Origin of the sequence: Silvimonas amylolytica (genome assembly GCF_014645555.1) — a bacterium.
Classification (GTDB): domain Bacteria; phylum Pseudomonadota; class Gammaproteobacteria; order Burkholderiales; family Chitinibacteraceae; genus Silvimonas; species Silvimonas amylolytica.
In genome coordinates, this window is the sequence record NZ_BMLY01000004.1 from 230,863 (window position 1) to 345,297 (window position 114,435).

General features: G+C 57.6%; 105 protein-coding genes and 1 tRNA gene (2 of these 106 cut by a window edge). 47 read left to right on the plus strand and 59 right to left on the minus strand.

What is annotated here, in order from left to right:
- The 4 genes from IEX44_RS13350 to IEX44_RS13365 all read right to left on the minus strand — a co-directional run.
- A protein-coding gene (locus IEX44_RS13350) for an ATP-binding protein (RefSeq protein WP_229679102.1) crosses the window boundary here: on the minus strand, positions 1-1,130 show its 5' portion. 1,762 nt of this gene lie to the left of the window's left edge; 1,130 of the gene's 2,892 nt are visible here — the first part of the coding sequence; it begins with the start codon at positions 1,128-1,130; its stop codon lies off the left edge, out of view.
- Positions 1,131-1,176: 46 nt separating this feature from the next.
- Positions 1,177-2,400, minus strand: a complete 1,224-nt coding sequence (locus IEX44_RS13355; protein WP_188694609.1) for a Bcr/CflA family efflux MFS transporter — start codon at positions 2,398-2,400, stop codon at positions 1,177-1,179.
- Positions 2,401-2,832 carry a MarR family winged helix-turn-helix transcriptional regulator gene (locus IEX44_RS13360; RefSeq protein ID WP_188694612.1) on the minus strand — a complete coding sequence of 144 codons (432 nt, stop codon included), beginning with the start codon at positions 2,830-2,832 and terminating at the stop codon, positions 2,401-2,403. It abuts the gene before it with no gap.
- 243 nt (positions 2,833-3,075) lie between these two features.
- Positions 3,076-4,242: an acyltransferase family protein gene (locus IEX44_RS13365; RefSeq protein WP_188694615.1), complete on the minus strand. Its 1,167-nt coding sequence runs from the start codon at positions 4,240-4,242 to the stop codon at positions 3,076-3,078.
- Between the two features lie 734 nt (positions 4,243-4,976).
- On the opposite strand from IEX44_RS13365, the gene IEX44_RS13370 reads away from it, so the two are divergent.
- The 3 genes from IEX44_RS13370 (at position 4,977) to IEX44_RS13380 (ending at position 7,670) form a co-directional block, all read left to right on the plus strand.
- Positions 4,977-5,612: a response regulator transcription factor gene (locus IEX44_RS13370; RefSeq protein ID WP_188694618.1), complete on the plus strand. Its 636-nt coding sequence runs from the start codon at positions 4,977-4,979 to the stop codon at positions 5,610-5,612.
- Positions 5,613-5,819: 207 nt separating this feature from the next.
- A complete protein-coding gene (locus IEX44_RS13375; protein ID WP_188694620.1) occupies positions 5,820-6,569 on the plus strand; it encodes an SDR family oxidoreductase in 750 nt (249 codons plus the stop codon).
- A gap of 171 nt (positions 6,570-6,740) precedes the next feature.
- Positions 6,741-7,670: a LysR family transcriptional regulator gene (locus IEX44_RS13380; RefSeq protein WP_188694623.1), complete on the plus strand. Its 930-nt coding sequence runs from the start codon at positions 6,741-6,743 to the stop codon at positions 7,668-7,670.
- 195 nt (positions 7,671-7,865) lie between these two features.
- Here the strand turns inward: IEX44_RS13380 and IEX44_RS13385 are convergent, their stop codons facing one another.
- The 3 genes from IEX44_RS13385 to IEX44_RS13395 all read right to left on the minus strand — a co-directional run bounded on the left by IEX44_RS13385 (position 7,866) and on the right by IEX44_RS13395 (position 12,057).
- A complete protein-coding gene (locus tag IEX44_RS13385) occupies positions 7,866-9,716 on the minus strand; it encodes a hypothetical protein (protein WP_229679104.1) in 1,851 nt (616 codons plus the stop codon).
- A gap of 127 nt (positions 9,717-9,843) precedes the next feature.
- Entirely contained in the window at positions 9,844-11,010 is a 1,167-nt protein-coding gene (locus tag IEX44_RS13390; RefSeq protein ID WP_188694629.1) for a helix-turn-helix transcriptional regulator, read from the minus strand.
- A gap of 345 nt (positions 11,011-11,355) precedes the next feature.
- Entirely contained in the window at positions 11,356-12,057 is a 702-nt protein-coding gene (locus IEX44_RS13395; protein ID WP_188694633.1) for a TetR/AcrR family transcriptional regulator, read from the minus strand.
- 110 nt (positions 12,058-12,167) lie between these two features.
- Here IEX44_RS13395 and IEX44_RS13400 point away from each other — a divergent pair, with 110 nt between their 5' ends.
- Positions 12,168-13,301, plus strand: a complete 1,134-nt coding sequence (locus tag IEX44_RS13400; protein ID WP_188694636.1) for an FAD-dependent oxidoreductase — start codon at positions 12,168-12,170, stop codon at positions 13,299-13,301.
- Positions 13,302-13,313: 12 nt separating this feature from the next.
- Here IEX44_RS13400 and IEX44_RS13405 read toward each other — a convergent pair whose 3' ends face one another.
- Positions 13,314-14,090 carry a hypothetical protein gene (locus IEX44_RS13405; protein ID WP_188694639.1) on the minus strand — a complete coding sequence of 259 codons (777 nt, stop codon included), beginning with the start codon at positions 14,088-14,090 and terminating at the stop codon, positions 13,314-13,316.
- Positions 14,091-14,203: 113 nt separating this feature from the next.
- Positions 14,204-14,842, minus strand: a complete 639-nt coding sequence (locus IEX44_RS13410) for a TetR/AcrR family transcriptional regulator (protein ID WP_188694642.1) — start codon at positions 14,840-14,842, stop codon at positions 14,204-14,206.
- Between the two features lie 64 nt (positions 14,843-14,906).
- Between IEX44_RS13410 and IEX44_RS13415 the strand changes: the two genes are divergently transcribed.
- Both IEX44_RS13415 and IEX44_RS13420 read left to right on the plus strand, forming a co-directional pair.
- The gene (locus IEX44_RS13415; protein ID WP_188694645.1) at positions 14,907-16,109 is read left to right on the plus strand and encodes a TCR/Tet family MFS transporter; all 1,203 of its coding nucleotides are present in this window, start codon (positions 14,907-14,909) and stop codon (positions 16,107-16,109) included.
- Between the two features lie 124 nt (positions 16,110-16,233).
- Entirely contained in the window at positions 16,234-17,643 is a 1,410-nt protein-coding gene (locus IEX44_RS13420) for an MFS transporter (protein WP_229679106.1), read from the plus strand.
- A gap of 75 nt (positions 17,644-17,718) precedes the next feature.
- Here IEX44_RS13420 and IEX44_RS13425 read toward each other — a convergent pair whose 3' ends face one another.
- The 8 genes from IEX44_RS13425 to IEX44_RS13460 all read right to left on the minus strand — a co-directional run bounded on the left by IEX44_RS13425 (position 17,719) and on the right by IEX44_RS13460 (position 25,791).
- Positions 17,719-17,922, minus strand: a complete 204-nt coding sequence (locus IEX44_RS13425) for a hypothetical protein (protein WP_188694652.1) — start codon at positions 17,920-17,922, stop codon at positions 17,719-17,721.
- 157 nt (positions 17,923-18,079) lie between these two features.
- A complete protein-coding gene (locus IEX44_RS13430) occupies positions 18,080-18,805 on the minus strand; it encodes a FadR/GntR family transcriptional regulator (RefSeq protein WP_188694655.1) in 726 nt (241 codons plus the stop codon).
- An 18-nt stretch (positions 18,806-18,823) separates the two neighbouring features.
- On the minus strand, positions 18,824-20,335 hold the full coding sequence (gene arfA / locus IEX44_RS13435; protein WP_188694658.1) for an arabinosylfuranosidase ArfA: 1,512 nt from the start codon (positions 20,333-20,335) through the stop codon (positions 18,824-18,826).
- A 76-nt stretch (positions 20,336-20,411) separates the two neighbouring features.
- Entirely contained in the window at positions 20,412-21,752 is a 1,341-nt protein-coding gene (locus IEX44_RS13440; protein WP_188694661.1) for an extracellular solute-binding protein, read from the minus strand.
- Between the two features lie 37 nt (positions 21,753-21,789).
- Positions 21,790-22,632, minus strand: a complete 843-nt coding sequence (locus IEX44_RS13445; RefSeq protein ID WP_188694664.1) for a carbohydrate ABC transporter permease — start codon at positions 22,630-22,632, stop codon at positions 21,790-21,792.
- Positions 22,633-22,642: 10 nt separating this feature from the next.
- A complete protein-coding gene (locus IEX44_RS13450) occupies positions 22,643-23,578 on the minus strand; it encodes a carbohydrate ABC transporter permease (RefSeq protein ID WP_188694667.1) in 936 nt (311 codons plus the stop codon).
- A 12-nt stretch (positions 23,579-23,590) separates the two neighbouring features.
- On the minus strand, positions 23,591-24,670 hold the full coding sequence (locus IEX44_RS13455) for an ABC transporter ATP-binding protein (protein ID WP_188694670.1): 1,080 nt from the start codon (positions 24,668-24,670) through the stop codon (positions 23,591-23,593).
- A gap of 98 nt (positions 24,671-24,768) precedes the next feature.
- The gene (locus tag IEX44_RS13460) at positions 24,769-25,791 is read right to left on the minus strand and encodes a LacI family DNA-binding transcriptional regulator (protein WP_188694673.1); all 1,023 of its coding nucleotides are present in this window, start codon (positions 25,789-25,791) and stop codon (positions 24,769-24,771) included.
- Positions 25,792-26,091: 300 nt separating this feature from the next.
- On the opposite strand from IEX44_RS13460, the gene IEX44_RS13465 reads away from it, so the two are divergent.
- From IEX44_RS13465 to IEX44_RS13485, 5 genes are all read left to right on the plus strand, one after another.
- Positions 26,092-27,231 (plus strand): ABC transporter ATP-binding protein, encoded by a 1,140-nt coding sequence (locus tag IEX44_RS13465; RefSeq protein WP_188694675.1) that lies wholly within the window; start codon positions 26,092-26,094, stop codon positions 27,229-27,231.
- Positions 27,228-29,225, plus strand: a complete 1,998-nt coding sequence (locus tag IEX44_RS13470) for a beta-galactosidase (RefSeq protein WP_229679107.1) — start codon at positions 27,228-27,230, stop codon at positions 29,223-29,225. The genes IEX44_RS13465 and IEX44_RS13470 overlap by 4 nt, the downstream gene beginning before the upstream one ends.
- 63 nt (positions 29,226-29,288) lie before the next feature.
- Positions 29,289-30,533, plus strand: a complete 1,245-nt coding sequence (locus tag IEX44_RS13475; protein WP_188694678.1) for an ABC transporter substrate-binding protein — start codon at positions 29,289-29,291, stop codon at positions 30,531-30,533.
- Between the two features lie 71 nt (positions 30,534-30,604).
- Positions 30,605-31,534: a carbohydrate ABC transporter permease gene (locus IEX44_RS13480; protein WP_229679109.1), complete on the plus strand. Its 930-nt coding sequence runs from the start codon at positions 30,605-30,607 to the stop codon at positions 31,532-31,534.
- A 20-nt stretch (positions 31,535-31,554) separates the two neighbouring features.
- Positions 31,555-32,406 carry a carbohydrate ABC transporter permease gene (locus IEX44_RS13485; RefSeq protein WP_188694683.1) on the plus strand — a complete coding sequence of 284 codons (852 nt, stop codon included), beginning with the start codon at positions 31,555-31,557 and terminating at the stop codon, positions 32,404-32,406.
- A 76-nt stretch (positions 32,407-32,482) separates the two neighbouring features.
- On the opposite strand, the gene IEX44_RS13490 is transcribed toward IEX44_RS13485, so the two are convergent.
- Entirely contained in the window at positions 32,483-33,568 is a 1,086-nt protein-coding gene (locus IEX44_RS13490; protein ID WP_188694687.1) for an aldo/keto reductase, read from the minus strand.
- 162 nt (positions 33,569-33,730) lie between these two features.
- On the opposite strand from IEX44_RS13490, the gene IEX44_RS13495 reads away from it, so the two are divergent.
- Entirely contained in the window at positions 33,731-34,294 is a 564-nt protein-coding gene (locus IEX44_RS13495; RefSeq protein WP_229679111.1) for a TetR/AcrR family transcriptional regulator, read from the plus strand.
- 83 nt (positions 34,295-34,377) lie between these two features.
- On the opposite strand, the gene IEX44_RS13500 is transcribed toward IEX44_RS13495, so the two are convergent.
- From IEX44_RS13500 to IEX44_RS13515, 4 genes are all read right to left on the minus strand, one after another.
- Positions 34,378-34,764 (minus strand): surface-adhesin E family protein, encoded by a 387-nt coding sequence (locus IEX44_RS13500; protein WP_188694693.1) that lies wholly within the window; start codon positions 34,762-34,764, stop codon positions 34,378-34,380.
- A gap of 163 nt (positions 34,765-34,927) precedes the next feature.
- Entirely contained in the window at positions 34,928-35,749 is an 822-nt protein-coding gene (locus IEX44_RS13505; RefSeq protein ID WP_188694695.1) for a helix-turn-helix transcriptional regulator, read from the minus strand.
- 138 nt (positions 35,750-35,887) lie between these two features.
- Complete coding sequence (locus IEX44_RS13510) at positions 35,888-36,205, minus strand: hypothetical protein (protein ID WP_188694697.1); 318 nt, start codon at positions 36,203-36,205, stop codon at positions 35,888-35,890.
- Positions 36,206-36,238: 33 nt separating this feature from the next.
- Positions 36,239-37,342: an AbrB family transcriptional regulator gene (locus tag IEX44_RS13515; RefSeq protein WP_229679113.1), complete on the minus strand. Its 1,104-nt coding sequence runs from the start codon at positions 37,340-37,342 to the stop codon at positions 36,239-36,241.
- Positions 37,343-37,559: 217 nt separating this feature from the next.
- On the opposite strand from IEX44_RS13515, the gene IEX44_RS13520 reads away from it, so the two are divergent.
- Entirely contained in the window at positions 37,560-38,210 is a 651-nt protein-coding gene (locus tag IEX44_RS13520) for a TetR/AcrR family transcriptional regulator (protein WP_188694700.1), read from the plus strand.
- On the opposite strand, the gene IEX44_RS13525 is transcribed toward IEX44_RS13520, so the two are convergent.
- The 5 genes from IEX44_RS13525 to IEX44_RS13545 form a co-directional block, all read right to left on the minus strand.
- Complete coding sequence (locus tag IEX44_RS13525) at positions 38,197-38,919, minus strand: LytR/AlgR family response regulator transcription factor (protein WP_188694703.1); 723 nt, start codon at positions 38,917-38,919, stop codon at positions 38,197-38,199. The two genes, IEX44_RS13520 and IEX44_RS13525, sit on opposite strands and share 14 nt — an antisense overlap.
- Before the next feature lie 22 nt (positions 38,920-38,941).
- Positions 38,942-40,012 (minus strand): sensor histidine kinase, encoded by a 1,071-nt coding sequence (locus tag IEX44_RS13530; protein WP_229679115.1) that lies wholly within the window; start codon positions 40,010-40,012, stop codon positions 38,942-38,944.
- The gene (locus tag IEX44_RS13535) at positions 40,009-40,524 is read right to left on the minus strand and encodes a hypothetical protein (protein ID WP_229679117.1); all 516 of its coding nucleotides are present in this window, start codon (positions 40,522-40,524) and stop codon (positions 40,009-40,011) included. The genes IEX44_RS13530 and IEX44_RS13535 overlap by 4 nt, the downstream gene beginning before the upstream one ends.
- Positions 40,525-40,673: 149 nt before the next feature.
- Complete coding sequence (locus IEX44_RS13540; protein WP_308423801.1) at positions 40,674-41,927, minus strand: MFS transporter; 1,254 nt, start codon at positions 41,925-41,927, stop codon at positions 40,674-40,676.
- 296 nt (positions 41,928-42,223) lie between these two features.
- Positions 42,224-42,436 carry a DUF1289 domain-containing protein gene (locus tag IEX44_RS13545; protein WP_188694705.1) on the minus strand — a complete coding sequence of 71 codons (213 nt, stop codon included), beginning with the start codon at positions 42,434-42,436 and terminating at the stop codon, positions 42,224-42,226.
- A gap of 48 nt (positions 42,437-42,484) precedes the next feature.
- Here IEX44_RS13545 and IEX44_RS13550 point away from each other — a divergent pair, with 48 nt between their 5' ends.
- The 4 genes from IEX44_RS13550 to IEX44_RS13565 all read left to right on the plus strand — a co-directional run bounded on the left by IEX44_RS13550 (position 42,485) and on the right by IEX44_RS13565 (position 46,160).
- Complete coding sequence (locus tag IEX44_RS13550) at positions 42,485-43,426, plus strand: UDP-2,3-diacylglucosamine diphosphatase (RefSeq protein ID WP_229679121.1); 942 nt, start codon at positions 42,485-42,487, stop codon at positions 43,424-43,426.
- Positions 43,423-44,478, plus strand: a complete 1,056-nt coding sequence (locus IEX44_RS13555) for a glycosyltransferase family 4 protein (RefSeq protein WP_188694708.1) — start codon at positions 43,423-43,425, stop codon at positions 44,476-44,478. The genes IEX44_RS13550 and IEX44_RS13555 overlap by 4 nt, the downstream gene beginning before the upstream one ends.
- A 90-nt stretch (positions 44,479-44,568) precedes the next feature.
- The gene (locus IEX44_RS13560; RefSeq protein WP_188694711.1) at positions 44,569-45,411 is read left to right on the plus strand and encodes a M90 family metallopeptidase; all 843 of its coding nucleotides are present in this window, start codon (positions 44,569-44,571) and stop codon (positions 45,409-45,411) included.
- Positions 45,408-46,160 carry a class I SAM-dependent methyltransferase gene (locus IEX44_RS13565; protein ID WP_229679123.1) on the plus strand — a complete coding sequence of 251 codons (753 nt, stop codon included), beginning with the start codon at positions 45,408-45,410 and terminating at the stop codon, positions 46,158-46,160. The genes IEX44_RS13560 and IEX44_RS13565 overlap by 4 nt, the downstream gene beginning before the upstream one ends.
- Here the strand turns inward: IEX44_RS13565 and IEX44_RS13570 are convergent, their stop codons facing one another.
- Positions 46,161-46,691, minus strand: a complete 531-nt coding sequence (locus tag IEX44_RS13570; protein WP_188694717.1) for a helix-turn-helix domain-containing protein — start codon at positions 46,689-46,691, stop codon at positions 46,161-46,163. It abuts the gene before it with no gap.
- Between the two features lie 266 nt (positions 46,692-46,957).
- Between IEX44_RS13570 and IEX44_RS13575 the strand changes: the two genes are divergently transcribed.
- Entirely contained in the window at positions 46,958-47,782 is an 825-nt protein-coding gene (locus tag IEX44_RS13575; protein WP_188694720.1) for a symmetrical bis(5'-nucleosyl)-tetraphosphatase, read from the plus strand.
- A 95-nt stretch (positions 47,783-47,877) separates the two neighbouring features.
- On the opposite strand, the gene IEX44_RS13580 is transcribed toward IEX44_RS13575, so the two are convergent.
- From IEX44_RS13580 to IEX44_RS13625, 10 genes are all read right to left on the minus strand, one after another.
- Entirely contained in the window at positions 47,878-48,762 is an 885-nt protein-coding gene (locus IEX44_RS13580) for a lysophospholipid acyltransferase family protein (protein ID WP_188694723.1), read from the minus strand.
- 169 nt (positions 48,763-48,931) lie between these two features.
- Positions 48,932-49,681 (minus strand): GNAT family N-acetyltransferase, encoded by a 750-nt coding sequence (locus IEX44_RS13585; protein ID WP_308423802.1) that lies wholly within the window; start codon positions 49,679-49,681, stop codon positions 48,932-48,934.
- 95 nt (positions 49,682-49,776) lie between these two features.
- The gene (locus tag IEX44_RS13590; protein ID WP_188694728.1) at positions 49,777-49,974 is read right to left on the minus strand and encodes a DNA gyrase inhibitor YacG; all 198 of its coding nucleotides are present in this window, start codon (positions 49,972-49,974) and stop codon (positions 49,777-49,779) included.
- A 57-nt stretch (positions 49,975-50,031) separates the two neighbouring features.
- Positions 50,032-50,790 carry a cell division protein ZapD gene (gene zapD / locus IEX44_RS13595; RefSeq protein WP_188694733.1) on the minus strand — a complete coding sequence of 253 codons (759 nt, stop codon included), beginning with the start codon at positions 50,788-50,790 and terminating at the stop codon, positions 50,032-50,034.
- Positions 50,791-50,961: 171 nt separating this feature from the next.
- Entirely contained in the window at positions 50,962-51,555 is a 594-nt protein-coding gene (gene coaE, locus IEX44_RS13600) for a dephospho-CoA kinase (RefSeq protein ID WP_188694735.1), read from the minus strand.
- A gap of 13 nt (positions 51,556-51,568) precedes the next feature.
- Entirely contained in the window at positions 51,569-52,453 is an 885-nt protein-coding gene (locus IEX44_RS13605) for a prepilin peptidase (protein ID WP_188694738.1), read from the minus strand.
- Entirely contained in the window at positions 52,453-53,697 is a 1,245-nt protein-coding gene (locus IEX44_RS13610; RefSeq protein ID WP_188694741.1) for a type II secretion system F family protein, read from the minus strand. The genes IEX44_RS13605 and IEX44_RS13610 overlap by 1 nt, the downstream gene beginning before the upstream one ends.
- Before the next feature lie 53 nt (positions 53,698-53,750).
- Complete coding sequence (gene pilB / locus IEX44_RS13615) at positions 53,751-55,460, minus strand: type IV-A pilus assembly ATPase PilB (RefSeq protein ID WP_308423803.1); 1,710 nt, start codon at positions 55,458-55,460, stop codon at positions 53,751-53,753.
- Between the two features lie 297 nt (positions 55,461-55,757).
- Complete coding sequence (locus IEX44_RS13620) at positions 55,758-57,026, minus strand: HlyC/CorC family transporter (RefSeq protein ID WP_188694744.1); 1,269 nt, start codon at positions 57,024-57,026, stop codon at positions 55,758-55,760.
- Positions 57,027-57,153: 127 nt separating this feature from the next.
- Positions 57,154-57,966 (minus strand): cytochrome C assembly family protein, encoded by an 813-nt coding sequence (locus IEX44_RS13625; RefSeq protein ID WP_188694760.1) that lies wholly within the window; start codon positions 57,964-57,966, stop codon positions 57,154-57,156.
- Between the two features lie 251 nt (positions 57,967-58,217).
- On the opposite strand from IEX44_RS13625, the gene ffh reads away from it, so the two are divergent.
- The 9 genes from ffh (at position 58,218) to IEX44_RS13670 (ending at position 66,087) form a co-directional block, all read left to right on the plus strand.
- Positions 58,218-59,561: a signal recognition particle protein gene (gene ffh, locus IEX44_RS13630; RefSeq protein WP_188694766.1), complete on the plus strand. Its 1,344-nt coding sequence runs from the start codon at positions 58,218-58,220 to the stop codon at positions 59,559-59,561.
- A gap of 173 nt (positions 59,562-59,734) precedes the next feature.
- On the plus strand, positions 59,735-59,986 hold the full coding sequence (rpsP, locus tag IEX44_RS13635; protein WP_184099752.1) for a 30S ribosomal protein S16: 252 nt from the start codon (positions 59,735-59,737) through the stop codon (positions 59,984-59,986).
- 10 nt (positions 59,987-59,996) lie between these two features.
- Positions 59,997-60,545: a ribosome maturation factor RimM gene (rimM, locus tag IEX44_RS13640; RefSeq protein ID WP_308423804.1), complete on the plus strand. Its 549-nt coding sequence runs from the start codon at positions 59,997-59,999 to the stop codon at positions 60,543-60,545.
- A 28-nt stretch (positions 60,546-60,573) separates the two neighbouring features.
- A complete protein-coding gene (gene trmD, locus IEX44_RS13645; RefSeq protein ID WP_188695215.1) occupies positions 60,574-61,374 on the plus strand; it encodes a tRNA (guanosine(37)-N1)-methyltransferase TrmD in 801 nt (266 codons plus the stop codon).
- 4 nt (positions 61,375-61,378) lie between these two features.
- Positions 61,379-61,762 (plus strand): 50S ribosomal protein L19, encoded by a 384-nt coding sequence (gene rplS / locus IEX44_RS13650; RefSeq protein ID WP_188694770.1) that lies wholly within the window; start codon positions 61,379-61,381, stop codon positions 61,760-61,762.
- Positions 61,763-61,867: 105 nt separating this feature from the next.
- The gene (locus tag IEX44_RS13655; protein WP_188694773.1) at positions 61,868-62,398 is read left to right on the plus strand and encodes a methylated-DNA--[protein]-cysteine S-methyltransferase; all 531 of its coding nucleotides are present in this window, start codon (positions 61,868-61,870) and stop codon (positions 62,396-62,398) included.
- Between the two features lie 6 nt (positions 62,399-62,404).
- On the plus strand, positions 62,405-63,316 hold the full coding sequence (gene xerD, locus IEX44_RS13660) for a site-specific tyrosine recombinase XerD (RefSeq protein WP_188694776.1): 912 nt from the start codon (positions 62,405-62,407) through the stop codon (positions 63,314-63,316).
- 77 nt (positions 63,317-63,393) lie between these two features.
- Positions 63,394-64,224, plus strand: coding sequence for a mechanosensitive ion channel family protein (locus tag IEX44_RS13665; RefSeq protein ID WP_188694779.1), 831 nt, complete (start codon positions 63,394-63,396; stop codon positions 64,222-64,224).
- A 252-nt stretch (positions 64,225-64,476) separates the two neighbouring features.
- The gene (locus IEX44_RS13670; protein WP_188694782.1) at positions 64,477-66,087 is read left to right on the plus strand and encodes a response regulator; all 1,611 of its coding nucleotides are present in this window, start codon (positions 64,477-64,479) and stop codon (positions 66,085-66,087) included.
- Between the two features lie 111 nt (positions 66,088-66,198).
- On the opposite strand, the gene clpA is transcribed toward IEX44_RS13670, so the two are convergent.
- Together clpA and clpS are read right to left on the minus strand one after the other, a co-directional pair.
- A complete protein-coding gene (gene clpA / locus IEX44_RS13675; protein WP_188694785.1) occupies positions 66,199-68,469 on the minus strand; it encodes an ATP-dependent Clp protease ATP-binding subunit ClpA in 2,271 nt (756 codons plus the stop codon).
- Complete coding sequence (gene clpS, locus IEX44_RS13680) at positions 68,466-68,777, minus strand: ATP-dependent Clp protease adapter ClpS (protein ID WP_188694788.1); 312 nt, start codon at positions 68,775-68,777, stop codon at positions 68,466-68,468. Before clpS ends, clpA begins: the two co-directional genes overlap by 4 nt.
- A gap of 242 nt (positions 68,778-69,019) precedes the next feature.
- Here clpS and IEX44_RS13685 point away from each other — a divergent pair, with 242 nt between their 5' ends.
- Positions 69,020-69,223 carry a cold-shock protein gene (locus IEX44_RS13685; RefSeq protein ID WP_018748498.1) on the plus strand — a complete coding sequence of 68 codons (204 nt, stop codon included), beginning with the start codon at positions 69,020-69,022 and terminating at the stop codon, positions 69,221-69,223.
- Positions 69,224-69,472: 249 nt separating this feature from the next.
- On the opposite strand, the gene icd is transcribed toward IEX44_RS13685, so the two are convergent.
- Positions 69,473-70,696, minus strand: a complete 1,224-nt coding sequence (icd, locus tag IEX44_RS13690) for an NADP-dependent isocitrate dehydrogenase (RefSeq protein WP_188694791.1) — start codon at positions 70,694-70,696, stop codon at positions 69,473-69,475.
- Positions 70,697-70,915: 219 nt separating this feature from the next.
- On the opposite strand from icd, the gene IEX44_RS13695 reads away from it, so the two are divergent.
- Positions 70,916-71,467, plus strand: a complete 552-nt coding sequence (locus tag IEX44_RS13695) for a pseudouridine synthase (protein ID WP_188694795.1) — start codon at positions 70,916-70,918, stop codon at positions 71,465-71,467.
- 155 nt (positions 71,468-71,622) lie between these two features.
- Here the strand turns inward: IEX44_RS13695 and IEX44_RS21085 are convergent, their stop codons facing one another.
- The gene (locus IEX44_RS21085) at positions 71,623-71,775 is read right to left on the minus strand and encodes a hypothetical protein (protein WP_229679125.1); all 153 of its coding nucleotides are present in this window, start codon (positions 71,773-71,775) and stop codon (positions 71,623-71,625) included.
- Between the two features lies 1 nt (position 71,776).
- Between IEX44_RS21085 and IEX44_RS13700 the strand changes: the two genes are divergently transcribed.
- Entirely contained in the window at positions 71,777-72,229 is a 453-nt protein-coding gene (locus tag IEX44_RS13700) for an NUDIX hydrolase (protein WP_229679127.1), read from the plus strand.
- A gap of 3 nt (positions 72,230-72,232) precedes the next feature.
- Positions 72,233-73,291: a tRNA 2-thiouridine(34) synthase MnmA gene (gene mnmA, locus IEX44_RS13705; protein ID WP_188694801.1), complete on the plus strand. Its 1,059-nt coding sequence runs from the start codon at positions 72,233-72,235 to the stop codon at positions 73,289-73,291.
- A gap of 71 nt (positions 73,292-73,362) precedes the next feature.
- Here mnmA and IEX44_RS13710 read toward each other — a convergent pair whose 3' ends face one another.
- Both IEX44_RS13710 and purB read right to left on the minus strand, forming a co-directional pair.
- A complete protein-coding gene (locus IEX44_RS13710) occupies positions 73,363-74,868 on the minus strand; it encodes a YdgA family protein (protein ID WP_188694806.1) in 1,506 nt (501 codons plus the stop codon).
- A 102-nt stretch (positions 74,869-74,970) separates the two neighbouring features.
- A complete protein-coding gene (gene purB, locus IEX44_RS13715; RefSeq protein WP_188694809.1) occupies positions 74,971-76,341 on the minus strand; it encodes an adenylosuccinate lyase in 1,371 nt (456 codons plus the stop codon).
- Between the two features lie 362 nt (positions 76,342-76,703).
- On the opposite strand from purB, the gene IEX44_RS13720 reads away from it, so the two are divergent.
- Positions 76,704-77,615: a 2OG-Fe(II) oxygenase gene (locus IEX44_RS13720; RefSeq protein ID WP_188695218.1), complete on the plus strand. Its 912-nt coding sequence runs from the start codon at positions 76,704-76,706 to the stop codon at positions 77,613-77,615.
- A gap of 79 nt (positions 77,616-77,694) precedes the next feature.
- Here IEX44_RS13720 and IEX44_RS13725 read toward each other — a convergent pair whose 3' ends face one another.
- Positions 77,695-78,888, minus strand: coding sequence for a pyridoxal phosphate-dependent aminotransferase (locus tag IEX44_RS13725; protein WP_188694812.1), 1,194 nt, complete (start codon positions 78,886-78,888; stop codon positions 77,695-77,697).
- 197 nt (positions 78,889-79,085) lie between these two features.
- Between IEX44_RS13725 and IEX44_RS13730 the strand changes: the two genes are divergently transcribed.
- Positions 79,086-82,013, plus strand: a complete 2,928-nt coding sequence (locus tag IEX44_RS13730; protein WP_188694815.1) for an HD domain-containing phosphohydrolase — start codon at positions 79,086-79,088, stop codon at positions 82,011-82,013.
- Here the strand turns inward: IEX44_RS13730 and IEX44_RS13735 are convergent, their stop codons facing one another.
- Positions 82,014-83,111, minus strand: coding sequence for a PLP-dependent cysteine synthase family protein (locus tag IEX44_RS13735; protein ID WP_188694818.1), 1,098 nt, complete (start codon positions 83,109-83,111; stop codon positions 82,014-82,016).
- A gap of 247 nt (positions 83,112-83,358) precedes the next feature.
- A complete protein-coding gene (gene xseA, locus IEX44_RS13740; protein WP_188694822.1) occupies positions 83,359-84,717 on the minus strand; it encodes an exodeoxyribonuclease VII large subunit in 1,359 nt (452 codons plus the stop codon).
- A 532-nt stretch (positions 84,718-85,249) separates the two neighbouring features.
- Here xseA and IEX44_RS13745 point away from each other — a divergent pair.
- The 6 genes from IEX44_RS13745 (at position 85,250) to adk (ending at position 89,009) form a co-directional block, all read left to right on the plus strand.
- A complete protein-coding gene (locus IEX44_RS13745) occupies positions 85,250-85,873 on the plus strand; it encodes a MotA/TolQ/ExbB proton channel family protein (protein ID WP_188694824.1) in 624 nt (207 codons plus the stop codon).
- Positions 85,874-85,888: 15 nt separating this feature from the next.
- Positions 85,889-86,314, plus strand: coding sequence for an ExbD/TolR family protein (locus IEX44_RS13750; RefSeq protein ID WP_188694827.1), 426 nt, complete (start codon positions 85,889-85,891; stop codon positions 86,312-86,314).
- Positions 86,314-87,360 carry a tetraacyldisaccharide 4'-kinase gene (gene lpxK / locus IEX44_RS13755; RefSeq protein WP_188694830.1) on the plus strand — a complete coding sequence of 349 codons (1,047 nt, stop codon included), beginning with the start codon at positions 86,314-86,316 and terminating at the stop codon, positions 87,358-87,360. Before IEX44_RS13750 ends, lpxK begins: the two co-directional genes overlap by 1 nt.
- Positions 87,341-87,526: a Trm112 family protein gene (locus tag IEX44_RS13760; protein ID WP_184099711.1), complete on the plus strand. Its 186-nt coding sequence runs from the start codon at positions 87,341-87,343 to the stop codon at positions 87,524-87,526. Before lpxK ends, IEX44_RS13760 begins: the two co-directional genes overlap by 20 nt.
- The gene (kdsB, locus tag IEX44_RS13765; protein WP_188694832.1) at positions 87,523-88,287 is read left to right on the plus strand and encodes a 3-deoxy-manno-octulosonate cytidylyltransferase; all 765 of its coding nucleotides are present in this window, start codon (positions 87,523-87,525) and stop codon (positions 88,285-88,287) included. The genes IEX44_RS13760 and kdsB overlap by 4 nt, the downstream gene beginning before the upstream one ends.
- Before the next feature lie 65 nt (positions 88,288-88,352).
- Positions 88,353-89,009 (plus strand): adenylate kinase, encoded by a 657-nt coding sequence (gene adk, locus IEX44_RS13770; RefSeq protein ID WP_188694837.1) that lies wholly within the window; start codon positions 88,353-88,355, stop codon positions 89,007-89,009.
- 76 nt (positions 89,010-89,085) lie between these two features.
- Here adk and IEX44_RS13775 read toward each other — a convergent pair whose 3' ends face one another.
- The 5 genes from IEX44_RS13775 to aceB all read right to left on the minus strand — a co-directional run bounded on the left by IEX44_RS13775 (position 89,086) and on the right by aceB (position 94,415).
- On the minus strand, positions 89,086-89,721 hold the full coding sequence (locus IEX44_RS13775; protein WP_188694841.1) for a histidine phosphatase family protein: 636 nt from the start codon (positions 89,719-89,721) through the stop codon (positions 89,086-89,088).
- Between the two features lie 190 nt (positions 89,722-89,911).
- Positions 89,912-90,409, minus strand: coding sequence for a glycine zipper 2TM domain-containing protein (locus tag IEX44_RS13780; RefSeq protein WP_188694843.1), 498 nt, complete (start codon positions 90,407-90,409; stop codon positions 89,912-89,914).
- Between the two features lie 146 nt (positions 90,410-90,555).
- The gene (locus tag IEX44_RS13785) at positions 90,556-91,173 is read right to left on the minus strand and encodes a glutathione S-transferase N-terminal domain-containing protein (RefSeq protein ID WP_188694846.1); all 618 of its coding nucleotides are present in this window, start codon (positions 91,171-91,173) and stop codon (positions 90,556-90,558) included.
- A gap of 148 nt (positions 91,174-91,321) precedes the next feature.
- Positions 91,322-92,635 carry a DUF3422 family protein gene (locus IEX44_RS13790; protein WP_188694849.1) on the minus strand — a complete coding sequence of 438 codons (1,314 nt, stop codon included), beginning with the start codon at positions 92,633-92,635 and terminating at the stop codon, positions 91,322-91,324.
- Between the two features lie 184 nt (positions 92,636-92,819).
- Positions 92,820-94,415 (minus strand): malate synthase A, encoded by a 1,596-nt coding sequence (gene aceB, locus IEX44_RS13795; protein ID WP_188694852.1) that lies wholly within the window; start codon positions 94,413-94,415, stop codon positions 92,820-92,822.
- A gap of 146 nt (positions 94,416-94,561) precedes the next feature.
- On the opposite strand from aceB, the gene IEX44_RS13800 reads away from it, so the two are divergent.
- Entirely contained in the window at positions 94,562-95,458 is an 897-nt protein-coding gene (locus IEX44_RS13800; RefSeq protein WP_188694855.1) for a LysR family transcriptional regulator, read from the plus strand.
- Positions 95,459-95,568: 110 nt separating this feature from the next.
- On the plus strand, positions 95,569-96,222 hold the full coding sequence (locus IEX44_RS13805) for a glutathione S-transferase family protein (RefSeq protein ID WP_229679131.1): 654 nt from the start codon (positions 95,569-95,571) through the stop codon (positions 96,220-96,222).
- Positions 96,223-97,283: 1,061 nt separating this feature from the next.
- On the opposite strand, the gene aceA is transcribed toward IEX44_RS13805, so the two are convergent.
- Positions 97,284-98,564 (minus strand): isocitrate lyase, encoded by a 1,281-nt coding sequence (aceA, locus tag IEX44_RS13810; RefSeq protein WP_188694858.1) that lies wholly within the window; start codon positions 98,562-98,564, stop codon positions 97,284-97,286.
- A gap of 438 nt (positions 98,565-99,002) precedes the next feature.
- Here aceA and grpE point away from each other — a divergent pair, with 438 nt between their 5' ends.
- The 3 genes from grpE to dnaJ all read left to right on the plus strand — a co-directional run bounded on the left by grpE (position 99,003) and on the right by dnaJ (position 102,849).
- Positions 99,003-99,545 carry a nucleotide exchange factor GrpE gene (gene grpE, locus IEX44_RS13815; protein WP_188694860.1) on the plus strand — a complete coding sequence of 181 codons (543 nt, stop codon included), beginning with the start codon at positions 99,003-99,005 and terminating at the stop codon, positions 99,543-99,545.
- Between the two features lie 155 nt (positions 99,546-99,700).
- Positions 99,701-101,635: a molecular chaperone DnaK gene (dnaK, locus tag IEX44_RS13820; protein ID WP_188694863.1), complete on the plus strand. Its 1,935-nt coding sequence runs from the start codon at positions 99,701-99,703 to the stop codon at positions 101,633-101,635.
- Between the two features lie 83 nt (positions 101,636-101,718).
- Positions 101,719-102,849 carry a molecular chaperone DnaJ gene (gene dnaJ / locus IEX44_RS13825; RefSeq protein WP_188694867.1) on the plus strand — a complete coding sequence of 377 codons (1,131 nt, stop codon included), beginning with the start codon at positions 101,719-101,721 and terminating at the stop codon, positions 102,847-102,849.
- A 107-nt stretch (positions 102,850-102,956) separates the two neighbouring features.
- Here the strand turns inward: dnaJ and IEX44_RS13830 are convergent, their stop codons facing one another.
- The 3 genes from IEX44_RS13830 to IEX44_RS13840 all read right to left on the minus strand — a co-directional run bounded on the left by IEX44_RS13830 (position 102,957) and on the right by IEX44_RS13840 (position 106,742).
- The gene (locus IEX44_RS13830) at positions 102,957-103,316 is read right to left on the minus strand and encodes a 5-carboxymethyl-2-hydroxymuconate Delta-isomerase (protein WP_188694869.1); all 360 of its coding nucleotides are present in this window, start codon (positions 103,314-103,316) and stop codon (positions 102,957-102,959) included.
- Positions 103,317-103,358: 42 nt separating this feature from the next.
- Positions 103,359-103,814 (minus strand): DUF7684 family protein, encoded by a 456-nt coding sequence (locus tag IEX44_RS13835; RefSeq protein ID WP_444544663.1) that lies wholly within the window; start codon positions 103,812-103,814, stop codon positions 103,359-103,361.
- 411 nt (positions 103,815-104,225) lie between these two features.
- Positions 104,226-106,742 (minus strand): beta-N-acetylhexosaminidase, encoded by a 2,517-nt coding sequence (locus tag IEX44_RS13840; protein WP_188694876.1) that lies wholly within the window; start codon positions 106,740-106,742, stop codon positions 104,226-104,228.
- Between the two features lie 407 nt (positions 106,743-107,149).
- Between IEX44_RS13840 and purL the strand changes: the two genes are divergently transcribed.
- Both purL and IEX44_RS13850 read left to right on the plus strand, forming a co-directional pair.
- Complete coding sequence (gene purL / locus IEX44_RS13845; RefSeq protein WP_188694878.1) at positions 107,150-111,100, plus strand: phosphoribosylformylglycinamidine synthase; 3,951 nt, start codon at positions 107,150-107,152, stop codon at positions 111,098-111,100.
- Between the two features lie 541 nt (positions 111,101-111,641).
- Entirely contained in the window at positions 111,642-111,947 is a 306-nt protein-coding gene (locus IEX44_RS13850) for an Mpo1-like protein (RefSeq protein ID WP_188694882.1), read from the plus strand.
- Positions 111,948-111,956: 9 nt separating this feature from the next.
- Here the strand turns inward: IEX44_RS13850 and IEX44_RS13855 are convergent, their stop codons facing one another.
- Positions 111,957-112,892, minus strand: coding sequence for an ankyrin repeat domain-containing protein (locus IEX44_RS13855; RefSeq protein ID WP_188694885.1), 936 nt, complete (start codon positions 112,890-112,892; stop codon positions 111,957-111,959).
- 183 nt (positions 112,893-113,075) lie between these two features.
- Here IEX44_RS13855 and IEX44_RS13860 point away from each other — a divergent pair.
- A tRNA-Leu gene (locus tag IEX44_RS13860) sits at positions 113,076-113,160 on the plus strand.
- A 61-nt stretch (positions 113,161-113,221) separates the two neighbouring features.
- On the opposite strand, the gene IEX44_RS13865 is transcribed toward IEX44_RS13860, so the two are convergent.
- Complete coding sequence (locus IEX44_RS13865; protein ID WP_188694888.1) at positions 113,222-113,935, minus strand: SAM-dependent methyltransferase; 714 nt, start codon at positions 113,933-113,935, stop codon at positions 113,222-113,224.
- On the minus strand, positions 113,932-114,435 hold the 3' portion of the coding sequence (locus IEX44_RS13870) for a Maf family nucleotide pyrophosphatase (RefSeq protein ID WP_188694890.1). 96 nt of this gene lie beyond the right edge of the window; 504 of the gene's 600 nt are visible here — the last part of the coding sequence; its start codon lies beyond the right edge, outside the window — the gene reads right to left on this strand; it ends in the stop codon at positions 113,932-113,934. The genes IEX44_RS13865 and IEX44_RS13870 overlap by 4 nt, the downstream gene beginning before the upstream one ends.

The window sequence follows — 114,435 nt, forward strand, 5'->3', positions numbered from 1 at the left end:
CGCTGACCTCGCCAGGCCAGCATCAAGCGCTCGTTCAGGAGATCGGCAGTCTGCCGTAGTCCATAGCTTGCAACCCGACGCGCGGCCAGCTCAATGGCCAACGCCAAACCATCGAGCTTGCGGCAGATGTCTGCGACAACCGGGGCGTCCGTATCGCTGACATCCAGCGTCGCCCCACTGGCACCGGCCCGTTCCACGAACAGCCGTGTGGCGGGGTAGGACAGAATGGTTTCGGCGGTGAGGTCAGGCGCTTCAGGCGGTGTCGCCAGCGGCTCAAGCCTGAAGATCTGCTCGCCTTGTACATTCAAAGGTTCACGGCTCGTGGCCAGGATTTGCACATCGACCGTGGCCTGCGCGATGCCACTGGCCAGCCCGGCCGCGGCATCGATCACGTGCTCGCAGTTGTCCAGGATGAGTAGCAAGCGCTTGTCCCGCAGCCAGGCCAGCAGGCTGGGCAGCGGGTCGGCAGAACGAACGGAAAGATGCAGCGCTGCGGCGACGGCTGTGGGAACGAGCGCTGGATCGCTCAGTGCGGCGAAATCGACGAAGGCAATCGCGCTTCCCAGACGCGCGCGACTGTCGTGCCCCACTTTGATTGCAACACTGGTCTTGCCGACTCCGCCGGCGCCCACGATGGTGAGAAACCGGCTGGCAGCAAGGCGCTGGGAGATCGCGGCGATGTCCTGGCTTCGTCCGTACAGCGCTGTCATTTGTCCCGGCAAGCTCTCATCCAGCCTGTGTGCCGCAATGCGCTCATCGGGCGCCAACGGGTTGCCCTGCGGCGACAAATCGGCGACGAAGCTATAGCCGCGCCCCATGACGTTAGAGATATACCGGGCACCGTCGACCCCGTCACCCAGCGCTTTACGAAGGAGTGCGATCTGAAACCGCAAGCTCCCTTCGGTCACGACGACGCCGGGCCATGCGGCCGCAATGAGTTCTTCCTTTTCGACCACTGAACCTGCTCTTGCCGAGAGAACCAGCAGCACATCCAGCGCCCGGCCGCCCAATGGCACGGCAGCACCGTCTCGTGTCAGTAGCCGCTCGGCAGGGAACAACTTGAACGGGCCAAAGGAGAGGCACGCAGTTCCGTCATGAGGGGGAATCCAGCGCATGTGCGATCTAGCCATGAAGGTTCAATGAGTTGTCCGGTGAGGTTCTACGTGCGTATGTTTTTCAAGCCGCTTGCTGGATATGAGCGCGTTCAGCTGGCTGGATGAGTAGCCGGTTAGCGAAGAAACAGATCGTTGCCAGAATCAGATAGACCACCAAGAGCGCGGGTGCGCTGTGTACCGACAGCAGGCTCAGCAGGAAAGAGGTGACGCTGGTGATCAGGATATTGATCAGGAACATCAGCGCGGTGGCGGTGCCGGCAATGTGCCGGAACAACGACAAGCCGCGGCCCATCGACATCGGGAACAACATCCCCTGGCCGAAAAACATCAACGCGCTGATACCGCACAACAGCGGCAGGCTTTGTGGCCACAGCAGAGAGAGCCCAAGCCCCACGAGGACAACTGCAAGCAAGAGGCTGGTCATGACTTGCTGTACCCGCGCAACCGCAAAACGCTTGACCATATAGCGGCAAACAAAGGTGGCCAGCATGAACACGCAGCCCAGACCGAAGGCAATGTGCCCAAACATGATCGGGGAGTAGTGCCAGGCGCTCTGGATAATGAACGGACCGACGGTATTGAAGGCGATACTCATCGAATAAATAGCCCCCATCAGCACGACCATCCCCATAAACTGGCGATGGCGGATCACCTCTGCCAGGTTGCGACGGATAGTGGGCAAGGCCAGCGGGTGGCGGCGGAAATGGGTTTCCGGCACCAGAAAGAGCACCAGGAGCCACATCAGCGTCATTGAGACTGCAAAGAATACAAAGCACGCCTGCCAGCCCGCATATACCTGCAGATAACCGCCCAGCACCGGTCCGATAATGGGACCAAGGCCGAACATGCTGCCGGATAACACGCCGATCTTCACCAGTTCATGGGATTCCAGCACATCGGGGAAGATGGAACGCGCCACCACAGAAATAGTGCCCACCATCAGACCCTGAATCAAACGGGTAGCCAGCAACACGGACAGGGAAGGCAGCCACAATGGCAACAGGCTGATCAGTACAAACCCGGCCATGCCGCCCAACAGCAATGCGCGACGGCCCCAGGCATCAGTCAAAAAGCCGGAAAAGAAGTTACCGAAGGCATAACCCAACAAATACAGGCTGATCAGGTTTTTGACGGCGCTGTCTGACTCACCCAGGGCCGTGGCCATGGCGGGTAACGATGGTGCGATCAGGTCTACCGCCATGCCAAACAACGGCATCAGCAACAACAAGACGGCGAGCAAGCGTTTCTGCTGTCCGGGCGCCAGTGAGAGTGGGCTGTGGGTCATTTATTGGTCCTCATCGGGCTGCAGATTGGTTTGCATCTTGTCCAGCATGGTGTGCATCAGCGCGAGTTCGTCGTCGCTGAAGCCGTGAAACAACTGCTGCTCTACGCCATTCATGGCTGCGAGCAAGGCGGGCATGCGTTCGTTACGGCAGCGCTCAGTCATCTCGACGAACATGCAGCGACGATTTTCCTGCCATGGCCGGCGAGTCAGGTAGCCGTCTTTTTCCAGTGCATCCAGCGTCCGGGCCAGTTGTGCCGGGTCCATATCCAGCCGGCCCAACAGGCTTTTCTGCGTGCCGTCGCCGTGTACATGCAGCATCAATAGCACCTGGCACTGCGGGCGCGTGATACCGGCACTTTGCAGGTAACTATCCAGCCGCCGCCGCTTAAGGTTAACGATGTGCGCCAGTTTGTGGCCAAGGTAAGGAAGCATACTGGTCCCTGCGTTGATTTATACAACAATTGTATTTATCAACTCATGACAAAGTCAATTGTCATGTGAGACCCATTTGGTGGCGATTGAAAACCTGATATCAACAAGCCCTGGCGGCTGTCCAGGGGCTTGTGGTGTGCGAACAGGGCGGTGCGCGGACCGTCATGGTTGCTGATGAGCGACGGGATGTTTTCTTTGGGAAGGCTTCCTGCAATCCGCTTGAAGCTGGATCAGCCGGCGCAACTACCTGCTCAGGTATTGCATTCCACACAAGAGCGCCAATGCCCCCAGCAACCACCATGGAGCTGCCTCACGCTGCACCCACTTCCGGCTGCGGGTGCGCCAGGGGGTTTCTACATAGCGATGTAACGCAGCAGCCAGGCTTAGCGTGACGGCCAGGAAGGCGAAGTAAACGACCAAGGCTTCACCCAGAAATAGATGGGGCAAATTGCTGCCATCATCCTGAATCCGTTCCGGCAAACCATAAAACAACCCGATCAGGAACAAATTCAGTACAAAGGCATGCACCATGTAGATGGCATAAGAGTGCTGGCCCAGCCATTGCAGCGCCGGTGCGCGCAACACGCGCTGGAACACCCCGGGCCGGCCGCAGACGATACCCAGAATCAGCAGACCCGCCAGCGGGAAGATCGCCACATCGTTGCGCACGCTGTGGTTAAACTGCAAAAACGCCAGCAAGAGTGCCAGGGCCAGCCAGGGCGTAAAGGCAGGCAGAACCAGTGAGCGTGCCTGCACCAGAGCAGCAATCAGGCAACCGAGGAAAAAACCTGCCACGCACCACACCAGGTTGATGTAGTCCGTGCCCACCTTGGCCCACATCATGTACATCCCGCCCAGTGCCAGTGCTGCGCAGACCCAAAGCTTGACGCGTGGCAACAGACACACCACACCCGCAAACAGCAGGTAGGTATAAAACTCCACGCTGATTGACCACGCCGGGCCGTTAAAGGTGAACCCGGCGTTATGCGGGCCGATGGCCTGGATCAATAACAGTTGCTGAAAGAACGCATGCCAGGTGTTAGAGACAAATGGATCGCCCAGGTAATAGTCCGTCTGTTGCAATGGATATTTGATCAACTCCATCAGCAAAAACGCGGCCAGCGTCAGCAGATGAACCGGATACAAACGCCCCAGCCGCAACAACTGAAAGCGCAGAACGGCGCCCCCGGATTGCAATTTCTGACCATACGCGGTGTAAATCACAAAGCCGGACAAGACAAAAAACAACTGCACCATCAGTGCGCCATTGCGGATGATCGCGACGTCATGCAGCGCACGATTCCAGCCCGGAACATGAAACAGCACCACCAGCAATGCCGCCAGCCCGCGCAGGCTTTCAAGTTCAGCGTAGCGGGGGGCTCCAGCTGGCGCAGAGGGCAAAGAGGACATGACGGTGAGGCTGTATGGGAAAGGGGCCTGGATCGTAACCGATGCCCAACAGGCCGGCAATATGGCGACCAGGTTGATCCGGCGAGGTGTCTGCATTAGCCGACAAGCACATTGCAAAGGCCGTGGCGTGACGCCGGGAATGTCCCCGGGAATACAGAGGAGTTCGGGTCAGTGCTGCCACCGCAGCCTGACAAGCATTGCCATAGTCTTAACGCTGAATTCGCGTCAAAAGTCGCGCAGGATGGTGGATCTTGCTTGTTGCAGGATGAGCACAAAGCCTGCGGCTCAGCGTGTAGAGACCGTTGGGGTTTCTGACGGACGCTTGCGGCGTGTTCATGAATCGCAAGCGCCCGGTAGGCATGGGCGGAGCGGGTTGGCGCGGTGTACGGGTTGTCGCTGGCACTGTATCGGGCCTGCCGATGAGGTTCTTGCACAATGCGGGCGCCAGGCTGAGGGTTGTCGCTCATCGGCAATCAAGGCCCTTATCCCGAAATATTCCATTCGCATAACGCGCTTTTTGTTCAATGAACAGCAATCAGGTTCAAGACCCGGCGTTGATACATTGAAATACTCAATCCCGATTTTGATTGAATGGCGTCTGTCGACGTCATCAAGATCAGTCGGGTTCCGGGCCCATGTCAGTGGCCGCAGGGCCAGGCTCGCAGCCTGAGTAGTGGGCCGCTGTCAATTCACCGGACAGGTGAAGACCAACCTTTGTGAGCGAAGGGATTGCCATGATCGAGACTATGCCATTGCACGTTGCTGTGGTGCACCGCAACCCGCTGGTTGCCTGCGGTATCGAAGGACTTCTCGCTGCCGTAAAAGACATCACCGTGTCGATTCATCAGCCAGACTGGGTCGAGTCACTCCGGTTTACTGGCATTGATGTCCTTGTGGGAGATTACGAAAGCGCTTGCCAGTTCATGCAGCGGTTACGCGGTAATTCTCGCTATCCAGAGAACGCGCCGCGCGTATTGCTGCTTACTGTTCGCGATAGCGAGCGGGAGATGCGCCATGCTTTTGATCTTGGCGTACACGGCTATCTGTTGATCGATTGTGATGCGAGCGCACTGGCAGACTGCATCCACAAACTTGCGGCTGGCCAACGTTATCTCAGTAACACGCTGTCGCAACGGCTGGTCGATTCACTCTCGCGTGAAACGCTGACTGCGCGGGAGCAAGATGTACTGATGCTGCTCGCTAACGGGAATTGCAATCGGGAAATCGCCACGTCGCTGGGTATTTCCGTGGGTACAACCAAAACCCATGTGGCATCCATCCTCGGCAAATTGCAGGCCAGTTCGCGCACGCGCGCTGCAGCGATTGCCCGGGATCGCGGGCTGATTTCCATGCCTCACACCACGTCCTGACCCCTTGACCAGATTCAGCACCAGAACTTGATGACAACCGGCTCTCCATTCATGCCGTCTACATGGCTGTCTGAATGAACCGCATTAACTTGTTCGATTTTTTGGCACGAGTTGGGCAAGTTCCTGGCACGGCAACCATCGGGTCGAGTTGCACAATGGTTTCATGGTCAGGCAAGACCTACCCACTTTCAAATCAGGAGAAACATCATGCAACGTTTCGAAGGCAAAACAGTATTGGTGACTGGCGGCAGCAGCGGTATTGGTCTGGCGACGGCCGTGGCGTATGCCCATGAAGGCGCGCAGGTCATCATCACTGGACGTGATGACGCCACGCTGGCCAATGCAGCAGCGACGATTGGCAACAATGTCGTCACGATCAAGGCAGACTCGCAAAGCCTGGCTGATGCAAAAGCCCTGGCGCAGGCCCTCAGTGCACGGCAACTGCGTCTGGATGCGGTGTTCATTAATGCCGGCATTGCGAAATTTGCCGGGCTGTCTGATGTAACTGAAGACTTTTTTGACTCGACCTTCGGGATCAACGTGAAAGGTCCTTTCTTCCAGATTCAAGCCCTGGCCCCCTTGTTGAATCGTGGCGCATCGATTGTGCTCAATGGTTCGATCAACGCGCGTATCGGCATGCCCAATACGGCGATTTATGCCGCCAGCAAAGCTGCGTTGGTGTCCCTGGCCAAAACATTGAGCGCAGAACTGCTGCCGCAAGGTGTGCGCGTCAACGTGGTCAGCCCCGGCCCGATTGCCACACCGCTATATGGCAAGTTGGGTATCGATGCAGACACCCTCAACACGGTGGCGGAGCAAATTCGCAGCCAGATTCCATTGGGTCGTTTCGGTACATCGGAAGAACTGGCTTCGACAGTACTGCATCTGAGCGCACCCGAATCGGCGTTTATTGTGGGCACTGAAATCATTGTGGATGGCGGTATGAGCCAACTGTAATCAGTGGCCTGGTGCCGATCATGAAAAAGCCGGAACGCCATTGTTCCGGCTTTTTGTTTGCGCTTGCTGATTCACACAAGTCAGTGCCGGCGTGCCGAACCCCATGATCTCGACCAGCGCACGTACGTTACCGTAGTATCAGATGACTGATTTCATGCGGGGCCATCGAACATGTTGCAGGCAGAAGACCTGGCTTTACTCCGGGCGATTAGCGATACAGGCAGCCTGTCGCGGGCTGCGGCGAAGCTGGGAAAAGCCCCCTCGACGGTATCTCACGCGGCACGCCAACTGGAGTCTCGCATTGACGTGCTGCTGTTTGATCGCCGAGCTTACCGATTGCAGCTCACGGCTGCGGGCAAGTTATTGTTGGCGGAGGCTGAACGCTTGCAGCAAGAATCTGCGCGCAGCCTGCAACGGGTGCGGCAGGTGGCCAGTGGCTGGGAAGAACGCCTCTGGATCGTGACTGACGAGCTCCTGGAATTCGAAACCCTGTTGCCGGTGATCAAGGATTTTGATGAGCTGAAGTCAGGTGTTCCCTTGCGCATGACTCACGAAGTACTGAGCGGCACGTGGGAGTCCTTGCGGGAGGGCAGGGCCCATTTGGTGATCGGTGCCACCAACGAGCCACAAAAGATGCCCGGAGTAAGCTGGCGTGAACTGGGGCGGCTCGAGTGGGTATTTGCGGTAGCGCCCCGACACCCGCTCGCGGCCATGCCTGAGCCGCTGGGCCGCGAAACCATTTCTGCGCACCGCGCTGTGGTGGTTGCGGATAGCGCCAGGCAATCAGAGGGGCGGGTGTACGGCGTGCTGGGTGGTCAGCCCGCTCTGGCTGTGCCAGGCATGCGGGCCAAAGTGCTGGCTCAGTGCGAAGCCCTTGGCGTGGGCTGGTTGCCGCGGCATCGGGTCGCGCATTTGTTACAGGAAGGCAAGCTGGTTGAGAAGCGCACGGTCCAGCCCCGTGAACCCAACATTCTGTACATTGCCTGGCGAGAAGAGTTGGCCGGCCGTGCATTGAAATGGTGGCTTGAGAAACTACAGCAACCGCGCCTGGCAAAACGTCTTGTCGATGGATTCGGTCGCGATGGAGGCGCTGGGGTTTAAGGATTGCATCATTGCAGGGCTGCACGTTGCGCAGGCTTGTTACGCTGAGGGACGGTGTTGTGGACTGGCGATAGCAGCCCTGGCATCAGATCCGGACTTTACCGCGCCAGGCTCGATGCCCATGACCCTGATTGTCGAAAATCGCAAGAAAAAGACCCCGCCATGGCGGGGTCTTTTCTTGCCGGTACGTCCTGTTTACTGGAGTGAGGTACTCACGGTATACCCGGTCGACAACACGCGTTGGTAGGCATCAATGGATTCCACCCGCATCGCACGGAAATTGATGTTGCCCGATGAGGCCGGGTCCAGCGCCAGGCTGGTGTTTAGCGTGCCGCTGGCGGTGGGCGCGAAGTCGATCTCGACGGAGCGGAAATCACCCGTGTCCGTGTTTTGCGCCAGATAGGCCCGCCCGTACTGGGTCGGGTTGATATTACTGGCGGCAATGTTGAGCGCGCCGCTGGTGTAGGCGCCAAACGCGCTGGCTGAAACTGGCGCACTGATCACCGGCACGGTGGCGGTGGCCGCTTCGGCCAGTGTCCAGGGGCGATGCGGCACGACAACGTTGTAGCTCCCGTTACCTGTACCCGACGGGAAAGCGATAACACTATTGTCAGCGGCATAGGCGGTAAAGCTATAGCTCGCGCTATCCGGGATGGCGGCGATGGTTGTATCGGTCACCGCTTGTGTGGTCAGGCACGAATTACCCATCACGTAGTACTCGTTGTCCTGTCCGTTGAGCGTCCAGTAATCCCCGGCAGCACCTGGAATGTAACGCAGCCCGCCTTGCGGCAAGCCAGGCCCGGCGACCACGACATAAGCAATCGTGCCGCCGTTGTTGGTCGTGTTGAAGTCCTGGATTTCAATATTCAGCCCGGTCAGCGTGCACTCTGACGAACCACTTTGCCCCTTGACCAATTGCGGGAACACCGACAGGTTCAGCACGCGTTGATCGCCATGCAGGCGCCAGATGCCATCGGTGCCTTTGCGGATCCGCCAGGATTGCGCGTGGTCAATCTCGACGCCGTTCTTGTCGAGGAACGTGAATGAGACTTTCGCGGTGACCTTGGTCAGGTCGCTGTAGTCAATCTGCTGGATCACCAGATGGCTGATGCTGCCACCCACCAGGGCAGCGTTCCCGCTGACGTCGTTGGCAAAGTTGGCACCATTGACATCACCCAGCAAAAAACTGGAAGTGATGAGGGGCGTCAGTGCACTGGCCGCGGGCAGCCCCGTCGCATATTTGCCGCTGAAGTCGGTCAACACCTGGCGCACCGCAGCGGCGTCGGTCGCCGCCGTTGCAGCCGCCGTCGGCGAGACGTTGTCGCTGGACAGGGTCGCCGGGCTGGTTTCCGCCGCTGCGCTGACCGTCAGATCATCGGTAATGGTGGTTGAGTTGAGCAAGGTAGAGATCGTGGCGATATGAGTCGCCGGATCAGTAGAGACCTGAATGACATCAAGCGCGGTATCCAGCGCACTGGCCTTGGGGGTAAACGGCGTACGCAAAAGATCAATAGCGGCATCCACGCCCAAAGCGGTCAGCACGGGCAGCAGTTTTTCCTTGAGCTTGCTGACTTCTGCATCGACCGCCGTTTTGGTGACGGCGCTGGCGTTACCGGTTTGTTCGAATTTGTCGAAATAAGCCTGTGCAATCTGCCCGGCAATATTGGCCACGATCAGATCTGTGAGTTGCGTGATATTGATCTTGTTGTCGTCAGCCGAAGTCGAAATGGAGTGAACCGTATAGATCTGGCCATTGACCGTGCCTTTGGCCTCAAACACATAAGGTGCGGTCATGCCGGTCACATCAACTGAATAGCTGCCGTTGTCGCCAATCGATACGGTTTTGGTTGCACCCAGGGCATCTTTGACCGTCACTACCCCAACCAGCGGCGCGCCGACTGCAGCCACGCCGGACATGGAAACATGTGTGTCGGTGGTGGTGTTATTGGTACTTGCGCTGTCATTGCTGCTGCCCCCGCACCCCCCTAACGCCATCAATGTGCCGCTGACTACTCCCAAACCCAGGAGTTTGATTTTTTTGTGCATCTGCATAGCCCCCAAAAAGCCTGATTTATTAGAAGGCACCCCTACGACCCAAGCGTATTGATGCCTGCCAAAAGCTTAGTGACGGTTTAATGCGCTGAATATCATCCAATCGGGTGATGCAAACTGCTTATTTCAAATTGCTTTCCGATCTGACGAAATAAGCCGGGCTGGCGAGCAGCAATGAAACAAGGTCAGATTGCCGTTTGGTACCGGTTTTAAGGAATATATTTTTGAGCTGGCTTTTAACGGTATTGATGGAGGTGCCGCGCAAGTCTGCGGTCTCCGCCAGCGTGCTGCCGCTACATAGCGCAACCGCCAGTTCAGCTTCGGCCTCGGAAAGCGCAAATAACTGGCCAACCATTTCGACGGCAATGCCGCGATGGGTTTCCGGATCAAACGCAAATAGCAGCGCAGCGCCCTGGGTGGCTTGTACCGTATGCATACGCAAGGGCGACGCCAACAGCATCAAAGGCTGGCGATTGGCACGCGGCAACAAGACCAGCCCATTCAAATCTGCACTGTTCCCTTGACTGGCCCGGACCGCGTTGCTGATGGCCAGATCAAGCTTGTGGGTCAATGGCCGTTGCCGTGCCAGCAATCTTCCGCCATCCAGTCGCAGATCATTTTGATTGGCTAACAACTGCTCGGCGCTGCGATTGTAATAAATGGCCTGCTGGTGCTCGTTGAACAGAAAAGTCGGCATAGCCAGCACGGCCAGCCCGCCAGAGAGCAATTCAACGGCATTTTGCTGTTCACCAAACCGTTGCCGCATCTGGAATGCGCGCTGCAAATGGGGTACCAGACGGTTGGCGCGGATCATTTCTTCCCGGCTGAACGGGGGGTGGTCAGGCCCGCGATGCAAGAACAACATGGTGGTCCACGGTCCTTCTTGCAGCACAACGCCACCCGCAGCGCAGGCCATGCCCTGGGCGGCAACCCATTCCCTGAAAAAGCGTGTTTCCGGCAGGCGTTCCGGGTTGGGTAAATCCAGGTTGCTGGCGTAAAAATGGGCAATCGGTGCGGTCATGATGTGCCGGGCCAGCATATCCTCACCGGCATAATCGACATACCGGCTCATCCATTCTTCAGATAGCTCGCTCAGCCACAGGTTTTTTACGGTGTGACCATCCGCATGACGAATGACAATGCCGGCAGATTTGAGATTGAAAAACGCGCGGAAGGTATCAATGAAGCTCTGGAACCCGTTCGCATCTATCACCGCTTCATACAGGTGGTGGATGAGGCGATCATCATCCAGCGGCACATGGGTGGACAGTGGCTGTACATCATTCATGGGCGTCATGTGTCAAAAGTGGTTGTGCCGGATGATGTTCTTGCATCATTGAATCCGGGCCGGATTTCTAACCCATGCACTTTTAATATTGAATGAATCGGTTGCTGTTTATGGTGTATGCGGTCTTTATGTCAAATTAATACATACATATCGGATTTTGAATACAAAACGAAATTCACGTTGTGGCTTTAGCGCTAAATCCCGCTCAATTAAATTACGTATGTAATTAGATGGCGGGCCATGTGATGCACGCGCGATGCAATAGCCAGGATATCCCGACAATGAGAGCGTGATTGGCAGGCCAGGAAATTGCCGCATGGTCCGGCCGGGGAGATACTGCGTCTATCAAGCCTGGCGCGGCGGGCTTGTTTTTTGCACTACCTCAAGCCCGCTCAGGATCAGATCAATTCCCGCCAGAAAATCTTCACGGTCGTCGTGTTTACACAAATAGCCGGTCATGCTGCGGGTAAAGGCAAATTCATCGGCGTCCAGGGCCGACCAGGCCTCTGACATATCCTCCAGAAAACTATCCCGCTCAATGTCCTGGCTACGGGCATATTGGGCATTGACCGCGTTTTGCCCGCCGACGCCGACGATATAGTTCAGCAGCGTGCATGCCACGACCCATTGCGTATCGTCTGGTACGCCCAGCGCGCGTACTTGCTGGCCGATATGTTCCAGCATCCGCACGCCGGGTAACTGTCCTGGCGCCTGGGTGAGGGCGGAGCCTGTCCACGGGTGTGCATCCATGGTTTCAAACAGGGCCAGCGCTATGGCGCGAATCCGCGTCTGCGGCGTGGTCGCGCTGTGTTCTGCCTCGGCCAGGGTGCGGGCAATGAGGGTGTCGCAAGCCGCAGTGAGCAGATCGCCCTTGTTGGCAACGTGCCAGTAAATAGCGCCTGCGCCGGTTGCCAGCGTTTCTGCCAGAGCGCGAAATGTCAGACCGCTTTCGCCGCTGCGATCGAGCAAGCCAATGGCGGCTTCAATGATCCGTTCCCGAGAGAGTGAGTCTTCCCGTTTTTCTGTGCTTTGCGTTTTCTTGGCCATCGGGGTGTCTTGACATGAATGGAACAATGTTCCAATACTATCATGGAACATCGTTCCATAAATCGTGTTTGCCATGGTTTGCGGGACAACTTAACGATCATGGAACCAGAATGAACACTTCTATTGCAATTATTGGCGCGGGGCTGGGCGGCCTGATGCTGGCGCGGGTACTTCATATTCACGGCATTGCCGCAACTGTTTATGAAGCCGAAGCATCGCCCATGGCGCGCTCGCAGGGTGGCATGCTGGATATTCACGATTTCAACGGCCAGTTGGCGCTCAAAGACGCGGGTTTGTATGACGAGTTTGTGCGGTTGATCCATCCGGGTGGGCAGGCGTGTCGGGTACTGGGTCAGCAAGGCGAAGTGCTGTTTGAAGATGGCGATGATGGCACCGGTGGCCGGCCGGAAGTGCGCCGGGGCGAGTTACGGCAGCTACTGCTTGATTCACTCCCGCCCGATACGGTCCGCTGGGGGCACAAAGTCAGCAGTGTCCATGCGCTGGGCCTGGGCCGGCATAGCGTGAGTTTTGCCAACGGCGAGATCGTGACCACTAACCTGCTGGTGGGCGCGGATGGCGCGTGGTCCAGAGTGCGTTCTTTGCTCTCTGATGCTCAGCCGGTCTACGCCGGGTTATCGTTGATTGAAACCTGGTTGTTTGATTGCGACACCCGTCACCCGGCCACGGCCAGGATGGCGGGTGGCGGTGCGCTTTTCGCCGTAACCCCCGGAAAGGGCCTGCTGACTCACCGCGAGCCTGACGGTGTGTTGCACGCCTATGTGGTGCTGCAAAAGCCGCAAGCGTGGTTCGCGCAAATCAACCAGAACAACCGCCCCGAAGCGTTATCCCACATCGCAGGCGAGTTTGCTGGCTGGCACCCGGCGCTCACCGCTCTGATCACCGCCAGCGATACCGACCCCGTCGTACGGCTGATTCATGAACTGCCAGATGAACACCGTTGGGAACGTGTGCCAGGCGTGACGCTGTTGGGGGACGCAGCTCACTTGATGGCCCCGTCCGGCGAGGGCGCCAACCTTGCCCTGCTGGATGGCGCTGAACTGGGCAAGGCGATTGCTGCACACCCCGGAGATATGGAGAGCGCACTGCTCAGCTATGAGCGCGAACTCTTCACACGCAGTGCAAAGGCCGCGGCTGAAGCGCATGAGTTGCAGCAGATTTGCTATGGCAACAACGCACCACAAAGCCTGGTCGAGATGTTCACCGCACCGCTGCTGGCGGCTTGATGCGCTGGTTTGTCAGGGCGTTTGCGGCGCTCTGGACAGAATCTCCGCGACGATCTGGCGGATGGTTTTGTCCATGGCAGCATTGACCGGATAACGGGCACTGAGCCAGTCCAGTATGTGAATTGCAGCTTGCGGTGTGGCGGTGTAGCCGGGCATGAATGCCACGACCGGCTGATCAGGATAACGGAACTCAAAACGCCGCTCCGGGGCAAAACGGTCGGTCAGCGCTGCGGGCACCCCAGCCAATGCCGTGAGTTCCAGTACGCGATTGACCGCGTCCACCTGAACCAGCCGGAAGCCAGACAAATGCTCGCCGCGTGCATACCGGCCAAGGCCCACATACAAATTGCCCAGAATTTCACCGATCAACCAATCTTCTGGTTTGGTGGCCACTGGCTGGGCAACCGGTTCGCAAATGGTTTCTGGCACACCCGGCGCCGCCCACACCATCTGGCCCGGAGAATAGAAAATGCGTGGGAGTTCATCCAGTTCAAAGACTGCAAACTCACAGAAAATGCCATCGTCGAACATGACTTTGTGGCCATCGATGGTATTGCGGTAGGCAAAGGCCAGTGGCCGGATGCTGGAGAGCCAGTCCAGGCGATCAATCAAACGGGCTTTTTTGCCATTTTTGGCAATGGCGAAGAAATCCAGATCTGACCAGCGATCCATCCGCTCGCGCTCAATGCCGGCAGAGCCAAGACCAAACAGTGCGAGGGCGTCACCACTTTGCTGCAGTGACTGACCAATATCTTGCAGGCGTTGCAGCAGAGCCGAACGGGTATTCACGACCATTCTCCAGAACCGGGAAGAATGAGTCTAACGCGTCACTTACGCATATCAAACCGGTTTGAATGTCAAAAAACCGCGAATGCTTGCATATTTCCGGAGTGGCCGCGACATCAGATGAAGGGGGTGGCCGCCAGCGCCGCTTTGACGCCCAAAGAGCCCTGATCGATCAAGGCCAGGAAGGCCACATTGGCCGCAGCGGTATCGCGTTTTGCCTGGAATACCCGATGCGCGCTCAGAAAAGCGACCGTCCAGGTGGCGACCAGCAAACCCGCAGCCAGTTGCACCTGGCCATCTGCGGGGTCTGTTCCGGCGCTTTGGGCTAACTCTGCGGCAAGGGTTTGCGCCAGTTCATCACGCATGGCGCGCGCCCGGGCTTTCAGGGTTTCGCTGCTTTCTACGGTTTCGATAAAGCCTTTGCTGTCGGCAGAGAAGGTCACAAACGGGCTGCGTTGTGCAATCAGGCGGTGGGCCAGTAGCCGGAGCGTCTCGACTGGCGAAACGCCAGCAGCCGGTTGGCGCAAAGCTTCACGCAGGACGTCGTGCGCTTCTTCGTCGCGGTCAAAGAACATGTCTTCTTTGCGCGGGAAGTAATTGAACACCGTCATGCGCCCGACCTCTGCCGCAGCGGCAATTTCATCCACTGTTACGTTATCAAAGCCGCGCTCCAGAAAAAGGCGAGTGGCGGCCAGAGAGATGCTTTGCCGGGTAGCAAGGCGCTTGCGGGTACGCAAATCAGTTGGCATTGACATGCTGGCGATGATAGCACATGCTATTTTGTACTAAGTACACATTTATATCTGGTCTATCAAATACATGAACAAGTCACTGATTGTGATTTTCACGGCCATTGGTCTTGACGCTGTCGGGATCGGGCTGATTTTTCCCATCCTGCCGCGCCTGCTGGCAGAGGTAACGCATACCGGTAATGTCGCCGCATGGATTGGCATCATGACGGCGCTGTATGCCTTGATGCAGTTCGTCTTCGCACCCGTCCTGGGGGCGTTGAGTGATCGGCTGGGGCGCCGGCCGGTGTTGTTGATTTCGCTCGCTGGGGCGGCCATCAACTACCTGTTGATGGCATTTTCCTCGCAACTGTGGATGCTGTTCCTGGGCCGGGCCATTGCCGGGCTGACCAGCGCCAATATGGCCGTGGCAATGGCCTACCTGACCGACATCACGCCCGAGGATCAGCGCGCACGGCGCTTTGGGCTTTTCAATGCGGTGTTTGGTGCTGGTTTCATTATTGGTCCGGTGCTGGGCGGCGTATTGGGCGATTACAACTTGCGGCTGCCGTTCATTGCGGCAGCGGCGCTTAATGCCGCCAATCTGTTGCTCGCGCTGCTGGTCTTGCCGGAATCGCGCACGCCCAGCCGTGAGCCCATTCATCTGGCTGCACTGAACCCGCTGCGCCCCTTGCGCTGGGCGCTCGCCATGAAACCGTTGCTGCCCGTCATGCTGATCTTTTTCATCTTCAGCGGCACGGGTGAGGTCTACGGCACGTGTTGGGCCTTGTGGGGTAATGATGCGTTCCAGTGGAACGGGTTATGGGTGGGGCTTTCCCTGGGGGCATTTGGTGTGTGCCAGACCCTGGCGCAGGCGTTTTTGCCCGGGCCTGCCGTCAAAGTGTTCGGCGAGCGGGGTGCGGTCCTGGCGGGGATTGCGGGTGTTTGTGTCGCGCTGGTGGTGATGGCGTTGACCCGACAGGGCTGGCTGGTGTTTGCGATCATGCCTGTCTTTGCACTGGGCGGCATTGGCGCGCCCGCGCTGCAAGCCATGGCCACACGCCTGGTGGATGAGGGTCAGCAAGGACAATTCCAGGGCGTGCTGGCGTCCGTAGTGAGCCTGGCATCCATCATTGCGCCGCTGGTGTTTTCCACTCTCTATATGGGTGTGCGCGCCCACTGGCCTGGCGCCATCTGGTTGTTGGTGGTGGGGTTGTATGCGATGGCCGTGCCGCTGGTGCTGGGCCTGCGCTTTAGCCAGGGTGCCCGGCTTGCCACTGAAGGGGCTGCTTAAGAGGGGACGATCGGGTTTGTCTCTCGTTGCAGTTGCCCGGATTGCGGGTTTTCCGGGTACGCTAGCTGCTTTGCTCTGCGCAGACCGGCCAGGACCGGTTTTCAAAATCCAGAAAGAGATAGCGATGGCTTCCCAGTCCGATCACCACGCCCAACTTGATGCAGCCCTGATTTCCGCCCGCCTTGATCGCCTGCCTGCAACGCGCTCGGTCTGGGTTTTGGTCGCACTCTTGAGCCTGGGCTTTTTCTTTGAGCTGTATGACCTCTTGTACACCGGCTATATCGCGCCGGGCCTTGTGAAGGGCGGCATCCTGACCGCGACCACGCAAGGCTTGTTCGGCACCACGGGTGTCGCCAGTTTTATCGCGGCGCTGTTTGCCGGTTTGTTTGTTGGCACCAGCGTGTGCGGTTCTCTGGCTGACCGTTATGGTCGGCGCGCCATTTTTACCTGGTCGCTGCTGTGGTATTCCGTCGCGAATATGGTCATGGCGTTTCAGGACACGGCGCTGGGGCTCAATGTCTGGCGTTTTCTGGCGGGTATTGGTATTGGCGTTGAGATGGTGACCATTGGTGCGTACATCTCTGAACTGGTGCCGCGTGAGATACGCGGCCGTGCTTTTGCCTGTGAACAAGCTGTGGGTTTTATGGCTGTGCCGTTTGCGGCTTTCCTGGCGTATTTGCTGGTACCAAACAAACCGCTGGGGCTGGATGGCTGGCGCTGGGTAGTACTGATTGGTGCGCAGGCAGCGCTTGGCGTGTGGTGGATTCGCCGCGCATTGCCGGAAAGCCCCCGCTGGCTGGCGCGTCAGGGCCGTGTGGTCGAGGCTGACCAGATCGTGAGCGCACTGGAAGCCAAAGTAGCCGCAGAACTAGGCCGCCCGTTGCCTGAGCCCGCAATGCCGGATCTGACCGACAGCAGCGATGCCAAAGGGCGTTTTCGGGACATGTGGGTACCCCCGTACCGCAAGCGCACCATCATGCTGGTGATATTCAATATCTTTCAGACGGTGGGTTTCTTTGGTTTTGCCAACTGGGTGCCGACGCTTTTGATCAAGCAGGGCATCACCATTACCACCAGTTTGATGTATTCCAGCCTCATTGCCATTGCCGCACCCATTGGTCCGCTGATCGGGCTCTACATCGGCGACAAGATTGAGCGCAAGACCGCCATTGTGGTGATGGCCGCGGTCATCATGCTGTGCGGCCTGGGTTTTGCCCAAAGTACAGATGCCATCATGCTGGTCACGCTGGGTATTCTGATCACGCTGGCCAGCAACATCATGTCATACAGCTATCACGCCTATCAGGCGGAATTGTTCCCGACCGCCATCCGCGCCCGCGCCGTGGGTTTTGTGTATTCCTGGAGCCGGTTCTCGGCCATTTTTTCGTCATTCATCATTGCCGCCGTGCTCAAGGGGTTCGGCACGCCGGGCGTGTTTGTATTCATTGCTGCGGCTATGGCGGTGGTCATGCTGGTCATCGGCTTGATGGGGCCGAAGACGAATGGCCTGGCATTAGAGAAAATCTCCCACTGATGGCCTCTTCGCCAGACAACATCAGGGCTGATCTGCACGACCAGCCCTGATGTTGTCTGCAGCCAACCTGCCGCGTTACTTCTGTTCCGGCTTTTTATCCTGGGGTTCCGACGCCGTCATGCTCTTGGTAGCCGGCACGCTAGAGCTATGGTGTTTCTTCGAGTGGTGAGCCGCCTTGGCAGAAGCGCTGGCCGGCTGGGCACCCGATGCGCCTTCAGCAAGGCTTACGCCAGAAAAGCCAAACCCGGCCAGGGCGAGAAGAGCGATAGCAAGTTTCATGATGATTCTCCTGTCAATGATCGCCCGGCTTTTGCCGGACTCAATGTTGTGTATTCACAGGATTCACTTTGCACTGATCGTAAATTCAATCGTATCAGTCACTTGCATGCTTTTGTGTAGGCCATGCTGAAGCGCAGCGACAGCCAAAGACCGGGGCTTAGACTGCATCCCCCGGCGTAGTCAGTGGCAGCAGGCGACGGCGTGATGCTTGCAGCAGGCGGGTCATGGCGGCAGCGGCGTCGTCGGGTTGGCGGGTGGTGATGGCCTGACGCACTGCGTCGTACAACGCCAGGTCTTCGCCAGGGTTGGAAGCATTCCGGTGCAGCATTTCAGACGATACCCGCAGCGCGGCTTTTACCGCGCCGCCAATAGTAATGAAGAGGCCATTGCGCGACGTATTGATGATGCTCAGGTGAAACTCCAGATCAGCCTGCGCCACCAGTCGCACCTCGCCACCGCTGGCTTTGGCCAGTTCGGCATAACGCCGTTCCAGTTGTGCAAAATCCTCCGTCGTACCACGCTGGGCCGCGAGGTAGCTGGCGCGCGGTTCAATGCACAAACGCATCTCGAAGATGTCTTCGACGATCTGCGAATCAAACTGTGCCTGCAACCGCCACGCCAGCACCTCGCGGTCCAGTAGGTTCCACTCGTTGAAGGGCAGCACCCGGGTGCCGATCTTGGGCGAGACCTCGATCAGCCGCTTGCCCGCCAGATGCTTGATGGCCTCGCGCACGGTCGTGCGGCTGACGCCAAAGGCGGCGCACAGTTCGGCCTCAACGGGCAGCGCCTCGCCAGGTTTGAACTCGCCCCCGACGATGCGCGTACCCAGGATGCGTGCCACTTGCGTGCTCATGGTGCCGACGACCGGCTCTCTCTCAAACACCGTGTTTTACTCCGCGCCTTACTGCTGCCCGATGACGATGACGTTCCAGGAACCCGGCTTGAGCGTGGCCAGCACGGTGTCCCCATCCAGGCGCACATGGGTGTTGGCGGCGGGCTTGACGGTGTCCGGTGCCTCGCGCGTATTGGTGGCTTTCATATTGGTGTGATGCAGCTCCAAAGCCTCGACCACCTTGCGGTTACGCCCCAGTCCGCGCAGTTCGGCCTTGAGTTCCATGTCTTCAGACAAATGCCGGTTGAGCGCAAAGATCACGGTCTGGCCGGTGTTTTCGTCATGAACCACGCTGGCGCACAAGTAGGGGATTTCCGGGAAGGTTTTGGCTTCATATCCCGGGGACTCGATCACCGGGCGCAGTACCGTGCCGTGGGCAAAGCGCGATGCCTGGGCAAACGGGTAGAAGATAGTCTGGCGCCAGGCTTCGCCGCCCGGTTCGGTCATGATCGGGCCGATCACATTGACCAGTTGCGCCAGGCACGCGGTTTTCACACGGTCGGAGTTGTTCATCATCACAATCAGCGCGCCGCCGTTCACCAGTGCATCTTCAAAGTTGTAGACCTCTTCAATCAAGCGCGGCGCTTGCGGCCAGCCGGGCTTGCGCAGGTCATCAATGCTGCGCGCCTTGTACCAGACGTTCCATTCATCAAACGACAGCATGATGCGTTTTTTGGACTTCTTGCGCGCGGCCACGCCATCGGCCACGGCGACGATCTCTTTGATGAACTGGTCGGTCTGTTCGATGTTGCCGAAGAACTCTTCAGTGGCGTCGTACTTGTTCTGGAAGTACGTATGCAGCGAGATGAAATCCACCTCGTCAAAACAATGTTCCAGCACCGTGTCTTCCCAGGTGCCATAGGTGGGCATGTCCCACATGGAAGACCCGCACGCCGCCAGCGTGATGGTCGGGTCAACCGAACGCATGACCTTGGCGGTTTCCAGCGCAATGCGGCCGTACTCTTCTGGCGTCTTGCGGCAGATTTGCCACGGGCCATCCATCTCGTTCCCCAGACACCAGAACTTGATGTCGTGCGGTTTTTCTACCCCGTGTTCTTTGCGCAATTCAGACAGCGTGGTGCCGCCCGGGTGATTGCAGTACTCCAGAAAATGCCGCGCCTGATCCGGCCCGCGCGTGCCCAGGTTGACGCCGAACATGGGCTCGACATGAGCCGCTTTGGCCCATTGCATGAATTCATTGGTGCCAAACTGGTTGGTTTCGGTGGAGTACCACGCCAGGTCCAGCCGCGTCGGGCGCTGGTCCTTGGGGCCGACGCCGTCTTCCCAGTTGTAACCCGACATGAAGTTGCCGCCCGGATAGCGCACGATGGTCGGGCCCAGTTCACGCGTCAGTTCCAGCACGTCTTGCCGGAAGCCGTTTTCATCGGCGGTGGGGTGACCAGGCTCATAAATGCCGGTATACACACAGCGGCCCATATGCTCGACAAAGGTGCCGAACATGCGGCGATCCAGCTCAGAGATTGCAAAATCGCGGTCGACGATCAGGCGCGAACTAAACATGGCGATCCATTCCTTGCAGTACGTTGGGGCCCGCGCCAACTTGGGCGCGGGCAGGTTGTGCTTTCTGTGTTGAGGGTTATTTCACGCCAGCCAGCAGCGTATTCACGCGGGTTTCAATGGCGTCTTCTACGGCCGGAATGGCTTTGCCGGACAGCATCATGCTGCTGATTTCTTCACCCACAATCGCCTCAATGGCACGCTGACGCGGTACGTTGGATGGGGTAGAGACGCCATAGCGGGTGATGTCGATGATGTTGTTGCGGAAGGGCATTGCCTTGTATTGCGCGCTTTGCACCACGGTGTTGTTGGCGGGCAGGTGGCCGGTGCGCGACCAGTCAAAGTCGTGATCCCACAAGAATTTCATGAAGGTCAGCGCGGCTTTTTTCTCTTTGTCTGACTTGGCGCCGCCTTTGATCATCACCCAGCTGTGGCCATCGGCGAACACGGCCTGTTTGCTGTAGAGATTGGCAAATGGCACCACGTCATAGCCATCGTGCAGGGCAGAGTCTGGCTTTTGCGCGGCGGTGTAGAAGTCGTCAATGGTCCAGTTGCCGACCACATCCACGGCGACATCTCCGTTCAGGAATGCCTGTTGGGTGGCGCCGTAATCCAGCCCCTTCTTGATATAGCCGCCAGTCCATAGCTTGTTCATCAGGGTCAGCGCATTGGTTGCGGCGGCTGTGTGCACGCTGATCTTGCGGCCATCGGCGCTGAATACCTGAGCGTTTTGCTGATACACCAGGGTGAAGAAGGTCCGCGTTGGTGCAGCGGTTTCGTTGGCGGTGGTCCAGGCAAAGTAGGGTTTGCCGGTGGCTTGTTTTACTTTTTCTGCCTGCGCCAGCAGTTCATCGGGTGACTTGGGCAGGATGGGTGAACCATCGGCATTGGTCAGCCCGGCTTTTTTCAGGATGTTGGTATTGAGGTGCCACAGCCAGGACCAGGTATCAAAGGGCAGAGCATAGGTTTTGCCACCCAGGATAACCCCATGGCGGGCTTGCGGGGTGAAGTCAGCGGTGTTGATGCCAACGCTCTTGAAGCCGTCATCCAGCGGTTCGACCAGCTTGCGGGAGACAAAATCGCCCAGTACCGACTGGTGCATGACGGCAATGGTTGGCACGTTATGCGCGACGATGCGGCTGGTCAGTTGATCGTAATACGGGCCCCATTCGGCGATTTCTGGTTTAACCACAATGCCGTCTTTGTTGGTGGCATTGAACTGGTTCACGAGGGACGTGATGATGCCGCACTCGCCTTTGGCCTTGGTGACGTCATTGACCTTGCCATAGTCGGCTTCACACGCGCCGAAAAAACGGGCCAGTGTAATGGTGGTTTGTTCGGCATGCGCCGGCATGGCAGCTAGGGCGCCAACACCGACTGAACACGCCAGCAGGCTTTTGCAGATGTCGTTCAATTTCATTGTGAAGCTCTCCATCGATCCATTGTTTTGAGGGTTTTTAGCGTACGGTGGTACCGGCTACGGCAGAGACGATGTACTTCTGGAAGAACAGGTAGATCACAAAAATCGGCAGACCTGCGAACACGGCCTGCGCCATCAAAAAACCAATCCCTTCAGACTGGGCGAAATTGCCCTGCGTGGTCGCCAGCCCAAGGGTAAGCGTGTACATCTCTGGTTTGGAGGCCGAAATCAGCGGCCACAAGTAGTCGTTCCAGGCATTCAGAAAGGTGAAGATGCCCAGCGTGGCTTGTGCCGGCACAGACAGCGGCAGCACCACCCGCCAGAAGATTTTCCAGCGTGGTGTGTTATCCATCAGCGCAGCTTCTTCAATGTCTTTGGGCACGGCCTTGAAATACTGCGTCATCAGGAACACGCCAAACGGCGCGGCCAGCCGCGGCAGGATCAGTGCCGAATACGTGTTGTGCAGATCCAGATCAGCAAAAATGTGATGCAACGGGATCACCACCGCTTGCTCGGGTACTGCCAGCCCCGCCAGTACGGCGATGTACAACACCTTCTTGCCGGGGAATTCGGTGCGGGCAAAGCCGTAACCGGCCAGCGAACACAGCACCAGCGTGAGGAAGGTCTGGCCCAGCGAAACAATGGCGCTATTGAGAATCCAGCGGAACACCGATGAATTACCCAGGATGTCGGTGTAGTTCTTTAGCGTGAACGGCGGGCTGAATAGCACATTGGTATGGCGCATCAATTCCGCATTGGGCTTGAAAGACAAGCCAAATACCCATATCAGTGGCGCGACCCAGATCAGTGCCAGGACGATGACCGCCAGCAAAATCAACCGGTCTCCCAAACGCTTGCCGGCAATATGTTGTGTGCTCATGGCAGGCTCCTTATTGGGCGTCGTGGCGGCGGGATAGCCACATCTGGATGGACACACCGATCAGCATCAGCCCGAACAACACCTGCGCGGCGGCGGCGGAATACCCCAGTGCCCATTGCTGGAAACCCGCCTCATAAATGAACTGCACAATGGGGCGGGAGGCGTTGTTGGGGCCGCCATTGGTCATCAGTTGTGCCTGGCCAAACAGCTGGAATTGCAAGATGACTTCAATGGTCGCCACCAGCGCCACGGTCCGGCGGATCGAGGGCAGAGTGATGGCCCAGAACGTGCGCCAGCGGCTGGCGTTATCCATGGCCGCGGCTTCGTAGATTTCTTCCGGGATTTGCTGCAGCGCGGCCAGGAACAGCATCATCGGCAAGCCGATAATCCACCACACCGTCACCAGGGCAATGGCTGGCAAGGCTAACGCACTGCTGGTGAGCGGGTTGATCGCGCTCAGACCAAAGAAGTGCATGACATTGGCCAGGAGACCGATGTCTGTCATGAACACCAACCGCCACACCAGCGTGACGATGGTGACCGACAAGACGGATGAACCAAAGAAGATGGTCCGCAACGCTGTGCCTGTGCGATCCTGGCGGTTCAGGGCTAAAGCCAGTGCCAGCCCCAGCGCCACGAACGCCGGTGTCGTCATCAACACAAATACAAAGGTGTTCCACACCGCGCCACGGAAAATCCCGTCGTGCCATAGCCGTACAAAGTTCTGCAGCCCTACCCAGGTACTGTCGCCGGAGAGGACATCCAGATCGTGCAGACTCATCCAGAAACCGTCAGCCACCGGGATGACCAGCAGCGCGATGTACACGCACACAAACGGCAAGACAAAGAGGGCATTCCCCCAGTGCCGGTTGCTATAGCTGCGGGTACGGACGCGTGTGGTGTCCTGCACGGGCGCATCCGCCAGTGAAGAAGTCAGGGAACTCATGGTGTGCCCCCGTCAGTTGCCGTGCCAGGCGCGGCCAGCCTGGTCGAAGATATGGATATTTCGGGTATCGAACCTCAGCCCGACATGATCGCCAGAAGCAATGGGGGATTCACGATGAGCTTCGGCCACCACCACCGCGCCATCACGCAAAGTGACATAGGCCAGCGTGCGTTCGCCCAGGCGCTCAATCACATCGGCACGGCCACGGATGGGGGATGACTCATCAATCTGCAGGGACTCGGCCCGGACACCAGCCACCAGCGGCCCATTGCCCAGTTGATCGGCATTGATGGCGGTTTCCAGTTCGGTGCCATCGGGCAGGCGCACGGTCAGGTGCCGGTTGTCGCTGGCAATGGGCGCCGCGTCGATAAAGTTCATGGCCGGCGAGCCAATAAAGCCGGCGACAAACTTCGTCGCGGGGCGGCGGTAAATCTCGATGGGCGAGCCAACCTGCTCGATCCGCCCCTGGTTCATCACCACAATGCGTGTGGCCAGGGTCATGGCCTCGACCTGGTCATGTGTGACAAACACCATGGTGGTTTTCAGGCGCTGATGTAGCCGCGCCAACTCAACCCGGGTGCGGTTGCGCAAGGCGGCGTCCAGGTTGGACAGCGGCTCGTCAAACAGGAACGCGCCGGGTTCTTTCACCACTGCCCGGCCAATCGCCACGCGCTGGCGCTGCCCGCCGGAAAGCTGGATCGGTTTGCGCGCCAGCAGTTTATCCAGCTCCAGCATGCGCGCGGCTTCTGTGATGCGGCGCTCAATCTCCGCCTCGGCCAGACCAATATTTTTGAGCCCGAATGCCATGTTCTCCCGCACCGTCATATGCGGGTATAGCGCGTAATGCTGGAACACCATGGCCAGGTTGCGTGCGCCGGGCGGCAGATGGGTGACGGGTTGATCGGCAATGCGGATCTCGCCATCGCTGACGGGTTCCAGCCCGGCAATCATGCGCAACAGGGTTGATTTGCCACAGCCTGACGGGCCGAGGAACACCAGAAATTCGCCGGGTTCAATATCCAGAGAAAAATCCGGAATGACCTCGGTTGTGCCATATCGCTTCTGGATATGGGCAAGTTGAATGCCAGCCATCTCGTACGCGCCTCCAGGCCTTTTTTGGTGCTTTGGTATTATGAAAAGGCATCATAAGAGTGCGTGGCGAGCGGCTGATATTGCGATAACAGTCTGATTTATGGATTTTTTTGCTTAAGTGGTGCAGTGCTGGCGCGTGGTTTGAGGATGGGCTCGGAGGTCACGCGCATCTCATCTGGCATGCCCAGCGGGGCCGGATGTTTGATCAGCTTGCGCAGCAAATCGACGGCCATCTCTGCCGCCTCTTGTGTTGGAACCGCGACCGTGGAGAGCGCCGGCCGGGTTTCCTGCGCCATCTGGATGTCGGTAATACCGATGACGGACAGATCATCCGGCACACTCAGGTTCAAGTCGGTGGCAGCGTGCATGGCACCAATGGCGGGCAGGTCATTGGTGGCAAAAATGGCGGTCAGGCCGGGTTGGTCCAGCAGAAGGGCGCGTGCGGCATCGTAACCGCCCTGAACGGTATCCAGCCCGTTGCGGCAGTGGCTTTCCGGCAGGTCTACGCCTGCTGCGCGCACGGTATCTATAAAACCCTGCATCCGCGTGGTGTGTACACCACCTTTGCCGTTACCGATGATCACGCCTATCTGGCGATGCCCCAGTCGCAACAAATGTTCAGCCGCCAGTTGCCCGGCAAGGCGGAAATTGACAGCCACACAGGGCAGGCCGGGCGCTTCTTCCGGTTTTTCCCACATACACAGCACGACCGGCGCGCGGCTCTGGCGCAGGGTGCCGAAATCCAGATTGCAGTTCATCACCAGTACGCCTTCAGAGAGCGAGCCAGATAACTGGTTCAGATAGGCGTATGCCGTGGGCGCATCATCATTGGTATTACACAGCAGCATGAAACTGCCGTGTTCCCGCGCGGCTTGTTCCACCGCCAGCGCAAATTCCGGGTAGAACGGGTTGGCAATGCTGGACACCATTAGCGCCAGCGTCGGCCCGCGGCCTTCTGCCAGCGCGCGCGCGTTCAGATTGGGGCGATAGCCCAGCGCATTGATAGCCTCCATCACCCGTTCACGTGTGTCTTTGCTCACCCGGCCACGATTGCGCAGCACGTTGGAGACAGTGGCGGGGGTGACACCTGCCCGGTTGGCGACCTCTGAAAGTGTAGTCATGACTGGTTGGTTACCTTTTTTGTCCTCTGCCGCCATGATGATGGCGATTTGCGTGTATCCCGCAATGGCGCTGATTTTTATGCGTTTTACGCTGCATGGCAGCATGAAAAGTGTGCTGCAACAGCATGTCACTGTATTGCAATCCGCAAAAATCTGCTGATATAGTCCGTAGCAATTAATCGCAAACTACATCCGGGCAGTGTCTGCCAGTTTCAGGTTGATGTGGCTGGCGGCTTTTTTTTTGAGATGCATGATTAAGCGCTTAATCATATGGCGCAATCACACCACGGAGCCAGATTGATGGCAAGCATTTCGTTGAGAGGGGCCCAGAAGAGCTATGGCGATCACCAGCCGGTGATTCGTAATGTGGATCTGGAAATCGGTGACAACGAGTTCTGCGTGTTTCTGGGGCCATCGGGCTGTGGCAAGTCCACCTTGCTGCGCATGATTGCCGGTCTGGAAGACCTCAGCGATGGCGAATTGCGCATTGGCGGCAAGCTGATGAATGAGGTCTCGTCCGCCGAGCGCGGTGTAGCCATGGTGTTCCAGAGTTACGCGCTGTTCCCGCACATGACTGTGTTCGAGAACATGGCCTTTGGCCTGAAGCTGGCCAAAACGCCAGTCGAGACCATCAACAAAAAAGTCGGCGAAGCGGCCCGCATTCTGCAACTGGAAAACCTGCTGACGCGCTACCCCAAGGCGCTGTCTGGCGGGCAGCGGCAACGGGTGGCGATTGGCCGGGCCATTGTGCGTGAACCGGGCGTATTCCTGTTTGATGAACCGCTCTCCAACCTCGATGCCACCTTGCGCGGGCAAACGCGGATCGAGATCGCCCGCCTGCACAAGCAGTTTGCTGCCGCCAGTGTGGTGTACGTGACGCACGATCAGATCGAAGCCATGACCCTGGCGGACAAGATTGTGCTGCTGCATACCGGCAAGGATATGGAGCAGCACGGCAGTATTGCTCAGGTGGGCACGCCGCTGACGTTGTATCACCGCCCGGTCAGCCGCTTTGTGGCGGGGTTTATTGGCTCGCCGCGCATGAATTTTCTCAATGCCAAAGTGGCGGCGATCCACGGCGATGGCGTCCAGATCTCGCTGGATGACTCGGGCGAGATGCTCACGGTAGCCGTCTCTGGCGCGAAGCTCACGGTGGGGCAAGCTGTCACGCTGGGTATCCGCCCGGAGCACCTGGAAACCATCGCCACTGGCGCCAGCCAGCCGCAAACCCTCAGTCGCACAGTCACGCTGATCGAGGCGCTGGGCGAACTCAGTTACCTGCATCTGAACGCCGCTGGCGAAGCCCCGCTGATTGCCAAAGCACCGGGTGATGCCGTTGCCAAAGTGGGCGATACGCTCACCTTCCGCGCTCCTGCCGCGTTGTGCCACCTCTTTACCGAAGACGGTTTTGCCGTTCCCCATCTGGAGACTCTGCCGTGACCCAAAACGACGCTGCCATGCGCCTTGGCGTGTGCTATTACCCGGAACACTGGCCGGAAACCATGTGGGCGGATGACGCCCGCCGTATGGTTGAACTGGGTATCGATCAAGTGCGGATTGGCGAGTTCGCCTGGAGCCGTATCGAGCCCTCGCCGGGTCAGTTTGACTGGGGCTGGCTGGATCGCGCTATTGAAGTACTGGGTGCGGCGGGCCTGAAAGTGGTGATGTGCACACCAACGGCCACCCCCCCCAAATGGCTGATCGACCAGCATCCGGACATTCTGGCGGTCAACGCTGAAGGCCGTCCGCGCCGGTTTGGATCGCGTCGGCATTACGACTTTTCTTCGCCATCGTGGTTTGAAGCGTCTCAGCGCATCTGCACCGAGATCGCGAAACGCTACGGCCAGAACCCGGCGGTGAAATTCTGGCAAGTCGACAACGAATACGGTTGCCATCACACGGTCGTGAGTTATTCGCCCGCAGCCAGCAAGCGTTTCCGGCTGTGGTTGCAGACGCGCTATGGCGATGTCAAAACGCTCAATGAAGCATGGGGCACGGTGTTCTGGAGCATGGAATACCGCAGCTTTGACGAGATCGACCCACCGGTCGATGCCGTCACCGAAGGCCACCCGGCGCACCGCATGGACTACCGCCGTTTTGCCTCGGATGAAGTGACACGCTACAACCGTATGCAGGTGGACATCTTGCGCGCGCATTCGCCCGGGCGACCCGTGGTGCATAACTTCATGCAGATGTTCAACGAGTTCGACCATTACAAAGTCGCGGCCGATCTGGATGCGGCCAGCTGGGATAGCTACCCGCTGGGTGCGCTGGAAGAAATGTGGTTTGCGCCTGAGGTCAAAGCCCGCTGGTTGCGTACCGGCCACCCGGACTTCGCCAGCTACAACCATGATCTTTACCGGGGGATGTCCCGCCTGCCGTTCTGGGTAATGGAACAGCAGCCTGGCCCGGTGAACTGGGCGCCGTGGAACCCGGCACCGCTCCCCGGCATGGTGCGGCTGTGGACATGGGAAGCGCTCGCGCACGGCGCGGGCTGCGTATCGTATTTCCGTTGGCGGCAAGCGCCGTTTGCGCAAGAGCAGATGCATGCGGGTCTCAATACGCCGGACAACAAACCCGACATTGGTGCGGCAGAAGCAGCGCGTGCTGCGGATGAAATCCGCCGCGTGCTGGCCAGTGGCGCTGATGGCGCGGTGAACACGCGTGTCGCACTCATCCACGATTACGAAGCCAAATGGTTGTTCGAGATCCACCCGCAAGGCGCGGATTTCCACTATGCCCGTTTCGCTTTTGGTTACTACAGTGCGTTGCGCAGTCTTGGGTTTGATGTCGACATCATTCCGGCCACCGCAAAACTGGATGGCTACAGTTTGATTGTGGTGCCGCCATTGCCGATCGTGCCGGATGACCTGGCGCAACGCCTCTCGAACAGCGGTGCGCACGTGGTGCTGGGCCCGCGCACCGGTTCCAAGACAGTCAGTGTGCAAATCCCGCAGCAACTGCCGCCTGGTCCGCTCGCGCAGATCATGCCGATCCGTGTCTGGCGCGTGGAATCGCTCCGCCCCAATGTTGCAGAAGCCGTTGATGCCCCGGCGCTGGGTTTGCCCCGTTTGCAAGCGCACCACTGGCGTGACCTGATCGAGACCACGCCAGATGTAGATGTACTGGGCACATTTGCGGATGGCGCGCCGGCCATCGCCCGGCACGGCAAGGTGCACTACCTGGCCAGCATTTTCAGTGATGCCGGTACCCGCGCCATTCTGGCCAATGTGGCGCAAGCCGCTGGCCTGCAACCGCAGGCGCTAGAGGAAACCGTCCGCATCAGCCGGCGCGGTGAACTGGTTTATGTCTTCAATTACGGTGAGGCCGCGTATGACATCGCAGGTGTCGATGCGGGCGCGTTTGTGGTGGGTTCAGCGCGTGTCGAACCGCAAGGGGTGGCGATCTATCGTCAGCCCGGTCAAGTGCAGTGAAGTGGCAAGCAGGGTTCTCGTTCAAGCAGGCACATACAACGTTGCAGCAGCAAGGAGACAATAATGAGCAAGGTACGCACTCGCATTCTGGGTTTGACGCTGGCCGCCGCCGGCTTGTGTTATGGCGCCATGGCGCAGGCCGGTACGCTGGCGATTAACGTCGCGTTCAAGGGCGCCAGCCAGCGCGCGGTCTGGCAGTCGGTGTTTGATGATTTCAAAAAGGCGCATCCGGATATCGAGATGAAAGTCGCCTTTGTCGATGAAGAAGCCTACAAGGTGCAATTGCCGGGCTGGCTGTCGTCGGTGGCGCCGGATGTCGTGAACTGGCATGACGGCGAACGTATGGCCTACTACGCCCGCCGGGGCTTGCTGGAAGACCTCTCGGGCGACTGGGCGAAGAACGGCTGGAATGAAACCTACGCGTCCACCAAAGAGGCCTCTTCCTGGAACGGCAAGCAATACGCCGCGCCGACCGTGTATTACTCATGGGGCATGTTCTACCGCAAGGATCTGTTCCAGAAAGTAGGGATCAGTGGTGAACCCAAAACCTGGGATCAGTTCATTGATGCCTGCAAGAAGCTCAAAGCCGCGGGTATTGCGCCGATTGCCGTGGGCGGGCGCGATGCCTGGACACTGGCTGGCTGGTTTGATTACCTGGATTTGCGCATCAACGGTAACGCCTTTCACCAGAAGCTCATGGCCGGTGAAGTGCCGTACACCGATGCCCGCGTGAAGAAGGTGTACACCACCTGGAAGGGCCTGATCGATGACAAGTATTTCATCGACAATGCGCTCTCTTACGATCTGGATGCCGCCCAGCCGTTCCTGTTCCAGGGCAAGGCCGCCATGATGTTGATGGGTACGTTTATCTCGGCCGGCTTCCCGGCCAACGTTAAACCGAATATGGGTTACTTCCAGTTCCCGATCATCGACGCCAAGGTACCGACGGCAGAAGATGGCCCGGTCGAGTCGCTGCATATTCCGGCCAAGGCCAAAAACAAGGCCGATGCGCATACCTTCCTGGCGTTTGTCGGTACCCCGGAAATCAGCGGTCGCCTGGCGAAGGGCCTGGGTTCTTTACCCGCCAATAGCAAGGCCGAAGAACCGGAAGATCCGATCTCGAAGATCGGCTTCCAGATTCTGTCGCAAACCCGTGGTGGCATCGCCCAGTTCTATGATCGTGACATGACCAAAGAAATGGCCGATGAAGGCATGAAGGGCATGCAGCAATTCTTGTCTGACCCCAGCCAGATCGACAGCATCCTGGCCCAGCTGGAAACCACGCGTAAGCGCATCTACAAGAAGTAAGCCCCGCGCCGCCCACTGGCCACGGCGAGTGGGCGGCAAAGCTGTACATGGCATCGCCAGGAGATGAACGCGTGATCGATTCTGTACCGGATACCCCGCTGCATCAGATGGCCGCACCTGCTGTCAAAGCGGTGGGCAAGCGGCGCTCGCCCAGTGCACGGCGGCAGCAGCGGGCAGCGTGGCTGTTCCTGGCGCCGGCTTGCGTGATGGTCGCCCTGTTTGTGCTGTACCCGATTATCAAAAGTATCTCGCTCAGCTTTTATAACTGGGACGGGATGACCGACAAGACCTTTGTCGGCCTGGCTAACTATGTGGAGTTGTTTCACGCGCCGACGTTCTACACGGCGCTCAAGAACAATCTGTTGTGGTTGCTGCTGTTTTTGCTGGCACCGCCCATGGGGTTGGCCATTGCGCTGTATCTGAACCAGGCCGTGGCTGGCATCCGGCTGGTCAAATCCCTGTTTTTTGCGCCGTTTGTGTTGTCAGGCGTGGTGGTGGGGCTGATTTTCAGCTGGTTTTACGATCCCACATTTGGCTTGCTGGCGCTGATTCTGGGGCATGGCATTCCGGTGCTGGGCGATGCGCATTACGTCACCTTTGGCATCGTGTTTGCCGCGCTGTGGCCACAAACGGCTTATTGCATGATTTTGTATCTGACCGGTTTGACGGGCTTGAACGCCGACCAGATTGAAGCGGCGCGCATGGAAGGCGCGCGCGGCTGGGCGCTGCTGTGGCATGTGGTCTTGCCGCAACTGAGGCCAACCACCTTTATGGCCATGGTCGTCACCATCATTGGCGCACTCAGAAGCTTTGATCTGATCTCGGTGATGAGTAGCGGCGGCCCGTTTGAGAGCTCCACCGTGCTGGCGTATTACATGTACGACCAGGCCATCAAGTACTACCGCTACGGTTATTCCGCTGCCATTGCCGTGGTGCTGTTTGCGATCATGCTGGTGTATATCGCCTGGCATTTGCGGCGCTTGCTGCGTAACGAACATTAATACAGACCAGAGAGACCGCCATGTTCCCGATGCCTATTGAACACTGGAAGCCGCTGAACCGGCGTCTGTACAAACTGACGTTGCCGCTGGCGCTGCTGGTCTGGCTGCTGCCGTTGATTGCGGTGATGGTGACCTCCATCCGCTCGACCGAAGAACTAACCGAGGGTAATTACTGGGGCTGGCCCAAACACTTTGCGCTGATATCCAATTACCACGACGCGCTGACCACTTCGCCCATGCTGCATTACTTTTTCAACAGCGTGATGATCACGGTGCCGGCGGTCATTGGTGCGATTGCACTGGCTGCCATGGCCGGGTTCTCGCTGGCGGTGTATCAGTTCCGCGGCAATCTGGCGCTGTTTGCCACTTTTGTCGGTGGCAACTTTGTGCCGATCCAGATTCTGATGATTCCGGTACGTGACCTCTTTTTGCAGATGGGTCTGTACAACACGCTGTGGGCGCTCATGCTGTTCCACATCGCCTTTCAGACCGGTTTTTGTACGCTGTTTTTGCGCAATTTCATCAAGCAATTGCCGTATGAACTGATCGAGGCGGGCCGCATTGAAGGGGCTGGCGAATGGGCTATTTTCTGGCGCATTATCTTGCCGCTGATCCGGCCGGCGCTGGCGGCGTTGTCTATCCTGGTGTTTACCTTCGTCTGGAATGATTACTTCTGGGCGCTGTGCCTGACCCAGGGCGATGAAGCCGCGCCGCTGACGGTGGGTGTAGCGGCTTTGCGTGGTCAGTGGGTGACCGCGTGGAACCTGGTCAGCGCCGGGTCGATCCTGGCGGCATTGCCTTCCGTGCTGATGTTCTTTGCCATGCAGCGGCATTTTGTCGCCGGTTTGACGTTTGGCGCGACCAAGGGGTAGTGGTCAGACCGCTGCGCCGCAGAATGCACAAAGCCCCGCGATATCACGGGGCTTTGTTTTTGGGTGCGAGACCTGATCAGTAAATGGCAGCAGCGCTTGGCGGTGCGCCCCACCACGCAGGGCGGGTCTGGCCGTTGACTGACGTGCCGTGGTACATCAGCAAATCGGCCAGCCCGGCCACTTTGGGGATGAACGTCAGTGGCGGGGTAGAGAGATTATCCAGCATCTGGATGTCCTCTACTTTCAGTTGTACCTCTAGTGCTTTGATATTGGCATCCAGATGCGCCACGGTACGGGCACCCAGCAAGGTGGAGCTGACGCCGGCCCGGGCGCGTACCCAGGCCAAAGCAATTGCCGCGACATTCGTTTCATGCCGGTTGGCAATGTCAGTCAGCGCATCAATGAGGGCGAATTCATGTTCGCCAAACGGCACCCCAAACTGCGTAGCGCGGCTACCTGCTACATTGCCAGCGTTGTTGCGGTTGTACTTGCCAGAGAGCATGCCGTTGGCCAGCGGTGACCAGGCCACCACGCCCAACCCCAGTTCTTGCGCCATGGGGATCAGTTCTGTTTCGACCGAGCGTTCGAGCAAAGAGTACTCCAGCTGGATGCCGGCCAGCGGTGTCCAGCCACGTAGCGTGGCGATGGTCTGTGCCTGGGCAACTTTCCAGGCTGGCGAGTCGGAAAAACCGATGTAGCGCACCTTGCCGGACGAGACCAGTTGTTCCAGCGTGCGCAGTGTTTCTTCAATCGGCGTGTAGGGGTCTGGAAAGTGCATCCAGTACAGATCGATGTAATCCGTTTGCAGGCGGCGCAAAGATTGCTCACACGCGCGGATGATGGATTTGCTGCTGGCGCCGCCCGCGTTGGGGTCGCCCGGATGCATGCTGGTGCCAAATTTGGTGGCAATCACCAATCGTTCCCGCTCGGCTTTGTGCTGGCCCAGATAGTCACCAATGATTTTCTCGGCATGACCAAAGGTATAACCGTTGGCGGTATCGATGAAATTGCCGCCCATTTCAAGATAACGAGAAAGGATGGTTGCAGAGGTGGCGTCATCTGCTCCCCAGCCCCAATCCTCACCAAAGGTCATGGTGCCAAGGGCAAACGGGCTGACGAAAAGGCCAGTACGGCCCAGCGAAACATAAGCATCAAGAGACATGTCGGGGTTCCTTGCAAAGCAGTCCGGATCACTGGCAGGAGCCAGTTGCACAAGCGTGGAAGGACCGGTCCTGGTGGCGATGCCGTTCCGCGTTTTATGCCATTCTGACATTTTATGATAAAGTGTCAATGTGTTTTTGACGTTTTGCTCGAAAATGTCATAATGTCAATCATGCAGAATGAACGCGAACTTCAGGTCATCCAGGCGGCATACACCGTCTTCATTCGATACGGGTTTGCCCGCACCACCATGGGCGATCTGGCGAAAGAAGCCGGCTTGTCACGGCCGGCGCTCTACCTTGTCTACCCAGGCAAGGCGGAAGTGTTTGAGGCTGTGCTGGGCTGGATGATCGACTCCATGCTCGGCACCATTGCCAATACGCTGCAGCCAGACTGGCCGCTGGCAAAGAAACTGATGCACGTATTTGAGATCTGCAGCATCAAACCCTATGACGAAATCAAAAAGCACCCGGATGCCCAGGATTTGTTGTCGCTGGACAGCCAGATTCCGGGCATCGAACAAGTGCCTTATGCGCGTTTGCAGGTTTGTCTTGAAGGCTTGCTGGCCGAGCCCGTGGCGGCCTCTGGTCTGGAACAATCAGCCACCGAGATTGCCCGCACCCTGCTGGCCGCTGTGCGTGGTTTCAAACTGGCAGCGCAAGACAGCACCGATTTAAGAGACTTGATTGAACGGCAGGTGCAATGGCTGGCGGTGGCGCTGGTATAGGGTGATCCGATGATTCTGGGTCAAGGTAGCACCAACAAAAAAAGGCCATTGAAGGCCTTTTTTTGTTGGTGCACCTACTGCAATCAGTTGGCAGGTTTGGTCACGAGTGGTGTAGAGGCCACAGCGGCTCCTGGCTTGGCCTGCGGGTTGCTGCAGAGCCGATCTTCAATCAGCGCAAAAACGCTGTCCTCGGTGTAAGCGGTTGCAGTGCTGTCGTGAGGCGGGTTCTTGGACAGCAGTTTGAATTTGTCGTCAAAGAAATACGTCGCGAAGATCCGTGCCTTGTGGGCGGTGCAATCGAGTTCGATGTCGCTTAGTACATTGGCAATACGCGGGTCCTTTTCGGATTTGATACCTGAGGTGACCATACGCACGGAGACGACATTGCCCATCCGTTTGACGGTGTCCAAGTCGATCTGGTTTGTTCCATCCAGGGAGAACAAGCTGGCAGCGAGCAAGAGTGAGAGCATGATTGGGGTCGTTATTCTGGTTGATAAGCACGCATGGGGCACTGTGCCCAAAACACGCCAGGTGTTCAATATCTTTGCAACCGGTTCGTTGCAGCAGAAGGACAGCGCCAGACCTATAACGGCGGCCATCCTGCATGGTTTACCGGGCTAGCCGGCGCATGTGCTACCGACCAATCAACACGCGCACGCGTTCAATGTCTTCGGGGGAGGCGGGGTTGTACACGATCATGCTTAGATCGGGTTGGCCATCGACGGCAAAGGCGGAGTAATCCAGCGTTAACAGCCCTACCACCGGATGCATGATGTGTTTGGTGCCTTCACCATGCGTGCGCACCTCGTTGCGATGCCACATGCTGGCAAAGTCCGGGCTGATGGCAATCATGTCAGCCACGAGCGCTCGCACGGTATCCGGTGCGCCGGCCCGGGTGGACTCTGCGCGAAAGGTCGCTACGACAGAGCGCGCATCTTCTTCCCAGTTCACCATTCGCTTGCGCACTTCCGGATTGCCAAACAGCATGCGCAACGTGTTGCGCTGCTGCGGTGGCATGTTTTCGTAGTCACCCAGGACCTTGAGCGCAGCCTGGTTCCTCGCCACGATGTCCCAACTGGCCGTCCGTACGAAAGCCGGGCTGAGCGGCATGGCATCCAGGATCCGCTGCAATCGGTCAGAGACCGCGCCGGGTGTCTGATGCCGTAATTCCGGCGGACGATCTTGTGCCAGCAAAAAGAGGTGTTCGCGCTCAGCGGTGGTCAGGTCCAGCGCGCTGGCAATGCGTTCGAGCACGGCGGTAGATGGCACCCCGCCGCGGCCTTGCTCCAGCCAGGTATACCAGGTGGCGCTGATATTGGCGCGCAGGGCGACTTCTTCCCGCCGCAGACCTGGCGTGCGCCGGTTGCCAGACGGGTAGCCGAACGCAACCGGGTCTAGCCGTGCGCGACGGTTTTTCAGGTAATTACCCAGCCGGTTGTCTTGCGTGGTGCTCATGTTCTACCTGGTTCATCGCCATCGTCATGGTGCTCGATCATGAGCATAAACACATGCAATCCATCGCGAAAGAGGCGAAGACCCGCGCGCGTAGAAGCTGATAAAGCGGTGACCAAGGGGGCGGCAAACCGCACTATTTCACTGTGTGCCCTGGCGTTTGGCACGCTGTACTTCACCAAAACGTCGCGACATGCGATCACCCAGTACGAGTGCACCTGCAATCACGACTGCAAACGGCCAGTTCCAGCCTGGCGTCACCGGGTGGGTATACAACAGCAGTGCGCCAGCCACCAGGTTAAACAGTCCCCAATGAAAATTGACGTGAGGTGAGGAGTCTCCCTTGCCGCGTGGTTTGGCAAAGGGTGTGGGAAAGGGCAAACCGGAAAGCCCCATGGCCAGATGAGGCAGGCTGTTGCACAAGAAGGCTCCGGCAAAAAAGAGGGCGATATAGTTCATGTTATTGCTCAGATGAGAATGCAATTGAAGAGATCAAGAACGTTTGGCAGCCTTGGCCCGGCCGGCCATGAGCCGCGCCAGCAATGGGCTGACCAGCAAGATGGTCATGAAACGGGAGACCTGCATGGCCATAACAAAAGACACATCAACATGGCTGGACGCGGCGATGATCGCGACGGTATCTGCGCCACCTGGACTGGTCGCAAGGTACGCCGTGAGCGGGTCGACACCGGCCACCTGGACCAGGACGACTGCCAGACCACCACATGCGGCGATCAAGGCCAGCGTACAGAGCAAGATGCGGGGCAGGGCACGTGCCGCGTATTGCAGCAAGGGGCGTGTGAACTTGAGACCGACATGCCAGCCGATGATGGCGTAGGCGCCCACCAGCAACCACACGGGCAGTTCAATTTTTAGCCAGCCCAGATGGACCAGCAACATACCGGCGAACATGGGGATCAAAATTGCACCTGCGCGCAATTTGAACCGGCGGGATAGCCAGATACTGATGCCCGCCAGTGCCACCGTGCCAGCCAACGCAAGCCAGTCCGGCATCTGCCACCAATGGGTTGAGGCGAGTGTGCCATGCACGCCGTGGGCACCGAGGATGCGGGTAATGACGCTCGCGACGGCGGCCACCAGCATCACGCGCAGGTATTGCATCAGTGCCACCAATTGGACATCTGCACCGAATGCTTCTGCCATCAGCGTCATGGTCGTTGCCGCGCCGGGGCTCAGACCCCACATGGCTGTGGAGCCAGGCAAGACGTGCATGCGCGTGAGCAGCCAGCCCAGCAGCGTGCAAATGGCCAACACGGATAACACGCCGCCCACAAACAGCATCCAGTGCCCGCCGATATCACCATGTACCCAACCTGGCAAAGTACGGGCGATCATCGCCCCGACAATGCTTTGTGCGATCTGGAATGGCAGCGGTGCAATACCGCGGCTACCGCCATTGGCGGTGACGATGATCCCGGCAATCATCGGCCCCAGCAGCAAGGCTGCCGGCAACCCGCAGGCGCTGAGCCCGGCGCCCAGTAGCAAGGACAAGACGACCAGCATGGACCATTGCGTGCGGGCGCTGGTCTTTGCAAGACGGCCTTGAAGCGCTGTCTCGGCTTGGGCGGTGTGCATGGGGTGTTTATTCCGGGGTGTTGATGAAATATGCGAAGGTGTCCTCGCAAAAAATACTAGAGGATGTCCTCGCATAAATCAACGACTATTACCGAGTATGCGCATAATTTGATGCGCAGCTCACGGCGGACAAGCTCTATGTGTTGTTCAGTTTGCATTTGGTAAAAAATGGCCCTCGGTTTAATATGCGAGGAATATCTCAAATATATTCGCATTTATGTCCAGTCCGATCGAAGAAGAAAGTCTCGCCGTGCCGCTGGTGCAAGCGGTCGCACCACAGCGTGAACGCGGTCGCCAGCGGGTTGCAGCCATTCTTGAGGCCGCCGCGCTGGTCTTTGTTGAAAATGGGTATGACAAGAGCACCATGACCGAAATTGCCGCCCGCTCCGGCACGGCCATTGGCTCGCTCTACCGGTTTTTCCCGACCAAAGGGGCGGTGGCCGACAGCCTGTTAGTACAGTATGCCAAGAGCACGGTGGCTGGCCTGGCAGAGCTGGCCGATCAGGCTGATCGCATGACCCTGGAGGGTCTGGCGGAGGCGCTGGTTGATCTGCGTGAGGAACTGCTTACCCAGCGTGCCGTCGTGCTGGCGCTGGTCGATGCGCGGGAAGGCAGTCAGGAAATCCGCCAGCAGTTTCGGGCGCACTCGCGCGCTGGCATGAGCCAGGTACTACAGAAAGCTATTCCAGGGCTTCCAGACGCGCGTGCACATGCCATGGCGATCTTGATGTTGCATGTTCTCAAAGGTGTTGCCGCGGCCAATGCCGAAGACCCGGCAACGCGTCACATGGTTCTGGCAGAGATGCGTGAATTGCTGCGTAGCTGGCTGGTGAGTGCACGGCAGGCGGTGGCGGCTACATCTGCTTGAACAGTCCCGCATACGCCCGGCTGACCGGCAAGGTGTCGCTGCGGTTTCGTAAATGAATCCGCAAGCGGCCGAGCAAATCCCGCTGAACGTGCTCGATGGCCGCCAGAGACACAATCACGCCGCGATGCACCTGCACAAAACGTTCCGGGTCCAGCCGCAGTGCGAGGTCTTTCAATGGCGTGCGGATCAAATGGCGTTTGTCGCCCACAACCACTTCGGTGTATTTGTCCGTCGCCTGAAAAAAAGCCACATCATCGACCGCGACCAGGTGTGTGGTATCGCCAAGGCCAACGGTTAACCAGCGGATGGGCCCGCTGTCTTTGGCAAGCTGCGGCAACACGACCGGGGCTGGTGCTGGTGCTTCGCGCTGTAGACGGGTAATGCAGCGTAACAAGCGCTCGTCACTCAAGGGCTTGAGCAGATAATCAACGGCCGAAGCATCAAACGCCTCGACCGCGTACTCGTCATAGGCAGTCACAAAGATCACGCGGGTGCCGGTTGCCAGGCCCGCTACCTTCAAGCCATCCAGCCCCGGCATACGGATATCCAGAAAGGCAAAGTCCGGCTGCGTGGCATTGATCTGCGCCAGCGCTTCAATGCCATTGCGCGGCATGCCGACGATGGTCAGTTCTGGCCAGAAGCGGGTGAGTCGTTCAGCCAGTTCGGCGGCCAGATTGGGCTCGTCGTCAGCAATCAGTGCGGTAGGCATGGGCGGGATATTCTCAGGGTTCTCAGACTGGAATAGTCAAACAGGCGGTTACACCAGCACCGGTGTTGGCAGAGACCGACAGGCTGGCGCGCTCGCCATACAAAGTGTGCAGCCGGGTACGTACGCTGGACAACCCGACTCCGCCATGCACGTGGGTGCTTACTCCCAGTCCAACCCCGGTATCGATCACGCTTAATATCAGTTGTGCGCCTTCACGCCGCGCACTCACGGTAATGCTGCCGCCCTCGACAGCAGGTTCAATACCATGCAGCAAGGCATTCTCAACCAAGGGTTGCAGCAACAAGGGGGGCAAGACCAGATCGCGCAGCGTGGCGGCGACGTCGATGCGGTATTGCAGGCGTTCACCCAGACGGATCGCGGCAATGGACAAGAGTGCCTCGATCAGCGTCAGCTCTTCTTGCAGCAAAGACTGGGGTTTGCGGGTCCGTGAGAGGCTGGCTCGCAAATAGCGGTTGAGGTGATCCAGCATCTGCGCAGCGCGATCTGGATCACGGCTGATCAGGCTTTGTACGTTGGCCAGGGTATTGAACAGAAAATGCGGCTCGATCTGCGCTTGCAACATCGCTAGCCGCGCTGCGGTTTCTGATTGGCGCAATTCGGCCGCGCGGCGCTTTTCGGTTTCCAGTGCGGTCCGCATACGCATGGACTGAAACAAAATGGTGACCAGTGCACACACCACACTGGCGACGAGGAACGTGGGCAGAAGATGCAACCAGATCCGGCCGGCATCGGGCCCGACCAGAGGAGGCAGCACACCGGTCGTAAGGCCTGTGACCGCCACCCCGATCAGTACGCTCACGGGGGCAATCACCAGGCTGCGTACCACCAGACCCGCCTGACGTCCGCCCCGGGTCATCAAACGGCCAAAGCCCCAGGCGACAAAACCGATGCTGTTGGAGATCAACAGATCAAACCACAGTACGTCTCCGTGACCGCCAAACCAGAAACCCAGGCCGATCAAACTGTTCAGTATGACCAGTGTGATAGCAAACCAGGGCGAGCCGGTGTCAGTCAGACTGGCCCAGCGGCTTGACATGAATGCTGGCGGACGCGGGGCGAGTTGCTCGCTCATTGTGCCGCTCCGGAACCCAGGGTTCGAACGGACATGGACTGTTGACTGCGCACCAGTACATTGATCGCACGACCAGCCGGCATGCCAGCCAGCAAGCCCCACACGCCCAATGAAACCGGGGCAAACAGCGGGGAGGTCATCCAGGTCAGATGCGCAGCCAGAGCGAAATGCAGCACGAATTCAAATCCGAAAGTAAACAGAATGATGATCAGCAAGCTTGGGTCGCCAGGCAAACGCACCCGGCTACCGTCTGCATTGAAAGACAGGCGCCAGCCTTGGGCATGATGCCAGCCAGCGGCCAGGCCGATCGCCCCGGTCATCACCGCGCCAGCCCAACTGGTCGGGGCAGCGTGCGCAAAGAGTGCGGCCATGCTGTTGAACCCGCTGGCGACAATCAGTAGCGGAAACAGCAGCAAACGCTCTGGTTTGACTTCACGTGGCATGCAACGCTTGACGCCAATGTAAATCAGGACCGCGAGGATGACAAAAACATATCCGGGGACGTGTGACATGGTGGGCTCCTTGCTGTGGGGGTAGAAACTGGAACCCAGTGTAGGCACGGCCATGCAGGCTTGATGAGGGTTGCGACAAGACGTCTCAGGCACGGATGAGTTGTCATCCATACTGATGAGTTGCATGGCGGCCCACGCGCGTTTTTTGCTCAGCCCTTTGGCTTGCCGATCTGCTGCCACGCCAGTGCGACACATATCCCCTGCACGATGGCGCCAGACATCATGGCGACACGTAGCCCTGCCGGCCCGCTGCCCGCCACGGTGTAGATCGCACCCAGTATGGCGACACCCAGTGTCGCGCCGGCCATGCGGGCGACATTGATCAACGAAGAGGCTGTGCCCGCGCGTGCCGCACTGACTGCGCCTACTGCTGCGCCCATCAACGGGCCTGTTGCCATGCCCATGCCCACGCCGGTCAAGGCCAGGCCGATCTCATCGGCCAGCAGGTGACCAGCGCCGCTCCCCAAACCGATCATGGCCAGTCCAGTGGCAATCACCACAACCCCGCCGCAGGTTATGCTGCGCACGCCCCAAATACGGGTGCCAGCCCCGGAAAAAGGGGATACCAGCACAAATACGAGCGCCATCGGCATCAAGGCCAGGCCGGCACCCAGCGTGGACAACTGGCCTGTGGCCTGCCAGGTCAGCGGGAGCAGGAACAAAACGGCATACATACCGAAGGTCATGCCCAGAGTGCCTGTTACTGCACCCCGGAAAGCCGCGATGCCAAGGAGATCCAGCGGGACCAGGGCTGCTGCACCGTGGTGTTTTTCAATGCGCACAAACAAGCCGACGGCGAGCAGGCAGACAAAGAGCGCGGCGAGTGCCCAGCGCCAGTGCGCGTGCGCTTCAATCGCGGCAAAAGCCAATGTGGCCAGCGCCAAAGCGCCTGCCAACTGGGCGAAGAGATCGAAATGCCGCGCTTGCGGATCGGCAGACTCGGGGATATGCAGCACCGCCAGTACGACGGCCGCAATACTGAATGGCACGACGGCCAGAAAGATACTGCGCCAGCCCCAATAGTGAATCAGCAAACCGCCCAGGGTGGGGCCGATGGCCAGCGCAACACCGTTACAAGCAGCCCAGATACCCAAGACTCGCCCACGTGTGGCTTGATCGGGCCAGATCACCCGGATCAAAGCGAGCGACGCCGGGATCAGCAATGCAGCGCCCAGCCCTGCCAGCGAACGTCCGGCGATCAGCATTGGCACGTTGGGCGCGACAGAACAGAGTACAGAAGCCAGCGTAAACAGTGCGGCGCCGATGATGAATATCAAACGCCGACCGCGCAGATCCGCCAGCACCCCCCCCGGTGAGTAGCAGGCTGGCGTACAGCAGGTTGTAGCTATCCACCACCCATTGCAGCTGACTGGTGCCAGCGGCCAGCGCAATGCCAATGGCACGAGCAGCCAGGTTGATCACCGCGGTGTCCACTTGGGCCACCAGTACCGCCAGACAAAGCGCCAGCAGCGTCAGGTATTGCAAAGGAGCCCGGGTTTGCTGGCCGGTTTGGGGAACAGAAAAATCGTTCATGCTGGTTAGTCCGCGCGTACAACAAGCGTTCAGTCTATTGGCGCGGACGGCAGGATGCTTCGATGCATAACGAAATGTCAGGGTTGGGCGCCCAAGGTCGCGGGCAATGACAAAGACCTGCGCCAGGCAGGTCTTGTTGATGAGGTTACCGATGGATGGCCCGGGCTTAAACGCCCCGTGCCAGCCAGGGGGGCGGCAGACCCACCTTGGCCCAGTGCGCCTCAAGGCGATCCCAGACTACACCGCGCTCTTCGTCGGTCATCATCACCCATTGTGAAACTTCAACAAACGTGCGGCCGCAACCGCGGCAGACGTCATCACCCATACCGGTTGAGCAGACGGCGATACATGGGGTAGCGGGGCGGGGAGGTTTGTTCATTGGCAGGGCAGGTCTGGCGAAAATCCGGGTTCGACTATCGACGTTGCGATGGGACTGTGTCAAGCCGTAGCCGCCTGGCGTGATTCACGCAGTCGTCATCAAACCGACGCGCGTTTGTCATTTGATCTATGCAATATGCGTCAAACCAACGGCTGGGACTTCGACATGGCGGATCACGCGCTGAAATTCCGCAGTATCTGGATCTCCGACATCCACCTTGGCACCGCAGGCTGCCAAGCCGACTATCTCCTCGATTTTCTCAAAAACACAGAATCCGAATACCTGTACCTGGTTGGCGACATTGTGGATGGCTGGGCCATGAAGCGTTCGTGGTACTGGCAACAAAGCCATAACGATGTGATCCAGAAAGTGCTACGCAAAGCGCGCAAGGGCACCCATGTGATCTACATTCCTGGCAACCACGACGAAGCAGCGCGCCAGTTCCTCGGACTGATGTTTGGTGACATCCGCATTGAAGATGAAGTGGTCCACGAAACCGTGGATGGTCGCAAATTGCTGGTGTTGCATGGCGATCGCTTCGATGGTGTGGTCCAGTGTGCCAAGTGGCTGGCGATTGTCGGCGATCGCCTCTACGGCATTACGTTGCGTCTGAACTACTGGTTCAACCGCCTGCGCGCCCGCATGGGTCTGGGGTATTGGTCCTTGTCGCAATACCTCAAGCACAAGGTCAAAACTGCGGTGAACTTCGTCAGCAGTTTCGAAAACGCGGTCGCACAGGAAGCACGTGAGCGCGGGCTTGATGGCGTGGTTTGTGGCCATATCCACAAAGCAGAAATGCGCGAGATCGACGGCATTCTGTATTGCAACGATGGCGACTGGGTGGAAAGCCTGACCGCGCTGGTGGAATTACCCACGGGCGAGTTGCGCATCGTGACCTGGCAAAAATACTTCGAAGAACAATCCGCCCAGATTGCGGCGCTGGCTGCACCAGCACCCAATGCGCTGGGTCTGCAAGGGGCTGCTGCATGAAAATCCTGATTGTGACCGACGCCTGGGAACCCCAGGTGAATGGCGTAGTGCGTACACTCAAGCAAACACGTGCCGAACTGATCAAGATGGGTCATACCGTCGAGTTGATTACCCCGCAGCAGTTTCGTACGTTTCCGTGCCCGACCTATCCGGAAATCCGCCTTTCCTGGCGGCCGGGCAAGAAGATTGCCCAGCACATCGAAACCTTCAAGCCTGATGCAATCCATATTGCGACCGAAGGCCCGCTGGGCATGGCAACGCGGCGTTATTGCATTAACCACAAACTGCCGTTTACCACTGCCTATCACTCGCGCTTCCCTGAATATGTGCAACTGCGCTTCGGGATTCCAGTGTCCTGGACCTACGGTTTTCTGGCCCGTTTCCACAATGCGGCCGAAGCCGTCATGGTGCCAACCCGCGTGGTGGTCGATGACTTGCAGGCGCGCGGATTCAAAAATGTGGTGATGTGGTCGCGCGGGGTGGATCTGGATATCTTCAAACCGGGTGATCGGGAGCGCCTGCAAACCCGTCGTCCGATTTTTGTGTACGTTGGCCGCGTTGCGGTAGAGAAGAACGTTGAAGCCTTCCTGCAACTGGATTTGCCAGGTTCGCGCTGGGTGTGTGGTGATGGCCCGGCCGCCGCGACACTGAAGGCGAAATACGGCGAAGCGCAGGGTGTGCACTGGCTGGGCGTACTTAATCAGAACGAACTGGCCGAGGTCTATAACGCGGCGGATGTGTTCGTGTTTCCATCCCGCACGGATACTTTTGGCCTGGTTTTGCTCGAAGCCATGGCTTGCGGTTGCCCGGTGGCGGCCTACCCGGTTACGGGCCCGATTGACGTCATCGGTACCGATGGTCCTGGGGCCTTGCAGGAAGATCTGGGCAAGGCTTGCCTTGATGCGCTGCGCATTGATCGTGAAGCGGTGCGCAAGCATGCAGAGAAATTCTCATGGGCCGAGGCCAGTCGCCAGTTCCTGACCCATCTGCACCCGTTTACGACTGCAGCACAACAGGAAGTCGCGCTGGTGGTGGAAGGCGCCGGCCAGTAATTGCATCGCGCCGCAGGGGAGTTGCGTCACCTTGAAAGTGCGCAAATCCCCCTCACTTCAACCGGGTTACCTTTCACCGGTTGAAGCCGCATGTTCGGATTTTTGCGTCAGCGTCGCCGCGCCAGTTTTCTGGCAGCCAACCCGATTCCGGACGCGCTATGGCAAACGGCGATCGACTTGCCGCTGTTCATTGGGCTGACCGCTGAAGAGCGTGAGCGCTTGCGCGAACATGCGGCGTGGTTCCTGCATACCAAAACCATCACGCCGTTGCATGAGCTGACGTTGAACGACCAGGCTCGCGTCATTCTGGCTGCCCAGGCCGTGTTGCCAATCATGAATCTGGATTTCGACGCCTATGACGATTGGTCCGAGGTCGTGGTTTATCCCGGGCAGTTTTTGTCGCGCGATCGTTACACCGATCATATCGGCCTCGTCCATGAGTATGAGCAACATCTAGCTGGTCAGGCGCGGCCGGAGGGGCCGGTGTTATTGTCCTGGCTGGATGTCTCGCAATCGCCGTGGCTTGATGGATGGAACGTGGTCATTCATGAACTGGCGCACAAGCTGGATATGCGCAATGGCGATGCCAACGGCCGTCCGCCCTTGCATGCGGGTATGGATGCAGCTGTTTGGAAAGCAGCGTTTTCAGAGGCCTACAACCACCTTCGCCGATTGGCGGACCACGATATGTACAGTCCCATAGACCTGTATGCTGCCGAGTCCCCAGCCGAGTGTTTTGCCGTGTTCAGCGAATATTTCTTCGAAACGCCCCACGCGCTTGTCACGCATTACCCGCGTATCTACGAGCAGCTCAAACAGTTTTACCGCCAGGATCCAGTCAATCGTCTGCCGGCGGTGCGTTATCGCCCCGCGTTTGAACCGCTGGATTTCGGCCCGGTGATCCCGACCCCGGTGCCGGGAGGATGGGCATGAGTGTCGGTGTATTTGCACCAGCGGATAGTGCAGGTGCGCAATGGGCCGCACAGTTTGGTTTGCCGCTGCTCGATGCCGCGCCTGAAACCGGGCATTACCTGGCGTGGGAACGTGAACGGCTGGTGCTGGCCGAAGTGGGCGAGAAAGCGCGCGTTGAAGTTGATCTGATCGAAGGCGCCCAGGCGCACCGACGCAAATTTGGGGGAGGGCGCGGGCAACCCGTTGCCAAAGCGGTTGGCCTCAAGGCTGGCAATACCCCGACGGTGCTGGATGCCACCGCGGGGCTGGGTCGCGATGCCTTTGTGCTGGCCACGCTGGGCTGTACGGTGCATTTGCTGGAGCGCAACCCGGTGGCTTGTGCATTGCTGGCCGATGGTTTGCGGCGTGGTACAGCGGATCCGGACATCGCCCGGATCGTTGGTCGCATGCAACTTGAACAGCATGACGCCCGCCAGTGGTTGCCGGAGCAAGGTCAGCCAGCCAGTTATGATGTCGTGTATCTGGACCCCATGTTTCCGGAGCCAGACAAGCGTGCGCGTGCCAAAAAAGACATGCACGCTTTTCAGACGCTGATCGGTGGCGATACGGATGCGGATGTCTTGCTGGCGCCGGCACGCACTATCGCGCGCCAGCGGGTGGTGGTGAAACGTCCGCGTACTGCGCCGTGGCTGGCCGGAGTGAAACCGGACTTCAGCTTTGATGGAGAAAGCACGCGGTTTGACGCGTACTTGCCATTGCGTGATGCGTGATCAGACTTCGTTGTTGTCTTCAATCAAGCGTTTGTAGCGGTACAGGGTGGCGATGGACACATCCATGTGCCGGGCAATGTCGCGCGTGTTGAGCCCGGCACGCAGGCGCTCGGCAATCTGTCGCATGGCATCGGCATCAAGTTTGGGCCGGCGACCTCGACGTTTACTCAGATGACGGGTATTGCCTGGCCGTTCGGTGCGCAAGTGCCGGATCAGTAACTCCAGCAGCAGGCGTTGCCCGTCAGGTTTGCTGGAATTCAGCAGCGGTGAAGTGATTTCCAGCGTTGCGCCGCGGCGGTCGATCTGTTCGAGCAAAGACAAAAACTGGAAGGCGCTAAAGCCGGTTTGTTTGATGGATTCAATCACCAGGATATCGTGGCTCACCATGCTGGTCAGTGCCATCGACAATTGTCTGCGCGAGTGTGGTCCCTGATCGACAAAGACGGCCTGGCAATTGAGCTTTTGCATCATGTGGCGGCGCAACTGGTCCATATCCACATCCCCGTTGTACGGCAGATATCCGATTCTCACTTGCCTGCTCCCCTTGGCGTAAACCGGCGCGGCCTAGAGCGGCACCCTGGTCAGCCGCTTAAGTTATCGGGCGAGTAAATTACGATCCATGGGATTCATCTTAAATTCGCATAAGCGAAGTCCAGATTATTGCAAATAGAACCTTTTTTAACCTTTTGGCGGTCTCCCAGGCGTGTTGCCATGCAGCGTGACGCAATACCACTGCGTATAATTCAGCACATGTTTGCGTGCAGCCGGATGCACGCGAGTTTGGGCAAGGGATACGAATGGCGCGTTACGTAATCGGAGACATCCAAGGCTGTTTTGAAGAATTGACCCTGTTGCTGGACAAGCTGGCGTTTGATGCTGGCCGCGACCGCCTCTGGCTGGTCGGGGATCTCGTCAACCGTGGTCCACAGTCACTGGACGTCCTGCGCTGGGTGATGGGGCAGGGTGGTGCGGTGCAAACAGTGCTGGGCAATCATGACTTGCATCTGTTGGCGGTGGCTGCCGGCATTGCCAAACGCAAGGCGGGCGATACGCTGGACGCGATCCTGGATCACCCGCAGTGTGCAGCGTTTTGTGAATGGTTGCGGTACCAGCCGCTCATGATCGACCTGGGTGATGCGTTACTTGTGCATGCAGGGGTCTGGCCTGGCTGGAGCAAGGAAAAAGCGCTCGAAGCCGCCGCTGCGGTAGAAGCAACCTTGCGTGGTGAGCAATGGAAGGCGTTTATCGAAGACATGTACGGTAGCCAGCCTGCTCATTGGAACGACGCCAAAAACAAGACTGAACGCCTGCGGTTTACGGTGAATGCGTGTACGCGTATGCGGTTTGTCGACAAAGACTTCAACTTGCAGCTCAAGTTCAAGGGTGAACTGGAACAGGCTCCCGCAGGATTGCAACCCTGGTTTAGTGTGCAAGGCCGCAAGCGTACGCAGCGGGTGGTATGCGGACACTGGTCGGCGTTGGGTCTGCGGATGAATGATGAGGTCTGGGCGACAGATACAGGCTGCATCTGGGGTGGTCAGCTTACTGCGGTGAACCTGGACACCGCCGAGATCACTCAGCAGCCGGCGTTGCGCAGTTATCAGGATGTGGCGGCTGAATAAGTTGTGGCTGGCGCTCCACGCGCAGCATACAAAAGGCCGGCGATCTCCAAAAGATTGCCGGCCTTTTTCATTAATCTCTGGATGGCGTGGGGCGATTAAACCGGGATATGACGCCCGGCCAGGGTGTCCTGCAGTTCGTCTGATGCTGCTTCTGCACAGGATTCTGCTGGTGAGCAATTGGCAGGGCTGACCGGCGCAAAGAGCGCTTCGCAGTTGCCATCGCCTTCATTCAGGGCACGATGTGCGGCCGAGATCCGTGACTCGACAAACTGGGTCAGGTGCCGGCGGTCTGCATGATCTGCCGGAAACGGTGCCAGGAAATTGATCTCGGCATGTAGACCGCGCGCGCCCAGAATCTGCCACAGCGAACTGACAATCGACATATCGTCGATATACGCCGGAATCGGATTGTAGTTGCCGTCTGCATCCGTATAACGCAAATACACGGGCTGAATGGTGGCACGGCTATCCAGCGCGGCCTGCATCAAGGATGACCGGAACGGCAGAATGCGCGAACCGTCCGAAGTGGTGCCTTCCGGGAACACGGCAACGCAGTGTTCAGACTGCAAAGCTTCGATCATTGCGTTGTTGACGCGATGCGCATCGCGCTTTTTCTCGCGCTCAATGAACAAGGTGCCGGTGTGGCAGCATAGACGACCAATGAGCGGCCACTCCCGGATTTCGGACTTGGCGACAAAGCGCGAGACCGTAACCGCATTCAGGATGAAGATATCCAACCAGGAAATGTGGTTGGACAATAGCAGGTGATTGGGTGGGTAGCGGCCAGGTGCAATACCTTGCACGCGTACCGTAATGCCCAGAATCTGCGCCAGCCGCATCGACCACCAGTGGGTGTAATCAATGCGCTCTTCCTGGCTCAGACGCGGAAAACGCACGGCACCGGCGTACAGCGCACGTGTCAGGTGCAAGGCAAAGCGGGAAAGGCGGCTGATACGCAGCGCGGTACGGGTAAGCGACATGGCATTCGATACAGTGGGACGCACTTCCTTGTGTGACCTCAATATTCTGAGGAAAAAAGCCGTCCCAACTGTTTCAATTCTGATAAAAGACAAGTCCAGTGTAGCTGCTTGTGTCTGCTGTCGAAATGGTCATATTACAGACTGTCTCGCACAGACGACGAAACCGTGATCAACGCATGAAATGGCGCGCGTAACGATCGTCAACCTGGTGCATAGACAGCAGCAGGAACAGGTCAGCGGTGTTGAAATCAGGGTCCCAGGCCGGAGTGCCACACAGTTGGGCACCAGCGCGCAGATAACCCTTGATCAATGCCGGGATTTCGACGTCCAGCTTCTGGTTCAGTGCTGCCAGCGGCAGCGGGCAGCGTGGGAATACGCGCCATTCCACCGGGCCCATCGCCGTCTCAGCCAGTTTGTTGTAGATACTGGCCGCAGTGTGACCACCATCGGCCAGCGACACGCTGGCGCAACCGACGAGGTAGCGGTAGTTGCGTTCACGCATATAAGCCGCCAGACCACTCCACAGCAGCGTGATGGTCGCGCCCGTGCGGTAATCCGGATGCACGCAGGAACGACCAATCTCAACGATCTGCGAGCGGATATGCGACAAGCGGGTCAGATCAAATTCGGTATCGGAGTAATAGCTGCCCAGTTTCTGGGCTTGATGCGGCGGCAAGATGCGATACGTGCCAACGACTTCACCAGTATCTTCGTTTTGCACCAGCAGATGGTCGCAATACGCGTCAAACAGATCTTGATCGAGACCGGCCTCGCGAGAGTGAATGCGGGCGCCCATTTCGTCGGCAAATACGCGGTAGCGCAAGGCTTGTGCTGCGCGAACCGCATCTTCATGCTGTGCCAGCGTCACAGTCAGGCGACGCTTTTTGGTGGCCGGTGCGGTATTTTGAGTCTGGAGCATCATTTCCCTCCTGTGGGTATGGAGAGAAATTAAGCGGAACGCGTGACCATGCAATGACGGTTTATTGAAGAAACCGTGACGCCAGGATGGCCGAATTATGACAGTGGCGGCGGGGCCGATTCGTCGAACGGATCTTGCTCGATCGGAACGCGATAGTTCTCGGCGGCCCAGCAGCCCAGGTCAATCAGCCGGCAGCGCTCGCAGCAGAAAGGACGGAAGGGATTGTCGGCCGAATACTCACTCTGCTTTTTGCACGAAGGGCAGGTGACGAGCCGTGATTTACTTTGTGTCATGGGTGTTTCTATCTGTTCGCAGCGAGATTGCGCGAATATGCATCTGTTGTTACAACGTTACAGATTGCAGTAGCTCAGGGCAAATTCAATATCCGCTTCGACCACTTTGGTTCGGTCACCCGAAGTGGATGGCTGGATAAAGCGCACATTGATCGCATATCGGTTGGCCGAGAGTTCCGGCACTACGGGCAGGTCAGACGGCAGGGTCACACGCAGCATCTGGATGGTTTTGCCACCAGACATCTGCTGGAATGACCCCTGGCGTGCCGTAAAGTGCGACACCTTGGCCGAATCGCGCAGCAGACGCAGTACGATCTGGATGCCATGACGGATCGGCATCAGTGGCGACAGCCAGCGCTCCAGATCGGCCTTGCGGCGCTCCGGCGCCTGCTGGCGCCAGTAATGGTAAGAAGGCAGGTCGAACTCGCAAGCTCCACCGGGAATGGCCAGACGCTGCTTGATCGCCATCAGCCACTCGTTCTCACGCAGGTACTGCCCCACCTTGCCGGTCATCTGCAACAGCTGACCGTGGGTGTCTTCTATGTCAGAAAGTACCCGTTCCAGCGCTTCTTCCGAAATATGCGGATTGTGGCGTAAAGCCGACAACGATTGCCGTTGACGCTCCAGTTCCTGCAACAGATCGGATTTCAGATCGGCCCGACTGGCCACTTCCATGATTTCGAACAACCCTATGAGTGCCATGTGATGGTCAAGCGGATGCTCCCGCGCAGCCAGCGTGGTAGTCCGGTCGTAGATGTCTTCCAGACGCAGCAGGGTGCGAATCCGCTCGTTAATGGGAAATTCGTAGCTAATCACAGTGTGCCGGGCAGGTAGGGGAGGCAAAGATGATCAATTTTGCAGCAAGCCAGGACGTTTGAAAACCCGTCTGTAAGTTTGCGAGTGCCAATTTCACACATGTTGCGCCTGATTGAGCGTTCTTGCTGCTAACCATAGGCGAAAAAAAGCGGCGGTGCCCGATTGTATCCGTCAGTCGACCCCGAAAATGGTATGAAATTGCCTGACCTGACAGGTCAGTGCTTCGAGTGTGCTGCCGTTATCGATCACAGCATCGGCCCGGGCAAGACGTTCTTCGCGCGAAAGTTGTGCCGCAAGCAATTGATCTATGACCTGTTCCGTCAGCCCGCGTGCGGCCAGACGAGCCCGTTGTTGATCAGCCGGACAGTCCACTGCCAGGGTGGTTTCTACCAAGGGCAGAAAATTGCCCGTTTCAAACAGCAGTGGTACGACCAGCAATGTGTAGTCGTGCAGGCCTTCCAGTGCCTTTAGCTGTTCTTTCGCTGAGGCCAGAATGCGGGGGTGGAAAATACCCTCCAGCCGCGCGCGCGCGGCTGGATCTGCAAACACCAGCTCCCGCATGCGCGCGCGATCCATGGTGCCGTCGGCAGTGATGAAATCAGCCCCGAAGACCTCACGGACATCATCCAGTGCTGCCGAGGGGGGGCGAGACAGTGCATGTGCAATGTCATCGGTATCAATTATACCGGCACCAAGTTCGGCAAACAGGCGTGCTGCCGTGGATTTACCACTGCCCGCTCCACCAGTCAGACCGATTACCCGCATGATGATTTTCCGCTCAGAAGAGAAGATCGCCGAATAGTAACCCTTGTAACTGCGGCCCCCAGATCAGCATGATCCAGCCAGCCACTGCCAGGTAAGGGCCGAATGGCATGGGTTTGCCGAACCCGCGTTTTGCGGCCAGGACAAGGATCACGCCCAGCAAGGCACCGGCCACAGACGATAGCAGGATGATGATCGGCAAGCTTTGCCAGCCAAACCATGCGCCCAGTGCCGCCAGCAATTTGAAATCTCCGTAGCCCATGCCTTCCTTGCCCGTCGCCAGCTTGAACAGCCAGAACACGGTCCAGAGCACCAGATATCCTGCAGCAGCACCGACCACGGCGGACGGTAGACTGGTGAAGCCGTGACTGCCCAGATTGAACAGCATGCCAGCCCACATCAAAGGCAGGGTGATACTGTCCGGCAACAGGTAAGTATCGGCATCGATGAAAAACAACGCGATCAACGCCCAGGTGACGATGATCCCGGCCAGAGCATGAGGGCCAAAGCCCAGATGCATGCCCGTCCAGGCACTCATCAGTCCGGTCAGTAATTCAACCGCCGGGTAACGGATACTGATGGGGCTGCGACAGCCGCGACACTTGCCACCCAATGCCAGCCAACTGAGCAACGGGATGTTTTCCAGTGCCGTGATCTGATGCCCACAGGTGGGGCAAGCCGAACGCGGTACAACCAGGTTGTAACGCGTAGCGGGCTGCGGGAGGGGCTCTTCTGGTGGCAGGTCGATGGCAGCGCATTCCTGGCGGAACTGCGTTTCGATCATTTTAGGCAGGCGGTGAATCACCACATTAAGAAAGCTGCCGACCAGCAAACCCAGAAGCAAACAAAACCCGCCGAACAGCAGCGGGTTTTGTGAGAACAGCAAAGCGTATTCCTGCATTAGCCGACCGCCTGACCCATTTTGAAAATGGGCAGATACATCGCCACAACAAGGCCACCGATCAAAGTGCCCAGCACGACCATGATGACTGGCTCCATCAGGCTGGACAGCGCTTCTACCGCGTTATCCACTTCTTCTTCGTAGTAGTCTGCGACCTTGCCGAGCATGGAATCCAGCGAGCCCGATTCTTCACCAATGGCGGTCATCTGCAACACCATGTTGGGGAACACATTCACGTTCTGCATGGCCGACGTCAAGCTGGTACCTGTTGCCACTTCAGTCTGGATCTTGCGAGTGGCCTGGCGGTAGATATAGTTGCCCGCAGCGCCGCCCACGGATTCCAGCGACTCCACCAGCGGGACGCCCGCCGCAAACATGGTCGACAACGTACGGCTCCAGCGCGCAAGCACTGAGTTACGCATGATTTCGCCCAGGATCGGCAATTTGAGAACCCAGCGGTCAATGGCAATCTGAACAGTTTCGGAGCGTGCCCACAGGCGTCTGAAGCCCCAAACGCCACCAAAAATGATGCCAAAGATCAGCCACCAATAGTGCACAAAGTAATCAGAGATCGCCATCACCAACAGTGTCGGACCGGGAAGGTCGGCTCCAAAGCTGGAGAACAAGTCCTTGAAGGCCGGAATCACGAAAATCATGATCACGGCCGTGATGATGAAGGCCGCCACGATCACCGCCGTCGGATAAAACATGGCGGATTTGATCTTCTTTTTCACCGACAGCATTTTTTCCTTGTACGTTGCCAGACGGGCCAGCAGCGTATCCAGAATACCGGCTTGTTCACCGGCCTGGATCAGGTTGCAATACAAGGTGTCGAAATACTTGGGGTGCTTGCGGAATGCTTGCGTCATGGACGACCCTGCTTCGATATCAGCCTTGATATCGAGCAAGAGCTTGGTCACTGACGGATTGCTGTGGCCCTTGGCCACGATATCAAACGACAACAGCAATGGCACGCCCGACTTGAGCATGGTCGAAAGCTGCCGGGTGAACATGGTGATGTCTTCATCCGTGATCCGCTTGCCACTACCCACGCGTTGACGCTTGACGCGAATGACATTGATGCCCTGCCGGCGAAGGTGCGTCTTGATGACGGCCTCGCCACTGGCGCGGCTTTCGCCCTTGATGATTTTGCCGTTGCGATCCTTGCCTTCCCAGCTATAGGTGTATTCCTTGACCTTGAGCTGCTGCTGCCTGGATGACGGTCGGGCAGTACTTGTCGCCATTGAATGGTCCCCTTGCGGCGCGCCGGCGCGCCTTTGTTTTGCCGCGTTTGCGATTATTCGTTGGTGATCGCCATGATTTCTTCAAGCGAAGTCACACCGAGCTTGACTTTGATCAGGCCGGATCTGCGCAGATCACGCACGCCTTCACGTTGTGCCTGGTCTGCAATATCGATCGCCGTGCCATTTTTCATAATGATACGGTTCATTTCGTCAGAGATCGGCATGACCTGATAAATGCCCACGCGGCCCTTATAGCCGGTACCTTTACAGATGTCACAACCCACAGGTTTGTAGGGTGTCCAGCTGCCATCGAGGTCCGCCTCGGTAAAACCGGCATCCAGTAACGCCTCATGCGGGATGTCCACCGGCTGCTTGCAACTCGCGCACAAACGACGCCCCAGACGCTGTGCGGTAATCAGAATCACCGATGAAGCGACGTTGAACGGCGCGACGCCCATGTTCAACATTCGTGTCAGCGTGGTCGGTGCATCGTTGGTGTGCAGGGTGGAGAACACCATGTGACCGGTTTGCGCTGCCTTGATCGCAATGTCAGCGGTTTCCAGGTCACGGATTTCACCCACCATGATGATGTCCGGATCTTGCCGCAGGAATGCTTTGAGGGCGACAGCAAAGGTCAGGCCGGCCTTTTCATTCACGTTGACCTGATTGACCCCCGCGAGGTTGATTTCAGCAGGATCTTCGGCCGTGGAAATGTTGGTGCCTGGCTGGTTCAGGATGTTCAGGCAGGTATACAGGGACACGGTTTTGCCGGAGCCGGTCGGGCCCGTGACCAACACCATGCCGTAAGGCCGGCTGATGGCATGCATCAGGGCTTCTTTCTGATCCGGATCGTAACCCAGCGCATCGATACCCAGGGTGGCGGACGATGGATCAAGAATACGGATACAAATCTTTTCGCCGTGCAGCGTTGGCAGTGTAGACACCCGGAAATCGATGGCTCGGGTACGAGACAACACCAGTTTCATCCGGCCGTCCTGCGGGACGCGCTTTTCGGAGATATCGAGCTTGGAAATCACCTTGATCCGTGAGGCGATCTTTTCCTTGATGGCCAAGGGCGGCTGCGCGACTTCACGCAAGATACCGTCCTGACGATAACGGATACGATAGAACTTCTCGTAGGGCTCGAAGTGAATGTCGGAGGCTTCCGCCTTGATGGCGTCCAGCAGGATTTTCTGGATGTATTTGACGACAGGGGCGTCGTCTACATCGACCGTGCTGACTTCTTGCTGCTGTTCTTCTTCCCCGCCCTGCAGGTCAAGATCGGATTCATTGACCTGCAGTTCCTTGATGCTGGCGCCGGACGCTTCAATCAGCTTGGCCTGTAACGTCAGCAGCTTGCCGTCTTCGACAATAATCGGTTCGATCTGCTGGCCAGTCTGAAAGCGTACTTCTTCCAGTGCCTGCAGATTGGTGATGTCCGAAATGCCAATGAACAGCCGCGTACCGCGCTTGTAGAGCGGCACGATACGCTGGGCTGTCATCAACTTGGGGTCAAGCACGCCTTGCGGAATGTAGGTGTCGTCGATCTGTTCCAGATCAAGCAGCGGATAGCCGAAAGCCTGTGAGGAAAACTCGGCAATTTCCTTGCCGGTCATTTTCCGGCTCTGGATCAATTGTTCGATAAACGACGTTTTGCCATCGCTGGCGGCGACGTGGACGGCTTCGATATCGGCTTCAGCCAGTCGCCCGTGCTGAACCAGCAAACGCGCCAGGCCGGAAATGGGGGCAGTAGTGGTAGACATGATCGCCGTATTCAATTCATGCAGGTTTCGACCAACGCCAGAATCGGTGCGCGCTATTGTCGTTCCGGGTTTAAAACAAATCCATTTTTGTCAGTCTGCAGACAGACAAAAACGTCAGGGATTGCAATTGCGCCAAGGGCCGGGTTCTGGCGGCCATTAACCAGTCTAGCAAAGACAATGGCGTATTGTGCGTATTCTGAGCCTTTCGGCAAGCCACCGAAACGCGGCGCTAAACGGTGTCGCGCTTTCGGCACAAATATGCGTGCGCTGGAGTATTGTCCGGATTGCTGACAATGATCAATGCACGGCGGCCTGCGGATACAAACGAATTACTTTGATACTTCTATCCTGCGTCTGGACAATTTCCAGTCTTTCGCCAGCAATGGTAAGGCATGTGCCGGCATCCGGAATATCTTCGAAATATTCCAGCACCAGACCATTGAGGGTCTTGGGGCCATCCAGCGGGAAATTACGTTTGAGCTTGCGGTTCAGCTCGCGCAGGCTCATCGAGCCATCCAGCAAATAACTGCCATCGGATTGTTTTTCGAGGCGTGACCCGGCAGACGGAGCATTGGTGGTGAATTCGCCAATAATCTGCTCAAGGATATCTTCCAGCGTTACCAGTCCGCGCAATTCCCCGTACTCATCAACCACCAGGCCGATACGGCGGCGGTTTTCCTGGAAATTCTGTAATTGGGTAAAGAGTGGCGTGCCTGATGGAATGAAATACGGAGGCCTGATCAACGTGCGCAGCGTATCGCCCGTGAGTTCATCTTCGCTCAGCGATAGTGCTTTGCGGGTATGCAAAATACCCACCATGTTGTCCGGATTATCTTCAAAGACCGGTAATCGCGTGTGATGGCAGGTATAGAGTTGGCGGGCCAGCTCTTCTTGCTCTGCAGCCAGATCCAGCCCTTCGATCTGATGGCGCGGCGTCATCACGTCATCCACCGTGATATTGGTCAATTCGAACAGGTTGACCAGAATGGCGTGATGTTTTTTCTCCATGAACCGGCCAGATTCAAGGACCAGCATGCGCAGTTCTTCCGGGCTCAGGCTGCCGTGATCATGTTTTTTGCCCTGCAGATGCAAAATCCGCAGCATGCCGTGTACAAACAGATTGATGAACCACACCGCTGGATAAAAGACACGCAGCATGACTGTGAGCGGATAGCTGGCCAGCAGGGCAGATCGATCCGGGTGGGTTGCCGCGATCACCTTGGGCGTTGCTTCCGAGAATACAAGGATGGCAAAGGCCACCAGCAAGGTGGCAGCGCCTAGCGCGAAATGATTGTCAGCGAACAGGCGGGTGGTGATCAGGGTGGCCAGCGTCGCCGTGGCTGTATTGATGAGTGTATTGCCCAGCAAAATGACGCCGAGTAAACGATCTGTGTGTTCCAGAAGTTTAAGCGTTAACTGGGCGCCGCGGTTTTCCTGTTGGGCGAGAGCCTTAAGGCGAAAACGATTTACCGCCATCATGGCGGTTTCAGAGGCGGAGAAGAAGGCAGAACTGAACAGGCAGACGATCAGTGCAATGATCAACTCACCTGAAGGGATGTCGTCCAAGGCGGCATTCCACAATGGTAATGGGACAGATTATAGCAGCGCCGGCATGGCGGGCGTTGTACGGATCAATGCAAACGACATGAAGGCCCGCATTGCCCCGTGGCCAACGGTGAATTGAACGCTTGCCTCAGCCGATGCCAGGCCTGTGCAAGATCACGTCCAGTACAAACCGGCTACCGATATAGCCAAGGATCAACAGGAAGAAACCGGTGGTTGTCCATAACGTGGCAACCCGACCGCGCCAGCCACGCAGACGGCGGCCCAGCAACAAAAGTCCGTACACCAGCCAGGCGGCTACGGACAATACAATCTTGTGATTGAACTCCAGTGCCCGGCCAAAGATTTCTTCGCTAAAGGTAATGCCGGTTACCAATGCAATTGTCAGCAACAAAAAACCGGCACTGATGCAGGCAAACAACAGCCGTTCCAGTGCGAGCAGGGGCGGCAATTTTTGTACCAGCAAACTGGCGGAGGCATGATGCAGGCGCCGGTCGGCCAGGCGCATCAAAATCGCGACACCTGTGGCGTTGGTAAAAAGACCATAGGCCAGCATCGCCGCCAGGAAATGCAACCGCGACACCCCGTTTTGGGCATAGGTCAAAACATGGCCGGGGGGCAACAGCAGGCTAAGCCCCAACAGCAGTACGGTGAGTCCCATAACGGGGGGCTGTAGACCTTCCAGCGGAAAAGCCAGATGGCCAAGCAAGTAGGTGATGAGGGCCAGCCAGGCAATCATCGACAAGGCTTCTGCTGCCCCGAAATGCAGCGGCGGCGCGGCCAGTTGCGGCCACAAGGCAAGGCCGTGGACAGCCAGCGCCAGCAGCAGAAAAGCAGTCTCTACGCCGGTGTGAATAACCCCGCGTCCAGCCAGTCGGGTGCGGCAAAAATGCCAACCCAAGGTCAGATAAATGAACAAGGCGATCAACGCGAGCCAGGACACAGGTATCAAATCAGTTAGAATTAGCGAATTGTTTAGTCTAACAGGGAACCTCTGTACACGTCTTTCCGGGAATCAGGCAGGTTTGATTCAGGATGAACTGCAATGCGTAAACCGCAGGCGTAGCGAGACCTCGCCGAGAATTTACAGCGCAGTACGTCGCCAGAATCAGAGCCAGCTGCACAGGAAAAACCAGGTCCATTGGTGCCATATCGCCCGCTTGCCCGTCGAGTGCGGCAGGGAAGAATTTATTTATGCTGGATAACCTCTCTAACCGCCTGAGTGGCGTGGTCAAGACCCTGCGCGGTCAGGCCCGCCTGACTGATGCCAATATCCAGGACGCTTTGCGTGAAGTGCGCATGGCGCTGCTGGAGGCCGACGTTGCGTTGCCGGTAGTCAAGAAGTTCGTGAATGACGTCAAGGAGCGTGCGCTCGGTCAGGAGGTGATTGGCAGCCTGACACCGGGCCAGGCTTTTATTGGCGTTGTCTATGAAGAACTGACCCGCCTGATGGGCGCACAGAACGACGCGCTCAATCTGGCTGCTGTGCCGCCAGCTGTGGTGTTGATGGCCGGCCTGCAAGGTGCAGGTAAAACGACCACCTCCGGCAAGCTGGCCAAACGCCTCAAAGAGACACAGAAGAAAAAAGTCTTGCTGGTCTCGACCGACGTGTACCGCCCGGCCGCTATTGAACAGCTCAAGACCCTTGCGGGTCAGCTGGAGGTGGAGTGGTTTCCGTCTGATGTATCGCAAAGGCCGGTCGACATTGCGCTTGCCGCGCATGATTACGCCAAAAAGCACTTTCATGACGTATTGATCGTCGATACTGCCGGTCGTCTGGCCATTGATGACGCCATGATGGCGGAAATCAAAGACCTGCACGCTGCGATCACCCCGGTTGAAACGCTATTCGTGGTTGACGCCATGCAGGGTCAGGATGCCGTGAATGTGGCGCGTGCTTTCAATGAGACGCTGCCGCTGACTGGTGTGATTCTGACCAAGCTGGATGGCGATTCTCGCGGCGGCGCGGCGCTATCGGTGCGGGAAGTGACGGGCAAACCGATCAAGTTTATCGGTGTCGGTGAAAAACTGAACGGTCTCGAGCCGTTCTATCCGGATCGGATGGCTAGCCGCGTGCTGGGCATGGGGGATGTGCTCTCGCTGATCGAAGACGTGCAAAAAAACGTCGACGAAGCCGAGGCCCTGCAGATGATGAAGAAGGTCAAATCCGGCAAGGGTTTTGACCTGGAAGACTTCAAATCGCAGATCGGCCAGATGAAAAAGATGGGCGGCATGGGCGCATTGCTGGACAAACTGCCAGGTCAGATGAGCCAGATGGCCAGCAGTCAGGTGACCGACAAGTCCGTTGCACGGATTGAGGGCATCATTAATTCCATGACGCCGCTGGAGCGCCGCAAGCCTGAACTGATCAAGGCCAGCCGCAAGCGCCGGATTGCGATCGGCGCGGGTGTCTCCGTGCAAGAGGTTAACCGCTTGCTCAAGCAGTTCGAAGAAACGCAAAAGATGATGAAGCAGTTCAGCAAGGGCGGGATGATGAAGCTCATGCGTGGCATGAAGGGCATGTTGCCCGGTATGTAAACAGTACCGATTTGGGGTGGCGGATCGGCGCCAGGTTGCGCCGATCCTCACTGGAAGTAGTTGTAAAGGGTTGTTCCTTGCGCAAGTTCCGGATTTAAAAGCTTGTATTGCCTTGCGCTTTTCACATACAATCGCTGGTTTCGCGTAAACCGATTTCAAACTGGGTATCAATCATGGTTGTGATTCGTCTTTCCCGTGGCGGCGCTAAAGACCGTCCGTTCTACAATGTTGTTGTTACTGATTCGCGCAACCGCCGCGATGGCCGCTTCATCGAGCGCGTGGGTTTCTACGACCCGTCCGCTGGTGAAGGCCAGGAACCGACCCGTTTCGCGCTTGACCGCGTGAACTACTGGGTTGGCGTTGGCGCACAAGTGAGCGACACCGTTGCTCGCCTGCTCAAGGGCTACAAGCCGGCTGCTGCCTAAGCAGTTGACTGTGACCAGCAATAAACCGACTGCCCCGCAATCCACAACCAATGCGGTACCGGATGATCTGGTATCCATGGGTTACATCAGCGGGGCTTTTGGCATTCGGGGCGGCGTAAATGTCGTCGCGGATACCGAACATCCGGACAGCCTGCTCGACTACAAAACGTGGTGGATCGGGCGTGATGGCAACTGGCGCGCCTACAAAGTGGTTGAAGCTTCGGTGCAGCCTAAAAAGCTCTCCGTGCGCTTTGCCGGCGTGGATGATCGTGACCAGGCGTTTGCCCTGAAGGGCTGTCAGGTCGCAATTCCGCGTAGCGAGATGCCAGAGGCCGGTGATGACGAGTACTACTGGGCAGACCTGGTTGGTCTTTCCATCGTCAACATCGAAGGCCAGAGTCTGGGTGTGGTCGAAAAGTTGTTTGAGACCGGCGCCAACGATGTGATCGTGGCGCGCGACGGTGATACCGAACGCCTCCTGCCCTTTGTCGGGCATGTTGTGCTCAAGGTGGATCTGACGGCCCGGGTCATTACGGTGGACTGGGGTCTTGACTACTGAGGTCATGCAAAAGGAAACAGCTGTGAAAATGCATTTCGATGCCATCACACTGTTTCCTGAAATGTTCGAGGCCATTACACGCTATGGGATTACCCAGCGTGCGGTGGAGCAGGGCATTATTGATTTTGTCGGCTGGAACCCTCGGGATTTCACGCATGACAACTATCGCCGTGTTGATGATCGCCCCTACGGTGGTGGTCCTGGCATGGTGATGTTGCCGCAACCGCTGGAAGACGCCATTGATGCGGCCCGACAGCGCCAGGCGCAACTGGGCATTACGCCCAAAGTGGTCTACCTGTCACCGCAGGGCGCGCCGCTCACCCATGAGCGAGTGCTGCAATTGGTGGCAGAGCCCGGCCTGATCCTGTTGTGCGGCCGTTATGAAGGTGTTGACGAGCGCGTTTTGCAGCGCCAGGTTGACCTGGAAATATCGGTTGGCGACTACGTACTCTCTGGCGGTGAATTACCCGCCATGGTGCTGATGGATGCAGTAGCAAGACATTTGCCTGGTGTGCTGAACACGGCTGCCAGTGCAGTGGAAGATTCATTTGTGGATGGGTTGCTGGATTGCCCGCATTACACTCGTCCCGAAGAATACCGCGGTATGGCGGTGCCGGAAGTTCTGCTTTCGGGAAATCATGCCAACATACGTCGTTGGCGTCTGAAGCAGTCGTTGGGCCGCACCTGGTTGCGCCGCCCCGATTTACTGCAACAGCGTCAGCTTTCAAAAGAGGAAACTCGTCTTCTGGCCGATTTCAAGGCGGAGCATGCGGCACAAGCCGGCTCTCTCCAGTCCGGGGAAGAAGGAACAAGTTTCGTAAAGGAGTAAGGTCATGAACCTGATTCAAAAGCTCGAACAAGAAGAAATCACCCGTCTGGGCAAAACCATTCCTGAATTTGCACCTGGCGATACCGTTATCGTTCAAGTGAAGGTTAAGGAAGGTAACCGTGAACGTCTGCAGGCGTTTGAAGGTGTTGTGATCGCCAAGCGTAACCGTGGCCTGAACAGCGCGTTCATCGTGCGCAAGATCTCCGCTGGTACCGGCGTTGAGCGTTCCTTCCAGACCTATTCCCCGCTGGTTGCTTCCATCGAAGTGAAGCGTCGCGGTGATGTGCGTCGTGCCAAGCTGTACTACCTCCGCGATCGTTCGGGCAAGTCCGCACGTATCAAGGAAAAGCTGCCTGCACGCAAGATCAAGGAAACCGCTGCACAATAAGTTGCGGCGAATTTCTGAAAACGCGAAGCCGGAGGGCTTCGCGTTTTTTTTCGTCCGCAGCATGGCGCAAGCAGGTAGCATGGGGTTTTGCCCCGCCATACGGCCATGTCTGAATCCCTGTCCCCTCGCTCTTTCAACGACGATTTCACCGAATACCAGTACGATGCCGTCATCGACAGCCCGGTAGGGCGGTTGGGATTGATCGCGCGGGGTGACGCGCTTGCGCGGATCGATTTCGCCCTCCCGGATACACCCCTGCAGGCACCGCAGGCCCCACTGTTACTGGAAGCCGCCCGGCAACTGGCACAGTGGTTTGCCGATCCTTATTTTGAGTTTGATCTCCCGCTCAAGCTGACTGGCTCGCACCACGAACTGGCCGTGTGGGAGCAAATTGCGCAGATTCCATGTGGTCAGACGCGCACCTATGCAGAGATCGCGGCAGCGATTGGTTCGGTCGCCCGAGCCGTGGGTGGTGCATGCGGGCAAAACCCCATCCCGCTGGTTATCCCTTGCCATCGTGTTGTGGCCGCCAATGGCGTGGGTGGCTTTAATGCGCATCGCGGCGGCGTGGATTGGGTGCCTATCAAGCGACAGTTGTTGCTCAAGGAAACCCGCGATCTGTTTTCGGATCTGTGACCGACTATGGCGCTGACTGCAAACGAGATCCAGCAAGGCTGGATCGACCAGTTCATCGACAATATCTGGCTGGCCGACGGCCTGGCGCAGAACACGGCAGAAAGCTACCGCCGTGACCTCGTCATCTGGGCGGTGTGGTTGCAAGAGCAAGGCAGCGACATGCGCGTTGCCCAGCGTGCAGATGTACAGGCATTTCTGGCGGCACAGGCACGCGAAACCAAAGCGGCGACCATGGCGCGCCGCATGGCCAGCATGCGCAAGCTTTATCAATACTGGTTGAACAATGGTCAGATTGATCACGACCCAACCCTGACTCTGAATACACCCAAACGAGTACGGCCCTTGCCGAAAGAGCTGTCTGAAGCGCAGGTAGAGGCCCTGTTGGCTGCACCGGATGTGGACACCGAGGCCGGCCTGCGAGATCGCGCCATGCTTGAAGTCATGTATGCCACCGGTTTGCGGGTCTCTGAACTCATTGGGCTTGATCGCTCGGTACTGCATCTGACTGAAGGTTATCTGCAAGTCGTCGGAGGCAAAGGCGGCAAGCAACGGTTAGTGCCACTGGGGGAGGAAGCGCGGCACTGGATGCAGCAATATCTGGCCCGATCCCGCCCGATTCTGACCGCAGGCAAGAGCCAGGAATTGATTTTTGTGAATCAGCGCGGTGATCCACTTACACGTCAGGGGGCCTGGTTCATCATCAAAGGGTATGCCAGCCAGGCCGGGATTGATGCCAAACGGCTGTCCCCGCACGTGATGCGTCATGCATTTGCCACACACCTGTTGAATCATGGGGCAGATCTCAGAATGGTTCAGGTCTTGTTAGGCCACGCCGATATTGCCACCACGCAGATTTATACCCATGTCGCCACGGCCAGATTGCAGGCGCTTCATGCGCAAAATCACCCGCGCCGGTGAAAGGTGAATTTTCGGGAAATTGTGCCAGGCTGAGATATCACTTTTTTCTCATGCAGCCATTTCAACCGGAGATTTACATGGATTTGAACGCCGATTCCGTCGTGCACTACAAGGATGTCATGATCGGCATCATTACCGCGTTCGGGGTCAAGATCATCGGCGCGATCATTTTCTGGGTGGTTGGCCGCTGGCTGATCAACTTTGCAGTGCGGATGGTCGAGCGCTCGCTCGGTAGCCAGAACCTCGATCCCACCGTGTTGCGGTATGTTGGGTCGATTATTACGGTGACCCTCAACGTCTTGCTGGTCATCGGAATCCTGGGCTATTTTGGGGTCCAGACCACCACCTTCGCGGCATTGATAGCAGCCGCGGGTGTCGCCATCGGCATGGCCTGGTCGGGGTTGCTCGCCAACTTTGCTGCTGGCGCGTTCATCATTGTGTTGCGGCCATTCAAGGTGGGCGATTTTGTCACCGTGGCAGGAGTTACCGGTACGATCAAGGAAATTGGCCTGTTTGTGACCGCGGTAAACACACCGGACAACGTGCTGACCCTGATTGGTAACAACAAGATTTTTGGCGATGTGATCCAGAACTATGCGGTGAATGAATTTCGACGCGTTGATCTGAAAGCGCAGTTGGCGGGCTCGACCGACCATGCTGCTGCCATTGCGTTGCTCAAACAGAAAATTGCGGCCATTCCCAATGTGCTGGCAGAACCTGCGGTTGATGTGGAAATCCTGGAATTCAACCTGGTCGGCCCCGTGCTGGCCGTCCGTCCGTATTGCCACAACGACAACTACTGGCAGGTTTATTTTGATACCAACAAGACAATCCGCGAGAGTTTTGGTGAAGCCGGTTTTGCCGCGCCAATGCCAGCTCAGGCCGTGATTGTGCAGCAACAAGCCTGAGGCCAGCCGCAGACTGACGCATCAGGTGCCCGGGCTGGCCGCCGCGCTGGCCTGGGCGGGGGAGTTTGCAGGGGCGGCATAACAAAGATAAAAGGCGCGATGAACCTTGCCAGGCGAGGGGCAGGGCATCGCTTTTGTGTTCCGGTTACGCTGGATAAACTGGCGCGTTGCCATCCTGGTCACGCGCCCGTAACCGTTCCTGCAAACGTACGTTTGGCTGTCTCCTCGCGTTTGGTGATGTGAAGGATGAGCATGGCCAGTACGCACGACAATACCGGCAAGGGGCAAGCCGGAGTCCACGAAGGGTTGTCCTCAACGCTGGATGATCTGCGCATGCAGATCGAACTGTATCTTGAGAAAGGACTGGACTCCGCCGGGCACGAACGCCTGCTGAGCCGCATCGGCCAGCTGCATGACACCGGAACGGGTTGGGTGGCGACCGGTGTGCGCGCTGCTGCGCAAGCCCTGGAACGCCTGTACCACGAATATCAGGCACATCCGCCAGAGGCGCGGGTTCATGGGGCTGCGCAGCTCCGGCAGGGCGTTGATCATCTGGCACAGGCGGTCACGCATTTTCTGGCATCGGGCCTGGAACACCTTACCGGTGCTATCCCGGGCGTTGCACCGCCGCCGGAGCATGTGGTGATTGTCAGCACCGATCTGGTGTCTGCTGAGTTGCTGGAGGTTGAACTGGCCTTGCAACTCCCCGGCGCGCAGGTTTCGTTGCAGGCCCAATTGCCGGATCAATCCGTCGATTTGTTGTTTCTGGATCTGGATGATCAGGCCGCGCCTTTTGTGGCGCTGGCGGATTTCCTGCCCAACGGCCCGCGGGCACCATCCCGTCTGGTTTGCCTGTCTAGTCAGTCCGACATTGCTACGCGGCTCGTGGCAGCGCGTTTCAATGCACAGGCCTTTGTCCATAAGCCGGTACACCCGGGTGAACTGGCTGAGCTGATCAATCGACTAGAGGAAGAGCGCAAGCATTCTGCTTATCGCATCCTGATTGTGGATGATGAGCCGGATGTGGCCGAGTACTACGCGGAAATCCTGCGCGAGGCCGGCATGGCGGTTGCACTGGCCAACGGGCCTGTGCAGATGTTTGAGAAGATTGCCCAACTCAATCCGGAATTGATCGTCCTTGATCTATACATGCTGGGCTGGAGTGGGCTGGAAATTGCCAGCGTGTTGCGGCAGCAACCGGCCTATATGGGCGTGCCAATTGTGTTTTTGTCGTCAGAGCATGCTCAGTCCAAGCGGCTTGAGGCCATGCAGCGCGGTGCAGATGATTTCCTCGTCAAGCCGATTGAGCCGGATTATCTGATCGCCGCCATTCGGGCACGGGCGTCGCGCTTCAGGTTGCTGCGTGAACAGCACACGCGCGATGCGTTGACCGGCGTGCTCGGGCGGCAGGCCATCATGCAATTACTGGATGTCGAAAGCGCCCGTTGCAAACGTAACCAGCAACCTCTTGCGGTTGTTATGCTGGATATCGACCGTATGCAGCAGATCAATCAGGTGCTTGGTCATCAGAGTGGCGATCAGCTACTGCGGGCGTTGTGTGCCTTGCTGCGTCAGCGCTTGCGGGTGAGTGATGGCATCGGGCGCATCAAGGGTGGTCTGTTTTTGCTGGTGCTGCCAGATATTGAGCAGAGCGATGCGTTGGGCTTGATTGAATCGCTACGCTTGCGTTTCGCTCAGACCGTATTGCCCGGACACAGGATGGCGCAGCCACCTGGGTTCAGCGCAGGGGTGGCGATCAAGCGCGTTTCAGAAAGTATTCCAGGTTTGCTGGAACGTACGGAAAACGCACTGCATCAGGCCAAAACAGCGGGTGGAAATCGCGTGTATAGCTACTTTGAATAGTGCGGCGGACGCGGTGCTCGCAACACGCTCAAAAAACAAAAGCCCCACCGGCGAACCGGGTGGGGCTTTTTATATGGCGGTCAGTCCTTGCGGGCCGACCATCAAGCCAGATCAGGCCGGGATAGCTTGTTCGTCCTCAGACAGCTTGAGTACGACCTTGTCATCATCGTCCAGGTCAATCGTCACTTCACCGCCGTGAGCCAGCTTGCCGAACAACAGTTCATCAGCCAGCGCCTTGCGGATGGTGTCCTGAATCAGGCGTGCCATCGGGCGTGCGCCCATCAGCGGATCAAAGCCTTTCTCTGCCAGCATTTCTTTCAGTGCCGGAGTGAAGTGAGCCTCTACCTTCTTCTCTTGCAGTTGCAGTTCCAGTTGCATCAGGAACTTGTCCACCACCTGCAGAATGATCTCGTGCGACAACGGTGCAAACGAGATGGTCGCATCCAGCCGGTTACGGAACTCCGGCGTAAACAGACGCTTGATCTCAATCATTTCGTCGCCGGTTTCCTTCTTGGCGGTAAAGCCCATGATCGCTTTGTTCATGGTCTCTGCGCCGGCGTTGGTGGTCATGATCACGATCACGTTGCGGAAATCCGCTTTGCGACCGTTGTTGTCGGTCAGCGTACCGTGATCCATCACTTGCAACAGCACGTTGAAGATGTCCGGATGTGCCTTTTCAATTTCGTCAAGCAACAACACAGAATACGGGTGCTTGGTGACCTGCTCGGTCAGCAGACCGCCTTGCTCAAAACCCACGTATCCTGGCGGTGCACCGATCAGACGGCTGACCGCATGACGTTCCATATACTCGGACATGTCAAAGCGGATCAACTCCACGCCCAGTGTGTAAGCCAGTTGCCGTGCCACTTCGGTTTTGCCCACGCCGGTCGGGCCAGAGAACAAGAAGGCGCCGATCGGTTTTTGTGGGTTCCCGAGGCCAGCACGCGACATCTTGATGGCCGCGGACAACGCATCAATCGCCGGATCTTGCCCGAACACCACACTCTTCAGATCGCGATCCAGCGTCTTCAAGGTGCTCTTGTCGTCGTTGGAGACACTCTTCGGCGGAATACGTGCAATCTTGGCCACGATCTCTTCGATCTCGGGCTTGCCAATGGTCTTCTTCTGCTTGGACTTGGGCAGAATCTTCTGCGCTGCGCCCGCTTCGTCGATGACATCAATGGCCTTGTCCGGCAGATGGCGATCGTTAATGTACTTGGCCGCCAGTTCAGCAGCCGCAGACAGTGCCGTCGCGGTGTACTTCACGCTGTGATGCTTCTCGAACTTGTCCTTCAAACCCTTGAGAATCTCAACGGTTTGTTCAACAGTTGGCTCGACCACATCAATCTTCTGGAAGCGACGCGACAGTGCGTTGTCTTTTTCGAAGATGCCGCGGTATTCAGTGTATGTCGTTGCACCAATGCACTTGAGCGTGCCGTTGGACAGCGCCGGCTTCAAGAGATTGGATGCATCCAGCGTGCCGCCAGAGGCCGCGCCGGCACCGACAAGAGTATGAATCTCATCAATGAACAGAATGGCGTTGCGCTCTTCAGTCAATTGCTTGATGACGGCCTTGAGGCGTTGCTCAAAGTCGCCACGGTACTTGGTGCCGGCCAGCAACGCGCCCATATCGAGCGCATACACGGTTGCATCTGCCAGAATATCCGGTACTTCGCCTTCCACGATGCGGCGTGCCAGCCCTTCCGCGATGGCCGTCTTGCCGACGCCAGCTTCACCTACCAGCAGCGGGTTGTTCTTGCGGCGACGGCACAGGATCTGCACCACGCGTTCCAGTTCTGAATCGCGGCCGATCAACGGATCAATCTTGCCCGCCAGCGCCTGCTGGTTGAGGTTCTGGGTAAAGTTCTCCAGCGCGCCGCCAGGGCTGACCTCGGCGTCGTGTTCTTCAGAACCTTGATCCGAGCGCGGTGGCTGCGAGGCGTTTGGCGTCGATTTGGTAATGCCGTGGCTGATGAAATTAACCACGTCCAGGCGCGTTACGCCTTGCTGGTGCAAGAAGTAAACGGCGTGACTGTCCTTTTCGCCAAAAATGGCAACAAGGACATTGGCACCGGTTACTTCTTTCTTGCCAGATGATTGCACGTGCAGGATGGCACGCTGGATCACGCGCTGGAACCCAATGGTCGGCTGGGTTTCGACTTCCCCCGTGCCAGAGACCACCGGCGTATGTTCGGTGACAAAGTCCGATAACTGGTGGCGCAATTCATCCATATTGGCGCCACACGCACGCAGCACTTCTGCTGCAGACGGGTTGTCGAGCAGGGCGAGCAGGAGGTGCTCCACGGTGATGTACTCGTGGCGCTTTTGTCTCGCCTCCATGAAAGCCATGTGCAGGCTGACTTCTAGTTCCTGGGCGATCATTCGTTTACCTCCATGATGCATTGGAGCGGGTGCTGATGTTGGCGGGCGTGCTCGGTAACCTGCGCCACTTTTGTCGCAGCGATGTCCTTGGGGAACACGCCGCAAATGCCTCGTCCTTCTGTATGGACTTTGAGCATGACTACGGTTGCCTGTTCACGATCCATCGTGAAAAAAGTTTGCAAGACGGCAACCACAAATTCCATTGGGGTGAAATCGTCGTTTAAAAGCACGACGCGGAACATGGAGGGAGGCCCGGTCCGGATCTCTTTCTCTACTAATTCCCGCTCAATTTGATGCTGTTGCGTCATCACTATCCAACCGAGTTTCAGTTCTCATTTTGGCCCGGAAGAGGGCTTTTTCAAGCGTTTCCTGGAAACAACAGTTTGCATCTTCCCGCTTTGGCTTGCTTGACCTCTCAAGTAAATATCGCGTAAAACGAATGCGCGTTTGATGGACAAGTTTCATGCTGTGCCGGTCTAACCCGCTGTACAGGTCTTGACTTCAAACCTCTGGCAATGCGTTAACTGTTTATCTTGGAGAAAGACCTAATATGGCAACCGGTACCGTCAAGTGGTTCAATGATTCCAAAGGCTTTGGCTTTATTACCCCGGACGAAGGCGGCGAGGACATCTTCGCTCACTTCTCCGCGATCAATATGCCTGGCTTCAAGACCCTGAAAGAAGGTCAGCGTGTTTCGTTTGAAGTTGCTCAAGGCCCGAAGGGCAAGCAAGCTGCAAACATCCAGACCGCCTGATCAGGTTCTTGTCTGATCTCAAAACCCCGCGTTTACGCGGGGTTTTCTGTTTTCAGCGCCACCATCTTGCTGACACCGGGTGTGGTCTTGCTCCCTGACTACCGTTCCACACTTGATACTGTAAATGGAGCAGGGGCGGAAAAATACAATAGTCCGCCGAATGTGTTCCCACGCCACACCTTTTGCACGGGCATGAAAAAGCCCCACCAGGGTGGGGCTTTTCTGTGTCATGCTTGATCGAATCAGCGCTTACATGCGCTCGACAATGGCCTTGCCAAAGGCCGAGCAGCTTACTTCCTGCGCGCCATCCATCAGGCGGGCAAAGTCGTAAGTCACGATCTTGTCCTTGATGGTCTTTTCCATCGCGGTAATGATCAGGTCAGCCGCTTCCTTCCAGCCCATATGGCGCAGCATCATCTCTGCCGACAGCAGTAGCGAACCCGGGTTCACCTTGTCCTGACCGGCGTACTTCGGTGCCGTACCGTGGGTCGCTTCAAAGCAGGCCACGTTGTCAGACAGGTTGGCGCCCGGCGCAATGCCGATACCGCCCACTTCAGCGGCCAGTGCGTCAGAAATGTAGTCGCCATTCAGATTCAGCGTCGCGATCACATCGTATTCAGCCGGACGCAGCAGAATCTGTTGCAGGAAGGCGTCAGCAATCACGTCCTTGATCACGATGCCGTTCGGCAGTTGTACCCATGGGCCGCCGTCGATCTCGACGCCACCGAACTCGCTCTTGGCCAGTTCATAACCCCAGGTACGGAACATGCCTTCCGTGAACTTCATGATGTTGCCCTTGTGGACAAGCGTCACGGACTTGCGATTGTTGTCGATCGCGTACTGGATGGCCTTGCGCACCAGACGCTCGGTACCTTCCTTGCTGACCGGCTTGATACCGATGCTGGAGGATTCCGGGAAACGGATCTTCTTCACGCCCATTTCAGACTGCAGGAACTCGATAACCTTGCGAGCACCTTCGGACTGCGCATCCCATTCGATACCGGCATAGATGTCTTCGGTGTTCTCACGGAAGATCACCATGTCGATTAGTTGCGGTTGCTTGACCGGGGAAGGCACGCCTTCAAAGTAACGTACCGGGCGCAGGCAAACGTACAGGTCCAGCTGCTGGCGCAGGGCCACGTTCAGCGAACGGATACCGCCGCCAACCGGAGTAGCCAGCGGGCCCTTGATGGACACCACATACTCTTTCAATGCATCCAGCGTTTCCTGCGGCAGGTAGGTGTCGTTGCCGTAGAGGCGGGAAGCCTTCTCACCACAGTAGATTTCCATCCAGTGGATCTTGCGGCTGCCGCCGTAGCTCTTGGCCACGGCTGCATCGACCACGTCCTTCATCACGGGGGTGATGTCGGCACCGATGCCGTCACCTTCGATGAACGGGATAATGGGATTATCCGGCGTGGCGAGATTTGCAACGATCTTCGCGCCTTCTTTCGGTACTTGAATGTGGCTCATTAGGTACTTCCCATGCTTAAGATCAGGAAAACGCCGTGGCGTGGCTAACAAAAACCGGCTGGGGGCCTGCTCTGGCCTCGTGCGCGGATACTTCGGACGGTTTTTGTTAGCCACTCTTGCTGGCGTGGGCAAGCCGCAATTATCGCGTGAACGGTTCCGAAAGCCAAGCACGGCCGCATGTTTGCGCTGTCTGTCTCTGTGAAAGGTTAGAATGACACCATGGACAAACTGATTCTCTTTAACAAACCTTACGGCGTGATTTGCCAGTTTTCTCCCAGCCCGCCACATCAATGTCTGGCGGATTACGTGACTGTCAAAGACGTTTATGCGGCGGGCCGTCTGGATACCGACTCCGAAGGATTGTTGTTGCTGACGAATAATGGTGCATTGCAGCACCGAATTGCCAATCCGAAACATAAACTGCCCAAAACTTACTGGGTGCAAGTGGAAGGCGAACCAAGTGATGATGGATTGGCGCCATTGCGAAAAGGTGTTGATCTGGGAGACTTCATCACCCGGCCTGCCAGCGTGCGCCGCATCGCCGAGCCCGCTGGCTTGTGGCCTCGCGTGCCGCCCATTCGCGACCGTAAAAACATTCCGGTGAGTTGGCTGGAAATCATCATCAGTGAAGGTAAAAACCGCCAGGTGCGGCGTATGACGGCTAAAGCCGGATTCCCTACTTTGCGGTTGATCCGTTATGCAATTGGTGAATACACAATTGATGATCTGCCCTCTGGCCAATGGCGCGAATTGCGATCGGCAGGAAAATAAACCGGTCTAATACACAGGCGCAAAAAGAATCAATTTTTCCGGGAATAATTTCGCATCTGAAACGCAGCCGTCCGGGCAGGTTATATCCATATCTCTTTTGGCGGATATTGAGGGACTGATTGCAATTGCTGTGAATGAATCCAGCCTGGATTGATTTAATCAAATGATGATTCTTTGACATTTGCCGGGTTTTGCAATTGCGCCGTAACAGCCAGCCAAAGCGCCTCGTCCACGTGACCGCATGATTGTGCCGCTGACGCGTTGACCCCATTCAGGTAAAATCTCTTTTTGATTTCAGTGGGTTGCATGATGTTCAAGCCCAATACCACCGTGGCCGCCGTGATTGAACGCGACGGCCGCTTTTTGTTTGTGCAGGAACGCATCCTGGGCGAGCTCAAGCTCAATCAGCCCGCAGGTCACCTGGAACAGCATGAGTCCATCGTCGCGGCCGCCGTGCGCGAGACCCTGGAAGAAACCGCGCATCACTTCGTACCGCAGTGGCTGACGGGTATCTACCAGTGGACGCCGCCTGAGCGCCCGGAACTGACCTATTTGCGTTTTACCTTCACGGGTGACATCACGGGTTTTGAGGCTGATCGCGCGCTGGATGAGGGAATTGTACAAACGGTATGGTTGACTCGGGACGAACTGGCCGCACGTAAGGATGAGCATCGCAGTCCGCTGGTGCTGGCCTGCGTGGATGATTATCTTGCCGGCCGCCGTTACCCGCTGGACATCCTGCAAGACTTTGACCGGAAGTAAACAATGAGAGACAAGATAGTAGTGGGCCTGTCTGGGGGCGTGGATTCGTCCGTCACGGCGCACTTGCTGAAAGAACAGGGCTACGACGTTGTCGGCGTGTTCATGCAGAACTGGGAAGACGACAACGACGACGAGTACTGTTCGATCAAGGAAGACAGCATGGATGCCATCTCGGTGGCAGACCTGCTGGACATCGACATCGAACTCGTCAACTTTGCCAAAGAATACAAAGACCGTGTGTTCAGTTATTTCCTGGCTGAGTACTCGGCTGGCCGTACGCCCAATCCGGATATCCTGTGCAACAGCGAGATCAAGTTCAAGTGCTTCCTGGATTACGCCATCAAGTTGGGTGGCGTGAAGATGGCCACGGGCCACTACGCGGCTAACCGCGTACGTCCGGATGGCCGCACCGAACTGATCCGCGCGGCCGATCAATCCAAAGATCAAACCTACTTTTTGTATCGGTTAAGCCAGGAGCAGGTGAGCCAGGCGGTGTTTCCGCTGGGCCATTTGCAAAAGACCGAAGTGCGGACGATTGCTGAACAGATCGCGCTACCCAACGCCAGGAAGAAAGACAGCACGGGTATCTGCTTTATTGGTGAGCGCCCGTTCCGCGAGTTCCTCAACCGTTATCTGCCCAAGGTGCCAGGGGCCATGGTGACGCCGGAAGGCCGCCGCATGGGTGAGCACATGGGCTTGATGTACTACACCATCGGCCAGCGTCAGGGTCTGGGGATCGGCGGGGAAGGCCTGCCGTGGTTTGTGGCTGGCAAGGACATGGACAAGAACGAACTGATTGTCGTGCAAGGCCATGATCATCCGCTTTTGCTCAAACACGACCTGATCGCACGCGATTGCTCATGGATTCTGGGCGAGACGCCCGCACCGGGCCGCTACACGGCCAAAACACGCTATCGTCAACAGGATGCAGCTTGCACCCTGGAGCACATCGACGGTGGCGTGAAGCTGACCTTTGATGAACCACAATGGGCCATGACTCCCGGTCAGTCCATGGTGCTGTATGACGGTGACGTTTGCATGGGCGGCGGGATTATCCAGTAACGGCATCCCTGCCCTGTAAAAGAAAAGGCCACCTTCAAGGTGGCCTTTTTTATGCATGCGGCAATAGCCGCTTATTTGCCAGCCTTCGCTGCTGGCTTGGCAGCGGGTGCGCTGCTGCCGGTCGCGTCGGTGACTGCATGTTGCACTTGTTCCCAAGGCAGCGGTACGTCCACACCGTTCAGGATGAACTTGCCGTTTTGCAGCGAGGCGGTGGCAGAGACATTATCGCCATCCACGCGGATCAGTTTCTGGTCGGCCATGCGATCCAGCTGGCCTTCAACAAACTGGCCCGCGAGATAGTCCAGATCAGCTTGTGATACACCGTTGTCGGCGTTGCCAAACATGTTGCGCGCTTGCCAGGTGACCACAGTGGCGATGACTTTGCGCGGCACGTTAAAGTCAGCCTTGGCCGTCAGCTTGCGCATGAATACCGCCGGCTGATCCAGGTCTTCTGGCTTGAAGCCGGTCAGGCCCACTTCACCCGACAGATGAATGCTGCTATCTGGCAGCTTGATGTCCAGATGACGAATCGCCAGATGCGGATCATGCGTCAGCAATGGCATGGCGTCGGACTTGGCCAGCTTGCCCAGTTCGGTGGTCAGCTGTTCACGGGTGAGTTGCTGCTTTTGCAGGCGGTTGAATGCATCACCCAACCGTGCCAGCGTCGGGCCATGCAGGTGATTGGCTTCCGCCAGCAACTCGGCAGGGCCATAGGCCTGATCGTTCAGCGTGAGCTTTTCCAGACGGAACAATGCACTGCCATCTACCAGTTCGCCGTTTTCAGACAGCTTGCCGTTATAAGAGACGTTCTGCAGCGCCACCTTGAAAGGCGCGTCACCGGGCATGTCCAGAGTGAAGCTATCGATTTTGGCAGTTGAATCACCGATCATCAGACCGGTTTTGCCACGCACGTGATCCACCGTGAAAGTCAGGCCATTAAGGCTGAAGTTGCCCTTGCCCTTGGCTTCACCCGACAGACCCGGTGCTTCGGCCAATAACTTCACGCGGTTGAAGTCGCCGCCGTAATCCAGGGTGGCGTTCAGGCCTTGCCACTTGGCTTTGACACCAGAAATGGCTTCTTCGTAATCGAAGGACGGCACCTTGATCGTCATCACGCCGTCATCGTTAAAGCTGATGCGGTTTTCGATGTTGATCGGTTTTTGTTCGCCAAAAAAGCGGGTCAGAAACTTTTGGGTTTCTGGCGCGAACTGGAACTCGGTGGTGACTACAGCCTTGTACGGGTGCGGATTACCGCGCGTAAACAAGAGCGGTAGCGGGCCGTGATCAATGTGCTGTGTGTACGTTACTTCAAATGTTGGCAGCGGCTCGCCTTCCTTTTCCAGGAAAAAGCGATACAACTGCGGGTTGATCTGCAACGTGGTTTTTTCAGAGGAAGAGAACCAGCCGCGATGGTATTCGCGGTTCTTCACGATGAAGTAGGGCAGGTTGGACAACCACTGATTCTGCTTGTCGAGCGTCTGCTGCACAGAACGTCCAGCCAGCCACGAACTGCCAACGTAAGCGGCGCCCAGCAGCACAACGGTCAGCGTGCCGGCAACCAGTACTTTGCGTTTCACCGGGTAAATCTCCCCTTGTTGCGATCAGTGCCGGCAGCTCTTTGGCTGCCGGCTATGCGAGTATGCCCGCACCCGGCTCCGGTCTCGTGACCGGAACTCAGGTTAGATGCGGTTGGCCAGCGCGACTGCGGTACCCAGGTAGGTCCACGGGGTCAGCGCCTTGAGCCGGGTTTTTTCGGATTCCGGAATCGCCAGGCCATCAATAAAGACAGCCAAAGCTTCCTTGGTAATACCTGTCTTGCCGCGGGTCAGTTCCTTGAGTTGCTCGTACGGGTTAGGCACACCGTAGCGGCGCATCACGGTCTGGATCGGCTCAGCCAGGACTTCCCAGTTATCGTTCAGATCGTCCAGCATGGCCTGGCGATCAGCCAGCAGCTTGTTCAAACCCTTCAGGCACGAAACATAACCCAGTTGTGCGTAACCAACACCCACGCCCATGTTACGAAGCACGGTGGAGTCGGTCAGGTCACGCTGCCAGCGCGAAATCGGCAGCTTTTGTGACAGATGCGTCAACACCGCGTTCGCCAGACCCAGGTTGCCTTCAGCGTTTTCGAAGTCGATCGGATTGACCTTGTGCGGCATGGTCGAGCTGCCGACTTCGTTCTTGTTCACGCGCTGCTTGAAGAAGCCCAGCGAGATATAACCCCAGATGTCGCGGTTCAGGTCGATCAGGATGGTGTTCACGCGGGCAACCGAGTCAAACAGTTCGCTCATGTAGTCATGCGGTTCGATCTGGATGGTGTACGGGTTGAATGTCAGACCGAGGCTTTCGACGAAGCTGCGGCAGAATTGTTCCCAGTCGATTTCCGGATAAGCCGACAGATGCGCATTGTAATTGCCCACGGCACCGTTGATCTTGCCCAGCACCTCGATCTTTTCCAGGCGGGCCAGTTGGCGCTCCAGACGGTAGGCCACATTGGCCATTTCCTTACCCATGGTGGTCGGCGTAGCCGGTTGACCGTGGGTACGGCTCATCATCGGTGCGTCGGCCAGTTCGTGTGCCAGGTCTTTCAGCTTGGCGGCGATCTCGCGGATCTTCGGCAGGGTGACTGCATCTCGCGCGGACTTGAGCATCAGGCCGTGCGAGAGGTTGTTAATGTCTTCAGAGGTGCAGGCAAAGTGAATGAACTCGCTGGCGGCAGATACTTCATGGTTGCCAGACAGACGTTCTTTCAGCCAGTACTCCACGGCTTTTACGTCGTGATTGGTCGTGCGTTCAATGGTTTTGACTTCCAGCGCATGTTCTGGCGAGAACTGCGCTACCACCTGATCCAGCTCAGCGATGGTCGCAGCCGAAAACGGGGTGATCTCTTCAATGGCAGCTTCTGCCGCCAGCGCCTTCAGCCACGCAATTTCAACGGTGACACGGTGTTTGATCAGCGCGTACTCGCTGAAGAACGGACGCAGGTCGGCCAGTTGTTTTTCGTAACGGCCGTCGAGAGGGGAAAGCGCGGTCAGTGCGGAGAGATCCATATCGGTGAGGGCTAGCCAAGCAGTTGAATCGAAGCGCGAAATTTTAACACACCCGCGCGACAAGCTCCTGGCTGCTTACGGGTGGCAGTTTTTTACTAGAGTAAAAAGGGACTGGGCAGTGATTCAGCAGCAATCATCCGGTGGTTTTATGACAACCACGCCATGACCGTCTGTTTGCTGGCCAGAGATGAAAGAACTTCGCGTTGCTGCCTGGCTGTGACCGTAAAGCGGCCCGACTGTTGCGCTTGTTGTGCTCGACCTGCCAGTGTGGGTGACATTCCCCTCGCCAGCGGTTAAAAAGGCAATACAAGAAAAGCCCGACGCTGTACTCACAAAAATCGTGGATGGATGAGTTCAAATATATGGAAAAAATCACCAACATTTCGCCGGACTGGCAAAAGTGGATACTGGACAATCTGGCGCGTGGCTGTACGGCCCAGTCGCTGATTGATGTCATGGTCGAAAAAAATTTCGATCCCATGTTTGCCAGCGCCATCGTGTTTCACTTTTCCACCGCCCACAAAGGCAGTGGCGGGCCAGTCGCCGTGGCGCAACTGGGCTCGCAGCCCGCAGTCAGCAACGTCAAAGACAAAATCCAGGGCAACGGCAATACGTATACCTACGAAGCGCCGCGGTTCAAGTCGGGCAACGTCATCCACACCCATGATCGCGTGATCCAGGTGATGGGGCGCGTAGAGAAACCGTATATTGCCGTGCTTGATAACGTGCTTAGCCATGAAGAGTGTGATGAACTCGTCCGCTTGTCACAGGCCCGCCTGAAGCGCTCGACCATTGTTGATCCGACTACCGGCAAAGACGCAGTGATTGAAGAACGTACCAGCTACGGTACGTTCTTTCATGTCAATGAGAACGAGTTCATTGCCCGGCTGGATCGCCGCGTAGCAGAGCTGATGAACTGGCCGGTTGAAAATGGCGAAGGTCTGCAGATTCTCAACTACAAAGTGGGTGGCGAGTACAAGCCACACTTTGATTATTTCCCCGAGCACGATCCTGGTAGCAAAGTGCACCTGGCCAATGGTGGGCAGCGCGTGTCTACACTGGTGATGTACCTCAACGACGTGGACGAGGGCGGTGCGACGGTGTTCCCGGAACTGGGCATGACTGTCGGCCCGAAAAAAGGCGCAGCGGTGTATTTCGAGTACACCAACAGCAAGAACCAGGTTGACCCGCTGACACTTCACGGCGGTTTGCCGGTGATTCAGGGTGAAAAGTGGATCGCAACCAAGTGGATGCGTCAGCGCAGGTTCGGTTGATATTTATTTGAATGCAGACAATAAAAAAACGGAGCGATGTCGCTCCGTTTTTCTTTGCGTCAGCAATGTGCCGAACCGGTCAGCCCAGTGCCTTGCCAATGCGTTCCAGCGCTTTTTGCAGATTCTGCATGCTGGTGGCAAAAGAAATGCGGAAATAACCTTCAGAGCCGAAAGCCGAACCCGGCACGACAGCGACGTCTTGCGTCTCCAGCAGGTAGGCCCCCAGTGCCATGTCGTTCGCCTCGGCAATCTTGCCTTCAGCGTGCAACAGCTTGATGGCTTCGCGGGCATCGACAAACGCGTAGAACGCACCGCCAGCTTCCAGGCACTTCAGGCCACGAATACGGTTGAAGGTGTCGACCACGAAACGATGACGTTCGTTGAACGCCGCCAGCATCGGCTTGATGCAATCCTGGCTGCCAATCAGCGCCGCTTCCGCCGCCACTTGTGAGATCGACGTCGGGTTGGAGGTCGATTGCGACTGGATGTTTTCCATGGCCTTGATCAGTTTGGCCGGGCCACCGGCGTAACCAATACGCCAGCCCGTCATGGAATACGCTTTGGAGACGCCATTCAGCAGAATGGTCTGTTCGTACAGTTCCGGGCACGCATTCAGGATGTTGTAAAAACGCGTCTCACCCAGCATGACGTGTTCGTACATGTCATCCGAGGCAATCAGGATGCCGGGGTGCTTCTTGAGCACTTCACCCAGTGCCTTCAACTCTTCCAGGGTGTATACCGCGCCGGTCGGATTGGAGGGGCTGTTGAGCACCAGCATGCGGGTCTTGGGGGTGATCGCGGCTTCCAGTTGGGCCGGGGTCAGCTTGAAGCCTTGTTCAATGCCACATTCCACAATCACCGGCTTGCCTTCGGCGATCAGCACGATATCCGGGTAAGACACCCAGTACGGCGCCGGGATGATGACTTCATCAGCCGGGTTGATATAGGCCTGACACAGATTGAAGAAGCTTTGCTTGCCACCGACCGACACCAGCACCTGGTTGGCGGCGTAATCCACGCCGTTGTCACGGCGGAATTTCTCGATGATGGCCTTTTTCAAACCAGGCGTGCCGGACACCGGCGTGTACTTGGTGAAGCCCTTGTTGATGGCTTCAATGGCAGCGGCCTTGATGTGATCCGGGGTGTCAAAGTCCGGCTCGCCAGCGGCCAGCGCAATCACATCTCGACCTTCAGCCTTCAGTTTGCCTGCCTTGGCGGTAATGGCCAGGGTGGGGGATTCCTTGATGGCAAGTACGCGGTTGGAGAGCTGCACGATTTGATCCTTCAGGATGCATGTGAACGGGAAGGCAACATTTTACCCGCAGCGCAATATCATCCCAAGTGCGGCGACGTATCAATACGGTAAATGTCAGGCGGTATGCTGCCGCTCGTCTAAGCTCAAACAGACATTAGAGATATATATCACCGCACCTTTACCGCATCACCCAGATGCGACAACGGGATACCAGCATGGGGTCATTCAGACGTTTTCTCCGGTGGCAGCGCTACCCTTTGCATATTCATATTGCCTGGCTGTTCATTTTGCTGATTGTGGCGTACGCGCTGATCAACAACTGGTACAACGATCGCCAAAGCCGGCGCATGCTGCTGAGTTCTTCGCAGACACTGTTCAACCAGATCGGCGCGCGCACCGGTGATACGGTGTCTGGTCTGTATGCCAGCACCGGGCTGGCGGTCGATTTGCTGGCGCGGGAAAAACTCGCCCGCGCCAAAACGCTGGATGAACGCCTGCAAAGTTTGCCGTATCTGATCCAGATTCTGCGCGATCAATCTGCGGTAACGGCTGCCTACGCAGGTTATGCCAACGGCGATTTCTTTCTGCTGCGACGCATTCCCGACGAGCCTGCATTGCGCACACCGCTGCACCCGCCGACTGGCGCCACATTACTGGTGCAAAGCTTTGTGACCAATAAAGGGAAGTCCCAAGGCAAGTATCTGTACTTTGACGATCAACTCAGGCTGATCGAAACGCGTGTGCGTGACGACTACCACTACGACGCGCGTACCCGCGACTGGTACAAGCGCGCTATGGCCGATAGCGGCAGAGTAATCACGCAGCCCTATGTGTTCTTTACCACGCATGAGATCGGGACAACGTTCTCGCGCCGTAGCCTTGATCGCAGTGCAGTGGTCGGCGTCGATGTCACGCTGGCCGCACTGAGCGGCATGCTGGCGACGCAACACGTGACCGCACATAGTGAAATGGCATTGCTGGACCCGGACGGTCAGGTGCTGGCCTGGCATGACACCACGCGGGTAGTGCGTCCGGACCAGCGCGGTGGATTCCGGCTGGCCCGTGTGCGTGATCTGGGTATTCCTGCGCTCACCACCATGATGGCGCGCCCGGATACCTACAAAGGCAATACCGCGCCGATCGAGCTGGAGGGGGCAACCTGGTATGGCTACCTGGCGCCACTGGCACTACCACAAGGCGACGCGCTCTACCTCGCCGTTGCCGCACCCGATGAAGAACTACTGGCTGATGCCCACCAGTTACGCAAAGAAACCGCACTGATTTCTATCTTGCTGCTGCTCATCACTGTGCCCGTGGCGATGTGGGTCTCGCTGATTGCTTCGCGGCCACTTAAAGCGCTGATTGCCCAGGCGCGCGACATTCAGGCCATGCGGTTTGATTCACCGGTGGTGGTCAACTCCGTGGTGCGGGAAATCCATGAACTCGCCGACGCCATGCGACGCATGAAGCAAACCATTGCCCAGTTCCGGGATATTGGCGACGCGCTGGCCGATGAGCGCGAGTTCAGTCCGCTGATCCAGCGCATTCTGAACGAAGCGCTGCATATGGCCGAGGCCCGCGCCGCCATCATCTATCTGACAGAAACGGACGGCCACCTCACCGCCGAACAGGCCTGCCGCTCTGATCAGGAGCCGGTTAACCCGACGGCGCTGCCGGTGCTGATTCCGGATCATGAAGTCCAGCATCCGGCAGTGATGGCGGATGCATCTGGCCAGACTCAGTCGGTCTGGCTGGAACCCTCAGAATTGAATGCCTGGTTTGGCGGTTTGCGTCATTTCGAGCACGCGGCGGTGGTGGTCGCTATCCCGCTGATCAACCGCCAGGAAGAAACTGTGGGCGTGCTGACCTTGTTTATCGAGGCGGCCCAGGCACTGCGCGGTGGCCACCCTATGCTGGCCATGCTGGAAGCGGTCTCCGGCACGGCTGCAGTGGCGATTGAAACCCAACGCCTGATCAAGGAACAACAGGCGCTGCTGGAGTCTTTCATCCAGCTCGTCGCCGGTGCCATTGATGCCAAGAGCCCCTATACCGGTGGTCACTGCCAGCGGGTACCGGAGCTGACCAAAATGCTGGCCAGGGCTGCGTGCGATGCCAATGAGGGACCTTACCGGCATTACTCACTGACGACTGAAGAATGGGAAGCGTTGCATATCGGCGCCTGGCTGCATGACTGCGGCAAGGTCACCACGCCTGAGTATGTGGTCGACAAGGCGACCAAGCTGGAAACCATCTACGACCGCATCCATGAAATCCGTATGCGGTTTGAAGTACTCAAGCGCGATGCCTGGATCAGTTATTGGCAAGGGGTTGCCGAAGGCGGTGATGCGCATGAACTGGCTAAAGTACGCGAACAACTGCTGCATGAACTGGATGAAGAATATCGTTTTGTAGCCCGTAGCAATGAAGGCGGTGAAGCCATGGCGCAGGCGGATATTGAGCGCTTGTACGATATTGGCCGCCGTACCTGGCAGCGCACGCTGGATGATCGCATTGGTATTTCTTATGAAGAACAGCAACGCAAAGGGCGAACGCCGGCACCGATGCTGCCCGTTGCCATGCCATTGCTGGCTGATTTGCCCGAGCACGTGATCTACCGCAACCCGCGGGACCAGTTGCCGCAGGGCTATGGCTTTGACATGAAAGTGCCCGAATACCTCTACAACCGGGGTGAGCTGCATAACCTCTCAGTCAAGCGCGGCACATTGACCGAAGAAGAGCGCTACAAGATCAACGAGCACATCGTGCAAACCATTGTCATGCTGGAAAAACTGCCCTTCCCGCGCCACCTCAGAAACGTGCCGGAAATTGCTGGCGGTCACCACGAAAAAATGGACGGTACAGGCTATCCTCGCCGCCTGAAGCGCGAAGAAATGAGCCCGTTGGCGCGCATGATGGCCATTGCCGATATCTTTGAGGCGCTAACCGCAATTGATCGCCCCTACAAGCGTGGCAAGACGCTGACAGAGGCCATTAACATCATGGCGCGCATGCGGCGTGAACAACATATTGATCCGGAGTTGTTTGAGCTGTTTTTGCGTTCTGGCGTGTATATGGAATACAGCCAGCGCTATCTGCAACCAGACCAGATGGATGTGGTGAATGTGGAAGAAGCGCTGGCTTGATTAACGGTCGTGCCGCTTGATGAAACCATCATTGAGCGGCTCGCCCAGCTCTGCACAGGCCGCGATGCGGCTGTGCGGCTCAGCGATGCGATAACCGTTTTTGTTAAGCCAGGTGTCGTTGTAATACGAGTGCGCGTAGCGGTCGCCGCTATCGCACAGCAGCGTGACGATGGCACCAGATTCGCCTGCCGCCTGCATTGAACGCGCCAGTTGCAGCACGGCCACAAACTGGCAACCGGTGGAACCTCCCACCCGCCGCCCCAGCTTGCTTGCGAGCCAGCGCGTGGCCGCAATCGACATCACATCTGGCACCTTGAACATGGTGTCGATCACATCCGGCATGAACGAGGACTCGACGCGCGGTCTGCCAATGCCTTCAATCTTTGAACCACAATCAAGCACGTGATCGCGCTGGCCACTCACAAAGGCATCGAAAAACACGCTGTTTTCCGGATCAGCACAGGCGATACGGGTGGCATGACGCCGGTATCGGACATAACGTCCCAGCGTGGCTGACGTACCGCCGGTGCCGCAACTGGCGACAATCCAGCTGGGTTCTGGGTAACGCTCCAGTTTCATCTGGTCAAAAATGGATTCCGCAATATTGTTGTTGGCGCGCCAGTCTGTCGCCCGTTCCGCATAGGTGAACTGATCCATGAAATGGCCGCCAGTCCGGTGCGCCAATTGCAGCGAATGTGCAGCGATCTGCGTCGGATCGGATACCAATTCACATCTTCCACCCTGGAATTCGATCGCGGCGATCTTGTCCGGGCTGGTCGTAGCAGGCATCACCGCAATAAACGGTAAACCCAACAGCCGCGCAAAGTACGCCTCAGACACCGCAGTCGAACCGCTGGAGGCTTCGATCACCGGTTTGCCCGGCGAGAGCCAGCCGTTGGCCAGGGCATACAAAAACAATGAGCGCGCTAACCGGTGCTTCAGACTTCCGGTTGGGTGACTGGATTCATCTTTCAGATAAAAGTCGATATCCGGAAACGCCGCCAGCTTGAGGGGTATCAAGTGGGTGTCAGCCGAGCGGTTGAAGTCTGCTTCAATGATGCGGATGGCTTCTGCGGTCCATTGGCGAGCGCTTTGCATAGGTCGGTATTTGCGATGATCAAACAGGGAGTTTGAGCATGGCAGTCGCAGCGTGGCTGCGCCAAGATTCAGCTTGCCGGACGGTTGTGGGGCACAGTTTTATGCTGTTGAAGTAGCAGGGTTGGCGTGATCCGGTACGCCAGGTCGCGCAAACCACCGCCCATGAACAAGAATCACTTGTCCCGTCGAGTACTTTTTCCTCTCCGCACAGGCAGAAATCGACTGGCGCCATGACCTGTCTTGAAGTTCAAAACAGACTCTGTTGTCCATCCGGCTTGCCGGTCACTGCCGCATCCACAGCGTCATCGGCAAAGCGCACCCGGATCTTGTCTCCGGCATGCAGCTGGGCTGCGTGTTGCACGACCTGCCCCTTGGCTGTCTCCACCAGTGCGTAGCCGCGGGATAACACAGCAGTGGGGTTCAGCGCCTGCAATTGGCCACGCAATGGGGCCAGTTTTGCCAGACGCTGCTCCCGCGTGCGCGCACTGGCCGCCGCTAGCCGGCTGGCAGCCAGGCTGAGGCGGTTGCGGGCAGCCTCCAGGGCAGGGCTGGCGTGGATCAACCGCAGCCGCATTTGGGCCAGCGTAGACAGTTTGCGGTCCAGTTGTCGGGCGGGCGCGGTGTTCAGGCGCACTGACAACATGGCCAGACGTTCGCGTTGGCGAGTCAGCGTATCGCCGGGGTGGCGCAAGCGCCGGGCGAGGTTGTCCAGCTTTTGCATGCGCGTCTGCAATTGACGTTCAACTGCGCGTTGCAGGTGGCGTTGTTGCTCGGCCAGCCGCGCCAGCCATTCCGTGCGGTTAGGGCTGGCCAGTTCTGCAGCGGCGGTGGGTGTTGCCGCACGAACGTCTGCGACGAAATCACTGATCGTAAAATCGGTTTCGTGGCCGACGCCACTGACCACCGGAATGGCACATGCGGCTATGGCCCGGGCGACGACTTCCTCATTGAATGCCCACAGATCTTCCAGGCTACCGCCACCGCGACACACAATCAGCGTGTCCACTTCATTGCGCTCGGCGGCTTTGTTGATCGCTGCAGCAATTTCAGCCCCTGCACCGGCGCCTTGTACCGCACAGGGGTAGAGGATGACGGGCAGGCCAGGCATGCGGCGGCCCAGTGTGGTGAGCACATCGCGGAGCGCAGCCGCTTTGGGAGAGGTCACAATCCCGATCGCACGTGGAAACGTCGGCAGCGGCTGTTTGCGGTCGCTATCAAACAAACCTTCGGCGGCCAGTTTGGCCTTGAGTTTTTCAAATGCCTCGAACAACGCGCCCAGACCCGCGGGACGCATGGCTTCGACGGTCAGTTGATAGTCGCCGCGGGCTTCGTAGAGCGTGACTACCGCGCGGATTTCCACGCTCATTCCTTCCCGTGGTTGAAAGTCCAGGAGACCGGCACGGTTACGGAACATGACACAGCGCACCTGCGCATTCTTGTCTTTCAGGCTGAAGTAGCAGTGACCTGAGTCGTAGCGCTTGAAGTTGGAAATCTCCCCGCTCACCCACAAAACAGGCAGGCTACCTTCCAGCAATTCACGCACCGTGCGGTTCAGGTCTGACACGGTCAAAACGGCGTTTGAAATACTTGACAAGTTGGAGAACATGCGCGGGAAAACCCAAAATAATCCACAAAAGCCATGCTGCTCAAGGCATAGCGGCGATTTTGCGGGTTGTAGTTGATGTAGTGTCTGTAACTAACTGATTTTTATGAATTATGGCAAAACGCCCAATTTGCAGGCAACTTGTCTGCAATCCTTTGCAGACAGGCGTTTAGGGTATATCTGAAGAGGTTGTTCACAAAGTTATCCACAGCTTGTGTGGGTAATGCAAAAAAACCAAGGCAGGACGGGGAGTTACCTGTATTCCTTCACCTGGAGTCAGCCTTTTCTGGCTCCGCCGACAGTGGTAGTCGGACAACTTTTATGCCGTGTGCGACAGGCTAGTTACAATTCTGTCCTCCGGGCGGTAGTCTTGCGCGTTATTCTCCGTCCGTGTTTCGCATTTGCCCGCGCGGCAGTCCGGCCCTTCACGATCAGGGGCAATCCGGCTAAAGTTACGCGATTCACGGCAGCGTGCCTACCTGTTAACCGACGGCGCGCTGTTCCAGGACCCCTAAAACGCACCACAGGAACCCTTATGCTGGAGATTATTCAAGCCGCTGGCTGGCCGATCTGGTTGATCATTGTTGCCTCCGTGGCTGCGCTGACCATCATCATTGAACGGCTGCTGACCCTGCGCAAGGGCGTGGTTGTGCCCGAAGGCATGCTGGCTCGCGTGGTGCAAGAATTGCGCGCCAGCGGCGTCAACGCTGAAATGGTATCCAAGCTGGCCGCGTCTTCGCCGTTGGGCAAGGTACTGGCTGCTGGTCTGAAGAATGTGAAAAGCTCCCGCGAGATCATGAAAGAATCGATCGAAGAAGTGGGCGGCGCGGTAGCACACGATCTGGAGCGTTATCTTTCTGCGCTCGGTACCATTGCTGCCATCACCCCGCTGCTGGGCCTGTTTGGTACCGTGGTCGGCATGATCGAAATCTTCGGTGCGCAATCTCCGGCAACCGGCGCTAACCCGGCTGCACTGGCTCACGGTATTTCCGTAGCGCTGTACAACACCGCCTTCGGTATTATCGTGGCTGTACCTAGCCTCTTGTTCTACCGCTACTTCCGTTCCCGTGTGGATGGCTATCTGGTTGAGATGGAACAACAAGCCATCAAGCTGGTGGAAGTCGTACACGGCGAGCGTCAACTCGGCGCATCCAAATAAGCAACGGGGCCGGATATGAATTTTCGACGTGGTCGCAAGCGGGAAGAACCGGAAATCAATTTCGTCCCGCTGATCGACGTGCTGCTGGTGATCCTGATCTTTGTCATGGCCACCACCACGTATTCCAAGTTTGCTGAACTGAAGATCAACCTGCCGACGGCCAATGCAGAAAAAACGCCAGATAACCAGCCGCAGGCGGTCAATGTGGCGGTATCGGCTAACGGTCAGTACAGCATCAACAATGATCTGGTGACGTTTACTTCTCCGGATGACTTTGCGCTGCTGTTACGCAAAGCCGCCGGTGGTAATCAGGATCCGATGATCGTGATTGATGCCGATGCCCAGTCCACGCATCAGAGCGTGGTCAATGTGATGGAAGCGGCGCGGGTAGCGGGCTATGGCAAGCTGACCTTTGCAACGCAGAACCAGCCGGGCAAGTAATGGCGCAGTCTGAAACGGGCTTTGCCAGACAACTGGTAGACGCTTGGTACAAACCCGGTCTTGATGGCCGGGTTTTGCTTTTTGTGCCATTGGCGTGGCTGTATGGTGCGGTCACGGCACTGCGTCGCGGGTTGTTCCGGGTCGGCCTGAAAAAGAGCACCCATTTGCCGGTGCCGACCATTGTTATCGGAAACATCACGGTCGGTGGCAGCGGCAAGACGCCCCTGACCATCTATCTCGCCCAACAGCTGCTGGTCGCTGGCTTCAAACCTGCCATTGTCAGCCGTGGCTACGGCGGTTCGGCGCAGACGGTCACACCCGTGACCGCCGCCAGTGACCCAGCCGTGACGGGCGATGAACCGGTGCTGATGGCACAGGCCACTGGCGTACCGGTAATGGTCGGGCGGGATCGGGTAGCAGCCGGGCTGGCGCTGCTTGCCGCTCACCCGGAGGTCAATGTCATCCTGTGCGATGACGGTTTGCAACATTACCGTCTGCAGCGTGATATTGAATTGTGTGTGATTGATGGTGCGCGGGGTCTGGGTAATGGCCAGTTGATTCCGGCCGGCCCCTTGCGTGAAGGCAAGGGCAGGCTGCAAAAAGTGGACGCGGTGATCGTGAATGGTGTCGGCGCTACGGATTGGCACGCGCACACCTGGACCATGCAACTGCAGCCAGACGCCATTTACCACCTTGCGGACCGCACCCGCACTGACTCTGTCGCCGAGCTGGGCGGACAAACGCTGCATGCTGTGGCAGGCATCGGCAATCCGGCGCGCTTTTTTGCAACGCTTTCCGCGCTAGGATTACAGACGAAAAACCACGCGTTTGCTGACCATCAGCGCTATACCACCGCCGATTTACCGGCGGACGGGCTGATCATCACCACAGAAAAAGATGCGGTGAAACTGACCTCTTTGTCCGGGATTGCCCTTACGGATGATAGAATCCGGGTTTTGCCGGTTCGCGCACAGCTTGATGACGGGCTGATGACGTGGCTGGCGGCAAGGATTCTAGAGGTTAGCAATGGACGCCAAGCTGCTTGAAATTCTGGTTTGCCCGCTGTGCAAGGGCCCGCTGGTTTTCGACAAAACCCGCCAGGAACTGATCTGCAAGGCAGATCGTCTGGGCTTCCCCATCCGCGATGGTATTCCGACCATGCTGGAAACCGAGGCGCGCGAGTTGCCGGCGGATGAGGAAATCAAGGCGTGAGCTATGTGGCGCTGATCCCGGCCCGGATGAAATCCACCCGGTTGCCGGACAAACCACTGGCCGATATTGGCGGCCTGCCCATGATTGTTCGGGTGGCCGAGCGTGTGGCGCTGTCTGGCGCGGTGCGCGTGGTCGTAGCGACCGATGACCCCCGTATTCTGGATGCAGTCGAAAAAGCCGGCTTTGAAGCCGTGATGACGCGCGCAGATCACCCGTCCGGGACGGATCGGCTGGCTGAAGCCGCTGATCTGTTGCAACTGCCCGACACCGATGTGGTGATCAACGTGCAGGGCGATGAACCGCTGATCGACCCGAAACTGCTGGATCACGTTGCCGGCCAGCTCCTGGCTGATGCCGACTTGCCCATGTCCACCGCGGCACACGTGATTCATGAAGCGGCCGACTTCTTTAACCCGAACGTGGTCAAGGTTGTCACCGACGCCCGCTCACGTGCGCTGTATTTCAGCCGCGCACCGATCGCCTGGGCGCGCGATGCATTTGCCAAAGACACGGCCAGTTTGCCGGATGGTCTGGCACCACTGCGCCACATTGGTATCTATGGCTACCGTGCCGGTTTTTTGCGCGCCTACAGTCGCTTGCAGCCCTCGGCGCTTGAGGGCTGGGAGGCGCTGGAACAATTAAGGGTGCTATGGCATGGTTACGCCATCGGCGTGCATGTGGCTGAACATGCGCCAGCGCCAGGCGTTGATACACCCGAAGATCTGGAACGCGTGCGCAAACTTTATGCTGCGGGCGTGTAACATCAAGATTTCGTTGGCTTTTTTACATTATCTTATTTCAATAACGAAACCACAGGGACCGTACAATGAGGTTGATTCTGCTTGGCGCACCGGGTGCAGGTAAGGGCACTCAAGCCACTTTCATCAAAGAAAAATTCAACATCCCGCAAATCTCCACGGGCGACATGCTGCGTGCTGCGGTCAAGGCCGGCACACCGCTGGGCCTGGAAGCCAAGGCCATCATGGATGCTGGCGGTCTGGTGCGTGATGACATCATCATCGGTCTCGTGAAAGAACGTATTGCTGAGCCGGACTGTGCAAACGGTTTCCTGTTTGACGGTTTCCCGCGCACCATTCCGCAAGCTGAAGCCATGAAAGACGCTGGCGTGACGATCGACTTCGTGGTCGAAATCGACGTACCGGACAGCAGCATTATCGAGCGCATGGCCGGCCGTCGCGTGCACGTGGCTTCGGGCCGCACCTATCACGTCAAGTTCAACCCGCCCAAAGTGGAAGGCAAGGACGATGTGACCGGTGAAGAATTGATCCAGCGCGTTGATGACGAAGAAGAAACCGTCAAGAAGCGCCTGGCTGTGTATCACGAACAAACCGAAGTGCTGGTGGGCTATTACGGCCAGCAAGCCGCCTCGGGTGATGCCACCGCACCGAAGTACGTCAAGGTCAATGGCGTGGGCGACGTGAACGCCATCCGTGATGGTATCTTCAAGGCTCTGGGCGCCTGATCCTTCGATCACGCTTTGCCTTGCAAAACAAAACCCCGCTATTGCGGGGTTTTGTTTTTGGCACTAACCGGGCGTGTTATTCCAGAATGCCCGGGTCAAGATGGGATACGTCACCCCAGTCAATCATGCTGAAGCCGTGTCCATCAAACGCAATGCGATTGATGCTGGCATTGAACAAGGTGTGGTCGCGCACTTTTTCCAGACCCTGGCCGGTGGCCAGTCGCCAGGCAATATCCAGCACGCCACCATGGCATACCACCAGTACATGCTGGTCAGGATGGCGATGGGCAATACCGCGCAATACGCGGTCTACCCGATCGGCAAACTGGCGAATGCTCTCGCCCTCGGGGATCTGATAGTCAATCTGCCGGGCCTTGATCGCCGCCGAGGCTTCCGGTTGTTCTTCAGCGATCTCGGCGCGGGTCAGCCCTTCCAGAATGCCGTAGTTGCGTTCACGCAGTTCGGGGTCAAGCAATAATGGCAAGCCAGTAAAATGGCTGGCGGGCTCTGCAGTCTGACGGGCACGAGCCAGATCGCTGACCCACAAGGCACCAAACGGTGCTTGCGCGTGCTCGGCCTTGATTCGTGCACCCAGCATATCGGCCTGCTCCAGACCGGTTTCGTTGAGCGGGATATCGGTGTGGCCTTGCATGCGGCCTGCTGCGTTCCAGGCGGTTTCGCCATGACGGATCAGCCAGAGGGTGGTGGTCATGCCTTCTCCTTGGTGCGTGAAGTGCTCGAGCGTACCGTAAAAAAACAGAGGCTGCCCGCAGGCAGCCTCTGTTTTTTTGCACGCTAACCGGTATCCGGTTGTGATTCTCTTTTGTGCCGTATGCTGTTTTTTTGTGTACGGCTTTGATCTGTAGATGTTTGTTGGTGTTTCTGGTGTTGCTCGGGCGCGCTTAGCGCGGCGTCACATTCACCTCAACCGGGATACGATCACCCGGCTGTTGCGGCAGGTTGGCGCTGAACTGGCGGCCCTTGTAGTCATAAGTCACGTGGTAGCCAGTAACTTGATCCTGCCAGGCATCCACCTGGCGGCAGCGTTGCACTTGCTGGTTTTGTACTTGCGGTTGGCCGCTCCCCACCTGGTTACCGATCAGCGCACCACCGATAGCACCCGCTACAGTGGCGACATCTTTACCGCGACCACCACCTACCTGGTGGCCCAGCACACCGCCGGCTACGCCGCCAATAATGCTGCCGACCACACCACCTGCCTGATTCTGGGTTTGAACTTGCTGGTTTTCGGTCCAGCATTCCTGGCGCGGGGCGTTCACGCGCTGCACGATAGCGGTGGAGCTCACCACGCGTGCGTAATCGGGATAAGCGTCTGCCATCGCAACGGTGGCGGACAGAGTAAGTGCGGCAGCGATCAGTGTTTTGAATTGTGTCTTCATGGTTTTCTCCTCATATGTCGCTATGACATAGAGATTAAAACGCATTACTCGCGCCCAGGCTTACGACAAATTCACACTCTGACGCATTGTTACACGCGGACACACGCATTTCGTGAGGCTGCTCACAACGGTGCTTACCAACAAATTCAGGAATGAGGAGGGGGTGGCTGGGTGTCGATGAATGAGGGTCGCTCGTTCAGCCGCACCTGCAGCTTCAGAAGATTAGGGTGAAGCGTTTGCCAATGCAGATCAGCAAAACGTAGATCCAGATACGCAAGCAAACATCCGACCGCAATATCGGCCAGGGTAAAGTTGTCACCCATACACCATTTGCGCTCGCCCAGATCTTGCGCCAGTTGTGCCAGCCCACGATCAATCCGGCCCTGCTCATGGGCTATCACGCCGGTTGACTGCAATTCTTGCGGGCGACGGTGTTCACGCACAATCAGAATGGCGGCATCCAGAATGCCATCACACAGCGCTTCCCAACGCTTGACGTTAATCGCCTGGCGGGCATCACCCGGAATCAGTTTGCCGACCGGAGAGATATGGTCCAGGTAATCCACGATCACGCTGGAGTCATACAAGGGGCGGTGATCATCCAGCACCAGCGCGGGCACCTTGCCAAGCGGGTTGATGTCTTTGATCGGGCTATCTGGCGCGCCGGTCGTCACTTCAACCAGTTGCATCTCGATACGTTTTTCGAGGCAAACAATCCGTACCTTGCGGCCGAACGGGCTGGTCAGGGAGGTATAAAGCTTCATGGCGGCGGGGTCGCGTCAGTCAGATTTGGAACAGATCAGGTTTGATTCTAGTTGCCAACGTCGGCGACAGCCAACCCAGTTGTTCAGATAAGACACAAAGGCACAGCCCGTGACGGCTGCGCCTTTGTTCTGGTGCTGCTACTGACCGCTAAGGGTGGTTTTCTGCGGCCAGCCTGCGCCGCAATTTGCGCCCGGCCAGATACACGCCTCCCGCAACCAGCGGTACTGCCCCGGCCATGACCAGTTCCGGGCTGAATGCCACACCCGCTACTTTTAAACCTTTGGCCAGATACCCGATCAGTGCCACGGCATAGTAGGTGATCGCAGCGATCGAGAGTCCTTCAACGGTTTCCTGCAGCCGCAATTGCAAATGGGCGCGACGATCCATCGAGCTTAACAACGCCTGGTTCTGCCGCTCCCGCGAGATGTCTACGCGCGTGCGCAGCAGGGCGGAAGCACGGTTTACGCGTTCGGCCAGCGTGCGCTGGCGCGCCGCAGCAGACTGACATGTATCCATGGCAGGGCGCAGGCGTCGTTCCGTGAACTCATGAAAGGGCTGGATGCCCTGAATGCGCACTTCCCGCAGTTCTTCAATGCGCCGCTGCACGATGTCGTAATAGGCATGTGAGGCTGAAAAACGGTAGTCCGTCATCGACAACGCCCGCTCCACACGCGCTGCCAGTTGCGTTAAGCGGTCAAGCACTTGTGGTTCGTCGGCCAGCCGTGCTTCGGTCATGGCGTTGGTCAATTCAGCCAGTTCACGATCTGCCTGCGCCAGTTCTGGCGCAATGCTCTTGGCCAGCGGCAGCGCCAGAAAAGCCATCATGCGGTAAGTGTCGATCTCGAACAGCCGTTGCAACATGCGCCCGGCCTGCCGTTGCCCCATATGGCGATCTACCAGCAAATAGCGCGAGAACCCGTCACTGTGGATACGAAAATCAGTCAGCACCCGGGCTGCACCTTCACCGATCTCTGAGCCAATCAAATCCTGGCCAGCGAAGAACAACTGCGCTGCATCGGTCGTGCTTTCTGGCGCGTCATGCTCTGCCACGAGGGCCGCGTGGGCGGCCACCAGCACCTGGCCGGGCAGTTGTTGCAGCCAGCCGGCGGGGACCGTCGCCAGCGCCGGACGCTCAAAAGGCTCGGGCACCCAGCCCGGACGGGTAAACGTGTAGCAAGAGAACTCTGAATGCCGCGCCCATTTAATACGCATAACGCCGACATCAACCGAATGGTGAATCTGTGTTTCGTCTGGCGTGGGCGCTTCATATTCCGCGCACAGTTGTCCAAGCAGGCAGTGTTCCTGCTCTAGCGAGAGATTGCGGTTCAGAAAGGCGATATAGCTGATCTGGCTGGGCGCACTGACCGGATCAAAAGGGCGGGCATGGGCCTCTTCGGCCAGATCATGTCGCAAAGGGTGATCGACAAGCCGCAACGAAGAAGGGGCATCAAGCACTAGCATGGCACTCTCCTGGCTGGTTCAGGAATGGCTTCATGATAGTTGCTTGAATCAATGAATGTTGCGTCGCAGCATGAGCGGTGATTTGTAGTGGAAATGGCGCAACTTCAAAGCCATGATCGCCTGAAAACAAAACACCACGAAGACCGTGGTGTTTTGTTTGATACGCCGGACCGGAGCAATGGCCTCAGATTTCCTCATACAAGGGCAGGGTCAGGAACTCGGCGAAGTCTTCGCTGGTGCTCATCTTTTCAAAGATCTGGGCCGCACGCGCATACGGAATGCGGTTGTAAGTGGCATCACCATGCTCTTTGCGGATGTCTTCCAGTACTGGCGCAATCAGCCCGCGCACCATGTCGGCAGTCACTTTTCGGCCGTCATCCAGCACGCCTTTGGTAGAACGAATCCACTGCCAGACCTGGCTGCGGCTGATTTCCGCCGTTGCGGCATCTTCCATCAAGTTGTGGATGGGCACGCAGCCATTGCCAGCCAGCCAGGAGCCCAGGTACTGAATGCCAACATCAATATTCATGCGCAGACCCGCCTCGGTGATCGGCTGCTCTGGCTGGAAATTCAACAAATCAGCGGCTTGGGTATGCACGTCATCACGTTGCTTGCTGATCTGGTTGGGCTTGTCGCCTAGCACCTTCACCCATTCTTCCATGGCCAGCGCCACCAGCCCCGGGTGGGCTACCCAGCCGCCATCGAAACCATCACCTGCATCACGTGTTTTGTCGGCACGCACGGCAGACAGGGCTTTTTCGTTGGCAACCGGATCATTCTTGATCGGGATCAGTGCACTCATGCCGCCAATAGCGGGTGCGTTACGCTTGTGGCAGGTCTTGACCAGGTTCAGTGCATAAGCACGCATGAACGGCACGGTCATGGTGATCTGCGCGCGGTTAGCCAGGCAGAAATCCTTGTCGGTCTTGAACTTCTTGATGCAACTGAAGATGTAATCCCAGCGACCGGCATTCAGGCCCGAAGAATGCTCGCGCAGTTCATACAGGATTTCGTCCATTTCGAACGCGGCCAGGATGGTTTCAATCAATACCGTGGCGCGAATGGTGCCGCGCGGGATGCCCACTTCTTCCTGCGCCAGGATGAAAATGTCATTCCACAGGCGGGCTTCCAGGTGCGATTCCATTTTCGGCAGATAGAAATACGGGCCGCTGCCGCGTGCCAGTTGTTCTTTAGCGTTGTGGAACAAGAACAAAGCCAGATCGAAGATACCGCCGGACACCCGCTGACCATCGACCGTGACGTGTTTTTCATCCAGATGCCAGCCGCGCGGGCGCACGATCAGCGTGGCGACCTTGTCGTTGAGTTTGTATTCCTTGCCAGCTTCATTACGGAATGACAGCGTGCGGCGTACAGCCTGCTTGAGGTTGATCTGGCCCTGGATCTGGTTGTCCCAGTTGGGCGTGTTGGAATCCTCGAAGTCCGTCATATAGCTGTCTGCGCCGGAGTTCAACGCATTGATGATCATCTTGCGCTCGACCGGGCCGGTGATTTCCACACGGCGACAAGCCAGATCAGCCGGCAGCGGCGCAATCGTCCAGTCGCCTTCCCGGATGTGCTTTGTGTCAGCCAGGAAATCCGGGCGCTTGCCCGCGTCCAGGTCTTTCTGGCGCAGCACGCGGCGGGCCAGCAACTCCTGGCGGCGGCCTTCAAACGCACGGTGCAGTTTGGCCACCAGTGCCAGCGCTTCGGGGGTGAGGATTTCGGCAAATTCGGGCGAAACGGGGGCGCTGATGGCAACGCCTTGTGGCAACTGGCTCATGGTGCGGACCTCTGGGTTAAGTAGCGGATCAATCTTTGACTACAGCCAGTGTAATGAGTACGGATAAGATGAAAAAGTGCGGTTTGTGCATAGCATCTTTTACTTTTAAGTACATAATGAAGCGATGAAGAACCAGATCTGCCGTCATGAGTGAATTCAAACAACTGCAAACTTTTATCGAAGTGGTTACACAGGGATCGCTGAGCGCGGCGGCACGAGTTGAAGGCGTGGTGCCCGCCGTGATTGGTCGCCGGCTGGATGCACTGGAAGAACGGTTGGGGGCGCGTTTGTTGGTGCGCACCACGCGCAGGGTCACGCTCACGCAGGAAGGTGCGGCTTTTTATGAAGATGGTCAGCGCATTCTGGCCGAACTCGAAGAAGCCGAAGCGGCGGTCGCATCCGGCAATAGCCGCGTGCGCGGGCATTTGCGTGTGACTGCGCCGGCCGGATTTGGGCGGCGACACGTTGCGCCGCATCTGGCGACGTTCCAGCGCCTGCACCCGGATTTACGCGTGACGCTGGACTTATCAGATCGTCTCGTCGATATGGCGGCGGAACGGGTGGATTGCGCCATTCGTATCAGTGACATGGCGGACTCTAGTCTCGTGGCCGTGCGGCTGGCCGAGAACCGCCGCGTCGTGGTCGGCGCGCCGGCGTATCTGGCGCAGCACGGCATTCCGCAAACGCCAGATGATCTGGAGCGTTACGAGTGCTTGTCGCTGGGTGCCAGCCAGTCGCGGGGTTGGGTGTTCCGGGTCGATGGTGAACTGGTGAACCGACGCGTCACTGGTGTGCTGGAATGCAATGACGGCGCGGTGCTGCATGAATGGGCGCTCAAGGGTTACGGTCTGGCATGGCGCTCATTGTGGGAGGTGAAAGACGATCTCAGGGATGGGCGTCTCGTCACCGTGCTTGATATGTTTTCTGCGCCGGATTACCCCGTCTACGCCATGATGCCGCAACGCAAGTTCATGCCCTTGCGGGTACGACATTTTGTGGATCACCTCAAAGAGTCTTATGCCGAACCGGGCTATTGGAATTAACCAACTGCGCGTTTTTTGTATATGCTATGCCGCGTTAAGTGGCCAATGCCGCCGCCTGTTTTGTACCAGACTTGTTTGAAACCGCTAACCAAATCGAATGGAGAACTGCCGTGCCTGCAGCCGCGCTGAAAGTATGGGGAAGACGCAATTCGCTGAATGTACAAAAGGTCATGTGGATCATTGGCGAGCTCGAACTGGAGCACGAGCACATCAACGTGGGCGGCGCATTCGGCGGGCTGGATACGCCCGAGTTTCTGGCGCGTAACCCGCACGGCAAGATTCCGGTGATTGAGCACGATGGCGTGGTGGTGTGGGAGTCCCAGGCCATTTTGCGCTACCTGGGCGCAACGTTTGGCGAGGGTTCGCTCTGGTCCGCAGACCCGGCACAGCGCGCTGTGGCGGATGGCTGGCTGGACTGGTCCCTGGCCACACTGCAACCGGCCTTCATCGACCTGTTCTTTGGCTTTTACCGCACGCCAGCAGCGCAGCGGGATGCCAACCGGGTTGAGCGTGCTACGCAACAGTGTGCAAAGTTATATGGCTTGCTGGACCAGCAACTGGCGCAGCGGCCGTACCTGGGCGGCGATACCCTGACGCTGGCAGACTTCGGTGCTGGCACGACAGTGTTCCGCTATCTGACCATGGGTGCTGAGCGCCCGCCGCTGCCGAATGTGGAGCACTGGTTTGAACGGTTATCGCAGAGCCCGGCGTATCGGGAGCATGTGATGATGCCGTTTGAGGATATGTTCGGGAAATTGCCTTGATCAGGGGAGTTTTTTCTTACCGGCTTGTTTGTAGGGTGGATTCGGAGCGATAGCGACAATCCACCATTGCGATGTGTGTTAGCGCCTGACGGCGCGGTTGTTTTGGATACCGGCGGTGGCCGGAGCACGTTACTTTTCTTTGCTTCGCCAAGGAAAAGTAACCAAAAGAAAGGCGACCCTGCGACAGCGCCCACTACGTGGGTTCCCTGTGCTTCTCGCGAAGTCCGGCTGGCTCCAGGGAACTCGGCCTTCGGCCTCAAACACCCTTGCGCCGAAACCCCGGACTTCGCTGCGATGCTCGGCGCTGCCGGAGGGGAGGTACGTCAAAAGCAACATCAAAAGCAACGACAACATCAAAAGCTAAAGCCACCTCAACCCCATAAACCGCCTGCTTGCAAGATCGGCTTACCCCGCCTGCCCACCACCTCGTCATTCCCGCGAATGCGGGAATCCAGTCCGCAGCCCAGCGGGCTGCCTACGGTGGACTGTTACCACTACTTCGAATTCACCCCGGATCGCGCAGGCATCGTAGCTGGATTCCGGCTCAAGTGGGCCGCCGAGGTCGGAATGACGAGCCAGTGGAATGCGTGTTGAATTGGCCGTTGCCGTTGCCGTTGCCGTTGCCGTTGCCGTTGCCGTTGCCGTTGCCGTTGCGGTTGCGGTTGCCGTTGCTTTTGACTTTCCTCCCCCATCAAAGCCAAGCGCCGAGGGCGCGGAGGGAGACCTGAGGCTCCCGACCAACCGAGGGCAGCCCGGAGGGCCGCCAGGCTGGGGTCGCCTTTCTTTGGTTACTTTCTTTGGCGAAGCAAAGAAAGTGACGTGCTCCGGCCACCGCCGGCATCAAAACGCTTTTCAAACCCGCGCCGCAAGGCGCTAACAACCGCCTTTGACCTGCACAGGCAAACCGCTAATGCCAACCACACCCCAAAAAAAAGACCGCCCGGTCAGGGCGGTCTATCAGAGCGTGAAGACAAGAATTGCGGCTACAGCAAAACGGTCTTGCCACGGCGACGTGCGGGTGGCGCTGCCGTGCGCAATATGGATTCGGACTCAAGCCCGGATCAGTGGAACTGTTCTTCCTCAGTCGAACCCTTCAGCGCGGTCGTGGACGACTGACCTTGCTGGATGGTCTGCGTCACGGCGTCAAAGTAACCGGTACCCACTTCGCGTTGATGCTTCACGGCGGTGAAGCCACGCTCTGCAGCAGCAAATTCGGCTTGTTGCAGTTCGACAAAGGCGCTCATGCCGGTACGGGCGTAGCCATGGGCCAGGTTGAACATGCCGTAGTTCAGCGAGTGGAAACCGGCCAGGGTAATGAACTGGAATTTGTAGCCCATCTTGCCCAGTTCTTGCTGGAACTTGGCAATGGTGGCGTCATCCAGGTTCTTCTTCCAGTTGAACGAGGGCGAACAGTTGTACGACAACAGCTTGCCCGGGAACCTGGCGTGGATGGCCTCGGCAAACTTGCGGGCGTATTCCAGATCCGGCTTGCCGGTTTCGCACCAGATCAGATCGCAGTACGGCGCGTAGGCCAGACCACGGCTGATGGCTTGTTCCAGACCCGGTTTGGTTCGGTAGAAGCCTTCCGGCGTGCGTTCGCCGGTGCAGAATGGCTTGTCGTTGTCGTCCACATCGCTGGTCAACAGGTCAGCGGCTTCAGCATCGGTGCGGGCAACCAGAATGGTCGGCACGCCCATCACGTCAGCAGCCAGACGAGCCGCGACCAGTTTTTCGATGGCTTCGCGCGTCGGTACCAGCACCTTGCCGCCCATGTGGCCGCACTTCTTCACGCTGGCCAGTTGGTCTTCAAAGTGCACACCAGCCGCGCCGGCTTCGATCATGCCCTTCATCAGTTCATGGGCGTTCAGCACGCCGCCAAAACCGGCTTCAGCATCGGCCACGATCGGGGCGAACCAGTCGATGCTGTCGTCGCCTTCGGAGTGAGAGATCTGGTCAGCGCGTTGCAGCGTGTTGTTGATGCGACGCACGACTTGCGGTACCGAGTTCGCCGGGTAGAGCGACTGGTCCGGATACATTTCGCTACCCAGGTTGGCGTCTGCGGCCACCTGCCAGCCCGAAAGATAAATGGCTTTCAGGCCTGCTTTCACTTGTTGCATGGCCTGATTGCCGGTCAGCGCTCCCAGCGCGTTGATATACGGCGTTTCATGGAGCAGCTTCCACAATTTGTTGGCGCCGGTACGGGCCAGCGTGTGCTCGACTTGTAGTGAGCCACGAAGTCTTTCAACATCTGCGGCCGTGTAGGGCCGTGTGACGCCTTTCCAGCGCGGGTTTTCTCGCCAATCCTGTTCAAGCTGAGCAATGCGTTGTTCACGAGTGGTCATGGCGTTCTCCCGCAGTAGTCTTGGCTTTTCAGCCGGGTTCAAAAGATAGTTGCACCTTGTTTTGCAAAGGTTATTGCGGTGCACCATCAAATGTAGTGAATTTTTAATGACTACATATTGGGGCTTACCCCAGGGGGCGAATTTCAAATAAAAAATTGCCCCGCAAACCCGTCAGCTATTGCGTTTTAGCGCGATTTGGCCGTTTGTCGTGTCGTTGCAGCGCAACAATGACAAGCGGTACAAAACCCACACTACTTGCCTGATCCTGCCGTTTTTTTGCGGATGAGTGTTCTGGCGATGCAGCAAATCTTCGCGCAGGTGTGCTCCAGAAATAATCCCGACTCTTGATTTGCCTGAGAAAAACACTTCTGTATGCAAATACCCTTGAAATGGGTAAGGGCATCCCCATTTCTGCCTGCATCGTTATGGAGGTATGCAATGTCTGGTGAAAACGAAAATCAACCGAACCTGGAAAACGCAGCAGACGTAGAGGCTGGCGCAGGCGATCAAACCGCGACAGATGAAGGCCAACTGGATGTGAATCTGGCGGCACTGCTGGCCGAACTGGATAAAGCCCGCCAGGACGTGCTGTATGTGCGTGCTGAAGCAGAAAACATTCGTCGCCGGGCGGCAGAAGACAACGAAAAGACGCGCAAATTCGCCGTAGAGAAATTCGCCCGTGAACTGCTGGCTGTGCGCGATTCGCTGGAAATGGCACTGGCCGATCAGTCTGCTTCGTTCGAGAACCTCAAGATCGGGGTTGATCTGACCAACAAGCAACTAGCGTCCGCTTTTGAGAAGGCTGATCTGAAAGAGATCAACCCTGTGGGCGAGAAACTGGACCCGAACAAACATCAGGCGATTTCGATGGTGCCGGCGGACGCCGAGCCCAACACGGTCGTCCAGGTCATGCAAAAAGGGTACGAGTTGTCTGGCCGTGTGATCCGTCCGGCAATGGTCGTGGTGGCCGCTCCCAAGTAAAGAGGGATTGATGCGTCTTATCGGAGAAATAGCGAATCGCTATCGTTTCTCTTGAAAAGGTCTACGACATCCCCACTTTTGCATCAAGGTTATTGAACTGAACGCCGGCGCCACATTGCGACGGCAGGCACAAAGCATTGAAAGGATAAAATTAAATGGCAAAAATCATTGGTATTGACCTGGGTACTACGAACTCGTGTGTGGCCGTGATCGAAAACGGTCAGCCCAAAGTGATCGAAAACTCTGAAGGCGCTCGTACGACGCCTTCCATCATTGCCTATCAGGAAGACGGCGAGACCCTGGTTGGTGCGCCGGCCAAGCGTCAGGCCGTGACCAACCCGAAGAACACCCTGTACGCGGTGAAGCGCCTGATCGGTCGCAAGTTCACTGAAAAAGAAGTGCAGAAAGACATCGACCTGATGCCGTATTCCATCGTCAAGGCTGACAATGGTGACGCATGGGTTGAAGTGCGTGGCAGCAAAATGGCACCGCCGCAAATCTCTGCGGACGTACTGCGCAAGATGAAGAAGACCGCTGAAGACTATCTGGGCGAAGAAGTGACCGAAGCCGTGATTACGGTGCCGGCTTACTTCAACGACAGCCAGCGTCAGGCCACCAAGGATGCTGGCCGTATCGCCGGTCTGGAAGTGAAGCGCATCATCAATGAGCCGACCGCTGCTGCACTGGCCTTTGGTCTGGACAAGAATGAAAAGGGTGATCGCAAGATCGCCGTGTATGACCTGGGCGGCGGTACGTTTGATATTTCCATCATCGAAATCGCGGATGTCGATGGTGACAAGCAGTTTGAAGTGCTGGCCACCAATGGTGACACCTTCCTGGGTGGTGAAGACTTCGACCAACGCCTGATCGATTACATCATCGGCGAATTCCAGAAAGACACGGGCATCAACCTGAAGAACGACGTGATGGCACTGCAGCGCCTGAAAGAAGCCGCTGAAAAAGCCAAGATCGAACTCTCCAGCACCGCGCAGACTGAAATCAACCTGCCGTACGTGACCATGGATGCGACCGGTCCGAAGCACTTGACGCTGAAAATCACCCGCGCCAAGTTCGAAAGCCTGGTGGACGAACTGATCGACCGTTCGATCGAACCGTGCCGTATCGCCCTGAAAGATGCCGGTCTGAAAATCACCGACATCGACGACGTGATTCTGGTCGGCGGTCAGACCCGTATGCCCAAGGTGCTGGACAAGGTCAAAGAGTTCTTTGGCAAGGATCCGCGCCGTGATGTGAACCCGGACGAAGCGGTTGCTGTTGGTGCTGCCATTCAGGGCGCGGTTTTGTCGGGTGATCGCAAGGACGTGCTGCTGCTGGATGTGACTCCGCTGTCGCTGGGTATCGAAACCCTGGGTAGCGTGATGACCAAGCTGATCCAGAAGAACACCACGATCCCGACCAAGGCCTCGCAAGTGTTCTCGACCGCTGACGACAACCAGAGCGCTGTGACCATCCACGTGCTGCAAGGCGAACGTGAAATGGCAGCTGCCAACAAGAGCCTGGGCCAGTTCAACCTGGAAGGCATCCCGGCAGCACCGCGCGGCACGCCGCAAATTGAAGTGATCTTTGATATCGACGCCAACGGTATTCTGCATGTGTCCGCCAAGGACAAGGCTACCGGCAAAGAAAACAAGATCACCATCAAGGCGAACTCGGGTCTGTCGGAAGACGAAATCCAGCAAATGGTGAAAGACGCCGAAGCGCATGCAGAGGAAGACAAGAAGGCCCGCGAAATGGTTGACGCCAAGAACGGCGCCGACAGCCTGATCCATCAGGTGAAGAAGTCGCTGGTCGAGTTCGGTGACAAGGTGTCTGCTGATGAAAAGACTGCCATCGAAGCCGCGATCAAGGAACTGGAAGAAGCCGCCAAGGGCGACGACAAGGCCTTGATTGATGAGAAGTCCAACACCCTGATGCAAGCCAGCCATAAACTGGCTGAGCAAATGTACGCTGCGCAAGGTGGTGACGCTGCTGGCGCCGCAGGTGCAGCCGGTGCCCAGCAAGGCGCCGCTGGCAAGGACGACGGCAACGTGGTCGACGCCGAGTACACCGAAGTCAAAGACAACAAGTAATATGCGACTGTAATAACAGTCCGCATCGGGGCACGGCGCTGGGTTTCAGTGTCCGTGCCTTTCTTGTTTAGCGAGAGAAAGCAATGTCAAAAAAAGATTTTTACGAAGTATTGGGCATGAACCGCGATGCTTCGGACGATGACATCAAAAAGGCGTATCGCAAACTCGCGATGAAGTACCACCCGGACCGCAATCCGGATAGCAAAGAAGCCGAAGAGAAGTTCAAGGAAGGCAAAGAGGCGTACGAAATCCTCTCTGACGCCCAGAAGCGCGCCGCCTATGACCAGTACGGTCACGCTGGCGTAGACCCGCAGGCTGGCATGGGCGGCGGTGGTTTTGGCGGCGGCGGCTTTGCTGATGCGTTCTCTGACATCTTTGGCGACATTTTTGGTGGCCAGGGTGGCGGTCGTGGTGGGCGCAGCAATGTGTATCGCGGCTCTGACCTGCGCTACAACATGGAAATCACGCTCGAGGAAGCCGCTCGCGGCGTCGAACGCCAGATCAAGATTCCGGCTCACGAAGAATGCGACGTCTGCCATGGTTCTGGTGCCAAACCGGGTACCGAAGCCAAGACCTGCCACACGTGTAATGGCCAGGGTCAAGTGCGCGTATCGCAAGGTTTCTTCTCGATCCAGCAAACCTGCCCGACATGTCATGGCAGCGGCAAGTACATTCCGGACCCATGCCGCAATTGTCATGGCACCGGTCGCGTGCAAACCACCAAGACCCTGGCGGTGAAGATTCCAGGCGGTGTGGACGAGGGTGATCGCATTCGTCTGTCGGGCGAAGGCGAACCCGGCGTCAACGGTGGCCCGCATGGTGATCTGTATGTGGTGATCCATATCAAACCGCACAGCGTGTTTGAGCGTGAAGGCAACGATCTGCATTGCGAAATGCCGATCAGCATTACCGCAGCGGCGCTGGGTGGCGAGATTGAAATCCCCACGCTGGATGGTAAAGCGCGGATCTCTATCCCGGCCGGTACGCAATCGGGGCAAGTGTTCCGTTTGCGTGGCAAGGGGATCAAGGGCGTACGCAGTGCCGTCACTGGTGATTTGATGTGCCACGTGATGCTGGAAACCCCGGTGAACCTGACCTCGCGCCAGAAAGAACTGCTGCGTGAGTTCGAGCAGATCAGCCAGGATGAACCGGCCAAGCACAATCCGCGTGCCAAATCCTTTATGGACAAGGTGAAGGACTTCTTCGGCGGCTGAACGCGCTGACGGTTCTGGCCGCGTTTGCGGCAGCAACAAAAAACCCGCCAATGGCGGGTTTTTTGTTTGGGGCGTCCTACGGCGCGCAGGTTATTTCATTGTTGCGGTTAACCAGCAAAATAAAACGCAGGATCAATCGGCACGATCTCCACCCGCAACTGGCAGGTCACACCATCGAATTGGCCGCGAAACGTCTCCTGCAATACCGCCACAATCGCCTTGCCCAGACGCTGTTTGAGTTCTGCGCTGCGGGTGGTCATGGTCGCCACCGTGACCTGCACAAAAGATTTTTCTGGCGACTCATTGAGCCCTACCTGGAAGGTATCGATCTGGAATGCCCGGCCTTTGACATCTGCCATCTCAAACTCACCGGTATCAGCGAACGCTTGATGTACCCGGCCGAGTAGCGCCGCGGGGTCGAACGCATGGGCGAGGTTGGCGGTGTATTGCAGGGTGACGTTGGGCATGGTGTGGTCCTGATGTGTTGCAGTGTTGGTTCTGAATGATGCTCACGCGCCAGCGTAAAGCGCAAGTAGCCGGTCTTCGTCTGGCCGATCTGCAATATGCAAAATCAGCGTGTGCAGAATGGGCTCTTTGCCCGTGGCATGGGTTGCATGGCGTTTGCAAAAATCGAAGACCTCTTCTAGCTGTTCTTCTTCATGCCAGGTAGTCATGATGCCGTCGTGTTCCCAGTCGTGGACAGGAGCGTAGTTTTTTTTAGCAAGATAGGCCCAGTCAATCGCGTCGTCCCAAACATGACAATCCACGCCCCAAGCCATCGCATAACGGCAATCGTGAGCCATCAACCAGTCACTGACTTCATTTTGGCGGTGGCTAGATACCTCTATTTCCAGCACGAGCACACATCGCCACGGTCTTGCTACATGTAGTGCGGGCAATTTGGACCGGGCGGGAAGGTGAAGGTAGCTGGTTGCCGGTTCTGGCGAAGTAAGCACCAGGTTCATTCCCTCAAAATTTGTGTGGATTGCTGCTTGTTGCGGCAGCGAGCGGATACGGCCACAGCTACAACCCCGGCTGCATTGCTCAAGAACAAGATGGTTAGCGTATAGCCCAACGGATTACGCAGACCGGCAAAATCTGCAAACAGGGCCAGGCCGGTTGCTGCGATAAGTTGCAATGGACAAATCCATTGCAAGGGTCCCCAAACCGATCTGCTCCGCCGTGCAAGTAGAGCGGTCAGTACTACGGTTGGTCCCAAGAGGATAACCAACAGAACCAATAGAACGAGGGTAAGCGCTATCTGCATAAGCCAATAGCATAGCCTGGGTTGAATTGGCCATGCGGCGGGACGTGCGCAGACAACAAAAAACCCCGCAGATGCGGGGTTTTTCTTTTCATGCAGCAGTGGCAAAGATTTACTCGCCCGCCACCACCGTGCGGCTCTTGCGGTTGGTGCTGCTGAACGTGGCCAGCTTCACGTCACCAGAGGCGCTGATCGGGCCTTCATACACGGCGCTGAAGGCATTCGGTTCGCTGCCATCCGTGGTGTAACGGACGGTCAAACCTGGGGCGCTGGTGTTGGCAATGATCTTGCCGCCTTCAACCACGGCACCTGGCAACGGGATGCGGTAGCCGTAGCCACCCAGGAAACCATCCAGACGGGCCAGTTCGCGCTGGCCGAGGCGGTTGGCAAACTGGTTCCAGTCTTTGGCCATCTTCTCATTGCGCTGGTCAGCATCGGCGATGAAGGTCCAGCCCGGATCAACGGCCCAGGCGCGTTCGGCCAGTGCCAGCAAACGGGGCGCGGCCAGGTATTCCACGCGGCCGGCGTTGCGGGCGTTTTCACCCCACAGCTGGCCCTGGATGCCCAGTACGTTCTCGGTGCCGGCCTTGGTCAGGCGTGCCATTTTGTCCAGGGCTTCGCGATCCAGCGGGTGGCCGAACAGGTTCACCGTGGCTGTGGTGTAGATATCCAGCGGGCAGAACCAGAATGGTTTGCGCGTTTCGATAAAGCCGCCCCAGTAATAGCCAGGCTCTTGCGGGTCTTTCGCGTAGGCCAGGTCAAAGTACAGGTCGGTCACGTTCGAGAGCACGACCTTGTATCCGGCATTGGCCAACTGGTAGGCAATATCTTCCTGGCCCCAGCCCCACACGTTGTTCCAGATGTAAGGGCGGAAATTGGCATCCTTGAAGCGCGGGTTTGGCGCGGCCTTGTGGCTGCCATCGGCTTGCTGTTCGCGGATCAGGGCGATTTCTTCCCAGCCGGCGAATTCCAGCTTGTGGCGCGTGAGAATTTCGCGGAAACGGGTCAGGAAGTAATCCTGCAGTTCCTGGATGGTCTTCATGCCCTTGTCGGCCATGAAAGTCTGGCACAGCGGCGAGCCTTCCCAGGCGCCGTGCGGTACTTCGTCACCACCTGTATGCAGTGCGAGGAACGGCGCGCCGGCCTCGATAAACATGGCTTCAATGTCCGACACCACCGTCTCGATAAACCGGTAGCTCGACTCCATGGCAATGCAGATCACGTTGTCGTGCCACAACTGGACAGACTCGTACTTCGATTGATCGGCAAAATCGGTCAGCAGGTATTCTTCGGCTTCACGCTGCAGGCCCTGGGCTTTCAGGCGGTTGTAGCGGACGTTCATCGCCTTGATGGCGGCGCGGGCGTGGCCTGGTACATCCACTTCGGGGATGACTTCGATATGGCGCGCGGTGGCAAAACGCAGGATTTCAATGAACTCTTCGCGGGTGTAAAAGCCCGTGCCATGCGAATCTTCTACCTGTGCGCCAGAGCCAAAGCACGGGACCAGGTTGTCGGTTTCGTCGGTGGTGAAACCCCGCCTGGAGCCGATCTCGGTCAGTTCCGGCAGCGACGGGATTTCCACGCGCCAGCCTTCATCATCAGTGATATGAAAGTGGAACTTGTTCAGCTTGTACAGCGCCATCAAGTCCAGCAGACGCAGGATCGTTTCTTTGCTGGAGAAATTGCGGCCCACATCGATATGCATGCCGCGATAAGCAAAGCGCGGCGCATCGGCGACCTTGATGGCCGGCACAGCAAGCGTCAGTTGCGGGTTCACCCAAGCTGCTACCGGGAGCAACTGGCGCAGGCTCTGGATGCCATTGAACACGGCGTGGGCTGTGGTACCCGTAATGGTAATGCCGTGGCTATCGACATTCAGTTCGTACGCTTCGTCCAGATTGCCTGTGACTTGCGGGGCAGTCACTTTGGCCATTTTCAGGACGATGCCAGTGCCTTGCGCGGCCAGCGTCGGGCGCACGCCCAGGTCAGCCAGGCTTTGTTGCAAGAAAGCGGCTTCACCGGCCAGTTCGGCCGGGTGCACGATCAACGTGGCGGCATCGATGACGAATTCGCCGTGGCCGTGCAGCAAGGATTGTGGCGTCGGGGTAATCAGACCGACTTCAGCGGCCGGCAGCAGGCTCAGGTCTTTATTGTCGGCAAAACGCGTGGCAGCGGTGACGGGCGCTACTTTGTCATTCAGATTGCGATTGCGTTGTTCCAGACGGGTGAACGGGACGATTTCCGGATCACCAATGGCTTCAGCGCGGGCAGCCGGCGTGCCATCGTCATACACTACATAGAAGCCCAGTGGCGCATCGGTTTCCTGGATGACCCAGAACATGCCCTTGTAACCGATGGTGCGGGATTCGCCCGGCGCCAGCGTGCCGAAGTCTTTGGTCGGGGCCAGCTTGAACAAATCGCCGTTGATCTGGTTGATCGAAACACCACCGGTGACGGATTCGGCGTAGATCTTGCGGCAAGTATTGAAATACAGCGCCCAGTCATTGCCAGAGAGCGGTTTGTCCGAGTGGTTGGTAAGGACGAGTTCGGCAAGAAAGTTGTCGCCCTCGTGATGATTAGAGATGCATTCCCACTTGAGTTTGAGCTGGGAACCACTGGGTCGGGTCATGTTTCGTCTCCTCGACGGTTTCGAAGTGAGCTTCTTGCCGTTCGTCCTGGCCGTGTGGGCTCAGGTTCCGTAGCGGGCCAGAGCAATCGTTATTGGTTTAGGCATTACGCTGTCCTGGCGCTGGTCATGGCGCCGGATCGCGGTGGTCGAGCATAGGCTTTTGGCCGATGCACGGCGCACGACCGGGCAATATCGGCAAATTGTGATAAAGCCAGTGTGCTGTAGGTAGTATGCCTTACCGACCAGGGCGGGGCATTTTTCAGAAGGGGCTGATTGGCAATGACGCCACAATCCTGAACGCGGACCCTGAACCTGCAAGGTCTGGCAGATTGCCGGGGCGGCGGGAAGGGTAATTTTTCGGTATCATTACGCCTCTGTTTACTCTGGCAAATCCGGATCAGACCCACATGGCAGAAGTTCTCAAATTGCGCGGCGGTGCTGCGCTCTCCGCTTTCCGTGTCGAAAAACTGCAGGCTGCGTTGACCAGCCAAGGTATCAAGGCGGATATCCAGGCCGAATTCTGGCATTTCGCTGAAACCAGCACCGCACTGACTGAGGCAGAGCAATCCACGCTGGAACGCGTGCTGCATTACGGTGATCCGGCCCCGGCCGCAGCAGGCAAAGGCTCGCTGTTGCTGGTATTGCCGCGTCTGGGGACGATCTCCCCATGGTCTTCCAAAGCGACCGACATCCTGCAACATACCGGTCTGGACAAAATCAGCCGTATCGAGCGCGGTATTGCGGTGTATGCCAGCAAGAATGGGCAGCCGCTCTCTACCGCAGAAAAAAACCTGCTGCTGCCGCTGATCCACGATCGTATGACCGAACAGGTCTTCGAAACGCTGGATGCCGGTAACGAGCTATTCCGCCATCTGGATGCCAAGCCGTTCCTGAGTGTGGATATCCTCAAGGGTGGCCGCGAGGCACTGGACAAAGCCAACCAGGAGTTCGGCTTTGCCTTGTCGCCTGACGAGATCGACTATCTGGTCGAGAGCTACAAAAAGCTCAATCGCAACCCTAGCGATGCCGAGCTGACCATGTTTGCGCAGGCCAACTCCGAACATTGTCGTCACAAGATTTTCAATGCCGACTTCATCATCGATGGCGAAAAGCAATCGCACTCGCTGTTCGGCATGATCCGCGAAACCCACAGGGCGCACCCGCAAGGCACGGTGGTCGCGTACAACGACAACTCGTCCGTGATTGAAGGTGCCGATATCGGCCGCTTCTTCCCGCAGCCGGGCAGCGCCGAGTACGGTTACAACGATCAAACCACCCATATCCTGATGAAGGTGGAAACCCACAATCACCCGACGGCGATCTCGCCGTTCCCGGGCGCAGCGACCGGTTCTGGTGGCGAAATCCGTGACGAAGGCGCCACGGGCCGCGGTTCCAGGCCCAAGGCCGGTTTGTCTGGCTTTACGGTCTCCAACCTGAATATTCCGGGCGCGTTGCAAGCCTGGGAAACCGAACAATATGGCAAACCGGATCGCATCGCTTCGCCGTTGCAGATCATGATCGAAGGCCCGATCGGCGCTGCCGCGTTCAACAACGAATTCGGCCGCCCCAATCTGGCGGGTTATTTCCGTACCTTTGAAGAAACCTGGCATGGCGAGCGCCGTGGCTACCACAAACCCATCATGCTGGCCGGTGGTCTGGGCAATATCTCTGCCGCGCACATTGGCAAGAACGACATCCCGGATGGTTCGCTGCTGATTCAGCTGGGCGGTCCGGGCATGTTGATTGGTATGGGTGGCGGTGCTGCCAGCTCGATGGCAACTGGCGCGAACGCTGCTGACCTGGATTTTGATTCGGTTCAACGTGGCAACCCGGAAATCCAGCGTCGTGCACAGGAAGTGATCGACCGTTGCTGGCAGTTGGGTGACCACAACCCGATTCTCTCGATTCATGACGTGGGCGCTGGCGGGATCTCTAACGCGTTCCCGGAACTGGTCGACGGTTCGGATCGTGGCGCGGTGTTTGAACTGCGCAAGGTACCAGTTGAAGAAAGTGGCATGGCGCCGCGTGAGATCTGGTCCAACGAATCGCAAGAGCGTTATGTGCTGGCCATTCCACCGGAAAGCCTGCTGGCCTTTGAGGCCATCTGTGAGCGTGAGCGTTGTCCGTTTGCGGTGGTCGGCCGCGCGACGGCTGAAAAGCGTCTGGTCGTCGCCGATGATCATTACGGCAATAACCCGGTCGACATGCCCATGGATGTGCTCTTGGGCAAACCGCCCAAGATGACGCGTGACGTGCAGCGCGTGCCGGTCAAGGGCGAAGTGTTTGATTCTTCCCGGCTGGAACTGAAAGACGCGATCTACCGCGTACTGCGTCTGCCGACAGTAGCGAACAAGTCTTTCCTGATCACCATTGGTGACCGTTCCGTGGGCGGTATGACCGCGCGTGACCAGATGGTCGGCCCGTGGCAAACCCCGGTGGCTGACGTGGCCGTCACGGCCATGGGTTACAACACCGTGCTGGGCGAAGCCATGAGCATGGGCGAGCGTACGCCACTGGCATTGCTCAATGCCCCGGCTTCCGGCCGTATGGCCGTGGGCGAGGCGCTGACCAACCTGGCTGCTGCACCAATCGCTGATCTGGGTGATGTGAAGCTGTCTGCCAACTGGATGGCGGCGGCTGGGCATACCGGTGAAGATGCCAACCTTTACGACACCGTCAAGGCCGTGGGCATGGATCTGTGCCGCGATCTGGGCGTCAGCATTCCGGTGGGTAAAGATTCGCTGTCGATGAAGACAGTGTGGCAAGAGCGTGATCAGAAGAAGGAAGTGATTGCGCCGTTGTCGCTGATCATCTCTGCATTTGCGCCGGTCACCGACGTGAAGAAGACCCTCACGCCGCAACTGCAAACCGAACTGGAAAGCGATCTGATCCTGATCGACCTGGGCGATGGCAAGTGCCGCCTGGGTGGTTCTGCACTGGCACAGGTGTACAACCAGATCGGCCAGTGGGCTCCGGATGTGGTCAGCACTGAGCGCTTGAAAGCGTTCTTTGACACCGTGCAAAAGCTTAACCGCGAAGGCCGCATTCTGTCGTATCACGACCGTTCCGACGGTGGCGTGATTACCGCAGTGGCTGAAATGATGTTCGCCAGCCATGTGGGTGTGACGCTGGAAATCGACGAGCTGTGCATCGAGCGTCGTCGTCGTGGTCGTGAAGAAGACGAACAGACTTCCGCTGAAGGCATCGCCCGTGAAGAAAACGGCCGGGTGATGGGCGTGCTGTTCAACGAAGAATTGGGCGCCGTACTGCAAGTGAAGCGCAGCGACACCTCTGCGGTGATCGCCGAGTTCAGCAATGCGGGTATTCGCAGTGAACTGCACGTGATTGGTACGCTGAACCATGACGATCGCTTGAAGATTAAAAAGCGCAACCGTCTGGTGCTGGACGAAACCCGTGTTGAACTGCAAAAAGCCTGGTCCGAAACCAGCTACCAGATTCAACGCCTGCGTGATAACCCGGCCAGTGCAGATGCAGAATTCGCCCGCATTGGCGACAAGCATGACAAGGGTCTCTTCGCCAAACTGACGTTTGAACCGGCGCAAGATATTGCCGCGCCGTTCATTGCCAGCGGTGCCCGCCCGACCATTGCCGTATTGCGTGAACAAGGTGTGAACGGCCAGGTCGAAATGGCTGCAGCGTTTGATCGCGCCGGCTTCAAGGCCGTTGACGTACACATGAGTGACATCATCAGCGGTCGGATTTCGCTGGCTGACTTCAAGGGCATTGCTGCTTGTGGCGGCTTCTCTTATGGCGACGTGCTGGGCGCTGGTGAAGGCTGGGCCAAGAGCATCCTGTTCAACGCCCGTGCTCGCGAGCAGTTTGAAGCGTTCTTCCAGCGTGCAGATACCTTTGGCCTTGGCGTGTGTAACGGTTGCCAGATGATGGCGAACCTCTCCGGCATTATTCCGGGCGCAGAAGCCTGGCCGAAGTTCACCCGTAACCGCTCTGAACAATTTGAAGCGCGTGTGGTGATGGCCGAACTGCCGCAGTCGCCGTCGCTGTTCTTTGGCGGCATGACTGGCTCGCAGATTCCGGTGGTGGTCTCGCACGGCGAAGGTTTTGCCAATTACAGCCAGCAAGGCGATATTGGCAAGACGATCGTGGCTATGCGTTATGTCGACAGCCACGGCAAGCCGACAGAAACCTATCCGCTGAATCCGAATGGCAGCCCGCAAGGGATTGCCGGTGTGACGACGGCGGATGGCCGCTTCAGCATCATGATGCCGCACCCGGAGCGGACGTTCCGCACATTGCAGATGTCATGGCATCCGGCAGGGTGGGGTGAAGATAGCCCGTGGATGCGGATGTTCCGCAACGCCCGTATGTGGCTTGGGTAAGCACCCGTAAAAGCCCCGCTGGACTGCGTTACGCTCGCTTGTCGTACCGACCGTGTACTGCCTGCGCTCGCGTACCTTGCCAGCGGGGCTTTTACGGGCGCCGAAGCGTTGGTGATACGCGAACGGCGGAAAACAAAAAAGCGTGCTTCGGCACGCTTTTTCTATTGTGTGCTTGCCGTATTGGCAGTGGGCGTATCTGTTGGTCGCAGTTGGGGTTGTTTTTGACTTTCTCCCCCCTATCGAGGACTTTTCCGATTGAGGGAGGGAGACCTTAGGCTCCCGACTGATTGAGGGAAGCCCGGAGGGCAAAAGTCCGGGGGGGCCTTTCTTTGGTTACTTTCTTTGGGCCCGCCGAGGGGGCGAAGCAAAGAAAAGTAACGTGCTCCGGCCGCCGCCGGCATCAAAACGCCTTTGACACCGCGCCGGCAGGCGCTAACCCGCGCCAGAATGTCGCAAACAAGCCCACATTGCTGCGCTGCGTCTTGAACCGCTGCGCGCCTCCTGGTATCCAACCGGAATAACACAACCGGAAGGCCATGCCATGTCCGAACGCTATCGTTCCTTCTCTGCGTTTTACCCCTTCTATCTCAGCGAGCATCGCAACCTGACCTGCCGTCGGCTGCATTTTGTCGGCTCGCTGGGTGTGTTGGCGTGTCTGGCCATGCTAATGACCGGGCATGGCTGGAGCTGGTTACTGGCCGCGCTGGTATGCGGGTACGGTTTTGCGTGGGCAGGGCACTTTTTCTTTGAACATAACCGACCGGCCACCTTCCAGTATCCGCTCTATAGCTTGCTGGGCGACTGGGTGATGTTCAGTGAAATCTGCCGCGGGCGTATCCGCTTGTAGCAAACAGACTCAGGATGTCTGGCGCTGGCGCGCCCGCTGCCGGGCCTGCAGCCCTGCAGCCAGGGACAAAAGATCGGCCATGCGTTTGTTGTTGCTGGCCTGTGCCAGCGACAAGGGTGTTTCACCATCCACGTGGCGGGCTGTCGCGTCTGCGCCCAGATCAAGCAGTGCGACAGCGGTGGAAAGATGACCGTTGGCCACCGCTTTGTGCAGAGCGGTCCAGCCTTCATTGGTGGCGGTATTCAGATTGGCACCGATCGCAACCAGCTTGCGTACCACTTGTTCGTGGCCTTGGCTGGCGGCTTGTAGTAGCGCACTGAAACCTTGATGGCTTAGCTGGTTGACGTTCACGCTTCGGTCCACCAGCAACTGAATGATCTCTTCGTGCCCGGTCAAAGCGGCCCAATGTAGCGCGGTGTAACCATCCCGATCTGCCGCATGAATATTGGCGCCGTGCTGCAACAGTAACAGCGCCATTTCGCTTCGGCCTTCAAATGCGGCGCGGATCAATGGCGTCCATTGGCCTTCTGTTTCCAGGTGGTCTACCGGAAGACCCGCCTCCAGAAACAGCAGTACCGCGCTGATATTGCCTTGCGAGACTGCTCGCTGGAAGTCCTCGGCCGAAGCATCAAAACCCAGTTCACGCAGCTGGTTTTCTACCGACTCCCGCACGTGTTCCCAGATATCTTCATGCTCTTCCTGCAGGCCAAGGATCTGGTCATGTGCCAGTGATACCGCCATGAGTTCTGCGCCGATCTCTGGTGGAAAACCTTGGCGGTCATAGCGATCCATGATGAGCAACTCATCAAAATAATCGTGCAGGTTAGGTGTGCCCCACAGTTCCATGATGCGGGTGACAATGCGCGGAAAGCGCGCAGCCAGTTGCTCCGGGTAACGGTGTTCCAGCTTGTAGGCAGCCAGTTTTTCACGTAGCGGATCGGTCATGTCGGGGGCGAGCAGTTCAGGTGTGTAGATCCGACTCGCTTGATTGTGGCGGGTCGGTATTGATATACCGCTAACGTAGCACTTTTATGACCGTCTGTATGTGCCACCGGTTTCTTTCTTGCTGGACAAGTGCGAACACTATCGCTAGAATGCCGCCTCTTGCTGCCTGTATGGGCCGCAAATGCCGACATGGTGGAATTGGTAGACACGCTATCTTGAGGGGGTAGTGACTGCGGTCGTGAGAGTTCGAGTCTCTCTGTCGGCACCAAAGAATACCTCAACAAAAAGCCCGGAGCATTGCTTCGGGCTTTTTGTTTTTGCGCTGCTTGTCAGCCAGCGTAAAGCACAAAGACGGTTGGGCGTTTGTGCAGGTCCGGAGTGCCCTGTTTTTTCCATTGGCCTGCTTCCCGCGTCACAATCATCTCGTCGGCCGTGGTGATGTCCCGCGCGACAGTCAGCAAAGTTTGCGGTCGGCAAGTGGCGAGCAATGCTTCGAACAATGCGCCATTGCGATAAGGCGTCTCGATGAACAATTCGGCCTGCTTGAGTTTGGCTGAGTCTTGTTCCAGCTTGCGGATAGCATCAATGCGTGCTGCGCCATCGGCGGGCAAATAGCCATTGAAGCGGAATTTCTGCCCATTGGCGCCACTGGCCATCAAGGCCAGCAGGATGGACGAGGGCCCGACCAGCGGTGCGACGCGAATGCCGCGGGCGTGGGCTAGCCGGATCAGATTTGCACCCGGATCGGCCACACCTGGACAGCCTGCTTCTGACATCAACCCGACGTCGTGCCCGGCAAGGAGTGGTGCCAGCAGTGCGGCCAATTCCTTGTCCTGAGTATGCTCGTTGAGTTCTTGCATCCAGAGGCTGCGTAGTTCATGCGGGGTGCCAAACGCCTTGAGCATGTGTCGCGCGGTCTTGGGCGCTTCAACAATGAAGTGCGTCAGTCGGCGTGCAATGCTAATGACATCTGCCGGGAGAACACTGTCGAGGGTGTCCTCGCCCAGCGGAACGGGCAAAAGATATAAAGTGCCGGTGGTCACAGAACCTCCACGCCGTGTTGTTGCAACAGATTGCACAAAGCAATCAGAGGCAGGCCGATCAATGCGGTAGGGTCGGTGGACTCGACCGCCGCAATCATCGCAATGCCCAGGCTTTCTACTTTGGCACTCCCGGCGCAGTCGTACGGTTGTTCGCGGCGCAAATAGTGCTCGATCTGGGCGTCAGAATAATTGCGCATCGTGACCCGGGTAATATCGGTAGCGCTATCAGTCTGGCCGCTGGCGGCATCAAAAAGCGCCACGGCGGTGTGAAATTCGACAGTACGGCCGCGCATTTGGGATAGTTGTGCCACGGCGCGCTCGTGCGTGCCCGGTTTGCCCAGTTGCTGACCATCCAGCAGTGCTACCTGGTCTGAGCCGATCAGCAAGGCGGTCGGAAAAGCGCCTTTCAGGGCGTGGGCTTTCGAGATGGCAAGGCGCAAGCTGGTTTGCGCTGCAGTTTCGCTGGCCAGCGGGGTTTCATCGACCATGGGCGAGGCCGT

What these genes read in the sequence shown, in the direction of transcription:
- IEX44_RS13420 (WP_229679106.1), top strand. Translation starts at nt 16,234, where the DNA reads ATGGCTTCCCAGTCCGATCACCACGCCCAACTTGATGCAGCCCTGATT.
- IEX44_RS13400 (WP_188694636.1), top strand. Translation starts at nt 12,168, where the DNA reads ATGAACACTTCTATTGCAATTATTGGCGCGGGGCTGGGCGGCCTGATG.
- IEX44_RS13375 (WP_188694620.1), top strand. Translation starts at nt 5,820, where the DNA reads ATGCAACGTTTCGAAGGCAAAACAGTATTGGTGACTGGCGGCAGCAGC.
- aceA (WP_188694858.1), bottom strand. Translation starts at nt 98,564, where the DNA reads ATGACCACTCGTGAACAACGCATTGCTCAGCTTGAACAGGATTGGCGA.
- IEX44_RS13735 (WP_188694818.1), bottom strand. Translation starts at nt 83,111, where the DNA reads ATGCAAAGCGCTCGCCAATGGACCGCAGAAGCCATCCGCATCATTGAA.
- grpE (WP_188694860.1), top strand. Translation starts at nt 99,003, where the DNA reads ATGTCTGGTGAAAACGAAAATCAACCGAACCTGGAAAACGCAGCAGAC.
- IEX44_RS13785 (WP_188694846.1), bottom strand. Translation starts at nt 91,173, where the DNA reads ATGAAGCTTTATACCTCCCTGACCAGCCCGTTCGGCCGCAAGGTACGG.
- IEX44_RS13390 (WP_188694629.1), bottom strand. Translation starts at nt 11,010, where the DNA reads ATGAATGATGTACAGCCACTGTCCACCCATGTGCCGCTGGATGATGAT.
- IEX44_RS13665 (WP_188694779.1), top strand. Translation starts at nt 63,394, where the DNA reads ATGGATTTGAACGCCGATTCCGTCGTGCACTACAAGGATGTCATGATC.
- IEX44_RS13730 (WP_188694815.1), top strand. Translation starts at nt 79,086, where the DNA reads ATGGGGTCATTCAGACGTTTTCTCCGGTGGCAGCGCTACCCTTTGCAT.
- IEX44_RS13550 (WP_229679121.1), top strand. Translation starts at nt 42,485, where the DNA reads ATGGGACTGTGTCAAGCCGTAGCCGCCTGGCGTGATTCACGCAGTCGT.
- ffh (WP_188694766.1), top strand. Translation starts at nt 58,218, where the DNA reads ATGCTGGATAACCTCTCTAACCGCCTGAGTGGCGTGGTCAAGACCCTG.
- aceB (WP_188694852.1), bottom strand. Translation starts at nt 94,415, where the DNA reads ATGAGCCAGTTGCCACAAGGCGTTGCCATCAGCGCCCCCGTTTCGCCC.
- IEX44_RS13670 (WP_188694782.1), top strand. Translation starts at nt 64,477, where the DNA reads ATGGCCAGTACGCACGACAATACCGGCAAGGGGCAAGCCGGAGTCCAC.
- IEX44_RS13365 (WP_188694615.1), bottom strand. Translation starts at nt 4,242, where the DNA reads ATGTCCTCTTTGCCCTCTGCGCCAGCTGGAGCCCCCCGCTACGCTGAA.
- IEX44_RS13360 (WP_188694612.1), bottom strand. Translation starts at nt 2,832, where the DNA reads ATGCTTCCTTACCTTGGCCACAAACTGGCGCACATCGTTAACCTTAAG.
- dnaK (WP_188694863.1), top strand. Translation starts at nt 99,701, where the DNA reads ATGGCAAAAATCATTGGTATTGACCTGGGTACTACGAACTCGTGTGTG.
- IEX44_RS13545 (WP_188694705.1), bottom strand. Translation starts at nt 42,436, where the DNA reads ATGAACAAACCTCCCCGCCCCGCTACCCCATGTATCGCCGTCTGCTCA.
- IEX44_RS13745 (WP_188694824.1), top strand. Translation starts at nt 85,250, where the DNA reads ATGCTGGAGATTATTCAAGCCGCTGGCTGGCCGATCTGGTTGATCATT.
- IEX44_RS13585 (WP_308423802.1), bottom strand. Translation starts at nt 49,681, where the DNA reads ATGCTCCAGACTCAAAATACCGCACCGGCCACCAAAAAGCGTCGCCTG.
- IEX44_RS13445 (WP_188694664.1), bottom strand. Translation starts at nt 22,632, where the DNA reads ATGAGCACACAACATATTGCCGGCAAGCGTTTGGGAGACCGGTTGATT.
- IEX44_RS13580 (WP_188694723.1), bottom strand. Translation starts at nt 48,762, where the DNA reads ATGTCGCTTACCCGTACCGCGCTGCGTATCAGCCGCCTTTCCCGCTTT.
- purL (WP_188694878.1), top strand. Translation starts at nt 107,150, where the DNA reads ATGGCAGAAGTTCTCAAATTGCGCGGCGGTGCTGCGCTCTCCGCTTTC.
- xerD (WP_188694776.1), top strand. Translation starts at nt 62,405, where the DNA reads ATGGCGCTGACTGCAAACGAGATCCAGCAAGGCTGGATCGACCAGTTC.
- IEX44_RS13535 (WP_229679117.1), bottom strand. Translation starts at nt 40,524, where the DNA reads ATGTCACACGTCCCCGGATATGTTTTTGTCATCCTCGCGGTCCTGATT.
- rpsP (WP_184099752.1), top strand. Translation starts at nt 59,735, where the DNA reads ATGGTTGTGATTCGTCTTTCCCGTGGCGGCGCTAAAGACCGTCCGTTC.
- IEX44_RS13415 (WP_188694645.1), top strand. Translation starts at nt 14,907, where the DNA reads ATGAACAAGTCACTGATTGTGATTTTCACGGCCATTGGTCTTGACGCT.
- mnmA (WP_188694801.1), top strand. Translation starts at nt 72,233, where the DNA reads ATGAGAGACAAGATAGTAGTGGGCCTGTCTGGGGGCGTGGATTCGTCC.
- IEX44_RS13855 (WP_188694885.1), bottom strand. Translation starts at nt 112,892, where the DNA reads ATGACCGATCCGCTACGTGAAAAACTGGCTGCCTACAAGCTGGAACAC.
- IEX44_RS13750 (WP_188694827.1), top strand. Translation starts at nt 85,889, where the DNA reads ATGAATTTTCGACGTGGTCGCAAGCGGGAAGAACCGGAAATCAATTTC.
- IEX44_RS13830 (WP_188694869.1), bottom strand. Translation starts at nt 103,316, where the DNA reads ATGCCCAACGTCACCCTGCAATACACCGCCAACCTCGCCCATGCGTTC.
- IEX44_RS13590 (WP_188694728.1), bottom strand. Translation starts at nt 49,974, where the DNA reads ATGACACAAAGTAAATCACGGCTCGTCACCTGCCCTTCGTGCAAAAAG.
- IEX44_RS13560 (WP_188694711.1), top strand. Translation starts at nt 44,569, where the DNA reads ATGTTCGGATTTTTGCGTCAGCGTCGCCGCGCCAGTTTTCTGGCAGCC.
- IEX44_RS13850 (WP_188694882.1), top strand. Translation starts at nt 111,642, where the DNA reads ATGTCCGAACGCTATCGTTCCTTCTCTGCGTTTTACCCCTTCTATCTC.
- IEX44_RS13565 (WP_229679123.1), top strand. Translation starts at nt 45,408, where the DNA reads ATGAGTGTCGGTGTATTTGCACCAGCGGATAGTGCAGGTGCGCAATGG.
- IEX44_RS21085 (WP_229679125.1), bottom strand. Translation starts at nt 71,775, where the DNA reads ATGCAACCCACTGAAATCAAAAAGAGATTTTACCTGAATGGGGTCAAC.
- IEX44_RS13800 (WP_188694855.1), top strand. Translation starts at nt 94,562, where the DNA reads ATGAGTGAATTCAAACAACTGCAAACTTTTATCGAAGTGGTTACACAG.
- IEX44_RS13460 (WP_188694673.1), bottom strand. Translation starts at nt 25,791, where the DNA reads ATGACTACACTTTCAGAGGTCGCCAACCGGGCAGGTGTCACCCCCGCC.
- IEX44_RS13440 (WP_188694661.1), bottom strand. Translation starts at nt 21,752, where the DNA reads ATGAAATTGAACGACATCTGCAAAAGCCTGCTGGCGTGTTCAGTCGGT.
- trmD (WP_188695215.1), top strand. Translation starts at nt 60,574, where the DNA reads ATGCATTTCGATGCCATCACACTGTTTCCTGAAATGTTCGAGGCCATT.
- IEX44_RS13410 (WP_188694642.1), bottom strand. Translation starts at nt 14,842, where the DNA reads ATGTCAATGCCAACTGATTTGCGTACCCGCAAGCGCCTTGCTACCCGG.
- IEX44_RS13380 (WP_188694623.1), top strand. Translation starts at nt 6,741, where the DNA reads ATGTTGCAGGCAGAAGACCTGGCTTTACTCCGGGCGATTAGCGATACA.
- IEX44_RS13450 (WP_188694667.1), bottom strand. Translation starts at nt 23,578, where the DNA reads ATGAGTTCCCTGACTTCTTCACTGGCGGATGCGCCCGTGCAGGACACC.
- IEX44_RS13695 (WP_188694795.1), top strand. Translation starts at nt 70,916, where the DNA reads ATGGACAAACTGATTCTCTTTAACAAACCTTACGGCGTGATTTGCCAG.
- IEX44_RS13455 (WP_188694670.1), bottom strand. Translation starts at nt 24,670, where the DNA reads ATGGCTGGCATTCAACTTGCCCATATCCAGAAGCGATATGGCACAACC.
- IEX44_RS13525 (WP_188694703.1), bottom strand. Translation starts at nt 38,919, where the DNA reads ATGCCTACCGCACTGATTGCTGACGACGAGCCCAATCTGGCCGCCGAA.
- adk (WP_188694837.1), top strand. Translation starts at nt 88,353, where the DNA reads ATGAGGTTGATTCTGCTTGGCGCACCGGGTGCAGGTAAGGGCACTCAA.
- clpS (WP_188694788.1), bottom strand. Translation starts at nt 68,777, where the DNA reads ATGACGCAACAGCATCAAATTGAGCGGGAATTAGTAGAGAAAGAGATC.
- IEX44_RS13495 (WP_229679111.1), top strand. Translation starts at nt 33,731, where the DNA reads ATGTCAATCATGCAGAATGAACGCGAACTTCAGGTCATCCAGGCGGCA.
- dnaJ (WP_188694867.1), top strand. Translation starts at nt 101,719, where the DNA reads ATGTCAAAAAAAGATTTTTACGAAGTATTGGGCATGAACCGCGATGCT.
- IEX44_RS13780 (WP_188694843.1), bottom strand. Translation starts at nt 90,409, where the DNA reads ATGAAGACACAATTCAAAACACTGATCGCTGCCGCACTTACTCTGTCC.
- icd (WP_188694791.1), bottom strand. Translation starts at nt 70,696, where the DNA reads ATGAGCCACATTCAAGTACCGAAAGAAGGCGCGAAGATCGTTGCAAAT.
- purB (WP_188694809.1), bottom strand. Translation starts at nt 76,341, where the DNA reads ATGGATCTCTCCGCACTGACCGCGCTTTCCCCTCTCGACGGCCGTTAC.
- clpA (WP_188694785.1), bottom strand. Translation starts at nt 68,469, where the DNA reads ATGATCGCCCAGGAACTAGAAGTCAGCCTGCACATGGCTTTCATGGAG.
- IEX44_RS13395 (WP_188694633.1), bottom strand. Translation starts at nt 12,057, where the DNA reads ATGGCCAAGAAAACGCAAAGCACAGAAAAACGGGAAGACTCACTCTCT.
- IEX44_RS13425 (WP_188694652.1), bottom strand. Translation starts at nt 17,922, where the DNA reads ATGAAACTTGCTATCGCTCTTCTCGCCCTGGCCGGGTTTGGCTTTTCT.
- IEX44_RS13655 (WP_188694773.1), top strand. Translation starts at nt 61,868, where the DNA reads ATGTCTGAATCCCTGTCCCCTCGCTCTTTCAACGACGATTTCACCGAA.
- IEX44_RS13530 (WP_229679115.1), bottom strand. Translation starts at nt 40,012, where the DNA reads ATGAGCGAGCAACTCGCCCCGCGTCCGCCAGCATTCATGTCAAGCCGC.
- IEX44_RS13700 (WP_229679127.1), top strand. Translation starts at nt 71,777, where the DNA reads ATGTTCAAGCCCAATACCACCGTGGCCGCCGTGATTGAACGCGACGGC.
- arfA (WP_188694658.1), bottom strand. Translation starts at nt 20,335, where the DNA reads ATGTTTAGTTCGCGCCTGATCGTCGACCGCGATTTTGCAATCTCTGAG.
- IEX44_RS13575 (WP_188694720.1), top strand. Translation starts at nt 46,958, where the DNA reads ATGGCGCGTTACGTAATCGGAGACATCCAAGGCTGTTTTGAAGAATTG.
- IEX44_RS13760 (WP_184099711.1), top strand. Translation starts at nt 87,341, where the DNA reads ATGGACGCCAAGCTGCTTGAAATTCTGGTTTGCCCGCTGTGCAAGGGC.
- IEX44_RS13835 (WP_444544663.1), bottom strand. Translation starts at nt 103,814, where the DNA reads ATGAACCTGGTGCTTACTTCGCCAGAACCGGCAACCAGCTACCTTCAC.
- IEX44_RS13515 (WP_229679113.1), bottom strand. Translation starts at nt 37,342, where the DNA reads ATGCACACCGCCCAAGCCGAGACAGCGCTTCAAGGCCGTCTTGCAAAG.
- IEX44_RS13840 (WP_188694876.1), bottom strand. Translation starts at nt 106,742, where the DNA reads ATGACCCGACCCAGTGGTTCCCAGCTCAAACTCAAGTGGGAATGCATC.
- IEX44_RS13475 (WP_188694678.1), top strand. Translation starts at nt 29,289, where the DNA reads ATGAGCAAGGTACGCACTCGCATTCTGGGTTTGACGCTGGCCGCCGCC.
- IEX44_RS13775 (WP_188694841.1), bottom strand. Translation starts at nt 89,721, where the DNA reads ATGACCACCACCCTCTGGCTGATCCGTCATGGCGAAACCGCCTGGAAC.
- IEX44_RS13490 (WP_188694687.1), bottom strand. Translation starts at nt 33,568, where the DNA reads ATGTCTCTTGATGCTTATGTTTCGCTGGGCCGTACTGGCCTTTTCGTC.
- IEX44_RS13510 (WP_188694697.1), bottom strand. Translation starts at nt 36,205, where the DNA reads ATGAACTATATCGCCCTCTTTTTTGCCGGAGCCTTCTTGTGCAACAGC.
- IEX44_RS13370 (WP_188694618.1), top strand. Translation starts at nt 4,977, where the DNA reads ATGATCGAGACTATGCCATTGCACGTTGCTGTGGTGCACCGCAACCCG.
- IEX44_RS13605 (WP_188694738.1), bottom strand. Translation starts at nt 52,453, where the DNA reads ATGCAGGAATACGCTTTGCTGTTCTCACAAAACCCGCTGCTGTTCGGC.
- IEX44_RS13790 (WP_188694849.1), bottom strand. Translation starts at nt 92,635, where the DNA reads ATGCTAGTGCTTGATGCCCCTTCTTCGTTGCGGCTTGTCGATCACCCT.
- lpxK (WP_188694830.1), top strand. Translation starts at nt 86,314, where the DNA reads ATGGCGCAGTCTGAAACGGGCTTTGCCAGACAACTGGTAGACGCTTGG.
- xseA (WP_188694822.1), bottom strand. Translation starts at nt 84,717, where the DNA reads ATGTTCTCCAACTTGTCAAGTATTTCAAACGCCGTTTTGACCGTGTCA.
- rplS (WP_188694770.1), top strand. Translation starts at nt 61,379, where the DNA reads ATGAACCTGATTCAAAAGCTCGAACAAGAAGAAATCACCCGTCTGGGC.
- IEX44_RS13520 (WP_188694700.1), top strand. Translation starts at nt 37,560, where the DNA reads ATGTCCAGTCCGATCGAAGAAGAAAGTCTCGCCGTGCCGCTGGTGCAA.
- IEX44_RS13685 (WP_018748498.1), top strand. Translation starts at nt 69,020, where the DNA reads ATGGCAACCGGTACCGTCAAGTGGTTCAATGATTCCAAAGGCTTTGGC.
- IEX44_RS13610 (WP_188694741.1), bottom strand. Translation starts at nt 53,697, where the DNA reads ATGGCGACAAGTACTGCCCGACCGTCATCCAGGCAGCAGCAGCTCAAG.
- IEX44_RS13465 (WP_188694675.1), top strand. Translation starts at nt 26,092, where the DNA reads ATGGCAAGCATTTCGTTGAGAGGGGCCCAGAAGAGCTATGGCGATCAC.
- IEX44_RS13385 (WP_229679104.1), bottom strand. Translation starts at nt 9,716, where the DNA reads ATGCACAAAAAAATCAAACTCCTGGGTTTGGGAGTAGTCAGCGGCACA.
- IEX44_RS13720 (WP_188695218.1), top strand. Translation starts at nt 76,704, where the DNA reads ATGGAAAAAATCACCAACATTTCGCCGGACTGGCAAAAGTGGATACTG.
- IEX44_RS13505 (WP_188694695.1), bottom strand. Translation starts at nt 35,749, where the DNA reads ATGAGCACCACGCAAGACAACCGGCTGGGTAATTACCTGAAAAACCGT.
- IEX44_RS13500 (WP_188694693.1), bottom strand. Translation starts at nt 34,764, where the DNA reads ATGCTCTCACTCTTGCTCGCTGCCAGCTTGTTCTCCCTGGATGGAACA.
- IEX44_RS13485 (WP_188694683.1), top strand. Translation starts at nt 31,555, where the DNA reads ATGTTCCCGATGCCTATTGAACACTGGAAGCCGCTGAACCGGCGTCTG.
- pilB (WP_308423803.1), bottom strand. Translation starts at nt 55,460, where the DNA reads ATGTCTACCACTACTGCCCCCATTTCCGGCCTGGCGCGTTTGCTGGTT.
- IEX44_RS13555 (WP_188694708.1), top strand. Translation starts at nt 43,423, where the DNA reads ATGAAAATCCTGATTGTGACCGACGCCTGGGAACCCCAGGTGAATGGC.
- IEX44_RS13355 (WP_188694609.1), bottom strand. Translation starts at nt 2,400, where the DNA reads ATGACCCACAGCCCACTCTCACTGGCGCCCGGACAGCAGAAACGCTTG.
- coaE (WP_188694735.1), bottom strand. Translation starts at nt 51,555, where the DNA reads ATGCGGGTAATCGGTCTGACTGGTGGAGCGGGCAGTGGTAAATCCACG.